The sequence below is a fragment of the Pseudomonas sp. CROZ-RG-20F-R04-15 genome (assembly GCF_022662375.1).
In the GTDB taxonomy this organism is placed as follows: Bacteria; Pseudomonadota; Gammaproteobacteria; order Pseudomonadales; family Pseudomonadaceae; genus Aquipseudomonas.
The window spans coordinates 1-113,031 of record NZ_JAKNQL010000002.1; the positions used below are offsets into that span (position 1 = coordinate 1).

Here is a 113,031-nt window from a genome sequence, read left to right on the forward strand (position 1 = left end):
ATCCGGGATAAAAGTTTGTGAAGATAATCAGGTACAAATGTAAAGCCCCGTCGCAATGGAAATTGCGACGGGGCTTTTTGCATTACCCTCAGCAGATGCGCGGCTAACCCCCGTTCAGCTCAACTTTACCCATTGAAGTGCTGACTTCGGTGATCTGTCGGCGACCGTAGACTTCATATGTGCGGCTGCCGTCATCGCTGTCCGGTTTGCGCAATGCCAGTTGCGCGAACAGGCCATTCTTTTCGCTGTAACTGCCGAACCAGTCGATCAAGGCGCCGATGTAACAATCATTGCCGATGAAGACTGGCAGGTCGGCGACTTTTTCAATGCTGTAATGCGCGGGGCCAAAGCTGTAGTAATCGTTTTCACCGGCGCCGGTAGCCGGAATAGGGCAGAGCGGTTCTTTTGAAGGGATAGCGGCGGTTTCATTTACTTTGGCCACTGCCAGATTGAGCGCTCGGCGCAGATCGCGTTCGAGTTCAAACGTGCTGTTGCCGTCATCTTTGTGCTGTAGAGCAGGCACGTCGAGGTCATAGCGATAACGGATTGTCACCGTAGGCACCTGGACGTTGATTTTCAGCGGGTTGAGCAAGTAGACCCGATCAACGCCGTACTCGCTGTTTCGATAAGCCGCATAAGTTTTGCCGCGCAGGTTTATCCAGTCCACTGACTGATTAGCGCCGCGATCGTTGGTGTAGAACAGCGAACTTTCGGACTCAACAGATCGTTTGACGAACCGTTCTCCGTCGCGACGCCAGGTTTCCATATAGGTGAACAGACCGGTGCCCCCCGGCAGTAGGTATTCACAATCAGATCGCGTTGCCCGTCGCCATCCAGATCCCGCAGGGCGTAAGAGCTCAGGCCGGTCTCGACAGCGTCAGTGATCTGCGAAGCGGTCAACGCTCGCCATTCATTGGTAATAACGCCTTTGAACTGCGCTGTTGGAAAGCGCGTTATCGAAGGGTCATCTTCATTGGCATCGCCGGCAAAACCGCCGGCGGGCGTTTTGACGGTGAGCGCGGCCAGAACTCGTTCAAGGGCAAACTCCGTTGCGTCCTTACAGGCGGCTTGAATGCGCTTTTGCAAATCGTCCAGCGCGTGTTTATCTAGATCATCCGCTGCTCGGCGAGGATTATTGAAGCACCCGCTTCAGGGAACCGTACTTCTGGCCGATAACCCATTCGGTGACTTAAACGTCGCGCGAAATCGCTTGATAGCATTTGGCCGCCAGCTATCATCTGCGCGCCTGAAATTGCCCTCACTTCAATTGCCTGGAAATCTTCGATGCTGTCGTATCACCAAAAGAGTTTTCTGATCGTCGATGATTTCTCGGATTTCCGCAGTTCTGTGCGTTCGATGCTGCGTGAGCTAGGGGTCAAGGACGTCGATACCGCCGACACCGGTGAGCAGGCGCTGAAGATGTGTGCGCAGAAATCCTACGATTTCATCCTGCAGGATTTCCATCTCGGTGACGGCAAGAAGAACGGCCAGCAGGTACTCGAAGACCTGATGCTGGAAAAGCTCATCAGCCATGAAGCGGTGTTTGTCATGGTCACGGCCGAGACCAGTCAGGCGATGGTACTCAGTGCCCTGGAGCACGAGCCGGATGCGTACCTGACCAAACCGTTCAACCGCTCAGGTCTGGCCCAGCGCCTGGAGCGTCTGGAGCAGCGCAAGACGTTGCTCAAACCGATTCTGCAAGCCCTCGACCGTGGCAAGCCGGTCGAGGTGCTCAACGCCTGCATCGCCCTGTGCAAGCAGGACATCCGCTATTCGCCGCTGTGCCTGCGCTACCGTGCCGATGCGCTGCGCGACATGAACCAGAACGAAGCGCTGGAACGGCTTTACGACAGCATCATCGCTGACCGACCGTTGCCGTGGGCGTTTGCCGGACTGGGCAAGTTGCTGTTCAAACGTGGGCAAGTCGCCCAGGCCAAAGGCGTCTATGAAAAGGCGCTGAAGGTGTTTCCGATGATGCCGTCGTTGTACGACGGTATGGCCGACGTGCTGGTTGCCGAGGGTGATACCAAAGGCGCGCAACAGGTGCTGGAAGAGGCCATTCGTCTGTCACCACTGGCGGTACGTCGCCAAGCCTTGCTGGGCAAACTGGCGATGACCAACGAGGATTTCGACACCGCTTCGCGTGCTTATCGGCAAGCCGTGTCCCAAGGTGCACAGTCGCGCTTCAAAGATCCGGAAAGCAACCTAGGCCTGGCTCACGCGTTGATCAGCAAAGGCAGTGAGCGCGGTCTCGACACACGCACGCGGCTGGAGATCAACACCACGCTCAGTGCGGTGGCCAAAGAGAATCCGACCGACCCGGGCCTGCAGATTCGTGCACGTTTGATGAAGGCCACCAGCCTGTTGCTCAACGATGCAGAAACCGCCGACAAGCTCACCGAACAAGCGCTGATGCGCCTCGACGGCATGGAGCAATTCATGAGCCCGGAAGCCGCGCTGCTGGTCGCCAAGCAATTGCAGATGCTCGGTCAGGCCGAGGCGGGCACCTCGATGCTCAAGAGCTGTGCGGAGATCTATGGTGATGATCCGGCGGTGATGAAAGACATCGCCAAACTCACCGATGACCCGACTATCCTCAGCTCCAGCAACGCCGCTGCCGACCTCAACCGTCAGGGCGTGCGCGTGTACAAGACCGGCAATCTGGTGGAGGCCCGCGAGGTGTTCCGCAAGGCGCTGAAGCTGCAACCGAAGAACATCAGTATCGCGCTGAACATGGCCCAGTCGCTGCTGCACGGCACTGACACCAGTGCGCCGTCGGCGGAGCTGGAAGAATGTCGGGCCTGCCTGAAAATGGTTGGCCTGATGCCCGACACCGACGCGCGTTTTGCGCGTTATCAGAAGCTGAAAAGCAAGGCGTTTGGCGAATGAATCACGACGAACAAGCTCTGGATTTTTCCACGGTGATCGCCTCCACCGTTCACGACATGAAGAACTCGCTGGCCATGCTGATGCAGGCCCACAGCCAATGGCTGGCGCGCTTGCCGCAAGAACTGCGCGAAGGCACGGAACAGGGCGTGATCGACTTCGAGTTTGCCCACCTCAACGGCATGCTGGTGCAGTTGCTCGGGCTGTACAAACTCGGCGTCAATCAGCTGCCGCTGCAACCGGCCTATCACGAGCTCGACGACTTTATCGAGGCGCAACTGGCGGCGCATCAAGAGGTGTTTGCCAGTCGCGGGATCATCGCCACGTATGAAGTCGATCCGTTGAGTCCGCTGGGTTTCTTCGACCGTGAATTGATTGCCTCCGTGCTCGGCAACTGCATCAACAATGCGATTCGCTATGCCCGCGAATCGCTGCTGATTACTGTCAGTGACGAGGCCGGACAATTGGTGCTGAGCATCAATGACGACGGCGACGGTTACCCGGCCGAGATGCTCGAGCGTCAGGCCGATTACGTGCAAGGCATCAACCACAGCAGTGGCAGCACCGGACTCGGTTTGTATTTTGCCAATCGCATCGCAGCGCTGCATCAGCGCAACGGTGTTGAAGGTCGCACCGAAATCCGCAATGGCGGCCCACTCGGTGGCGGGGTGTTCAGCCTTTATCTGCCGTGACGCGCCTTTTTGTTTGACGCTGCTTGATATTCCGAACAGCCGAAGCCTATTTTGTACGGGTCGCCGTTCGCGGCTCGCACAATAACAAGGATTGCGTCATGACAACCGATGGCCAGCGTTCACTCGCGCAGCGATTGACGGGCATTGATGAGATTGAATGTGTCACGCCGGATTTGAACGGCGTACCACGGGGCAAGGTGATGACCGCCGAGGGTTTCCTCGAAGGGCGGCGTTTGCAGTTGGCGCGGGGTGTGCTGCTGCAATGCATCATGGGCGGTTACCCGGCCGCGCGGTTTTATGGCAGCGATGACGGCGATCTCGCGCTGATTGCCGAGCCCACCCAGATCCATCGCCTGCCGTGGAGCGACGATCCGCGCGCTCTGGCCATTTGCGACGCTGATGAACTGAGCGGCGAAAGCTCCAATCTGTCGACCCGTGGCCAGCTCAAGAAGGTCATTGCCCGTTACGCCGCGCGTGGCCTGATGCCGGTAGTGGCGACCGAACTGGAATTCTTTGTCTTCGCGCCGAACACCGATCCGAGCCAGGCATTCCGTCCGCCAGTCGGCCTCGACGGGCGTCGCGAGGATGGCCAGTCGGCGTTCAGTGTCAGCTCCAATAACGGTCTGCGGCCGTTCTTCAACGAAGTCTATAAATGCATGGCGGCTCTCGGTTTGCCGCGCGATACCTTTATGCATGAGATGGGTGTCAGCCAGTTCGAGATCAATCTGCTGCACGGCGATCCGCTGCTGCTCGCCGACCAGACGTTCCTCTTCAAGCACCTGCTCAAGGAAGTTGCGCTCAAGCACGGTCTCACCGTGGTGTGCATGGCCAAGCCACTGGCGCACACGCCGGGCAGTTCGATGCACATTCACCAAAGCATCGTCGACAGCCGCAGCGGCAAGAATGTCTTCAGTGATGAGCAGGGTGAGCCGACGGCGATGTTCCGCCACTTCATCGGTGGTCAGCAGGCAGGCATGGCTGATTTCACCGCACTGTTTGCACCCAATGTGAACTCCTATCAGCGTCTGTGCCATCCGTACGCATCACCGAATAACGCGTGCTGGTCCCACGACAACCGCGCGGCCGGGCTGCGCATTCCGGCCAGTTCGCCGGTCGCTCGTCGCGTGGAAAACCGTTTGCCGGGCGCCGATGCCAATCCGTATCTGGCGATCGCCGCCAGTCTGGCCGCCGGTTTGCATGGCATCGAGCATGAACTGGAACCGAGTGAAGCCATTCAGGGCGAGTTCGAGGTGCCGGACAATCTTTCGTTGCCATGTACTTTGCACGCCGCCCTCGAGCGTCTGAAACGTAGTCAATTGGCCAGGGAACTGTTCGGACAGGAGTTCATCGAAGGCTACATCGCTTCGAAGACCATGGAGTTGACCAGCTTCTTTGATGAAATCACTCCCTGGGAACGGCGTGTTCTAGCAGCCCAGGCCTGACGAACTGTCGCCACCGGGCTATCGTTTTGGTAGCCCGGTCTTTACTGCAAGGAGCCGCTCGGAACGCCGATGCGCCAAATCTGGAAATCCTTTCGAGCGCTGTATTTCGCCTCGCTGATGATGTTGATCGGCTCGGGCCTTCTATCCACTTATCTGGCGTTGCGTCTAGCCGCTGACAACGTCGACGGCCTCTGGGTCGGTGCGCTGATGGCCTGCAACTATTTCGGTCTGGTGTTGGGCGGCAAGATCGGCCACCGCCTGATTGCGCGGGTCGGGCATATCCGTGCCTATTCGGCGTGTGCCGGGATTGTCGGTGCGGCGGTGCTGGGCCATGGTCTGGTCGACTGGCTGCCGGCGTGGCTGGTGCTGCGGACGATCGTCGGTCTGGGCATGATGTGCCAATACATGGTGATCGAGAGCTGGCTCAACGAGCAGGCGGACGCCAAACAGCGCGGCCTGGTGTTTAGCGGCTACATGATCGCCTCGTATCTGGGACTGGTGCTGGGGCAGCTGATTCTGGTCATGCACCCGGGGTTGGGGCCGGAGCTGTTGATGCTGGTTGCCCTGTGTTTTGCCCTGTGCCTGGTACCCGTGACGTTGACCCGGCGCATTCACCCGGCGCCACTGCATCCGGCACCGATGGAGCCGCGCTTCTTTATCAAACGGGTGCCGCAGTCGTTGAGCACGGTGCTGGGTGCGGGTCTGATCATCGGCTCGTTTTACGGTCTGGCGCCGCTGTATGCCTCGCAGCAAGGGCTGTCGACCGAGCAGGTCGGTCTGTTCATGGGTAGCTGCATCTTTGCCGGTTTACTGGTGCAGTGGCCTTTGGGCTGGTTGTCTGACCGTTACGACCGGGCGCTGCTGATTCGCTGCTTTGCCGGGTTTCTTGCGGTGGCGGCATTGCCGTTGGCGGTGCTGCCGCAGGTGCCGCTGGAAGTACTGTTTGTGGTCGGCTTTTTCTGCTCGCTGGTGCAGTTCTGCCTGTATCCACTGGCGGTGGCATTCTCCAATGACCATGTCGAAGGTGATCGGCGGGTGTCGCTGACGGCGATGCTGTTGGTGACTTACGGGGTCGGGGCGAGCATCGGGCCGTTGCTGGCGGGTGTGCTGATGAAGCTGTTCGGCAGTCAGAGCCTGTATGCGTTTTTCAGTTTCTTCGCGCTGGTACTGGTGTGGCGGATCCGGCCGAAAGCCGTGACCAATCTGCATCAGGTCGACGACGCGCCGCTGCATCACGTGGCCATGCCCGACAGCATGTCCAGCTCGCCGCTGGTGGCCGCCCTCGACCCTCGGGTAGATGAGCAAGTGGTGCAGGAGCAGATGGTGCAGGATCCGGTGCAGACGCCGGCGAGTCCCGAACCTGCGGCTGAACCCGATGTTCAGCCAGAGCCTGCGGCAGAAACTGAAACGGATAGCGGCGACGACAAGCCAACCCCCGATCTCAGTGGCGGCAGGCCTTGAACTGAACAAAACCAACGCGCATAAAAAAGGGCAGTCCCACCAGGGGCTGCCCTTTTTATTGGTCGCTGCGAATCACATATCGTCTTTATCGAAACGGCGTGCTTCCCGTTGCAGCTGATAAACAAAACGCTCAACGTTGCGCGCTGCCTGACCACTGATGTTGTGGAAACGCAGGCCGGCAAAGGTGATGTTGAGTTTTTCTTCGAAGTGCAGATAGCGCAGTTCGACAGAGGTCGGCTGGTTGCCGAACAGCGGCGGGGCGATCAGGCGGTCATAGACCTGGCCCAGTTGCAGACGATCAGTGATATCACCTTCGAAACGCAGCTTGCAGCCGGTCGCGGAGATATCCAGCAGTTTGCCGTTGATCGGCGCCTTGAGTTTTTCGCCGCCCAGTTCAACGCTGACCAGATCGGTCAGTTTCAGCGCGGCGCGGAAGGCATTGCGGCGCTGGTGGTAAACCACTTCGGTCGGCAACTCGCCGGTGTAGAAGCGATCACCGTCGGACTCCTCGATATTCAGCGTGCCGGTGCATTCCCAGGCAATGCGCACGCCTTCATGAAAACCTTCAACCTTGAACGGCTCACCGGCCAGCAGGAAGCGTTCGCCATCACGCGGGATCATCTCGTCCAGCGCGATCGAAGCGCTGTCGCGGTCGACCTTGATCAGATAGCTCTGAAAGCGCTGGCTGCGCTCGTGGAAGGTGATGATCAGCGGATCGTGGCTTTCTTGCAGCTGGCGCAGGTTGCTGGAGATTTCCAGTGGCGTGGTAAGCACCTTAGGGGGCTGCGGAGCATCATCCGCGCTGAGGGCGTTGGACACGGTTTATCAATCTCCAGACAAAATATGACGACTAGCCAGCATTTTGCCAGCATGTTTCGCGGGTTGATAGAGCTGGCGCATCAACGGCTCATGCCTGGCTGAGCGGACGCGGTACGGCGGGCTTGGCAAAAGTACCGCTGGCGTTATACAGCGCCGGCGCTTCACCACCCGTGAGGATCTTCAACTGATTGGCCGTGGCGGCCTGCTGGATCTGGATCGACTGACCATTTTTGACGTTGGCAGCCTGACATTGAGCGATCAGTTCGGTCAGGGCATCGCCTTGGCTGAGCAGTTGATCGCCAATGCTCGACTGGCCGGCCAGTTGCTCAAGACCTGCACGATCGGTCGGCAGGTTGAGGCTGGCGAGTATTTCGCTGCGCTTGCGGCCATGCTGTTCAAGCAGAATGATCAATGCCTGTTTGTGCGCCAGAATTTCTTCCAGCAGGGGCATGTCGCGACCGTGCAACGCGAGGGATTCGGTTTGCAGCAACTCCAGCAATTGTTGAGCTGGAGCAAAGTCGTCGTTGATCAGTTGCAATAAATTAGTGTCGTGCATGGCTGGCCTTGGGTGTTAAGCGTCCAAAAGCCTCGCGCCGGCAAAGGCCTAGCGCTGGGCTTCGAAGTTGAGCAGTTTGCTGGCTACACGGTTGCTGTCGACTTTATAGCTGCCATCGGCAATCGCGGCTTTCAACTCGGCCACACGGGCTTTGTCGACAGCAGGCTGATCGCGCAGCTTGTCAGTGACCTTCTGCAACTGTTGAGCCTCATTGCTGAGGTGTACCGATTCCCCGCTTTTTGCGGTACTGGCCGGCTCGGCCTGGGTATTCAGCGGCGCGGAGGTGCCGGTTTCGGCGGTTTCCTTGGCGTTGCTGGTACGTGTACTGCCCGTAAGTGACGAGGAGCTGTTCAAACGGCTGAAATCGATGACCATGATAAAAACCTCTGGGAATTTGGACGCTTGCCATGTTTTCGGCCATCCCCTGGAAAACTTTAGGCACATTTACAATGAGCCTTGCATGCGCCGGCGCGTGTCCTGCTGCGGCACAGTTTAGGGAACAGCTGGGGCCAGCGCCAGTTTTCTACATTGCGACTTCCACTTGGCCCGGCGCGGTGACTTGCGCCTTGATGACCCGCTGCGAGTTGAGGTTTTTCACGCGTATCTGTTCTTTCAAACCGCCATTGGCCAGCGCTTCACCGGGCATGCGCACGGCGAGCGTGCCGCTGCGCGCAGTGATGACCACTTGATCGCCCTTGCGAATGACTTCGGCCTGTTCCAGATGGACCAGCGTAATCACTTGATCGGCGACCGTTGGTCGGGTCAATTTCTGCCCGATCGCTTCGTCTACCGACGTCAGAAAGCCTTGATTGATCGTACTCACGTCGCGCTCTCGCAAGGTCACGTCCTGCGGCTCGATAATCCCTGCGCGTTTCAGCGGTCGGGTGGTCGTGACAATCTCGCGAAACAGGCGGACTTGAGCGGGCACGAACACGGTCCAGGGCGAGGCGCCCTCGCAGCGGACCTTCACGGTAACCCGGCCCAATGGACGTGCCGGGCTCTCCAAAGTCGCTGTCAATTCCTTGTCGCACATAGGCATGCGCATGCGGGGGTCGAGCTGGTTTACTTCGATTTCGTAGCGGCCTTCCGTTTGACTGGTAGCCAGATAGTCTTCTACGGTGAACTCAAGAAAGCCCTGAGTGACGCCGATAAGCATGTCAGGCAAGGTAACCGCATCAGCAATGGCAGGGCTGCCAGCGAAAAAGCAGCAGACGGCTGATACCGCGCAAAGGCTTTTGCGAGCGCGGGATGTCAGGTGTCGGAAAAATGTCGTTTGAGCGTTCATACGAGTTAAAAAGCAAGCGCCGTGCCGTTTAGCAATGAATGTGCGTCGCAACAACACTTGGCGTTGGTGTAGGAGTCTGGGCATGGCTGGTGTAATGGATTCGGTGAACCAGCGCACGCAACTGGTAGGGCAGAATCGCCTGGAGCTGTTGTTGTTCCGTCTCGACGGTCAGCAGCTCTACGGAATCAACGTGTTCAAGGTACGGGAAGTGTTGCAGTGCCCGTCGCTGACGTTGATGCCCAAGTCCAGTCCTGTCGTGTGCGGGGTGGCAAATATCCGGGGGGCGACCATTCCGATTCTGGATCTGGCAATGGCGACCGGCTCGGGTGCGTTGAAGGACAAGAACAACCCGTTCGTGATCATCACGGAGTACAACACCAAGACCCAGGGTTTCCTGGTCCGCTCGGTGGAGCGCATCGTCAACATGAACTGGGAAGAGATTCATCCGCCGCCCAAGGGCACGGGTCGCGATCATTACCTGACCGCTGTGACTCGGGTGGACAATCAGTTAGTCGAAATCATCGACGTCGAGAAAGTGCTGGCGGAAGTTGCGCCGACACCGGAAGCGATTTCGGTGGGCGTGGTCGATGTCGAGACTCAGACCAAGGCACTGTCGTTACGTGTCTTGACGGTCGATGACTCGTCGGTGGCGCGCAAGCAGGTCACGCGTTGTCTGCAGACAATCGGGGTCGAAGTGGTGGCGCTGAACGACGGCAAACAGGCGCTGGATTACCTGCGCAAGCTGGTCGATGAGGGCAAGAAGCCGGAAGAAGAGTTCCTGATGATGATTTCCGACATCGAGATGCCGGAGATGGACGGGTACACCCTGACGGCGGAAATCCGCGGCGACGCACGCATGCAAAAGCTTCATATCATCCTGCATACTTCGTTGTCGGGGGTATTCAATCAGGCGATGGTCAAGAAAGTCGGTGCCGATGACTTTTTGGCCAAGTTCCGTCCTGATGACCTGGCATCCCGGGTAGTCGACCGGATCAAAGCAGCAGATATCAGCTAGGGGCGTTTTGCTCCTGGCGGTCAACACGATTTAAGAGGCGGCATCATTGTCTACGGGTAATTTGGATTTCGAACAGTTCCGGGTCTTCCTGGAAAAAGCCTGTGGCATTTTGCTCGGTGAAAACAAGCAGTACCTGGTCTCGAGCCGTCTCAACAAACTGATGGAGCAGCAAGGCATCAAATCCCTGGGTGAGCTGGTTCAGCGCATCCAGACCCAGCCGCGCAGCGGTTTGCGCGAGCAGGTGGTCGATGCCATGACGACCAACGAAACCCTGTGGTTTCGTGACACCTATCCGTTTGAAGTCTTGAAGAACAAGGTGCTGCCTGAAGCGATCAAGGCCAGCCCCAACCAGCGTCTGCGGATCTGGTCGGCCGCCTGCTCGTCGGGCCAGGAACCGTACTCGCTGTCGATGTCGATCGACGAGTTCGAGCGCACCAACCTCGGCCAGTTGAAGATGGGCGTGCAGATTGTCGCCACCGACCTGTCCGGTCTTATGCTGACCAACTGCAAGACCGGCGAGTACGACAGCCTGGCGATCGGTCGCGGTTTGTCGCCGGAACGTCTGCAGCGTTACTTCGACCCGAAAGGGCCGGGCCGCTGGGTGATCAAGGCGCCGATCAAGAACCGCGTGGAGTTCCGCTCGTTCAACCTGCTCGACAGCTATGCTGCGCTGGGCAAGTTCGACATCGTGTTCTGCCGCAACGTGTTGATCTACTTCTCTGCCGAAGTGAAGAAAGACATCCTGTTGCGCATTCACAGCACGTTGAAGCCGGGCGGTTATCTGTTCCTTGGCGCTTCCGAAGCGCTGAACGGTTTGCCGGACCATTACCAGATGGTGCAGTGCAGCCCGGGGATTATTTACCAGGCGAAATGATTGCATCGGCAAATACAAAAAACGGCAGGCCCAAAAGGCCTGCCGTTTTTTTATGCCCCAATTATTTCCCACGAACACCACCCCCCCCTGTGGGAGCGAGCCTGCTCGCGAAAGCGGTCTGTCAGTAAAACAGTTGGCGACTGACACGCCGCCTTCGCGAGCAGGCTCGCTCCCACAAGGGATATGCGTTGAACTGGCAAGGACGGCAAGCGGCAGAAAAGCGGCATCCGGCGGAAACCAGTTGCCGCTTTTCTGGCATTGCCGCTTTGCCGACCCCTGGCAAAGCCCCGGTTTTCGGGCGTTTTTTGGTTTGGCACGGCGCTTGCTAAAGCTCAGTTACGAAAAACCGGTCACCTGAAGGTTCCCGACATGAGCATCAGCTTCGATAAAGCGCTCGGCATTCACGAAAAGGCATTGGGCTTCCGCGCCCAGCGTGCCGAAGTGCTGGCCAACAACATCGCCAACGCCGACACCCCGAACTACAAGGCGCGGGATCTGGACTTCTCCAAAGTGCTTGAAGCACAGACCCAGAAAAATGCGAACGGCACCATCGCCCTGAACATGACCAACAGCCGTCATATCGAAGCTGAAGGCCTGGGCAACGGCGACGAATCGCTGATGTATCGCACGCCGATGCAACCTTCGATCGACCAGAACACCGTGGACGCCCAACTGGAACAGTCCAACTACGCGGAAAACGCCGTAGGCTTCCAGGCCAGCTTCACCCTGCTCAACAGCAAATTCAAAGGGCTGGTGTCAGCCCTGCGCGGAGAGTAATCCATGTCCCTGTCCAGCGTTTTCAACATTGCCGGCAGCGGCATGAGCGCACAGACCACACGCCTGAACACCGTGGCGTCGAACATCGCCAACGCCGAGACTGTCTCGTCGAGCATCGACCAGACTTATCGCGCCCGTCACCCGGTATTCGCCACCATGTTCCAGGGCGGCCAGAACAGCGGCAGCAACTCGTTGTTCCAGAGCCAGGACGCCGCCGGTCAAGGCGTGCAGGTACTCGGCGTGGTCGAAGACCAGAGCAACCTCGAAGCGCGCTACGAGCCGAACCATCCGGCGGCCGACGCCAAGGGCTACGTCTACTACCCGAACGTCAACGTGGTGGAAGAAATGGCTGACATGATTTCCGCGAGCCGGTCCTTCCAGACCAACGCCGAAATGATGAACACCGCCAAAACCATGATGCAGAAGGTACTGACCCTCGGTCAGTAATAAGGGGCGACTGCCATGAGTGTTTCCGATACCACTAGCAGCTTGAGCATGAATGACATCCTGGCGAACTCGTCGAAAAAGACCGGTTCGACCACAGGTGGCATTGCTTCGGCCACGAACAGCGCCACCGGCGGCCAGGCCCTGGGCAAGGACGCGTTCCTGCAATTGCTGGTCACCCAGCTGAAAAACCAGAACCCGCTCGATCCGCAGGACAACAGCGCATTCGTTGCCCAGTTGGCGCAGTTCAGTAGCCTGGAAGGCATCACTACGCTGAACTCCACCGTGAGTGGCCTTGCTGGCAACTACAACTCGTCGCAAGCCTTGCAGGCTTCGTCGCTGGTGGGCCGCAACGTCATCGTGCAGACCAACTCGGTTCAGCTCGACGATCCGAGCAAAGGCATGACCGGTTCGGTCACCGTGCCGTCGTCGATTGCCGGCGGCACCGTCAGCATCACCGACAGCAGCGGCACGGTCGTTCGCACCATCGATCTGGGCAGTCGCGCGGCAGGCAGTGCGAGCTTCACCTGGGACGGCAAGGACAAGGACGGCAACGTGGTCAAGACCGGTACCTATACCGTCAAGGCCAACGCATCGATCAATGGCACCTCGACCGATATGGCGACCTACCTGCCGGCCACCGTCACCAGCGTGACGATCAGCCAGACCGGCGGCGAGCTGATGCTCAACCTGTCCGGCAAGGGCACTGTTGCCCTGTCCAAAGTACAAACCATTGGTATATAGAGCCGACTAACCGGCACAAAGGAGTGGAATATGTCTTTCAATATCGGCCTTAGCGGTCTCTATGCAGCCAACAAACAACTGGACGTGACCGGCAACAACATCGCCAACGTCGCGACCGCCGGTTTCAAATCGTCCCGTGCAGAATTCGAAGACGTCTACTCGGCCACTCGCCTGGGCAGCGGCAGCAAAGTGATCGGCAACGGCGTGCGCCTGGCCAACGTTTCCCAGCAGTTCACCCAGGGTGACATCAACAACACCGGTAACGTGCTGGACATGGGCATCAACGGTTCGGGCTTCTTCACCATGAGCAACAACGGCTCGGTGTCCTACACCCGTGCCGGTACGTTCAAGGTCGACAACGCCGGTTACATCACCAACACCGACTACACCTCGCGCCTGCAGGGTTACGGTGTGGACGCCAACGGCAAGATCATCAACGGCGTGTTGACTGACCTGAAGATTGATACCTCGAACCTGGCGCCGAAATCGAGTTCCCTGGTGACTTCGAGCATCAACTTGAACTCGACTGCGCCGGTGATCGTTGATACCGGCGCCAGTGCCGTCAAGTTCGATCCGACAAAGCTCGAGACTTACACTAAGTCGTTTAGCACCCCAATCTATGACTCTCAGGGCAACTCGCACGTCATGGATCAGTACATGGTGAAAACCGGCCAAAACACCTGGAAGGTCTACACCCTGGTTGATGGCCGTAACCCGGATGCGACCGGCAGCAATCCAAACGATCCGCTTACGCCTCCGGTTGCTTCGACACTGACGTTTGACAGTTCGGGCAACCTTACTCAGGTCAGTACGCCTAACCCGGCGGACCCTGCCAATCCGATCATCAGCAGCGACTTGAAGCTGACGACCTGGAAGCCGGGGACTGTGACCAACGGCGTCTTTACGCCTAACGGCGCAGCTGCCAACCCGGCTGGCGTGACCATTTCGATGGCCAAGACTACTCAATACAACGCTGACACCGCGCGTTCGATCCCGACTCAGGACGGTTACGCCACTGGCCAGATCACCAACCTGACCATCGACGGCACCGGTACTTTGTTTGCCAACTTCAGCAACAACCAGAGCAAGGCCATCGGCCAGGTTGCGCTGGCCAGCTTCACCAACGAACAAGGCCTGCAGGCTATCGGTGGCACCAGCTGGAAAGAGACGTTTGCTTCGGGTATCCCGGGCTACGATGCACCAGAAACCGGTACCTTGGGTTCGATCGCTTCCAACTCGCTGGAAGAGTCCAACGTTAACCTGACCAACGAGCTGGTGGACCTGATCAAGGGCCAGAGCAACTATCAGGCGAACGCCAAGACCATTTCCACTCAGAGCACGATTATGCAGACCATTATTCAGATGACTTGATTCTGGGTTTGGCTGTGCAAAGGGGCCCCTCGTTTTGAGGGGCTTTTTTGTGGGTGGGTTTTGGGTTTTGGGGGCATATCCGTTGCTGCGGGTGTTGCTGATCAGGGTTCCGCCCTTACGGCGGGTCACCTTTTCCAAACGCCGAAAAGGTAACCCAAAAGGCTTTACCCTGACGTTCGGCCCTCGCTTAGGCTCGGGTTCCTTCGCTGCGGGATTGATCCGGGCGCATCGCCTCCGGTTTGCTTCGCTGCACCTCCTCTCGATGCATTTGGCTGCGCCAAACGGTCGCTGCGCTCCCACCCCCGGATCAATCCCTCCACTCAGCCTGCCGACGGGCCTTCTAGATCAAGAGCGGTACTCGAGCTAACGCTCATTGTGGTGAGTGGTGAGGGTCAAGAGCGGTACTTGAGCTAACGCTCATTGTGCTGAGTGGTGAGGGTCAAGAGCGGTACTCGAGCTAACGCTCATTGTGCTGAGTGGTGAAGGTCAAGAGCGGTACTCGAGCTAACGCTCATTGTGCTGAGTGGTGAGGTCAAGAGCGGTACTTGAGCTAACGCTCATTGTATTGAGTGGTGAGGTCAAGAGCGGTACTTGAGCTAACGCTCATTGTATTGAGTGGTAAGAAGCGTGCGGTCGGCTTTGGTTTTGTGTTGGGTTTGCCCCTCACCCCAGCCCTCTCTCCGAGGAGAGGGAGCCGATTTGTGAGCTTTTCAGAATTTGAGTTCGACTCGGTATTTCATGTCGGCGTAGCTCTCTCAAACACCTCGGTCAGTCCCCTCTCCCTCCGGGAGAGGGCTAGGGTGAGGGGCTCTTGATTTGGCTTTTGATCTTCAGCCCCATCGGCAGGCCGAGCGGATGGACACCGTAGCGAGGGAACACTGAGCCTCAGCGAAGTGCTGTACGCCGGGGCCAAGCCTTTTGGGCTATCGCTCACCCCGTTGAGTGGTGGAAGAGCGTGCGGTCGGCTTTTGTTTTTTACCACGCAAAAGAAAACCCCCGGCAAACCTGAGGTCTGTCGGGGGTTTTTGATTCAAGCGTCTTGCGGCGCCTGATTCAGCTCAGCTTATTGGCAAGCTTCGCAATCCGGCTCGTCGATCGCGCAAGCCTTTGGCACTGGTGCTGGACCGGCAGGAGCCGCCAGAACCGAATCGTCGCCGTGGTTGCCGCCGCTGGAAACAGCGTTCAGCTTGCCGGTGTTGATGGTCGACTTCTCGGTGCTGGTCGCGGCCAGGGCACGGAGGTAGTAAGTGGTTTTCAGACCACGGTACCAGGCCATGCGGTAGGTCACGTCGAGCTTCTTGCCCGATGCACCGGCGATGTACAGGTTCAGCGACTGGGCCTGGTCGATCCACTTCTGACGACGGCTGGCGGCGTCAACGATCCACTTGGTGTCCACTTCGAACGCGGTTGCGTAGAGCTCTTTGAGTTCTTGCGGGATGCGCTCGATCTGCTGAACCGAACCGTCGTAGTACTTCAGGTCGTTGATCATGACCGAGTCCCACAGACCGCGAGCTTTCAGGTCGCGAACCAGGTACGGGTTGATCACGGTGAATTCGCCCGACAGGTTCGATTTCACATACAGGTTCTGGTAGGTCGGTTCGATCGACTGCGAGACGCCAGTGATGTTGGCGATGGTCGCGGTCGGTGCGATGGCCATGATGTTGGAGTTACGAATGCCTTTCTGTACACGGGCGCGAACCGGTGCCCAGTCGAGGGATTCGTTCAGGTCAACGTCGATGTACTTCTGGCCACGTTGCTCGATCAGGATCTGTTGCGAATCCAGTGGCAGGATGCCTTTGGACCACAGCGAGCCCTGGAACGTCTCGTACGCGCCACGCTCGTCAGCCAGGTCGCAGGAGGCCTGGATCGCGTAGTAGCTGACCGCTTCCATCGACTTGTCGGCGAACTCGACGGCAGCGTCGGAACCGTAAGGGATGTGCTGCAGGTACAGCGCGTCCTGGAAGCCCATGATGCCCAGACCGACCGGACGGTGCTTGAAGTTGGAGTTCTTCGCTTGTGGCACCGAGTAGTAGTTGATGTCGATAACGTTATCGAGCATGCGTACGGCGGTGTTCACGGTGCGTTCCAGCTTGGCGGTGTCCAGCTTGCCATCCACGATGTGGTTCGGCAGGTTGATCGAGCCCAGGTTGCAAACGGCGATCTCGTCCTTGTTGGTGTTCAAGGTGATTTCGGTGCACAGGTTCGAGCTGTGAACCACGCCGACGTGCTGCTGCGGGCTGCGCAGGTTGCACGGGTCTTTGAAGGTCAGCCACGGGTGCCCGGTTTCAAACAGCATGGACAGCATTTTGCGCCACAGGTCTTTGGCCTGGATGGTCTTGAACAGTTTGACCTTGCCTGGGTATTCGGTCAGGGCTTCGTAGTACTCGTAGCGCTCTTCGAAGGCTTTACCGGTCAGGTCGTGCAGGTCCGGCACTTCGGATGGCGAGAACAGGGTCCACTTGCCGTCATCGAAGACACGCTTCATGAACAGGTCAGGGATCCAGTTGGCGGTGTTCATGTCGTGGGTACGACGACGGTCATCACCGGTGTTCTTGCGCAGTTCGATGAACTCTTCGATGTCCATGTGCCAGGTTTCCAGGTAGGCACACACAGCGCCTTTGCGCTTGCCACCCTGGTTAACGGCTACAGCGGTGTCGTTCACCACTTTCAGGAACGGCACAACGCCTTGCGACTTGCCGTTGGTGCCTTTGATGTACGAACCCAGAGCGCGAACAGGCGTCCAGTCGTTGCCCAGGCCGCCAGCAAATTTCGACAACATGGCGTTGTCGTGGATCGCGTGGTAGATGCCCGACAGGTCATCCGGCACGGTGGTCAGGTAGCAGCTCGACAGCTGTGGACGCAGGGTACCGGCGTTGAACAGGGTCGGGGTCGACGACATGTAGTCGAAGGACGACAGCAGGTTGTAGAACTCGATCGCACGGTCTTCTTTGTGCTTCTCTTCGATCGCCAGGCCCATGGCCACGCGCATGAAGAAGATCTGCGGCAGTTCGAAACGCACGCCATCCTTGTGGATGAAGTAACGGTCGTACAGGGTCTGAAGGCCCAGGTAGGTGAATTGCTGATCGCGCTCGTGGTTGATCGCCTTGCCCAGTTTTTCCAGGTCGAAGGAGGCCAGCACAGGGTTCAGCAGTTCGAACTCGATACCTTTGGCGATGTAGGCCGGCAGTGCCTTGGCGTACAGGTCGGCCATTTCGTGGTGAGTGGCGCTTTCGGCCACACCGAGGAAACCCAGACCTTCGGCACGCAGGGTGTCCATCAGCAGGCGGGCGGTCACGAACGAGTAGTTCGGCTCACGCTCGACCAGCGTACGAGCGGTCATCACCAGGGCGGTGTTGACGTCGGTCAGGGCCACGCCGTCATAGAGGTTTTTCAGGGTTTCGCGCTGGATCAGGTCGCCGTCGACTTCTTCCAGACCTTCGCACGCTTCGGTGACGATGGTGTTCAGGCGGCCCATGTCCAGCGGCGCCAGGCTACCGTCAACACGGGTGATGCGGATCGACGGGTGAGCGTTGACTGCTTCTTCGGCCGGGGCGTGGGCAGCACGTTCTTTCGAACGACCGTCACGGTAGATCACGTAGTCACGCGCGACTTTCTGCTCGCCGGCACGCATCAGGGCCAGTTCGACCTGGTCCTGGATTTCTTCGATGTGGATGGTGCCACCCGATGGCATGCGACGCTTGAAGGTTGCGGTGACCTGTTCGGTCAGACGGGCAACGGTGTCGTGGATTCGCGACGAAGCGGCAGCGGTGCCGCCCTCAACTGCGAGAAACGCTTTGGTGATAGCGACGGTGATCTTGTCATCGGTGTAAGGAACGACAGTGCCATTACGCTTGATCACGCGCAGTTGACCAGGCGCGGTGGCTGCCAGATCCGAATTCGAATCGGCGGCCTGCGGCAAGGTGCCCTGCGGGTTCTCGCGAGTTGTGTCGGTTTGCATGGGTGTCTCCACGTTCTCTATGTTTGTTTGGGCACCATCACGGTGCCCACCGTTCCGTCCTGAAGCACTACAACCGGCACGCGCCGGGCATAACGACTTCGGGACAGTTCAGGAAGAGGGCCTTGTGAGCGCCGCTTCCATGCCGAAGTCTTCGGTTCACGCGATACGCGTATCACCGCATTCCTTTCGGGGAGCAGTTTCGCCACTGCAACACCCGTACCGTAAACGCCGTGATCGGCGCAAAAACGGTAGCCATCCGCAGGCGCGGTTTGGGCTTTCGAAAATACGTTTGGTTCAACCCGACAATGGCAATAAAAAGCCTTGAATTCACTGCCGGGTTTGTGTTTGGTTTTTTAGCGTCAAACCCTACATGTAGGGTTTTTTTGCGCTCGGGCTACAAGATAATGCGTTTCAGGGGGGGATTGCAACGTACTACCTGTGGATAAGCCTGTGCGTAAATTGTGTAAGAAACTTCGAAAATGCGTGTAGGCCGCGAACCTGCTGAGCTAGACCGTCCGTCACTGTTTTTTCACCGGGAAAAACGCTTCAGCGGATTTTTAAGGGCGCGAACCCTATCACAAAAAACCGCCGTGTCCGAACGCATTTACCGACTTGTGTTCTGGCTGTACGCCGTTTATACAATCGGGCCATGCGCAGGCATCTTTATCCTCCCGAAACATGACAAAAAGACGGGAGAATCAAAAAATGTGGGAGCGAGCCTGCTCGCGAAGACGTCGGCAGGTTCAGCATCAATGTCGGCTGATCCAACGCTTTCGCGAGCAGGCTCGCTCCCACAGATTTGTACTGAGTCAGATGGTTCGTCCTTTATTAATAACAATAGAAAGCAGAGGTCACCGGTGGAGCAACAAGCCTTTCAGGTATTGATCGTCGAGGATGATCAGCGACTGGCCGAACTGACGCGTGACTACCTGCAAGCCAATGGATTGCGCGTGGATATCGAAGGCAACGGTGCGCTGGCGGCGGCGCGGATCATCAAGGAGCAGCCGGATCTGGTGATCCTCGACCTGATGTTGCCCGGCGAAGATGGCCTGAGCATTTGCCGCAAGGTGCGCAACCAGTACGAGGGGCCGATTCTGATGCTCACCGCACGCACCGACGATGCCGATCAGATTCAGGGGCTTGACCTCGGTGCCGACGATTACGTGTGCAAACCGGTGCGCCCACGCCTGTTGCTGGCGCGGATTCAGGCGTTGCTGCGACGCAGCGACACACCTGAGCCGGTCGCCGAAAAATCCCGCCGTCTGCAGTTCGGCCCGCTGGTGGTGGACAACGCCCTGCGCGAAGCGTGGCTGAGCGACAACGGCATCGAGCTGACCAGCGCCGAATTCGACCTGCTCTGGCTGCTGGTGTCCAACGCCGGGCGGATTCTGTCGCGCGAAGAAATTTTCACTGCCCTGCGCGGCATCGGTTATGACGGCCAGGACCGTTCGATCGATGTGCGCATTTCGCGCATTCGCCCGAAAATCGGCGACGACCCCGACCATCCGCGCCTGATCAAGACCATCCGCAGCAAAGGTTATCTGTTCGTTCCTGAAGCCTGCGTAGACCTGCCGCTGTGAACTCGATCTTCCTGCGCATCTACGGCGGCATGTGCGCGGCGCTGATTCTGGTGGCGGTGCTCGGCGTGCTGGCGCTCAACCTGCTCAATCAGGTGCGCAGCGAGCAATATCGCGAGCGCCTCGCGCACGGCACGTTTTCGCTGATGGCCGGCAACCTGCAACCGATGAACGAAACCGAGCGCCATCGTGCGCTGCTGGTGTGGGAGCGTTTGCTGGGGATTCCGCTGGCACTGAAAAAGTTTGCCGAGACCGATCTTGATCTGTCCCAGCGCACCCGCGTGCAGCGTGGCCAGGCGCTGGTCGAGCAGACCGGGCCGCACGCAGCGAAAGTCTATCGAATGGTCAGCGACAAAGAGCAGCTTGTGCTGGTAGGGGAAGTGCAGCAGATCAGCGAGCAACTGGCCCGCGCGACCATTTACCTGCTGGCCGATGAACTGGTGCGCGTGCCGGTTGGCGAGCAGCCCAAGCGCCTCGCACAGATAAAGGACGAGAAGGGCTTCGGTTTCGATCTGCGCCTGGTCACGGTGAACGACGCCGACATGGACGAAGACCAGAGCCGCCGCGTGGCCGAAGGCGACACGGTGATGGCATTGGGCAAGGGCGGCGACTCGATCCGCGTCTTTGCCGGGATGGTCGGCACGCCATGGGTGCTGGAGATCGGGCCGCTGTATCAGATGAACCCGTATCCGCCGGAATGGCTGGTGCTGATTGCCGCGCTCGGCCTGACCCTGATCGGCCTGATTGTTTATCTGCTGGTGCGTCAGCTCGAGCGCCGTTTACGCGGCCTCGAAGCAGCGGCCACGCGGATTGCCAAGGGCAGTCTGGAAACCCGTGTGCCGGCACGCGGTGCTGACTCGGTCGGGCGTCTGGCGGCGGCGTTCAACGGCATGGCCGAGCACTTGCAACAGTTGCTGGCGATCCAGCGCGAACTGGTGCGCGCGGTGTCCCATGAGTTGCGCACACCGGTGGCACGCCTGCGCTTCGGCCTGGAAATGATCGGCTCGGCGACCACCCCGCAAGCGCTGGAGAAGTACCGCGAGGGCATGGATCACGACATCGAAGACCTCGATAAGCTGGTCGATGAAATGCTCACCTATGCGCGGCTGGAGCAGGGCTCGCCGGCGCTGACGTTTCAGCGCATCGATCTGGATGCGCTGGTCAATCAGGTGATTGACGAGTTGGCACCGCTGCGCGCCGAAGTCACGGTCCAGCGTGGTTTATGCCTTTCCGCCGCCGATAACGATGATGCCTGGGTCGAGGCCGAGCCGCGTTATCTGCACCGGGCGTTGCAGAATCTGGTGAGCAACGCCATGCGCCACGCACGCTCGAAGGTGACGGTGAGTTATCAGGTCGGGCAATTGCGCTGCCGCGTCGACATCGAGGACGACGGGCCGGGTGTGCCGGAGGTGGCGTGGGAGCGGATTTTCACGCCGTTTCTGCGTCTGGACGACAGTCGAACGCGGGCGTCGGGTGGGCATGGCCTGGGCCTGTCGATTGTGCGGCGGATCATCCACTGGCATGACGGCCGGGCGATCATTGGCAAGAGCAAGAGTCTGGGTGGGGCTTGCTTTAGCTTGAGTTGGCCGAGGAATCAGGAACGCCGGTAAGGTTTGTGGTGGCTGTGATGCCGCCTTCGCGAGCAGGCTCGCTCCCACAGGGGAATGCATTTCAAAATATGGGAGCGAGCCTGCTCGCGAAGAGGACTGAACAGACGCTGAAAGATTTCAGGCCTGAATGCTGACCAGACTCAACAACTGCCCATCCTGCACCCCGAACTGCGCATCAAGTTCAGTGCCGTTGCGCCATTCGGCAGACAAGTCCGTCAACAGCCGCAACCTCACTTGGCCCGCTTCAGTCCACTCCAGCACTTCAGCATGCTCGAAGTAAAAGCGCTGCTGCACAATCGGGTACAGCGCCTTGAACAGACTTTCTTTCACCGAAAACGTCAGGGTTACCCACAACGCCAACCGATCCCGCGAGGCGGCCGTCATGCGCTGCATTTCAGGTGGCGTCAGAATCTCTCCAGCCAGGCGCTCGGCGCGTTCGGTGTTGAGCAGGTTTTCCAGATCCATGCCCAAACCGCGCCAGTGTTGCTTGTTGGCGACAATCGCTGCCGCGCGTCCGGTGCTGTGAGTGATCGAGCCGCAGATGTGTGCTGGCCATATCGGCGCGCGATCTGCACCGATCGCCGGAACCACGCCGCTGCCTTCCAATTGCTGCAACGCCGCCCGGGCGCAGATCCGTCCGGCGAGAAATTCCGCCTGACGCTTGGCCACCGAACGCTGAATGCTCGGCGGCGCAACCACGGCGCTGCGTTGAAAATCATCGCCAAGCAGTTGAGCGGGATCGAAGTGGGTGCTGAGCAGCACGGTGTCGGCCAATACCGTCGGCAACGGCCAGTGGCTGTCGAGCGCGGTGCAGCAGGCGGGGAGGGTGGGGGTGAGATTCATGGCAGGCATTTTGCCGGTTAGTCGGGCCGAGGTCGAGATGATCGTTCCCACGCTCTGCGTGGGAATGCCTCAATGGACGCTCTGCGTCCGCTTTGGGACGCAGAGCGTCCCGGGCTGTATTCCTTTGCTGCGCGTGGGAACGATCAGGTGCTGGCGGGTCAGTTGAAGATTTTCTGGAAGAACGCTTTCATGTCCGCCCAGGATTTTTCATCCGCGGCCTTGTTGTACCCGATGTCCGGGCCACCGTGTTCGCCATGGCTCAGGCGATCGGCATCCGGATTGGTGAAACCATGCTTGGCGCCCTCCAGACTGACGAATTTATAGTCAGCCCCGGCCTTGTCCATTTCTGCCTTGAACGCGGTGACGTTGTCCTGAGTGACCATGCTGTCCAGCGCGCCATGCTCGACCAGGATCTTCGCCTTCACGCTGCCAGGCGTTGCCGGGGTCTTGGTCGCCAGCGCACCGTGGAAACTCACCACACCCGCCAACGGCTCACCTTGCCGCGCGGCGTTGAGCACCACGCCACCGCCGAAGCAGTAACCGATAGCCGCGATTTTATTCACGTCGGTCTGTGCTTGTTTCTTCAGCAAGTTCAGCCCCGCCTCGAAACGTTTACTGGATGCGGCGGCATCCTGGGTCGCCGCCTGCATGAACGCCATCGCATCTTTCGGGTGTTCGGTGTTCTTGCCTTCGCCGTACATATCGATCGCCAGAGCGCTGTAGCCGAGTGCGGCGAGATCCCGCGCGCGGCGCTTGGCGTAGTCGTTCAGCCCCCACCATTCATGCACCACGACGACTCCCGGACGCTTGCCTTTGATGGCGTCGTCGTAGGCGTAGTACCCGATCAGCTTTGTGCCGTCGGCGCTCTGATAGGGGATTTCTTCAGTCTTGATCGCCGCCTGAGTGAGGCTGCTGACGGCCAGCAAAGTGAGGGCAAGGAACAGGCGCATGGTCGGGTCTCCTTCTCGAAAGTGGTCAAAACAGCCTAGTCGATCTTATTCAGGTCAGGTTCAGAGACGGTTCAGGGGCGGTACAGGGGAGGGTCAGTAACCTTGCGCCATACCCAAACAGCACTGTGAAAGAGGAAATACCCATGACTCGTTTTAACAAACTGCTGCTGGCATTTACCCTGTTAGGCTCCAGCATCGCGGCCAACGCCGACGACACCAGCAACTTTGCCGGCCTGACTTTCGGCCAGACCAGTGACAAGATCGACAAGTCCCACGCACTGAACAACAACCTTGATCACCCGAACGCTACCGGCGCGATCGATGGCAACAACACTTACGGCGTACGCCTCGGTCAGCAAAATAGCCAGGGTCGCTACTACGCCACCTACGACAACGTGTCGGGCTCGCACAATGGCATTAAACTGCGTCAGGAAAACCTGCTGGGCAGCTACGATCTGTTCTACCCGGTGGGCGGCAGTACCAAGCTGTTCGGCGGTGCGACGGCGGGTCTGACCAAGCTGACTCAGGATTCGCCAGGCTACAGCCGCGACAGTGACATCGGTTACGCCGTCGGCGGCCAGTTCGGTGTGTTGCAGCAAGTCTCGCAGAACACCTCGGTCGAACTCGGTTACCGTTACCTGATGAGCAACGCCAGCACCGAGATGAAAGAGAGCGGTGGCAGCAAGCAAGGTTCGCTGGACTTGAACAGCAGCGCGCAGACTTACCTGTCGGCCAACTACAATTTCTAAGGAGTTGCCAGCAGGTTCAATGTGGGAGCGAGCCTGCTCGCGAAAGCGGTGAATCAGTCGATCAATTTATCGACTGACACACAGCATTCGCGAGCAGGCTCGCTCCCACAGGTGTGTGACTGGAGATGCTGATTTACTCGGGAGAGTGTTATGAAACTGTTGGTCGTCGAAGATGAAGCGCTGTTGCGCCATCACCTGCAAACCCGCCTGACGGAAAGTGGGCACGTGGTCGAATCCGTGGCCAATGCCGAAGAGGCGCTGTACCAGACCGGACAGTTCAACTTTGACCTGGCGGTGATTGATCTCGGCCTGCCGGGCATGGGCGGTCTCGACCTGATTCGCCAATTGCGCGCGGGGGGCAAGACCTTCCCGATCCTGATCCTCACCGCGCGCGGCAACTGGCAGGACAAGGTCGAAGGTCTTGCTGCCGGCGCCGACGATTACGTGGTCAAGCCGTTCCAGTTCGAAGAACTCGACGCGCGTCTGAATGCCTTGCTGCGCCGCTCCAGCGGTTTCACTCAGTCGACCATCGTCGCCGGGCCGCTGCTGCTCGACCTCAATCGCAAACAGGCGACCCTCGACGAACAACCGCTGGCGCTGACCGCCTACGAATATCGCATCCTCGAATACCTCATGCGCCATCACCAGCAAGTGGTGCCCAAGGATCGCTTGATGGAGCAGCTCTACCCGGACGACGACGAGCGCGATCCGAATGTCATCGAAGTGCTGGTCGGCCGCCTGCGCCGCAAACTTGAAGGCCCGGCCGGGTTCAAGCCGATCGACACCGTGCGCGGCCTCGGTTACTTGTTCAATGAGCGCTGCACTTGATTCGTTCGCTTCGCGTTCGGCTGATGCTCGCCGCCACCACGTTGGCGGTGTTGTTCATGCTCGCCTTGCTCCCGGCGATGCAAGGCGCGTTCAGCCTCGCGTTGCAGGATTCGATCGAACAGCGGCTGGCCTCGGACGTCACCACGCTGATCTCTGCCGCGCGCATCGAGAACGGTCGGCTGGTGATGCCCAATCAGTTGCCGGACGAGCGCTTTAACCTCACCGATTTCCGTTTGCTCGGCTACATCTACGACCGCGAAGGGCACTTGGTGTGGCGCTCGAAGGCTACCCAGGAAGAGCAGATCAACTACAAGCCGCGCTACGACGGACTCGGTAACGAGTTCGCGCGGATCCGCGAAACCAACGGCCAGGAATTCTTCGTCTACGACGTCGAAGTCAAATTGCTCGGTGGCAAAAGCGCGGCGTTCAGCATCGTCGCCCTGCAACCGGTGCGCGAATACGAAACCACCCTCGAAGGCCTGCGCGAGAATCTCTATCTGGGCTTCGGTGCGGCCTTGCTCGTGTTGCTGGCATTGTTGTGGATCGGCCTGACCTGGGGCCTCAAAGCCTTGCGCCGGCTCAGTCAGGAACTCGACGAAATCGAAGGCGGCACCCGCGAAAGCCTCACCGAGCAACATCCGCGTGAGTTGCTGCGCCTGACCGGCTCGCTCAACCGTTTGCTGCATAGCGAACGCCAGCAGCGCAGTCGTTACCGTGACTCTCTCGATGATCTCGCGCACAGCCTGAAAACCCCGCTGGCGGTATTGCAGGGCGTCAGTGAAGACATGGCCCAGCGTCCTGAAGAACGCGATCAGGCCTGGGTGCTGCAAAGCCAGATCGAACGCATGAGCCAGCAAATCAGCTACCAACTGCAACGGGCCAGTTTGCGTAAAAGCGGACTGGTGCGACATCAGGTGCGGCTGCAACCGGTGCTGAAAAGCCTCTGTGACACGCTGGATAAGGTCTATCGCGACAAACGTGTGCGAGTGGCATTCGATCTACCCGAGCATTGCTACGTGCCGATCGAGCAGGGCGCATTGCTGGAGATGATGGGCAACTTGCTGGAAAACGCCTATCGCCTGTGTCTGGGCGAAGTGCGCATCAGCGTGCGCGAAAGCCTGGCCGGGGTGGAGTTGTGTGTGGAAGACGACGGCCCCGGTGTGCCGCCGGATCAGCGTGCGCGGATTCTGGAGCGCGGTGAAAGGCTGGATGCCCAGCATCCGGGGCAGGGGATCGGCTTGGCGGTGGTCAAGGACATTATTGAAAGCTACAGCGCCAAACTGGCCTTGGGTGATTCACCGATGGGCGGGGCGGCATTCAGGATTCATTTTCCGGCGGTGTGATTAAAAGCTGCCCTCACCCCAGCCCTCTCCCAGAGGGAGAGGGGGCCGACCGAGGTGTCTGGCGTTATCCATCGACCTGAAATAGCCAGTCGATTATGGATTCAGTAGCGAAGCTTCAGGTCGGCGAACATCTTGAGCATCCCCCAATCAGTCCTTTCCCGCTCAGGACGAGGGGACTGACCGAAGTGTCTTGGGAAAATGATCGACCTGAGCGATTTGCGTCGAATATGGATTCAGTGAAGAACTATCAGGTCGGCGTAAATCTCGAACATACCCCAATCAGTCCCCTCTCCCCCCGGGAGAGGGTTAGGGTGAGGGGCTTTTGATTTTTGTGCCTCACTGCTCCTGCGCCCGATACGCCCCCGGCGTCAGCCCCGTCCACTTCTTGAACGCCCGGTGAAACGCCGACGGTTCGGAAAACCCCAACTGCTCGGCGATCTGCTGCAACGACAGATCCGCCCGCCCCAAATGATAAATGGCGATATCCCGCCGCAACTGATCCTTCAACTCCTGAAAACTGGTGCCTTCCTCACGCAAATGCCGACGCAGGGTTTGCGGGCTGATGTGCAAGTGCGCCGCCACCGCCTCGAGATCCGGCCAGTTCGCAGTGTCGCGGCTGAGCAAACGGCGCAGGCGACTGCTCAGGCTGTCGCCGTCGTCCGGACGTGAGAGCAGGTCGGCGGGCGAGCGTTCGAGGAAGTGTTTGAGCGTGCGTTCGTCCTGCAACAGCGGCATAGGCAGATAGCGGCTGTGGAATAAAAGGCTGCTTTGCTCGGTGCCGAAGGTTAGCGGGCAGGGGAACAGCAGATCGTATTCGGCGCCGTGCTCGGGGCGCGGATAGCTGAAGGTAGCCTGTTCAAGACGAATCCGCTGGCCGATCAGCCAACTCCCCAGGCGATGCCAGATCACCAGCAAACTCTCGGTCAGAAAGTGATTCGGGTCCCACATTTGCGAATCATCGAGGCTCAAACGCACCCATTCGTCTTCGCGCGTCAGGCTCAGGCGCGGGGCTTCGGGGAATAGGCTATAAAACAATAAACCCCGTTGCAGCGCTTTCTCCAGATTGCGGCAGTGGATCGAGGCGTGGCACATCATGGCGAAACTGCCGGGCTTGCTCGGGGCGTTGCCGAAACCCAGGTATTCGTCGTCCAGCGCCAGCCACAGGCCCTGAATCAGCCGGGTGAATTGTTCCGGGGCAATGCGTGCGCGCGGCTCGTCGAGCAGTTCCGGGCTGATGCCCAGTTGCAGCAGCAGGCCCGAGTAATCGAAACCCACGCGGCGCGCCCCGCCGAGGGCGGCACGGGCGAAATGACTGGCAATGGTGCGTTCGCGCATAAGCGACAGTTCCTTCCTCTGGCGCCGGATGGTAGCGGCGGGCTGGACGCATCGACAAGGCGGATTTCCGCCAAATTGCAGGACGACAAGCGGCGAGTTGGCGGAAATCCGCCACACTTGAGTCACCAAGCGGTGACATCCATTCACCTGTAATGCCTGATATCAAAAGGCTTGCAGCGATTCGCACCAAAGTGGCACGGCGTTTGCGATAAGAGCGACAGAAGCGTGCGTTTGTCCCGACCGGAAAACGCCGCTCCAACAACAAATCCCTCCAGTGCAGGAGGGTTCGCAATTCAGGTTTCGCGGTCAACAGATGGATGTTGCCACGCGGGACGCTTGAGGACACTTGCAATGACGACTCGTCAGCCACTGTACAAATCCCTGTATTTCCAGGTGATCGTCGCGATCATCATCGGTATCGCGCTCGGTCATTACTACCCGCAGTTCGGCGTGGCGGTAAAGCCGCTGGGTGACGGGTTCATCAAACTGATCAAAATGATCATCGCTCCGATCATTTTCTGCACCGTGGTCAGCGGCATCGCTGGCATGCAAAGCATGAAATCGGTCGGCAAGACCGGTGGTTACGCACTCCTGTACTTCGAAATCGTTTCGACCATTGCTCTGCTGGTCGGTCTGGTTGTGGTCAACATTGTGCAACCGGGCAACGGCATGCACATCGACGTTGCCACCCTCGACGCCTCGAAAGTCGCCTCTTATGTAGCGGCTGGCGCTGACCAAAGCGTTGTCGGCTTCCTGCTCAACGTGATCCCGACCACCATCGTCGGCGCGTTCGCCACCGGTGACATCCTGCAAGTCCTGATGTTCTCGGTGATCTTCGGTTTCGCCCTGCATCGTCTGGGTGCCTACGGCAAGCCGATCCTCGACTTCATCGATCGCTTCGCCCACGTGATGTTCAACATCATCAACATGATCATGAAGCTCGCGCCAATCGGTGCCTTCGGTGCCATGGCCTTCACCATCGGTGCTTACGGTGTCGGCTCGCTGGTGCAGCTGGGTCAACTGATGATCTGCTTCTACATCACCTGTCTGCTGTTCGTGCTGATCGTGCTCGGCGGCATCGCCCGCATGCACGGTTTCAGCGTGCTGAAGATGATTCGTTACATCCGTGAAGAGCTGCTGATCGTACTCGGCACCTCGTCGTCGGAATCGGTACTGCCACGCATGCTGATCAAGATGGAGCGTCTGGGCGCGAAGAAATCGGTAGTGGGTCTGGTGATCCCGACCGGTTACTCGTTCAACCTCGACGGCACCGCGATCTACCTGACCATGGCCGCCGTGTTCATTGCTCAGGCCACTGACACGCACATGGACATCACGCACCAGATCACCCTGCTGGTGGTGTTGCTGCTGTCCTCCAAAGGCGCAGCCGGTGTGACCGGTTCGGGCTTCATTGTGCTGGCAGCGACCCTGTCGGCGGTAGGTCACCTGCCAGTGGCCGGTCTGGCGCTGATCCTCGGTATCGACCGTTTCATGTCCGAAGCCCGCGCCCTGACCAACCTCGTTGGTAACGCTGTAGCGACCATCGTGGTTGCCAAGTGGGTGAAAGAGCTGGACACCGACACGCTGCAAACCGAGCTGGCCTCGGGCGGTCGTGGTATCGCTGATACCCGTCCGGAAGATGACCTGGGTGTGGCTGAAGGCCCGACGCCTAGCAGCGTCAAGTAACCCTCGCTTCATGAAAAACCCGCTTCGGCGGGTTTTTTCTTGCCTGCTGTTTGAGCGTAACGGTCACACCCGCTGACATTTGCGGTGATTGCCGTGCGTGGCATCGCTACCTAGGCTGAGTGCATCGCCCAAGGAGTTCGCCCATGTCCGCACCGCTGGCCTCACTGAAAATCCTCGATTTCTCAACGCTGCTGCCGGGGCCGTTCGCCTCGTTGTTGCTGGCGGACATGGGCGCCGAAGTGCTGCGCATCGAGTCGCCGACGCGCCTGGATCTGCTGCGGGTATTGCCGCCGCATGATGGCGGAGTATCGGCCAGTCATGCCTACCTGAACCGTAACAAACGCAGCCTGGCGCTGGATCTGAAACAGCCCGAAGCACTGGAAGTGGTCAAGCAGTTGCTGGGCGATTACGACATCGTTCTGGAACAGTTTCGCCCCGGTGTGATGGAGCGCCTGGGCCTGGGCTATGAAGCGCTGAAAGCGATCAACCCGAAGCTGATTTATGTGTCGATCACCGGTTATGGCCAGACCGGGCCGTACAATGAACGCGCCGGGCATGACATCAACTATCTGGCGCTGGCGGGTTTGGCCAGTTACACCGGTCGCGCCGACAGTGGGCCGTTGCCGTTGGGCATGCAGGTGGCGGATGTTGCCGGTGGCTCATTGCACGGGGTGATCGGCCTGCTGGCGGCGGTGATTTCGCGTCAACAGACCGGGCAGGGCACACATCTGGACGTGAGCATGACCGACTGCGCCTTCAGTCTGAATGCCATGGCCGGGGCCGGGTATCTGGCGTGCGGCGAAGAGCCTGCGTGGGAAGATCAAATGCTCAACGGTGGCAGTTTCTACGATTACTACCGCTCTCGCGATGGCCGCTGGATGTCGGTCGGCAGTCTGGAACCGGGCTTTATGCAGCAGTTGTGTACGGCGTTGGGGCGGCCGGAGTTGGCGGCACAGGGCCTGTCGCCCAAGGCTGAGCAGCAGCGGGCGCTGAAATACGCGCTGACGGTCGAGTTTGAAAAACATGACTTTGCCGAGTTGTGCGAAATGTTTGCCGGGATCGATGCGTGTGTCGAACCGGTGTTGAGTCTGGGTGAGGCGGTGCGCCATCCGCAGTTGCAGGCGCGGGAACTGGTGACGCAGGTGCCGCGTGGGGATGGCACGACGCAGGCGCAGATGGCCTGTCCGTTGAAGTTTTCCGAAGCGTTGCCGACGCCGCGGCATGTTGGCGCGGTGTTGGGGCAGCATACGGATCAGGTGCTGGCGGAGTTGGGGTTTAGTCCTTCGAAAATTGAAGAGCTGCGCCGGGCCAAAGTCATTCTTTAGTGCCTGTACCGACCCTTTCGCGAGCAAGCTCGCTCCCACAGGAGAATGCATTCCAAGGTGGGAGCGAGCTTGCTCGCGAAGAGGCCAGAACAGGCAATAAAAAACTGGTTACTCCACCCGCATCTCACCACTGAACACCAAGGTATTGCGGCAACGCCGACACAAATACCGCCGCCCTTGCCGCACCAGACTATGGCGCTGTGCCGAAAACGGAAAATCGCTTTCTGCACACGGGCATTTGTAGATATAGCGAGTCACGCTGCGGCGCTTGATTGCATAGGTGTGGCAGCGATCCGGCGGCAGTTCGTAAACCCCGCGCATGATCAGTTGCCATTCCTCGCCATGGGGCTGGATACGGTCGCCGAACAACTGATGAGCGATCAGGTGCGCGACTTCGTGGGCCACGGTCTGCTTGAGGAAGTGTTCGGCGTTTTCCCGGTACAACTGCGGGTTGAAGCGCAGCAGGTTCTCGTGCAGATGCGCGACACCGGCTTTTTGCCCGCGCAGCTTGAGGCTGACGACTGGGCGAGGGAAAGAACGTTTGAAAAAGGATTCAGCGAGTTGGTAACAGTCTTCGACGCGGGTATTGAGTTGCTCGGGCATGCTTGATGGATCTCCAGAGGCATCGAGTATGCCGCAACGCCGTGGACTTGCGAATCGCCAAACTGCCGAATGGTCATCGCGCAAACGACAAGGCCGCCTTGCGGCGGCCTCTGATTGGCTTATCGAGTCAGTTCGTATAGACGGGACCAACGCCCAGCCCCCAGACAATCACGGTAAACGCCATAATGGCGACCAGCACCACCAGACCCACCGCCAGCACCGAGCTCGAGAACAGAAAACCTTCGTCCGACGGAATGTTCATGAACGTCGGCAGCCCCACATACAACAGATACACCGTGTAGCAGATGGCCGCCGTACCGACGATCATCCCCAGCCACATATGCGGATACAGCGCCGCCAGCCCACCGACGAATAACGGTGTCGCGGTGTAGGTGGCAAACGCCACGCAACGGGCCAGACTCGGGTTGGCGTCATAGGTGCGAGCCATCCAGTGCACAAAAGCACCCATGACCGCGACACCGCCGAGCATGGCCAGATACGACATGACCGTCATCCAGATCGCGCTTTCGACGGTGAGCATCACCGGCGCGCGGTTGCCGATCACCCAGCCGACTTGTGTAGTGCCGATAAACGCCGAAACAGCGGGGATCGCTGCGAGAATCAGCGTGTGGGTGAGGTACATGTGGCTGATGCTTTCCTCTTGGTCGCCACGGATTTCCTTCCATTCCTGATCGGGGTGGGTAAAAAGTCCCACTACGTGATGGATCATGCCAGTCACTCCTCTTGTTATTGCCATCGCCCCCCAACGGAGCGCCTACGGGCCAAGGTGGCCGAGCAAATACAGGTCTCCAGATGTGTGCGACCTTATGTCGCAGTATAGAAAGGACTTACCCGCACAGGTATTAGGGGCTTAGAGCAAATCGCGCTGTAAACACAGGGCTTAATCGCCTTGGGGTCTGTAAAGAATGCAAACCTGGACGACGACAACCTGTGCCCACAACGCCGGGGTTTTTGCGTAAAATGCCGGCCTTTCGTCACACCTCACGGATTTCGCGTCATGGGCACTCTTACGGTCAACCAGAACAAACTGCAAAAGCGCCTGCGCCGCCTGGCCGGCGAAGCGGTCGCCGATTTCAACATGATCGAAGACGGCGACAAGGTCATGGTCTGCCTGTCCGGGGGCAAAGACAGCTACACCATGCTCGACGTGCTGCTGCACCTGCAGAAGGTTGCCCCGATCAAGTTCGAGATCGTCGCGGTGAACATGGACCAGAAGCAGCCGGGTTTCCCCGAGCATGTGCTGCCGGCTTATTTGAAAGAGCTGGGCGTCGAGTACCACATCGTCGAGAAAGACACCTACTCGGTGGTCAAGGAACTGATCCCGGAAGGCAAGACCACTTGCTCGCTGTGCTCACGCCTGCGTCGCGGCACGCTGTACACCTTCGCCGATGAAATCGGCGCGACCAAGATGGCCCTCGGTCATCACCGTGACGACATCGTCGAAACATTTTTCCTCAACATGTTCTTCAACGGCTCGCTCAAGGCAATGCCGCCGAAGTTGCGCGCCGACGATGGTCGCAACGTGGTGATCCGTCCGCTGGCGTACTGCAACGAGAAAGACATTCAGGCTTACTCGGACTTCAAGGCATTCCCGATCATCCCGTGCAACCTCTGCGGTTCGCAGGAAAACCTGCAGCGTCAGGTGGTCAAGGAAATGCTCGTGGACTGGGAGCGCAAGACCCCGGGCCGAACCGAAAGCATCTTCCGCAGTCTGCAGAACGTGATCCCGTCGCAACTGGCCGACCGCAACCTGTTCGACTTCACCAGCCTGAAGATCGACGAGACCGCGGCTTCGCGCTTCGTTAACGTCGTCAATCTGTAAACACGATCCATGTGGGAGCGAGCTTGCTCGCGAAGGCGTCGTGTCAGCCGACATCCATGTTGAATGACAGACCGCTTTCGCGAGCAAGCTCGCTCCCACAGTGTTTTGTGTTCAAAGGTAGAATTTCATTTCAAGTTCTCAGGAGAGGGCATGCGCGATTACAAGTGGCTGCACGAATACTGTCTGAACCGCTTCGGTTCGGCGGCTGAACTGGAAGCCCATCTGCCCGTTCCCAAAACCCCGGCGCAACTGCGCAAGATCAGCGACGACCGCTACCTCTCGACCATGGCCCTGCGCGTGTTCCGTGCCGGACTCAAGCACAGTCTGGTCGACGCCAAGTGGCCGGCCTTCGAAGAAGTGTTCTTCAAGTTCGATCCGGAAAAAGTCGTGCTGATGAGTGCCGAGCATCTCGAGCGTCTGATGCAGGACGCGCGGATCATTCGCCATCTCGGCAAACTGAAAAGCGTGCCGCGCAATGCGCAGTTCATTCTCGATGTCGAGAAAGACAAGGGCAGTTTTGGCGCGCTGATCGCCGACTGGCCGGTGACCGATATCGTCGGTCTGTGGACCTATCTGAAAAAGCACGGTCATCAATTGGGCGGACTGTCGGCGCCACGCTTTTTGCGCATGGTCGGCAAGGATACCTTTGTGCCGAGCTATGACGTGGTCGCGGCGCTGAACGCACAGAAGATCGTCGACAAGGCGCCGACCAGTCTGCGCGATCTGGCGATCGTGCAGGATGTGTTCAACCAGTGGCATGAGCAGAGCGGCGGGCGGGCGATGAGCCAGATTTCGATGATGCTCGCGTACACCGTCAACCATTGAGACCGGGTCGCCTCATTCGCGAGCAGGCTCGCTCCCACAGGGGAATGCATTCCAAATGTGGGAGCTGCCGAAGGCTGCGATCTTTTTCCATCAGGCGACGGAGACTTCGCCTTCGCCAGCCAGTTTACGATTCAACTGATACCGCCAGCGCACATACAACAGCGCCGAGCAGAACACCGCCAGGCTCGCGACCATTTCCAGCACGCCAAACAACTGCCGGTTCGGGTCATACGCCGCCAGTGCGCCTTTGATGAAATACAGATTCACCACAAAGCACATCCACGAATGCCCACGGGCGCTGCCCATGATCATCGCGGGCGCCAGGATGATCCACGGGATCAGCTCGACCAGCAGAATCACCCACGGTCGCGCGCCGTGCAGGTCAGCGAAAACCAGATAGTAGGCTGCGAGCAATCCGCCCAAGGCGAAAAAACTCAGCAGACTGATGATGCGCATTGCCTTGACGCGTGGCTCCAGCCATTCGACGGCGGGCAGGATTTTCGGCTTCTTCGCCACTGTCAGCCCTCCAGTTTCTGCGCAGTCTTGGCCAGGCGCAGACCCAGTGCGCGACACAGCGCCACTTCGTGCTGATCGAGGCCTTTTTTACCGTCAGCCCCGGCGTGGTGGCTGGCGCCATAAGGCGTGCCGCCGCCCTGGGTTTCCAGTAGCGCCGACTCGCTGTACGGCAGACCGGTGATGAGCATGCCGTGGTGCAGCAGCGGCAGCATCATCGACAGCAGAGTGGTTTCCTGGCCGCCGTGCAAACTGGCGGTAGAGGTGAACACGCCGGCCGGTTTGCCGACCAGCGCGCCGGTCAGCCAGAGGTTGCTGGTGCCATCGAGGAAGTATTTCAGCGGCGCCGCCATGTTGCCGAAACGCGTCGGGCTGCCGAGGGCGAGGCCGGCGCAGTTCTTCAAGTCATCGAGGGTGGCGTAGAGCGCGCCTTCGTCTGGAATGGCTGGAGCCACGGCTTCGCACTCGGTCGATATCGCCGGCACCGTGCGTAAACGCGCTTCGAGACCGGCCTGCTCGACACCACGGGCAATCTGTCGGGCCATCTCGTTGGTCGAGCCGCTGCGGCTGTAATACAGCACCAGAATGTACGGCGCGCTCACGGCAACAACTCCAGCACATTTTCCGGCGGACGACCGATGACGGCTTTGTTGCCGACTTCAAGAATCGGCCGTTCCATCAGTTTTGGATGCTCGGCGATGGCGTCGATCAATTGCGCTTCACTGAGGCTTTCGTCAGCCAGCTGAAGCATTTTGTATTCATCTTCCCCGGTGCGTAGCAATTGGCGCGCGCTGATCCCGAGCTTGCCGAGCAGAGCCTTGATTTGCGCCGCATTCAGCGGGGTTTCGAGGTAACGCACGACGTTCGGGGTCAGGCCGCGGGCTTCAAGAAGTTCCAGCGCGCCGCGGGATTTCGAGCAGCGCGGATTGTGATAAAGCGTCAGATCGGTCATGGCGGGTCGCTTCTGGCGTAAAGTGGCGGCTATTCTAACTGTGCAGCGCGCAATCCAGAACCTTCGGAGGCAATGGGTCGCAGGCGCCTTCAAATTTTCACAAGGAACACGACATGACACGGCGATTGGCAGCGGCATTGACGATAATCGGGGCGTTGATGCTGGGGGGCTGCGGCAATGATTACGGTATCGACCAGAACGGCCAGAAAGTCGCGTCCGAGCGTTTGGACAAGCAATGGGTGGTGCTGAACTACTGGGCCGAATGGTGCGGCCCATGCAGGACCGAGATCCCGGAGCTCAACCATTTGGCTGATGAGCTCAAGAGCAAGAACGTTGGGGTGTTCGGGGTGAACTTCGACAATGTGCAGGGTGTGGAACTGAAAGAGGCGAGCGAGAAGCTCGGCATCAAGTTCACCGTGCTGGCGCAGGATCCAGCGGAACTGTTCGAGTTGCCGCGCAGTGAAGCATTGCCGGTGACGTACATCATCGACAACAAGGGCAAGGTGCGTGAGCAATTGATGGGGGAGCAGACGGCGGCGGGAGTGATGGCCAAGCTTGAGGCTCTGCAGGCGACCAAGTAACGTCAAAAGCCCCTCACCCCAGCCCTCTCCCGGGGGGAGAGGGGGCCGACCGAGGTGTCTGGCGAGCTACATCGACCTGAGAGATCGAGTCGATTGTAGATTCGCCAAAGCAAGACCCAGTCGATTATGGATTCGATGAAGCAAGAGCCAGTCGATTATGGATTCGGTTGCACTCGTTCAAGTCGGCGTAGCTCCCCAATATCCCCCAATCAGTTCCCTCTCCCTCTGGGAGAGGGCTAGGGTGAGGGCTTTGGCGGCCTTGAGGCTTAGCCCTCTTCCAACCACCAACGCAACGGCTTGCCTTCAGCCGGCCAGAAACGCATCTGCTCGATCGGCGAGATATCCCAGCGCTCGACATGCTCCAGCGCCTGCAGGAAGCGTTGCTCCTGCTCCATCAGCGCCGGTGCACAGAGTTTGCGGGTCTTGCCGATCTTGCCGAAGGTCAGCTTGTCACCGTCCAGCGTGTAGGGCGCGAACCAATGGTTGCAGCCACCGTTGCCGTAGGCGCGGCCGTCATCGCCCAGGGTCACGGTCAGGTGGCTGTAATCCATCAACGGCCGCTCACCGATCCACTCCAGAATGTAGCTGCGGTTTTGCTGCAGTTGCACAGGCTCTGCCGCGCAACCCACCAAACCAACACCGACCAGCGCGGTCAGGGCAAGGCGTTTCATCACGCAGGCTCCTGGCATTTCGGGCACAGATGCTTGTCGCCAACGGCATTCCAGCCCAGCTCGGCGATGCGCGCGGTGGCCGCCGGTTTCTCGGCGTTTTTGCCAAGTTTGGCGTCTACCGCAAATTCGAAGCTCAGCTCTTTGGCGCAGCTATCGCAGTTGACCTGCCAGGTGTGAATCGCCAGTTCGCCAAACACCGGGCCTGTAGTCATCGCGGTCCATTGGCCCGGTGGATTGATCAGGTGGCGGACGGTTTCAACGGTCAGGCGCATGGACAAGTCCTTGCTGCCTTTGAGGGTGACCAACAAGGCGTCACCGATGCGAATCGAGCCACCATTGCCGGTGACCTGATAGCGGCCCGGAACGAGGGCGCGGCATTCGGTGAGGGTGTGTTGCGGGTTCATCAGGGTATAGCGGAAATCGTGTTCGACCATGGGTCCTCCAAATATGCGCGACATGCTAGCACGGGCTTGATTGCAGAATGACGCGCGCGTGTGACCTTCGATCAGGTTCAAATGCGACGACGCTCATGGCAAACTGCCGGCCTCGACTCTGAAGGAACGGAACATGGCGCTGATCGAATGTTATGAATGCAAGAAGAGCATCAGCTCCGAGGCCAACGCGTGCATTCATTGTGGGGCTCCAATGGCGGAGCAGGCAGAACACGCGCAGACCGTAGCGGCGCCGGTTCAGGCTGCGACAATCTCGTTCGGCAGCTTGCCGCGCAACAAGTCTGTGCCCGAGGCCATCGCCCCGGCACCCGCACCGCAACCATTGCCGAAAGTCATGCCGGCCGCCGCGCGGCGTCGGCGTCGGCAGCCCACCGAGCAAGCGCTTACCGAGCAGGCCAATGCCGACGGCAGCCGCCCGGTGGAAGGCTGGCTGAAGATCATGATCTTCCTGCTGCCGATGTTTTTCGTCTGGTTCCTGCTGCGCTACGGCCATTCGATGAAACAGCGCTTTTTTGGCTTCGGCTGGTTGGTGTTGCTGGTTCTGGCGTCTTCGCTGTCACCGAAATAAGCTGAAAAGCGCTCAACCCTCGACCTGGTTCTGTGGCGTTCCCGCTGCCCAGGTCGCGATGTTGTGCAAGGTCGTCGCGGCAATTGCACCCAGTGCTTCACGCGTCAGAAAGGCCTGATGCGCGGTGATGATCACATTGGGAAAGGTCAGCAATCGCGCCAGCACATCGTCCTGCAAGGGCAGGTCGGAGCGATCCTCGAAAAACAGTTGCGCCTCTTCTTCATAGACATCCAGACCCAGATAGCCGAGTTGGCCGTCCTTCAAGGCGTCAATCAATGCCGGGGTATCGACCAGACCGCCGCGACCGGTATTGATCAGCATGGCGCCCGCTTGCATGTGCGCCAGTGAATCGCGGTTGATCAGGTGTTTGCTCTGCTCGTTGAGCGGGCAGTGCAGGCTGATGATCCGCGACTGCGCAAGCAGCTCCGGCAGGCTCAGATAGCGCGCACCCAACGCCAGAACATCCGGGTTCGGGAACGGATCGTAGGCCAGCAGCTCACAGCCGAATCCGTGCATGATTTTCGCGAAGGTCGCGCCGATCTGACCGGTGCCGACAATCCCGACGGTTTTGCCGACCAGGTCGAAACCGGTCAGGCCATGCAGGCTGAAATCGCCCTCACGGGTGCGGTTATAGGCCCGGTGCAGACGACGGTTGAGGGCCAGGATCAGCGCCACCGCGTGTTCGGCCACCGCGTGTGGCGAGTAGGCCGGCACGCGTACCACGGCCAGGCCCAGCCGTTTCGCGGCGGGCAGATCGACATGGTTGTACCCCGCCGAGCGCAGGGCAATCAGACGTGTGCCGCCAGCGGCCAGACGCTCGAGCACTGGCGCGCTGAGGTCATCATTGATGAAGGCGCAAACCACTTCATGTGCGTGGGCCAGGGCCGTTGTATCGAGGCTGAGCCGCGCTGGTTGAAAGTGCAGCTCGACACCCGCCGGGCAATCGACGGCGAGGAAACTGTCGCGGTCGTAAGTCTGGCTACTGAAAACGATCGTGCGCATGTAAACCTCCTGGAACATCGACGCGGATTGAAGCACCCAGGCTCACTTTAGCGGTGCTGGCGTTGATCGGCATTGCCGTGGATCAGGCACTGATCTTCGCTTGTGCCGCGAGGCGGTTGATCGCGCGCTCCAGTTCTTCCAGCGCTGCGACGGCCTTGGGGTCATCTTGCTTGAGCAGGGTTTCGCTGCGCTGACAGGCCGCGCGCAATTGCGGTACGCCGCAATAACGGGTGGCACCGTGCAGGCGATGGACGCGTTCAATCAGAGCGTTCTGGTCGCGGTTTTCGCAAGCCGCACGGATGGCTTCGCGGTCAGCCTCCAGTGAGGCAAGCAGCATGGCCAGCATGTCCGCCGCCAAGTCAGCCTTGCCAGCGGCCAGGCGCAAACCTTCCTCGTGATCAAGCACTGGCAGCTCATTATTGCCCGCCGCGCTGTCGCTGATCCGCTCCGGCGCTTGATTGCGCAAAGCCAGGCCGGTCCATTTCAGCACCACTTGCGCCAGTTGCCGCTCGCTGATCGGTTTGGTCAGGTAGTCGTCCATACCACTTTGCAGCAGCGCGCGTTTTTCGTTGGCCATCGCGTGGGCGGTGAGGGCGACGATCGGCAGCGGCGTGCAGTGCCGTTCGCTTTCCCATTGGCGGATGGTTTCGGTGCTTTGGCGGCCGTCCATGCCCGGCATCTGCACGTCCATCAGCACCAGATCGAAGGACTCGTTCTGCACCGCTTTGACCGCTGCGTAACCGCTTTCCACGGCAAGCACTTTGGCGCCCATGTCTTCGAGCAAGGTCTGCACCAGCAGCAGATTGGCCGGATTGTCGTCGACACAGAGCACTTTTGGCGCGCGGCTCGACAGCGGTTCGCCCGGCTCATTGCGTGGCTGGCGCGGGTTGACCAGATCCGACAAGGCCCGGCGCAATTTGCGCGTGCAGGCCGGTTTCGCTTGCAACTGGCTGTGCGGGTTCGGCACCGACAGATGGAACAGCGTCTGTTCGGTGGTCGGGCACAGCACCAGCACTTTGCAGCCGAGGTGTTCGAGGTCCCAGATGTGCTGGTTCAAACGCTCGGGCAGCATGTCGTTGCTGGTGATGCCGATGACCGCCAGATCAATCGCCTGATCGGTCTGGTGCGCGCCGGTGACGCCGTTGGTCAAGGTTTCGAGGGTGTTGAACGGCGTGACATCGAGGCCACAGTCCTCCAGTTGATGCTGCAAGGCCTGCCGCGCCAGTTCGTGATTTTCCAGCACCGCCACGCGGCGCCCGAGCAACGGCGCGGCCGGCAGGTCTTCGGCGTCGTCACGGGTTTTCGGCAAGCTCAGGCTGATCCAGAACTCCGAGCCTTCGCCCGGCGTGCTGTCGACGCCGATTTCGCCGCCCATCTGTTCGATCAGGCGTTTGGAAATCACCAGCCCCAGACCAGTGCCGCCCGGTTGCCGCGACAGTGAGTTGTCGGCCTGACTGAACGCCTGGAACAACGCGCGCACGTCCTGGGTTGAAAGGCCGATGCCGGTGTCCTGAATGCTGATGCGCAGTTGCACGCTGTCTTCGTGTTCCTCTTCCAGCATCGCCCGGGCAACGATAGTGCCTTCGCGGGTGAACTTGATCGCGTTGCTGACAAGGTTGGTGAGGATCTGCTTCAGCCGCAGCGGGTCACCGACCAGCGACAGCGGCGTGTCGCGATAGACCAGACTGACCAGCTCAAGCTGCTTGGCGTGCGCAGCGGGGGCGAGGATGGTCAGGGTGTCCTGCAACAGGTCGCGCAGGTTGAACGGAATGTGGTCGAGCACCAGTTTGCCGGCCTCGATTTTCGAGAAATCGAGGATCTCGTTGATGATCCCCAGCAGGCTGTCGGCGGACTTTTCGATGGTGCCCAGATAATCGAGCTGGCGCGGGGTCAGTTCGCTTTTCTGCAACAGATGGGTGAAACCGAGAATGCCGTTGAGCGGCGTGCGGATCTCGTGGCTCATGTTGGCGAGGAATTCGGACTTGATCCGGCTGGCTTCCAGCGCTTCTTTGCGCGCCAGGTCCAGTTCGATGTTCTGGATCTCGATGGTTTCCAGGTTCTGGCGCACGTCTTCAGTGGCCTGATCGACACTGTGCTGCAACTCTTCGCGGGCGTTTTGCAGAGTGCCGGCCATGCGGTTGATGCCCGACGCCAGTTCGTCCAGCTCCTGACTGCCGAGCGGCGGCAGACGCGTTTCCAGATGGCCGTCCTTGAGTTGCGCGACGGCTTGTTTGATCTGGCTCAGCGGGCGATTGATCGTGCGGCCCATGCGCAACGCCAGCAGCGCCGCGCCCGCCAGACCGGCGGCGATCAGCAGCAGGCTGGCAAACAGGCTGCGATAACCGCGCAACAGCATGCCGTTGTGCGAAAGCTCCAGTTCGACCCAGCCGAGCAAGCGGTCGGATTCTTCCGGGATCAATTCGCCGGCGAGGTTGCGATGTTTGCCGAACACCGGCATCAGGTAACGCGTCGCGTCATTGCCGCTGCGCCGTTGCAAATGCGCGCTGTCGCCGCTGGGTGCCTGATTGAGCATGGTCGGGCCGGCATGGGCCAGCGGTGAGCGGTCCGGTGCGAGGAAGGTCACCGCGCGCACATCCGGTTGCTCTAGGGATTGCGTGGCAATGCGCTCCAGCAGATCGCTGTTGCCGTGACCCATGGCGGGTGCGACCAGCGGCGCCAGCTGCTCGGCGATCATCTCGCCACGCTGCATCAATTGGCTCTGCAAGTCGGACTGCTGCGTCCAGGTGAAATAACCACCCAGTACCAGCGCCATCAGGCTGGTCGGCAACAAGGTCAGCAACAACACGCGACCTTTGATTCCCAGTTTCTTGAGCACGCCTATCTCCTGCATCCCGCTGATCTGTTGACTCATGCGTGCATCCGGCACGCGGCATGGGCGCAGTGTAGCGATTTGCTCGCAGGCAATCTTCGGAAAAATGCTGGCGGGATGGGGCGGGAGGCAGATGCTCGTTTGTCCGATGGGTCAACCTTGGGTTGCCCGATGCCTGGCAATCTTGAATAATCACTCTCAACTGAGAATTACTTGCAGATACTCATGACTCCTGTTTCCGCTGGCCAGCCACGCATTCTTTCTATCGAAGACGATCCGGTTCTCGGCGCCTATGTTCACGAACATCTGGGCCGCAGCGGCTTTCAGGTAACCTGGTGCCAGAACGGCCAGGAAGGTCTGAGCATTGCCAGGCGTCAGCCATTCGATGTGGTGCTGATGGATATCCTGTTGCCGGGCATGGACGGTCTGAATGTGCTGACGCAGTTGCGCCAGAGTCATTCGACGCCAGTGCTGTTGATGTCGGCCCTCGGTGCCGAGGCGGATCGCATCAGCGGTTTCCGTCTGGGCGCCGACGACTATTTGCCCAAACCGTTCAGCATGGTCGAGTTGCATGTGCGCATTGAAGCGATCCTGCGCCGGGTCGCGCTGGATCGACGCCCGGCTGTGCGCGCGGTGCCCGTGACGGCCGGTACGCTGCGGTTCGATGACGAACAGTGCGAGGTGTTTTTCCGCGAGCACTCCGCCGGGCTGACCCGCAGCGAATACCGTCTGCTGGAAACCCTCAACCGCAATGACGAGGAAGTGCTGAGCAAAGCCTTCCTTTATCAACACGTTTTGCAGCGCGGCTACGCGGCCCACGACCGCAGTCTCGACATGCACATCAGCCAGATCCGCCGCAAACTCAAAGCCATCGGTTACACCGAGCGTGAAGTGCGCACCGTTTGGGGCAAGGGTTACGTCTTGAGTGCTGCTGATGAAGCGGTCTGAACTGCCGGGGCGGCATTCACTGTTCTGGAAACTGGCGTTTTTGCTGGTGGCTTTCTGTTTGTTGATGATCTGGCTGAGCTGGTCGTGGGGCCGCTACATGGAGGAGCGCAATCAGTTCCTCTCCGACGAGGCACGCGGCACCCTCAGCCGTTATGCCGCGCAAGCGGAACAGGCGTGGCAGCATGGCGGGCGCAGCGGTGTCGATGACTGGTTGCAGAGCATGGAGTTGCGCGAAGCCAGTTGGGTCGGCGTTATCGGCGGCAATTTGCAGTCGCTGAGCAGTGATCCGCTGAATGATCAGGAGATCCAGCATCTGACTTTCCTGCGCGGTCTCGACTGGCCAATTCACAAACAGGGCCGACCGTGGCTGCGTGTGCCGTTTCCCAAAGAGCCGTCCGCCGGAAGCCTGGTGATCGAATTGCCCGAGCGATTCCTGCCGGGTAAATATCGCGTGTTCTGGCGCGTCATCACCAACGGCGTGATTCCGGGCCTGTTCACTTTGTTGCTGTGCGTCGGTCTCTATCGCCTGCTGGTGGTGCCGCTGAACAACTTGCGCGAACAGGCCAACGCCTGGCGCGCCGACCAGTTGAATGTGCGGTTGTCGAGCGGCATCACCCAGCGCCCGGACGAACTCGGTGAACTGGCGCGGGCGTTCGACTCGATGTCCGAACGCCTGCAATCTACAGTCGCCCTGCAACAGCAACTGCTGCGTGATCTGTCCCACGAACTGCGCACGCCGTTGAGCCGCTTGCGTGTGGCCAGTGAAAGCGAACAGGGTCTGGTGCAACTGCGCGAGCGCATCGGTCGTGAAGTCGACGGCATGCAACGCTTGGTCGAAGACACCTTGCAACTGGCATGGCTCGATACCGACCGCACGGCGCTGCCGGATGAAGCCATTCAGATTCAGGCCCTGTGGGAAATGCTCACTGACAATGCCTGTTATGAAAGCGGCTGGCCGAGTCTGCAATTGCAGTGTTCGGTGGAGGCATCTTGCTGGGTGCGTGGCAACCTGAATACGCTAGCGCAGGCGCTGGAGAACATTCTGCGTAACGCGATTCGGCATTCGCCGGCGGGCGGGATCGTGCGTCTTGATGGACGGCGCGATGGCAATTTCTGGCATCTGTGGCTGGAAGATCAGGGCGGCGGCGTAGCGGAAGGGGATCTGGAACGGATCTTCTCACCGTTCACCCGACTGGATGGCTCGCGGCCCGGGGACGGTGGTTTTGGCTTGGGGCTGAGCATCGCGCGCAATGCCGTGCAGCGTCAGGGCGGAAGGATTTGGGCGGAGAACAGCGGGGCGGGGTTGCGGCTGAATTTGCGGTTGCTGGCGGATGACGGTGTTGCGCCGACTGACGCCTTCGCGAGCAGGCTTGCTCCCACGTTGGAACTCGGTTCGCCGCAGATTGTGTGATCAACACAGATCTCCTGTAAGGAGTGAGCCTGCTCGCGATGTAGTCCGCTCGGGCCGCCAATCCTCCGACTTTGCGGGAGCGCTCGCCTTTTTTTGTACGACATTTCCCAAGTTGCATCGGCGGTCATTTCAAGCTTCCTGAAGGGGTTAGGCTCGTGCTTCACCTTATCTCCAAGGAATTGCGCATGACTGTATCCAGCCTTACTGGCAGCCCGGATGGCGAACGTTTCAACGAAGTGCTCGCGCTGATTCACAGTTCCAGACATAAGGCCATGCAAGCGGTCAATACACAGCTGATTGAGCTTTATTGGCAGGTGGGGGCGCACATCAGTCGAAAGATTGAGCAGGCGGAGTGGGGGGATTCCGTGGTGGGCCAATTGGCCGAACATTTGGCTCTGACACAACCGGGATTGCGAGGTTTTACTCGTTCGAACTTGTTTCGTATGCGCCAGTTTTATGAGCTTTATCACGCCGAAGAAAAAGTCGCACCACTGGTGCGACAATTGTCCTGGTCGCACAATTTGACCATTTTCAGCCAATGCAAACGACCAGAGGAGCGCGAGTTTTACGTACGAATGGCCGTTCGAGAGCAATGGTCGAGACGTGAGCTGGAGCGGCAGCTCAAAGCAGCTTTGTTCGAGCGAAGCGTCACCGACCCGGCAAAAGCCTCCGCGGCACTGCAGCAATCCCACCCCGAAGCTCTCGAGATATTCCGTGATTCCTACATGGTCGAATTTCTCGATCTGCCCGGCGCTCATTCTGAAACCGATCTGCACCAAGGCCTGCTATCTCGCCTCAAGGAATTCCTGATCGAACTTGGTCGCGACTTCTGCTTTGTCGGTTCCGAATATCCGTTGCAGGTAGGCGGTCGGGATTTCTCTCTCGACCTTCTGTTCTTCCACCGAGGGCTCAACTGCCTTGTAGCCATTGAACTCAAGGTCGGCCGTTTTGAGCCGGAATACCTCGGCAAGATGGATTTCTATTTAGAGGCGCTGGATCGCAATGTCCGCAAGCCTCACGAAAGCCCGGCCATCGGAGTCCTGCTGTGTGCAAGCAAGGAAGATGAGGTCGTCGAGTACGCACTCAATCGCAGTCTTTCGCCCGCATTGATAGCGGAATATCAAACCTGTCTGCCGGATAAGCAATTGCTGCAGGCCAAGTTGCATGAGTTTTATGCAATGGATACGGCGACAGCAGAAAATAGCGACTGACCGCTGCTTATTCCCATAAACCATAAGCACCGCACTTTGCGTGATATGGCCTGCGCGGGTTTGCCGGTATGATAGGCGCCCCCGCACGTCTGGATTGCGAATACGCCATGACCTTGCAGTACCCAACCATCGCCGATTGCGTCGGCAACACGCCGCTGGTGCGTTTGCAGCGCCTGCCCGGTGCTACCAGCAACACCCTATTGCTCAAGCTCGAAGGGAATAACCCGGCGGGTTCGGTCAAGGACCGTCCGGCGTTGTCGATGATCACTCGCGCCGAGTTGCGCGGGCAGATCCACGCCGGCGATACGCTGATCGAAGCGACCTCGGGTAACACCGGGATCGCTCTGGCCATGGCTGCGGCGATCAAGGGTTACAAGATGATCCTGATCATGCCGGACAATTCCAGCGCCGAGCGTAAAGCGGCGATGACCGCTTACGGTGCCGAGCTGATTCTGGTCAGCCAGGAAGAAGGCATGGAAGGCGCCCGCGACCTCGCCCAGCGTATGGAAGCCGAAGGCCGTGGCAAGGTGCTCGATCAGTTCGCCAACGGCGATAATCCTGAAGCGCACTACACCACCACCGGCCCGGAAATCTGGCGTCAGACCCAGGGCACCATCACTCATTTCGTCAGTTCGATGGGCACCACCGGTACCATCATGGGCGTTTCGCGCTACTTGAAAGAGCAGAGCGACAGCGTGCAGATCGTTGGTCTGCAACCGATGGAAGGCTCGGCCATTCCGGGCATTCGTCGCTGGCCGCAGGAATACCTGCCGAAGATCTATCAGGCCGACCGCGTCGACCGTATCGTCGACATGGCGCAAAGCGAAGCCGAAGACGTCACCCGGCGTCTGGCCCGCGAAGAAGGCATCTTCTGTGGCGTGTCCTCGGGCGGTGCGGTGGCAGCGATGCTGCGCCTGTCCAGAGAAGTTGAAAACGCGGTGATCGTCGCGATCATCTGTGACCGTGGCGACCGTTACCTGTCGACCGGCATTTTCGACGCGGCCAACTGATGGCCAAGCACGAGAGAGGCCTGCGCTTCCAACCCACGGGTGGCAGCAAGGCCGCGCAAATTCCCACCGGCAAAAAACAGCGCTTGAGCATCGAGCGCCTGGCCAATGACGGTCGCGGCATCGCGTTTTTCGAAGGCAAAACCTGGTTCGTCCTCGGCGCCCTTGCCGGTGAAGAGGTCGAAGCGCGGGTGCTCGGCGCCCACGGCAAAGTGGTCGAGGCGCGTACCGAGCGCGTGTTCAAGGCCAGCGAACTGCGCCGCCCGACACCGTGTCAGCACGCCGGCCGTTGCGGCGGTTGCAGCGTCCAGCATTTGCCCCACGACGAACAGCTTGCCCTGAAACAGCGCATGCTCGCCGAGCAATTGTCGCGTGTCGCCGGTGTCGAACCTGAAGAGTGGGCCGCACCGCTGACCGGCCCCGAATTCGGCTATCGCCGCCGCGCCCGGATTGCCGTGCGCTGGGACATGAAGGCGAAGAAACTCGAAGTCGGTTTCCGTGCCGCTGGCAGTCAGGACATTGTCGCAATCAGCGAATGCCCGGTGCTGGTACAGCCCTTGCAGCCGATCATGACCCGTCTGCCGGAGATGCTCCGTCGTTTGAGCAAACCGCAGGCGTTGGGGCATGTCGAGTTGTTCAGCGGTTCGTCACTGGCGGTATTGCTGCGGCACATGGCGCCGTTGTCCGACGCGGATCTGACGATCCTCAAGGACTTCTGCCAGTTCCATGAAGCGCAGTTGTGGCTGCATGGCGAGGGTGAACCTCAGCCGATCGATCCCGGTCTGAGTCTCGGTTATCGCCTGGAGACATGGAATCTGGATCTGGCGTATCGGCCGGGCGACTTTATCCAGGTCAACGCCGGCGTCAACGAAGCGATGGTGGCGCAGGCGCTGGACTGGTTGAAACCGGGCCGCGATGAGCGCGTGCTGGATCTGTTCTGCGGCTTGGGCAACTTCGCTTTGCCGCTGGCCAAAACCGTGCGCGAAGTGGTGGCGGTCGAAGGCGTGCAAACCATGGTCGATCGCGCTGAAGCCAACGCCGCCAGTAACAATTTGCATAACACAAAGTTTTTTCAAGCCGATTTATCCCAGCCTTTGAGCGATGCCCAGTGGATCGGAAACGGCTTTTCTGCGGTACTCTTGGACCCACCGCGTGACGGTGCTTTCGAGGTGGTTCGCAAGCTGGCGACCCTGGGTGCCAAACGGTTGGTGTATGTGTCGTGCAACCCTGCAACTCTGGCGCGCGATACGGTCGAATTGATCAAGCAGGGCTACCGGTTAAAACGTGCCGGGATTCTCGATATGTTTCCTCAGACGGCACATGTCGAGGCCATGGCGTTATTTGAAGCGAGCCAGGATGGCTCGTCTGAATCCGTCTGATCTGTCCGTACAGCGCTCGCATTAGCCCCGTGAGCGCAACCGGGCAATAGAGGTCAGCGATTTTGACGCATTGAATCTGCGTCGTAGGGAAGGTAATGCAAGATGGTACAGGTGAGAGCACACCAGCCGATCAACACTGACGGCAGTATCAATCTCGAGGCTTGGCTCGATCACGCGGTCAGTGTCGATCTGGCACTGGATCGCGAAGCCTTGAAAGAAGCCTGCGAGTTCGCTCGCGAGGCCGAACAACAGTCCAATGCCAAGAAGAATCTGTGGGCCGAAGGCTCCGGCAGTTTCAGTACGGGCCTGGAAATCGCCGAGATTCTCGCCGACCTCAAGCTCGATCAGGATTCGCTGGTCGCGGCGGTTCTGTATCGCGGCGTACGCGAAGGCCAGATCGAACTCGCGGCCGTCGGCCAGCGCTTCGGCCCGGTAGTCGCCAAGCTGATCGACGGCGTGCAGCGCATGGCGGCGATCAGTGCCAGCCTCAGTCCGCGCCAGTCGATGGTCATGGGCACGCAAGGGCAGGTGGAGAACCTGCGCAAGATGCTCGTGGCGATGGTCGACGATGTGCGCGTCGCGCTGATCAAACTGGCTGAAAGGACCTGCGCGATCCGTGCGGTGAAAACCGCCGATGACGAAAAACGTAACCGCGTCGCCCGCGAAGTTTTCGACATCTATGCGCCGCTCGCGCACCGCCTCGGCATCGGTCATATCAAATGGGAACTGGAGGATTTGTCCTTCCGTTATCTCGAGCCTGATCAATACAAGCAGATCGCCAAGTTGCTCCACGAGCGACGGCTTGATCGCGAGCGTTTCATCGCTGACGTGATGACCCAGCTCAAGGACGAATTGCAGGCCACCGGCGTCGATGCCGACATCAGCGGCCGGGCCAAACACATCTATTCGATCTGGCGCAAAATGCAGCGCAAGGGTCTGGAATTCAGCCAGATCTATGACGTGCGTGCGGTGCGCGTGCTGGTGCCGGAAATGCGCGACTGCTACACCGCGCTCGGTATCGTCCACACCTTGTGGCGGCACATCCCGAAAGAATTCGACGACTACATCGCCAACCCGAAAGAGAACGGCTACCGCTCGCTGCACACCGCGGTGATCGGCCCTGAGGGCAAGGTGCTTGAGGTGCAGATCCGTACGCACTCGATGCACGAAGAGGCCGAACTCGGCGTCTGCGCGCACTGGCGTTACAAAGGCACCGACGTCAAATCCGGCTCGAATCACTACGAAGAGAAAATCTCCTGGCTGCGTCAGGTGCTCGAGTGGCACGAAGAGCTGGGCGATATCGGTGGTCTGGCCGAACAGTTGCGCGTCGATATCGAGCCGGATCGGGTCTACATCTTCACCCCCGACGGACACGCCATCGACTTGCCGAAAGGCGCGACGCCGCTGGACTTCGCTTACCGCGTACACACCGAGATCGGCCACAACTGCCGTGGCGCGAAGATCAACGGGCGCATCGTCCCGCTCAACTACAGCCTGCAGACCGGTGAGCAGGTCGAGATCATCACCAGCAAGCACGGCACGCCGAGCCGCGACTGGCTGAACTCCAACCTCGGTTACGTCACCACCTCGCGGGCGCGGGCGAAGATCGTTCACTGGTTCAAATTGCAGGCGCGCGACCAGAACGTTGCCGCCGGTAAAACCCTGATCGAGCGCGAACTGACGCGCCTCGGCCTGCCAGCGGTGGATTTCGACAAGCTGGCCGACAAGGCCAACATGAAAACCGCCGAAGACATGTTCGCCGCCCTCGGTGCTGGCGACCTGCGTCTGGCACAGCTGGTCAACCTCGCGCAGCAACTGGTCGAGCCGGAACGTGGCAACGAACAGCTGGAGCTGATTCCGCGCAAAGCCACCGGTTACAAACCCGGCAAGCGCGGCGACATTCAGATCCAGGGCGTCGGCAACCTGATGACGCAGATGGCCGGCTGCTGCCAGCCACTGCCGGGCGACGCGATTGTCGGCTACATCACTCAGGGCCGTGGCGTGAGCATTCACCGTCAGGACTGCGCCTCGGTGCTGCAACTGGGTGGGCGCGAGCCGGAGCGGATCATTCAGGTCAGCTGGGGCCCGGTGCCGGTGCTCACCTATCCGGTCGACATCGTCATCCGCGCCTACGACCGTTCCGGTCTGCTGCGTGATGTCTCGCAGGTGCTGCTCAACGAGCGGATCAACGTGCTGGCGGTCAACACCCGCTCGAACAAGGAAGACAACACCGCGCTGATGTCCCTGACCATCGAGATTCCGGGGCTGGATGCACTGGGGCGGTTGCTGGGGCGGATTTCGCAGTTGCCGAACATCATCGAAACGCGGCGTAACCGTACTCCGTGATGTGGCTTCTCTGTGGGAGCGAGCCTGCTCGCGAAGAGGGTGTGTCAGTCGAAAACTTTGTTGCAGACACACCGCTTTCGCGAGCAGGCTCGCTCCCACAAGGTTTTGTGGTGAGAGATAAATGATGTACAGCCTTGAAGACCTGCTCCACCTCATGAGCCGCCTGCGCGATCCGCAGTACGGTTGCCCGTGGGACATCAAGCAAACCTACGCGACCATCGTTCCGCACACCCTTGAAGAAGCTTACGAAGTGGCCGACGCCATCGAGCGTGGCGACTTCGATCATTTGCAGGGCGAGCTCGGCGATCTGCTGTTTCAGGTCGTCTATTACAGCCAGTTGGCCAAGGAAGAAGGGCGCTTCGAATTCGCCGGCGTGATCGACAGCATCACCCGCAAGCTGATCCGCCGTCATCCTCACGTTTTTCCAACGGGTGATCTGTACGCGCCGCTGGATGTGCCGCGCTTGAGCGAAGAACAGGTCAAGCAACGCTGGGAAGAGATCAAGGCTGAAGAGCGCGCCGAGAAATCCGCCGCGCCCGAGCAACTGTCACTGCTCGACGATGTGCCGGCAACGCTGCCGGCCTTGTCGCGCTCGGCCAAGTTGCAGAAGCGCGCAGGCCAGGTCGGCTTCGACTGGCCGGACGCTTTGCCAGTACTCGACAAAGTGCGCGAAGAGCTCGATGAAGTCCTCGAAGCCATGGCCGAAAACGATCCCGTCGCCGTGGCTGACGAGATCGGTGACCTGCTGTTTTCCGTAGTCAATCTGGCCCGGCATCTGAAGGTCGACCCGGAAACCGCGCTGCGTGGCGCCAACGGCAAGTTCGAAAGACGTTTCCGATTTATCGAACAGGCATTGCGCGACACCCACCGTCCCATAGAAGATTGCACCCTCGAAGAGTTGGACGCCCTGTGGGGTGAAGCCAAACGTCAGGAAAAGAATGTGCCCGGCTGCGGCTGAGCAACTGCCCAAGTGAGTAAGTCCCATGAGTATTTCCCTTCGCGACCAGTTGCTCAAAGCAGGCCTGGTCAACCAAAAGCAGGCCAAGCAGGTCAGCAAGGACAAGCAGAAGCAGCAACGTCTGGCCCACAAAGGCCAGATCGAACTGGATGACTCGCAACAACGTGCCGCCCAGGAAGCCATGGCCGAGAAGGTCAAGCGTGACCAGGAGCTGAACCGCCAGCAGAAAGAGAAAGCCGAAGCCAAGGCGCGTGCTGCGCAGGTCAAGCAACTGATCGAAGTCTCGCGTCTGCCGAAGCTGACCACCGAGGATTACTACAACTTCGTCGACGACAAGAAGGTCAAGCGCCTCTCGGTCAACACGCTGATGCGCAACAAGCTCAGCAGCGGTTCGCTGGCGATCGTCCACCATGCCGGCGGCTACGAAGTGATCCCGCGTGAAGCGGCCCTGAAGATCCAGGAGCGCGATCCGCAGCGCATCGTCCAGCTCAACGTGCAGACCGAAGAAGTCAGCACCGAGGACGATCCGTACGCGGCGTATCAGATCCCTGATGATCTGATGTGGTAAATCGATAAAGCTGTAACAACGACAAACCCCGCTCATGGCGGGGTTTGTCGTTTTCAATGCTGTGGTTGAATCAGGCGGATTTCAGATCCCGTTGCTGCTCTTGCACTTCCAGTTCAGCCTTGTAGTTGTGGGCGTCGATCTCGTTGTGGAACATGCCGACCAGCAAGTCTTGTTGATGCACATCCCAGATGCGGATACCGGCGGCTACGCCTTCGTGGGACATGTGTGAATCGTCGCGTTCAGTTACTTTTACAGTCATCTGCTAGCTCCAAATCTCAAGTTATCTGCAGCAAGGCGTGTGCAGGACTCTGTTATATGATTTGTTAGCTTGCTAAGTAAACGCTCAATTTGTGCAATGTATTCTTGCGAAAACCGCAACAGTGCTACAGCCCACGAAATCCGCGACATTCGGTCGCAGGGCGCAAAGTTTCATGACAGAAGTTTCATCTCCAGTGTCACCAAAGTTCCTTGGTGGGAGCGAGCCTGCTCGCGAATTCGGTGGGTCAGTCAATGAGAGGGTGACTGGAATATCGCATTCGCGAGCAGGCTCGCTCCCACAGGGTTTTGCGGTGTGGCTGCTATTTTCTGCAGACGAAAAAAAACGCCCCGAACCAGTCGGGGCGTTTTCATGTGTGGCTCAAGCGGGGGGAATTACTTGCCTTCCCAGCGCTTCAGTACCAGCGTGGCGTTGGTGCCGCCGAAGCCGAAGCTGTTGCTCATCACGGTGTTGATGGTGGCGTTCTCGCGGGTCTTGGTCAGCACCGGCAGATCGGCCACTTCCGGGTCCAGTTCGTCGATGTTGGCGGAACCGGCAATGAAGTTGCCTTCCATCATCAGCATGCAGTAGATCGCTTCGTGAACGCCGGCAGCGCCCAGGGAGTGACCGGACAGGCTCTTGGTCGAGCTGATCGCAGGTGCCTTGTCGCCGAACACTTCACGCACACCTTTCATTTCCGCAACGTCGCCGACCGGAGTCGAGGTGCCGTGGGTGTTCAGGTAGTCGATCGGGGTATCAACGGTGGACATCGCCATCTGCATGCAGCGGATCGCGCCTTCGCCACTCGGGGCAACCATGTCGTAACCGTCGGAGGTCGCGCCGTAGCCAACGATTTCCGCGTAGATCTTGGCGCCACGGGCCAGAGCGTGTTCCAGCTCTTCAACCACGACCATGCCGCCACCGCCAGCGATGACGAAACCGTCACGGTCTTTGTCGTAGGCACGGGAAGCTTGTTCCGGGGTGTCGTTACGCTTGCTGGACAGAGCGCCCATGGCGTCGAACAGGAACGACTGGCTCCAGTGCTCTTCTTCACCGCCACCGGCGAAGACGATGTCCTGCTTGCCCATCTGGATCTGTTCCATGGCGGTACCGATGCAGTGAGCACTGGTGGCGCAGGCAGAAGCGATGGAGTAGTTCAGGCCCTTGATCTTGAATGGCGTGGCCAGGCAAGCGGAAACGGTGCTGCTCATGGTCCGCGTTACGCGGTATGGGCCAACGCGTTTCACGCCTTTCTCGCGCAGGATGTCCAGCGCTTCCATCTGGTTCAACGTGGAAGCACCACCGGAACCCGCCACCAGACCGGTACGCGGGTTGGACACTTGCTCTTCGGTCAGGCCGGAGTCAGCAATGGCGTCTTTCATGGCCAGGTAGGCGTAAGCCGCTGCGTGGCCGACGAAGCGATAGATCTTGCGATCGATCAGCTCTTCAAGGTTGAGGTCGATGGAGCCGGAAACCTGGCTACGCAGACCCATTTCGGCATATTCCGGGTTGAACCGGATGCCAGGGCGGCTTGCACGCAGGTTAGCGGAGACGGTCTCTTTGTCATTGCCCAGGCACGAAACAATGCCCAGACCAGTGATAACGACGCGGCGCATGCGAATAACCCTTAGAAGTTGTCAGTGGAGGTGAACACGCCGACGCGAAGGCCTTCGGCGGTGTAGATTTCGCGACCGTCGACAGTCACCGAACCATCGGCAATGGCCAGGTTCAGCTTGCCCTTGAGGACGCGTTTGATATGAATGTTGTAGGTGACTTTCTTGGCGGTCGGCAGTACCTGACCGAAGAATTTCACTTCGCCCGAACCCAGCGCACGGCCACGGCCCGGCAGGCCTTGCCAGCCCAGGAAGAAGCCGACCAGTTGCCACATGGCATCCAGACCCAGGCAGCCCGGCATCACCGGATCGCCTTCGAAGTGGCACGCGAAGAACCACAGGTCAGGGTTGATATCCAGTTCGGCGACCAATTCACCTTTGCCGTACTTGCCACCTTCTTCGCTGATCAGGGTGATGCGATCCACCATCAGCATGTTCGGGGCGGGCAGTTGCGCGTTACCTGGGCCGAACAGCTCACCGCGACTGCAGCGCAGCAGATCTTCCCGAGTAAAGGCGTTTTGTTTGGTCATGCGAGCTCCTCAATAATCCCATGCGGCAGGTGGGGCAAATCTTCCCGACCGTTCAAAGCGTTCATGCCTCGAACCGGCAGCCTACTCATAGACTATTGCGTTGTGGTGAAAGTCACAGCACCAAGGACATGAATGTACACTTGTGCACTGAAATTTTTATTCAAGCCCCTTTTGAGGCTCGTTCGGGTGCCTAAGACTGCCGCACTTTCGCTTTTCACGCCAGTCGCAGATGGTCGAAAGGCCCACACTACGACACCCAGCGCTGCAGAATCTGCTGCAGATCATTACGTTTGAACGGCTTTGCCAGATAATCGTTCATGCCCGCCGCCAGACAGGTTTCGCGGTCGCCCTGCAAGGCGTTGGCGGTGAGGGCGATGATCGGCACGTCGCGGCGTCCCGGCAGTTGACGGATCTGTCGTGTGGCCTCATAGCCATCGATGATCGGCAGACGGCAATCCATCAGAATCACTTCGAAGTCGCTGCCCTCGGCGTTGCGCACGGCTTGCGCACCATCAGTGGCGACACTGACAGTAAAGCCCAGACTGCGCAGCATCGCTTCAATAACCGTCTGGTTCACCGGATTGTCTTCGACCAGCAAGACATTGCGCCCTTCGCCCTGGCCTGTGCCATTCAGCGCACGCGGCGCGGCCAATGGCGGCAGCGTCTGTTTATAGAGCGCCAGTGGAATTTCCAGAGTGAACACCGAACCGCGACCTTCTTCGCTCTGCGCACGCAACGTACCGCCCATGCGTTCGGCCAGGGTGCGGGCGATCGGCAAGCCGAGACCGGTGCCGCCGTAACGCCGCGAAATCGAGCTGTCAGCCTGCTGGAAGGCGTTGAACATCAGCTCCAGACTTTCAGATGAGATACCGATACCGCTGTCGCGCACCGAGCAGGTGAACCACAGCAGTTCGTGATCCAGCGACTGCCATTGCGCCTCGATGCTGACCCGACCCTGTTCGGTGAACTTCAGTGCGTTGCCGACCAGGTTGACCAGAATCTGCCGGATCCGCGTCGGATCGCCCTGCACCTGCAAGCCGCGCATGTCGTCCGGAATCCGCAGATTCAGCGCCAGACCGCGTTGCACCGCGCTGTGCTGGAACGACTGAGCGCAGGCGCCGATCAGTTCGGCGAGGTTGAACGGGATGTGTTCCAGTTCCAGCTCCGAGCGTTCGATGCGCGAGAAGTCGAGAATATCGTTGATGACTTTCAGCAAGTGCTCGGTGGACTCAGAGGCGAGGGCGGCGTATTCGACCTGCTCCTCGGTCATCTCGGTGGTTTCCAGCAATTGCAGCATGCCCAGCACGCCGTTCATGGGCGTGCGCAGTTCATGGCTCATCATCGCCAGAAAATCGGATTTGGCGTTGTTGGCCTTTTCCGCTTCTTCACGGGTCTGGATCAGTTGCGCCATGGCTTGATGCTGCTCGCGGCTGGCCTGTTCCAGCGCCTGCGCGAGGTTGTTGATGTGCTGCGACAGCGCGCCCAGCTCGGTGTCATCGACGATCGGCAGCGGGGTTTTATAGTCGCCGTCCTGAATCGCCTTCACCGCATCGCCGATATCGCGGATCGGCTGCGACAGGCTGCCGGCCAGGCGCCGCGCCAACACAAAAGTGAAGAGCAGGGCGAACAACGCGAGAATCCCGGCCTTGAGCAGAATCTCCTGCTGTCGCTGGCTGAAGGCATCGTTGGACAGGCCAACAATTACCCGGCCCAGATAGTCTTCGCTGGCACCGCCATTGTTGACCTTGCCATCCTGAAAGAAGTCATTGTGCAGGGCGATGCGCTGCAGCCGTACCGGTGCCTGAAACACCTCGACCTGATGTGGCCGACCGTGCGCGGCGGCGGGTTGTTCGACGTAGACCAGAATCCGGTTGGCGCTGTCCTGTACTTCAAGAAAACGTACGTTGGGCGTGGCCAGCGTGGCTTTGAGCAGGCTTTCCAGCACTTCGTTGTTGCCGGAAATGACCCCGTATTCGGTGGCCGGTGCGAGTTGGTTGGCGATCAGTTGACCGGTGTGGTTCAGCTCCTGGCGCAAATCCTGAATGCGCACGAAGGTGAAGAAGCTGATCAACAGCAAGGTCAGCAACAACGCCGGGCCCAGGCTGATCAGCTGGGTGCGGGTGTTGATGTCCCAACGGCGACGGAAACTCATGGGCGGCGTTCTCCTTCAGCCAACGTACTGGCGACAGACGCGTCATCGGGTGGTTCGATACCCAGAGAACGAGCGACTTGCGCATTACTTGAGACTTTAAAGCGTGCGGGATAGAGCGTCCGCGGCCAACTGGCCGGCGGTTGGTCGAGCAGTTGATCGAGCAAGGTCAGCCAATCGTTCTGATCGCTGTAAGTACTGGCGAGGCTGCCGGCGCGGACGAAGGCGACGTTGGGGCCGACCAGTGCCAATTGCCGTGAGTAGCTGCTGAGCAGCAGGTTTTTCGCGGTTTTCGGGTTGTACAGATCGGGGTCGTCGAGCCCGAGCAGCACGTCACTGTTTTTCAGCACGGTTTGCAGCGGGCGGCTGTCGTGGGTGTTGTCCCAGCGCTGACTGACGATTTGCAGGTTCAACGGCGTGGCGGCGAGATTCAGCTCCTTGAGGAGGAATTCGCTGTGCTGATCGAACAGCACGCCGATTCGCCGGGCCTGGGGCAAAATGCGTCGGATCAACTGCAACTGTCGGCTCAGCGGTGGATCACTCCACAGCAAACTCAGGTGCGCCGGTTGCGCGCCACCAAGGCGCTGCCGGGCTTGCAGGCGACTGATGCGCAGCACCAGCGTTGCCGGACCTTGGGGTTCTTGCAGGCGCCAGTCGAGGCTTGGCAGATCGAGCAGAATCAGCCGCAGGCCGGCGGGCAGTTTCCCTGGTACGGGGAGGCTGGCCAGCGGCTGGAAACGCACGTTGTCAGTCGGTCGCAGTTCACTGAGCGCCTGGACGAACGCTTGTACGCCGGGGCTTTCCTCGGCGCCGGTCAACAGAATATCGGCGGCCTGCACCGCCACACCATGCAGCCATGCGGTCACAAACAGACAGACCCCGGCCAGCCAGTGGCCCAGGGTTGGCATCTTCCGTGACTGCCGGCAGCGCATCCTAGAACTCCAGCTCGGCGCTGAAGTACATCACCCGGCGTTCGTCGTAATTGTTGTCGACGAAAGTGCTCGGCTCATGGTCGAGGCGTTGCTGCAGGACGCCGGCCAATTGCAACTGCGCTTTGCCCAGCGGGATGCGTTTGGCGATGCGCGTGTCGACCCGTTCGAAGCGGTAACCGTTGAGTGCGTTGTCGCCGTAATAGAAGAGGGCGCTGTTCCAGCCATGGCCCCAGTCGCGCAGCCAGCCGGCCGATCCGCTGTTGCGTGAAGTGAACTGCTGATCGAGCGGATTGCTCGCCTCGGCATCGACGAAGGCATAGGTGAAACGCAAACGGTCGGCCAGGCTCACGCGCCAGTCGAGCTGGGTTTCCGTGCCACGAAAACGTGAGCTGTTGGCGTTGCTGGCGATGTACTGGTTGTTACGTAGCGGCTCGCTGATCATCCCGGTGATCTCGTCGTAGAACAGCTTCACATCCAGGGCCAGGCCCAGTTCGGCGAAATAACCGTTGTAGCCCAGCTCCCGCGAGCGCATGTGTTCCTGATCGAGATCGCCGGGGCCGCGCGTCTTGACGAAGTAACGCGCCGAAGACTGGCCATAGGCCGAGGGGCGCAGGTTGCTGACCTGATAGCTCCAGTTCACATTATTCTCGAACATGTCCGGCGAACGGATCGCCTCCGAATACACCGCACGCAGACCGTGGCGCGGGTTGATCAGGTAATTGACGGCGAAGCGCGGGGTCAGCGAACTGCCGATCAGTCGCGTGTTTTCGAACATCGCACCGCCCTGTAGCAGCCAGTGTTCGGTGGCGCGCCATTCCAGTTGGCCGAAGGCGCGCCAGGTGGTGTCGTCCAGTGTGCCGTTGAAGTAGGTCTCGGAGTCGGCGCGGTCGTAACGATAGTTCATCCCGCTGACCAGGCGCAGGCTATCGGACAGGCTGAGGGTGTCCTGCAATTCGAGGTCGTAGCGCGATTCGCGGGCGCTCTGGTCGATGTCGCCACACAGGGTTCGACTCGCGCCGTTGCGCCATTGATCCAGCACCTGATTGGCCAGAGCCATTTCCTGCGGCGTGCCGGGAGCGGCGCCGGGGCCGGTGAACTGCGTTATGTTGCGCGCCAGGCGTTCGGTGTAATTGGGGTTGAGTTGCCATAGTTGCGTCAACTCGGGGCTGAACGACACCTCGGCATCGCAGGCGCGCCAGGTTTGCTGCCGATCCCAGTGTTGCGCCGAGCCTTGTATATAGAGGCTGTGTTCGGGATTGATGTCGAGGTTCCAGCGCACCGAGCCGGCGTAATCCTTGGCGACCACGTCGGAATTGTTCCCGGCAGCGGTAATCCCCGAGAACACCGGGCGGTAGGTGTAGGGCCGCTGGTTGGTGCCGTCCTTGGCGTTGACCTGCCAGTCCAGACTCTGGTTATCGCTGAGGGTGTGGCTGAGCGCGAGACTGAAGCGGTTCAAGCGGCGGCTGTCACGGTAATCGGCGCCGCTGCGATCGCTGTCGAAGCCGTCATCTTCCTGACCGGACAGCGACAGGCGCAGATCGCCGCCATTCCAGCCAGTGCCCTGGCTGGCATAGAAATCATTGATGCCACGCTGGCCACGGGTGTACTTCAACCGCGTGCCGTGGCTGTCTGCCGGGTGCCGAGTGATGATGTTGACCACCGCCATCAGCGCGTTGGCGCCGTAACTGACGGTGTTCGGGCCGCGAAAGACTTCGATGCGCTCGATGTCTTCCATGGCCACCGGAATATCGCTCCAGTCCACCGTGGACAAACCGGCGCGATACACCGAGCGGCCGTCGATCAACACTTGCATGCGTCGCGCTTCGCTGGCGTTGGTGCCGTGATAATTGACGGCCGCCTGATTGCCGCTGATGTTGCCGACCATCATCCCTGGCACCAGGCGCAGCAGCTCACTGATGTCACGGGCACCGCTGGCGCTGATCAATTCGCTGTCGAGTACGGTCATGCTCCCCGGCACTTCCGCCGGTGTCTGTTTCAGGCGCGTGGCCGTCAGCACCTGCGGCAGTGCTTCGTTGTCCGTGAACAGGTCGTCCGCCAGCACTAGCGGGCTGAACAACAGCGCCAGCAAAAGGGACGAACGGGGAGGGGGAGGAGCGAAAAACACGACGCAGCCTTGATCGCAAAGATTTGGCGCGCATGTTAACCGAGCACCGTGACTTTTCCATTCACGTTAGTAGCATTTTCCTAGGTTTTATTGGTCTTCTTCCTACAAGTGTCGGTAATTGTTGCTGGGGCTGGCCGCGACCGGGCCGCCCCGTATAATGCCGCCATCGCCACTGGTATGGATTAACGGATTGCATATGACTGAACAGCGCCCGATTGCGGTCCTGGGAGGCGGAAGTTTTGGTACCGCCGTGGCCAATCTTTTGGCCGAGAACGGCCATCAAGTCCGGCAGTGGATGCGTGATCCCGAGCAGGCCGAGGCCATCCGGGTCAATCGCGAAAACCCGCGTTATCTCAAAGGCATCAAGATTCTGCCGGGCGTGACCGCCGTCACCGACCTGCAGGAAACCCTCGACGCCTGCGATTTGTGCTTCGTCGCGCTGCCGTCCAGCGCATTGCGCACGGTACTTGCCGCCCACGCCGAACGGTTGAGCGGCAAGATGCTGGTCAGTCTGACCAAGGGCATCGAAGCGCAGACTTTCAAGCTGATGAGCCAGATTCTCGAAGAGATCGCTCCGCAAGCGCGCATCGGCGTGCTGTCCGGGCCGAACCTGGCGCGGGAAATCGCCGAGCACGCACTGACCGCCACGGTGGTCGCCAGCGAAGACGAAGAACTCTGTAAACAAGTGCAAGCCGCGCTGCATGGTCGCACCTTCCGTGTTTATGCCAGCGCCGACCGTTTCGGCGTCGAGCTGGGCGGGGCGTTGAAGAACGTTTACGCAATCATTGCCGGCATGGCGGTGGCGCTGGAAATGGGCGAGAACACCAAGAGCATGCTGATCACCCGCGCGCTGGCGGAAATGACTCGGTTTGCGGTGAATCAAGGCGCCAATCCCATGACCTTCCTCGGTCTGGCCGGTGTCGGTGATCTGATCGTGACGTGCTCGTCGCCGAAGAGCCGCAACTATCAAGTGGGTTTTGCGCTGGGTCAGGGGCTGAGCCTCGACGAAGCGGTGTCGCGTCTTGGCGAAGTCGCCGAAGGCGTGAACACCCTCAAGGTGCTCAAGGCCAAGTCCCAGGAAGTCGGCGTGTACATGCCGCTGGTCGCCGGGCTGCACGCGATCCTGTTCGAAGGACGCACGCTGGAGCAGGTGATCGGTCTACTGATGCGAGCCGAGCCGAAAACCGACGTCGATTTCATTTCCACCAGCGGTTTCAACTGATTCAGCTTTTATACGGACAGGAAGCAAGCCATGAACGATCCGAAAACCGAAGCCAAGTACGAATCCATTCTCCTGCGCGTGTTGTGGATGATCGTCTACGTGCTGGTCTGGCAAGTGGCGCAGTTCATCCTCGGCGCGGTGGTGCTGGTGCAACTGATCTATCGTTTGATCTATGGCGCCCCGAGCGCCAGCCTGATGAACTTCGGCGATAGCCTGAGCCAGTTTCTGGCGCAGATCGGCCGCTTCGGCAGTTTCCACAGCGACCAGAAACCGTGGCCGTTCGCCGACTGGCCAACGCCGCGTACCCCGGAAGGTGAAGCGCCGCACACCGTGCCGCCGACACCGCACCCGGCCCGAGATGAGGAACCCAAGCTATGAAACTCTGGGTATTGCGTCACGGTGAGGCCGTGCCTTATGGCTCGTGCCCCGATTCCGAGCGGGAACTGACCGAGCACGGTCGTAAAGAAGCCTTGAGCAGCGCCGCCCGCCTGATCGGTCAGCCGCTGACCGCGATTTACGCCAGCCCTTATCTGCGTGCGCAGCAGACCGCGCAGATTGTTCGCGAAGCGCTGGGATTCGAGCCGGAGATTCGCACGGTCGAGTGGCTGACGCCGGAAGTCGATCCGGACAAGGTCACCGATCAACTGGTGTCGGTGAGCAATGTGCTGCTGGTCAGCCACAACCCGCTGGTGGGCAATCTGCTGAGTTATTTGCAGCACGGCGCCGGGTATCCGCCGGAGAAGGTCAGCACCGCCGGGTTGGCTGAACTGGAAAGCCCTGAGTTGCTGATCGGCTCGATGACCCTCAACAGCCTCAAACACCCGTAACGCTGATCCCTTGTGGGAGCGAGCCTGCTCGCGAAAGTGGAGTGTCATTCACCCTTTATGTGTCTGACAGACTGCATTCGCGAGCAGGCTCGCTCCCACATTGGTTTCTGCCAACCCATGAAATTATTTGTGTGAATTTTCCAACCAAGCACTTGCTTGGTTGACTACGCTTGCTCCAGACCAAAAAAACAGGAGCGAGTCGCATGTCTGCCGCCTTCCGTTTGCCGCTGGACGTGTTCTACGAACGTGAGGCTCGACACCCGCGCCAGCGCTTTCTGGTGCAGCCCGTCGGTGGCGGCCAGGTCGAGACGCTGAGTTGGGCCGACGTCGGCCATCAGGCCCGTTGCGCCGCACATTGGTTGCGTGCGCGTGAGTTGCCGCAAGGCAGCCACATCGCCCTGATCTCGAAGAACTGCGCACACTGGATCATTGCCGATCTGGCGATCTGGATGGCCGGGCACGTTTCTGTTCCGCTGTATCCCAACCTCACCGCCGACTCCGTAGCGCAGGTGCTCAATCATTCGGAAAGCGTCCTGGCGTTCATCGGCAAGCTCGACGACTGGCCGGGCATGGCCAAAGGCGTGCCGGCGGATCTGCCGACCATCAGCCTGCCGCTGCACCCGTCTGGGGATTTCGATTTCAGTTGGGCGGACTTGCAGCTCAGCTCTCCGATTCAGGACGATCCACGTCCGGCGGCCGAGCAACTGGCGACGATCATCTACACCTCCGGCACCACCGGCCTGCCCAAAGGCGTGATGCACAGCTTTGCCAATCTCGGTTTCGCCACGACACGCGGCACACAATTGTTCGGGCTCAACGAGAACGACCGGCTGCTGTCGTACTTGCCGCTGTGCCACGTCGCCGAGCGGATGTTCGTGGAGCTGGCGTCGATCTACACCGGGCAGACGGTGTTTTTTGCCGAGAGTCTCGACACCTTCATCACCGATCTCAAGCGTGCGCGACCGACCGCGATGTTTGGCGTGCCGCGCATCTGGACCAAATTCCAGATGGGCGTGTACAGCAAGATCCCGGCGCAGCGTCTTGAGTTTCTTCTCGGCCTGCCATTCATTGGCAAGCGGGTCGGGCACAAAGTGCTGGCGGGGTTGGGGCTGGATGCCTTGCGTGTGGCGTTGTCCGGCGCCGCGCCGGTGCCGCAGACCTTGCTCGCCTGGTATCAGAAGCTCGGCCTTGATGTACTGGAAGTCTATGGCATGACCGAGGGCTGCGGTTACTCGCACATTTGCCTGCCCGGGCAATACAAACAGGGCTGGATCGGTCAGCCGTGCCCGGATGTCGAAGTGCGCATCGATGAGTCGGGCGAAGTCCAGGTGCGCAGTCAGGCGAACATGCTTGGCTATTTCAAGGATCCGCTGAAAACTGCAGAGACGATTACCGAGGATGGCTTTCTGCGCACTGGCGACAAAGGCGAACAGGATGCCGCAGGGCGTTTGCGTCTGACTGGCCGACTCAAGGAAATCTTCAAGACCAGCAAGGGCAAATACGTTGCTCCGGCGCCGATCGAAAACCGCTTGGCCGTGCATTCACGCATCGAACAGGTGTGCGTGGTCGGTGATGGCCTGAGTGCGCCGCTGGGTTTGTGTGTGCTGTCCACGGTCAATCAGGAAGAGGGCCGGGCAAGCCTGCATTCAAGCCTGGAAAAACTGCTGGAAGAGGTCAACGCCGTGCTCGACAAACACGAACGTCTGCGCCGACTGGTGGTGGTCAAGGACAGTTGGGCCGTGGAAAACGGCTTCCTCACGCCGACCCTGAAGATCAAGCGCAACGTCATCGAAGACACTTACGGTGCGCGCTTCGAAGAATGGAGCGAGCGCAGCGAGGCAGTGCTGTGGCAGGATTGAGCGACCACCAAAACAACAAAGGAAGTCTGCGATGAGCTTGTGGCGTACCACTCCCGACATCGAGCAGTTGAACGCGATCCAGAAAAACACCATCGGCGAAGTACTCGACATCCGCTTCGAAGCGTTCGACGAGCAATCGCTGACCGCGAGCATGGTCATCGACCATCGCACCCATCAGCCCTACGGTTTGCTGCACGGCGGTGCATCGGTGGTGCTGGCGGAATCCGTCGGTTCGATGGCCAGCTATCTGTGCATCGATGCCAGCAAGTTCTACTGCGTGGGGCTTGAAATCAACGCCAACCATTTGCGCGGCTTGCGCAGTGGCCGGGTGACGGCGGTGGCCAAACCGATTCACATTGGCCGCACGACGCATGTCTGGGACATTCGTTTGACCAGTGATGAAGGCAAGGCCAGTTGTGTGTCGCGGCTGACCATGGCGGTGGTGCCGTTGGGTGAGCAGCCGCCGGCACGGTGATGGCTGCTCTTAAGCACGTTACCTCGATCAGAAATTCAGTTGTGATCGGGAGTATTTTCGTTGTCCTGTCCCCGTTTCACTGACGAAATGCAAGACTTCAGTGGCGGCCGGGTCAAAACCTGCATTGCTCGAAATCGGCGGACTCTCTCGATCGATGCCGGCGCCGACCTGGTTCCTCTCAAGATCCCAGGAGGTTTGGCCCAGTTCTGCGCTTAAACCGGGTGTCGCAATTGTGACAAACGTCGAGCGTACATCGCCGACGGCACTGACGACTGCCCGGCTCACCGCTGTTCGAGTATGTACATCCAGGGTGTCGTAACCGGGGATCTGTGCGACGGCCAGATTGGCGATTTGTCCCAGAGATAGAAAGAAGTGGCGGCTGCTGGCACCGACCACGGCGTTTTCCGGGTTGAAGGTCGGTTCGCTGTTGCTCGAAGGCTTGGCCGGTGTTCCCAGCACCCCTCTCGCGGCGGAGGCTCCGGCAGCACTGGTGGCCGTTACCGCAGAAACGGAAAGGATGGACTGCAGAGCGTTTCCGGTCACGTCCGTTCCAAACAGCACCGAGCCGCCGAACCCGGTAGCGCCTGCCGCCAGCCCGGCAGCACCTACACTGACAGCTCCCGTGACCAGGTCAACACGTCCGACAGAGGGATTGCTTGGGCCGACATTGGCGAGGTACTGGGCTGACATCTCCCGAAACACTGTACCGAAGGCGCTGCCAAGCTGATTGGCAGCCGCTGTATTGCCTCTTGGGTCGAGTATGCCGAGCAGGGAAGGCGCGGCGCCCAACGCCGCACCTAATGCGGCACCGCCGATTTTTGCTGCCAGAGGTCCCCAGCTTCCCGGGTCGTTGATAGACATTGAGCTTTGCGCCCAGTTGGCCCCGGCGTAGCCACTGATGCCGCCCGAAATGGCCCCTGCCACTGCACCGCCAATCGTCACCGCAGAGTTCGCTGTCGGCAGGAACCCCACAAAAGCCGCCTGCACGGCCGCGCCAACGGCTGCGCTCATAAACTCTCGAGCGGCTGTTGCGCCTGCTGCCCTGACGGTATCGACCCCCGCCAGTCCCTGTCTGTCAACGAACCTGACGGGATTGCCGCGTACCATCAAAAACAGGTTCAGACCATCGGCGGTACTCACCGGGTCGGGACTGATCCAGCGCATCAACCAAGGTGCGTAGAAGCGTTGTCCATAGTAATAAAGTCCTGTGGCATCGCGCTCCTGGCCTGCGTAGCGCCGGGTCTTATAGCAGGCTCGAGCCTGATCGGGGCCCGCCCACCAGGAAGTACCACCGTAGGGGAAATAGTTCTCCTCGCTGACGGTGTCTCCTTGTTGGTCCAGCACCAGCATGCTTGAGCCCAGATGGTTGCTGAAGCTGTAGTGATAGTGATCGGCAGTCGCGCTTTCGTGAGGCCAATGCAAAACCTCAACTGCACAGCGTCCCGCTTGAACGGAAATGACGTGCAGGGTTTCGTCGGGGTACTCGCGTATTTCCAGCTCCGGCAGGTAGCGCGTTTCATGCCGTTGCGCGATGCCCTCTATGTATACGAGGCGAACCTTGCGCTTGCGCTGGCCCACACTGTTGTACACGTAGCGTTCGCAATCATTCGCAGCCTGTGTGCGTATGACCTGATCGACCTGACTCAATCGTCTGCCAGCGTTCCACTGCAGATTCTGCCCCGGTTGCAGCGTTTTTCGGTTGCCATTGGCATCAAATGCGGCGGCGATTTCAGGCTCGCCGGGAAGCGTTCCATCGTCGGATTGTTCAAGTCCCCGATTGCTGTACCGGGAGATTGCCGTACGCTGCGTCCAGCTGTGGCTGGCCGCGTTGTGAACCAGTGTAGTGAGATTGCCGGCAGCATCATATGTGTACGTCTGACGGTAGTTTTCCAGTTGCGCGGAGTCTGCTGGGGAGGTGAAGACAGGGGCATCAGGGCCATTTGAGGTGTTGCTTTGTTGCCAGCCAGTGGCTGAAATCAGTTGGTACAGGCTGTCGTAAGTAAATGTACTGAGCGGTTCGATCTTCTGGTTGCGAAAGAAGCGCGTGCGTTGCGCCATATCCTGAACGCTAAGGATATTGCCTACTGGATCATAGCGATAAACCAGTTTTTGCAGAGTAGACCTGTCGGACATCTCGGCGCTGATTTGCTCAAGTCGACCATTTTGCGGATCGTAAAGGTTCTGACTGATTACACCGTTGGCGGCAATCTGGCGCACGATTTGATTGTCGGGGTTGTACTGGATATCGAGCAGTAACACGCGCTCTTGCGTATCGCCCGCGATTTTCAGACTGATCTGTTTCAGTTGTCCGGCAATATTCAGTTGCAGCCGCTTCTGGTTGCCCATTGCGTCTTGCTGGCTGATCACCTCCCCCAAGGCGTTGAAGCTGAAATGGGTTGCTGCGCCGTGACCGTTTTCATGTAGGAGGTCCCGCTGCGTCTCGGTTTCCGGCCAGTCAGGCTCATCGAGTTGGTCGAGGAAATGTTGAACACACGTGATAGGGGCACCGCTCAGGGCGTAGTGCGGAAAAAATTCACTACCGGCACTGTCGTCATGGCGGACAATTCGACCGCACTGGTTAAGCGCTGCGGTCGATGGCGTACTGTCGCCGTAACTGAAGAATGTGCTGTTTCTGGCATTCCCCCTACGAGTTTGCACGATGCTACTGACCGGGCGCAGCATCAAGTCGTATCGGGTCTGCGTTTGGGTCAGTAGACCGTCCCAGTCGATCAGACGCAGACCGGCTGCGCCCGGCAAGGTCAGTTGGGTGGCCCCATCTACACATTCGCTGTCAAGGAGCACGCCCGTGAGGCTGGAGCGCAGTTTCAGATTCGGTGGGGTATCCGGCTCGCATTCTTGCCGCGCGTGCAAGCGGGGATCGCAGGCGTCAGTCAGGCGACCGCCAGCGTCGTAGCGCTGGCGGTAAATTCGTGGTTCGGCCGTTGTACCGTCCATGTCACGGCAGTAGGACACCGTAGCAATGTGTTGCCTTCTCGGATCCGTCACAGAAAGGGTCGGGGTAAAAATGTGCATGAATGTCTCATCCCTTAGCCAGTGAACCGGACTCAGTTATTCGGCAACGGAGGCGAACGGTCAACTGTCAGAAATTACAGTTGGATGAAGTTTGCGACGACTGGTGCAAATTTCGCTTATGGATAAAACAACATCGCCACCATTCCTGGCAGTTACGGTCATTGCCGTAACCCGCGGTCTTGCGGACAATCAACGCCACGTTTCTCGCTCATGGATTTGCCCGCATGTCGCAACCGATCTTTTTCGCCCACGCCAACGGCTTCCCTTCGGGCACGTATGGCAAGTTGTTCGCGGCGCTGGCGCCCGAGTACCGGGTTGCACATCTGGAACAGCATGCTCATGACCCGCGCTTTCCGGCGGACGACAACTGGTACAACCTCGTCGACGAGCTGATCCACCATTTGCAGCAGCAGGATCAACCGGTGTGGGGCGTCGGCCATTCCTTTGGTGGTGTGTTGCATTTGCACGCGGCGCTGCGTTGTCCTGAGTTGTATCGCGGCGTGGTGATGCTTGACTCGCCGGTGCTGACCCGCACCGATCAATGGGTGATCCGTGCCGCCAAGCGTTTTGGTTTTATCGACAAGCTGACCCCGGCCGGACGGACTTTGGGGCGCCGTGAAGAATTTGCCGATCTCGACAGTGCGCGCAGCTATTTTGCTGGCAAGACGCTGTTTCGCGGCTTCGATCCGGAATGTTTCGACGCCTACCTGCAGCACGGTTTGCACAAGGTTGGCGACAAACTGCGCCTGCGTTTCGACCCGGCCACCGAGATCAGTATCTATCGCGGTGTGCCGCACACCAGCCCTGGCCGTACCGGTCAATTGCAAGTGCCGCTGGCGGTGGTGCGCGGGCACAAGAGCCGCGTGGTCATGCGCCATCACACCCGATTCGTTTCACGTCTGGCCCAAGGCGAGGCTCTGAGCATGCCCGGCGGGCACATGTTCCCGCTTGAGCGTCCGCAGGACACCGCGCGCCTGTTGAAAAACCTGTTCAACCGCTGGGAAACCCGTCAGGACAAGGATTGCGCATGAGCCCGACCTTCGAAGAAGTGCGCCTGAGCCTGCCGCATATCGAGTTGGCCGCGCATTTGTTCGGCCCCGAGGACGGTATGCCGGTGATTGCGCTGCATGGCTGGCTCGACAACGCCAACAGCTTTGCCCGTCTGGCACCCAAGCTCAAAGGCTTGCGCATCATCGCGCTGGACATGGCCGGGCACGGGCATTCCGGGCACCGGCCGAACGGTGCCGGGTATGCGCTGTGGGATTACGCCCATGACGTGCTGCAAGTCGCCGAACAACTGGGCTGGAAGCGTTTCGGCCTGCTCGGGCATTCGATGGGCGCCATCGTTTCCATGGTGCTGGCGGGTTCGTTACCGGAACGCATCAGCCATCTGGCACTGATCGACGGCGTGATTCCGCCTACAGACAAAGGCGAAAATGCGGCCGAGCGCATGGGCATGGCCCTGCAAGCGCAGCTGGATCTGCGGGAAAAACGCAAACCGGTCTACACCACCCTCGACCGTGCCATCGAAGCGCGCATGAAAGGTCTGGTCGCCGTCAGCCGTGAGGCAGCTGAGTTGTTGGCTCAGCGCGGTCTGATGCCGGTCCCCGGCGGTTATACCTGGCGCACCGACAATCGTCTGACCCTGCCATCGCCGCTGCGTCTGACCCAGGAACAGGCAATGGCTTTTGCGCTGCGGGTCAGTTGTCCGGCGCATTTGGTCGTGGCGGCTGACGGCATGCTGGCCAAACATCCAGAGCTGCTGGAACGTCTACCCTTTAGCCGGGAACAGTTGGCGGGCGGGCACCATTTGCACCTGAACGATGAGGCCGGCGCGGATCTTGTCGCAGACTGTTTCAATCGCTTCTTCGCCATTCCTTGACTTGCTGCGGGCAACTGTCGAGGCTGGTCGGGTTGAAATGGGAGACAACCACGATGGATTTCTATACCGCTGCGACCCCGATTAGCCAAGCCATGTCGATCCGATGAGGCTGCCGATGCGGTCTTTCACGCTGTTGGCGCTGTGCTGCTTCAGTTCCTTTTCGTCCGCCGCCGATGTGCCGGGCAGTCATGACCTGCAAATCGTGCCGCGTCTGGCCGATGCGCAAATTGTCGACTATCGCCCTGCTGTTGAGCTTGAACGGATTTATCCGCTGGGTTCGATCCGCAAGATCAGTGGACAACTGCGTTTCGATGGCCAGGTCACTGCGCGTGGCCAAACCACTGCGGTGACCTACGAGTTGCCACCCGAACACTCTGCCACCGAAGCCTTCACTGCCGCTCGCGTGGCCCTGCAAAAGCAGGACGCCGAATTGCTGTTCTGGTGTCAGGCGCGTGATTGCGGCGAAAGCAGCCTGTGGGCCAACGAGGTGTTCGGTAATTCCAAACTGTATGGTGCCGACGAGCAGCAGGCCTATCTGCTGTTGAGGCTGGCGGCACCGCGCGATAACACGCTGGTGGCGCTCTACAGCATCACCCGTGGCAATCGCAAAGCCTATCTGCATGTCGAACAGTTCGAGGCGGTTGCGCCGCTGGGTGAGTTGCTGCCAACTTCGGCGACCCTGTTGCGTCAGCTTAAAAGCACCGGCGAACTGGATTTCCCCGGTCGGGTGAGTGAGCCGGATGACACCTGGCTCCGGCTGATTTCCCGTGGGCTTAACCTTGATACGACGTTGCGCGTGATAGTGTCCGGGCCCAAGGCCGAAGCCTGGCGTCAGGCGCTGATCAATCAGGGTGTGCGCGCGGCACGCATGGAAACCGGCAGTGTCGAAGGCTCTGGCCTGCGCATCGATCTGTTGCGTTAAGCTGTTGCGGGCGAACACGAACCGCGTGTTCGCCTACTCTTTGCCTGACTGACTTTTTCGAGACCTTACATGCTCAATAACGATCGCCTGCTGGTGCAGATCCTGCTGCTGGTGTTGTTTGGTGCCAGCCTGTGGGTGATGGCGCCGTTCTGGTCGGCGCTGTTCTGGGGCGCGGTGCTGGCGTTTGCCAGTTGGCCGCTGATGCGCCTGTTGACCCGTTGGCTCAATGGCCGTGAGTCCCTGGCGGCGGCGATTCTGACGTTGGGCTGGATGCTGCTGGTGGCGGCGCCGCTGGTGTGGCTGGGGTTCAACCTGGCCGATCATGTGCGCGATGCAACCGCGTTTATCAAGGATGTGCAAGTCGACGGTCTGCCGGAGGCGCCGGTTTGGCTGGGGACCTTGCCGTTCGTAGGGGAACGGCTGGTCGGGCTGTGGAACAGCATCGATCAGCAGGGCGCCGCACTGATGGTGTCGATCAAGCCTTATCTGGGGCAGGTTGGTAACTGGCTGCTGGCGCGCAGTGCGCAGATCGGCGGCGGGATTCTCGAGCTGACTCTGAGCATTGTCTTCGTGTTCTTTTTCTATCGCGATGGGCCGCGACTGGCGGCGTTTGTGCACAGTCTGCTGGAGCGTTTGATCGGCGATCGTGCCGGGTATTACATCGAGTTGGTGGCGGGGACGGTGCAGCGGGTGGTTAACGGCGTGATCGGCACGGCGGCGGCGCAGGCGGTTCTGGCGTTGATCGGGTTTTTGATTGCCGGGGTGCCGGGGGCGTTGGTGCTGGGGATCGTGACGTTTTTGCTGAGTCTGATTCCGATGGGGCCGCCGTTGGTGTGGGTGCCGGCCACGGCCTGGCTGGCGTGGAAGGGTGAGTATGGGATGGCGGTGTTTCTCGGGATTTGGGGGACGTTCATCATCAGTGGCGTGGATAACGTGCTCAAGCCGTATCTGATCAGTCGCGGCGGGAATTTGCCGTTGGTGATTGTGTTGCTTGGGGTGTTTGGCGGGTTGATTGCGTTTGGGTTTATTGGGTTGTTTATCGGGCCTACGCTTTTGGCGGTGGCTTATAGTTTGTTGACGGATTGGAGCAAGAGTCAGGGGCGGGTTGAGGAGCGGCGCTGATTTTTGGGGGCATATCCGTTGCTGCGGTAACGGCGGCTTAGGGTTCCGCCCTTACGGCGGGTCACTTTTTCCAGACGCCGAAAAAGTAACCAAAAAGGCTTGCTCCTGCGTGCGGCCCGCTCGCTGGGGCTCGGGGTTCCTTCGCTGCGGGATCGATCCGGGCGCAGCGCCTACGGTTTGCTTCGCTGCACCTCCTCTCGCTGTGTTTGGCTGCGCCAAACGGTCGCTGCGCTCCCACGCCCGGATCAATCCCTCCACTCAGCCTTCCGACGTCGCCCGTGGATCAAGATCAAAAGCAGGCGAGCTGACACTCGGCCTATTGAGTGGTGAAGAGCGTGGGGTGTTCGGCGGTTGATTTGCGTTCAACGCGGTATCGCACGTCGGCGTAGTTCTCCCAAACACCTCGGTCAGTCCCCTCTCCCTTTGGGAGAGGGTTAGGGTGAGGGGCTTTTGATCTGTTTCAGAATCTGAGTTCAACTCGGTATTTCACGTCGGCGTAGCTCTCGCAATCACCTCACCCAAACCCTCTCCCCCCGGGAGAGGGTTTGGGTGAGGGGCGTCGACTCAAGTCGCCACATTCAAATACTTGCCCACCGGCGCTGCGCTATCGAGCGAGTACTGTTTGCTCAAATTGGCAATCATGCGATTCAGCGCTTCTGTCGTGCTCTGGGTCGATGCCGTCTGTTCTTCGTCCGGTCGTTCACGCCCGGCCTGTAAAGCCGCTTTCAGTTCATCATTGCTCACGCCGCCACTGCTGTCGCTGTCGAGTACTTTGAGCAGTGCGGCGCTGGTGTCGGTGCTGGTCGATGAGGTGCTGTTGCTGCTCTGCAGAGCGCTGCTTAATTCGGTGGCCGTCACGCTGCCATCGCCATCCGCATCGAGCTGGCTGAACAGTTCGTCGCTGTTGATGTGTGGCGGCGGAGGGGGCGGGGTCAGGCTGGCGGTGAGTTCGTCCTGGCTGACGGTGCCGTCCTTGTTCTTGTCCAGGGCGGAGAAGATTTCGTTGCTGTCTGCAGTGCTGCCGGCGCTGGTCAGGCCGCTGCTCAGTTCGTCGCTGCTGATGGCGCCGTCACCATCGGTGTCGAGGGCGCTGATCAGCGCGTCGGCGAGGTCAGTGTCCGGCGCTTGATCGTGTGGCGGTGGCGGCGGGGGCGCCATGGCGGTCATTTCTTCGGCGCTGAGGCTGCCGCTGTCGTCGCTGTCCAGATCGCCGAATTGTTTGCTCAGGTTGACCAGCAGGCCATCGTCGGATTTCTGCGACAGAGCGCTTTTCAGTTCGTCCTGATCCACCGCACCGTCGCCGTTGCTGTCGAGTTTGGCGAACAGTTCTTTTTGCAGTTGCTGGCTACGCGCGTTTTGCGTGGAGGTGCTGCTGGTGCTGGTATAGCTCGTGTAATTGCTGACGCTACCGATCATCGGACTCACTCCCTGGAATGGCAAACCGGTGGGTGTACCGGCTTATGCAGCGTCAGGGCGCAAGTTGTCGGGGGTATGTGGGATTTGTACCGCTGGGTACACACGATGGACTGAACACCGCTGAACCCCTGTGGGAGCGAGCCTGCTCGCGAAGAGACCGGAACATACAAAAGAGATATTGGATCAACTGACGCCTTCGCGAGCAGGCTCGCTCCCACAATGAGTCGGTGGTGTTCTCAGGGGCGCGGCAGGCGAATGATAGCCGTGAGGCCACCGCCGGGAGTTTCTTCAAGGTTGAGCTGTCCACCCAAACGTTGCGCCGCCTCGCGGGCAATGGTCATTCCCAGTCCCACACCGCCGGAATTGCGATTGCGCGAGCCTTCCAGACGATAAAACGGTTCAAACACCGCTTCACGCTTGTCCTCGGCAATCCCCGGGCCTTGGTCGATCACGCGAATCAGCAGTTGTTCGCGCTGATCCTGCAGTTCAATCCGCGCCTGCCCGGCATAACGCAAGGCATTGTCCATCAGGTTATTGATGCACGAACGCAAGGCCATCGGTTGTACCGGCAGCGGTGCGCAATGGCCGCTGACTTGCACGTCGGCGCCCTGGTCCTGAGCGTTTTCGCACAGCGATTCGACCAGCGCCTGCACATCCATCAACTGCAAGGCTTCACTGGTGCGTTGTTCGTGCAAGTAGGTGAGGGTGGCGTCGAGCATGCCGATCATGTCGTCCAGATCCTGACGCATCTGGCCCTGCAGCTTTTCATCGCTGATGTTTTCCAGGCGCAGTTTCAGCCGAGACAGCGGCGTGCGCAGGTCGTGGGAGACGGCACCAAGCATGCGTGCGCGTTGCTGCACCTGTTCGCGAATGCGCCGCTGCATCAGGTTGAAAGTGTTCGCCGCTTGCCGTGCTTCTCGCGGGCCGGATTCGTCCAGTGGCGGGCTGTCGAGGTTTTCGCTGAGGCGTTCGGCAGCATCGCTGAGGCGCTGAATCGGGCGGCTGAGCAGTTTGGCGCCGTACCACGCAGCGATCATCAGTGTGATGAACTGAAACGTCAGCGGCACCAACGGACCACCAAACCAAGGGCGCGGTGGGCGTGGTGCAAAACGCGGATCCAGTGGCGGGCGTTGGCCATCGACGCCCGCGGAAAATTCCGGCGGCGGTGGTGGCGGAGGCGGACCGTAATGGTGAAACCAGGCAAAAGCCAGCAGGTGCGCGAGGACGATTGCCACGAACAGCACGCCAAACAGGCGGCCGAACAGCGTGTCGAAGCGCGCCCGCATCAGCCGATGTCTCGCGCGTCGAACAGGTAACCCTCACCGCGCACGGTTTTGATCAACTGTGGCGCTTTCGGGTCGTCGCCGAGTTTCTGCCGCAGGCGCGACACCAGCAGATCGATGCTGCGGTCGAACGCTTCGATCGAGCGACCACGGGCCGCGTCGAGCAATTGCTCGCGGCTGAGGACCCGGCGCGGGCGTTCGATAAACACCCAGAGCAAGCGGAATTCGGCGTTGGACAGCGGCACCACCAGGCCATCGTCGGCGATCAATTGGCGCAGGACACTGTTCAAGCGCCAGTTGTCGAAACGGATGTTGGCCCGTTGTTCGGTGCGGTCATCGCGCACCCGACGCAAAATCGTTTGTATGCGGGCGACCAGTTCACGCGGTTCAAACGGCTTGGCCATGTAGTCATCGGCGCCCAGTTCGAGGCCGATGATGCGGTCGGTCGGTTCGCAGCGAGCTGTCAGCATCAGGATCGGGATATCCGATTCGGCGCGCAGCCAGCGGCACAGCGACAAGCCGTCTTCGCCGGGCAGCATCAGGTCCAGCACGACAACGTCGAAATGCTCGGCCTGCATCGCCTGGCGCATGGCTGCACCGTCAGTGACGCCGCTGGCGTGGATGTTGAAGCGCGCGAGGTAATCGATCATCAGCTCGCGGATCGGCACGTCGTCATCGACGATCAGCGCACGAATGCTCCAGCGCTTGTCGTCTTTAGGCTCATCAGTCGCGGTCATTTGGGTGTTGTGCATGAGGCTGTTCATCTGCCGGTAGGCCGCCAACCACAAAAGATGGGCTGCGAGGTGGTGGTTTCAGCATAGGCGTCCGGCCGTGAGGCGGGAAGTGCTGATGTAAGGACGTGTTGCGGCTGGCGAGGCTAGCGTGGGTACTTGTTGCTGGCGTGTCGGCTGTGTATCGGAGTCGACACAATAGCAGCGAGCGCTATGCTGATCACGGTTGGCGCGACGATTTACCGATCATCGGGTGCCGCGCCGCCGCCGGTTCCGCTACAATGCGCGCCGATTTCGACCTGCCTGAGAGCCCATTCATGTCCGCCTGCCAGACTCCTATCATCGTCGCCCTGGATTTTCCCACCCGTGACGCCGCACTGAAGCTGGCCGACCAGTTGGACCCGAAACTGTGCCGGGTCAAAGTGGGCAAGGAACTGTTCACCAGTTGCGCCGCAGAAATTGTCGGCACCCTGCGTGACAAGGGTTTTGAAGTATTCCTCGACCTGAAATTCCACGACATTCCCAACACCACCGCGATGGCTGTTAAAGCCGCTGCCGAGATGGGCGTGTGGATGGTCAACGTGCATTGCTCCGGTGGCCTGCGCATGATGGCCGCTTGCCGGGAAGAGCTGGACAAGCGCAGCGGCCCGCAACCGCTGCTGATCGGCGTGACCGTGCTGACCTCGATGGAGCGTGAAGATCTGGCCGGTATCGGTCTGGATATCGAGCCGCAGGAACAAGTGCTGCGTCTGGCGGCACTGGCCGAGAAGGCTGGCATGGACGGTCTGGTGTGCTCGGCGCTGGAAGCCACTGCGCTGAAAACCGCACATCCGTCGCTGCAACTGGTGACCCCGGGCATTCGTCCGGCGGGCAGCGCGCAGGACGATCAGCGCCGCATTCTGACCCCGCGTCAGGCGCTGGATGCCGGTTCCGATTATCTGGTGATCGGCCGTCCGATCAGCCAGGCGGCTGACCCGGCCAAGGCATTGGCTTCGGTCGTAGCCGAAATCGCCTAAGGCACACGGAAGATCCAAATGTGGGAGCGAGCCTGCTCGCGAAGAGGGAGTGTCAGTCGACATCATTGCCAACTGACCCACCGCTTTTGCGAGCAGGCTCGCTCCCACATTTGTTTTGTAGGGGTTTTAGATTTTCAGTACTAACTTGCCAAAATTCTCGCCGCTGAACAATTTCATCAGCGTCTCCGGGAACGTCTCCAGACCTGCGACGATATCTTCCTTGCTCTTGAGCTGCCCCTTGGCCATCCAGCCGGCCATTTCCTGCGCGGCGCTGGCGTATTGCGCGGCATAGTCCATCACCACGAAGCCTTCCATGCGCGCACGGTTGACCAGTAGCGACAGATAGTTGGCCGGGCCTTTGACGGCTTCCTTGTTGTTGTACTGACTGATCGCACCGCAGATCACTACACGCGCTTTCATGTTCAAGCGGCTCAACACCGCATCGAGGATGTCGCCGCCAACGTTGTCGAAATACACGTCGACGCCTTTCGGGCATTCGCGTTTAAGCCCTGCCACGACATCTTCGGATTTGTAATCGATGGCTCCATCAAAGCCCAACTCGTCGATGAGGAATTTGCACTTGTCAGCACCGCCGGCAATGCCGACCACGCGGCAGCCTTTGATCTTGGCAATCTGCCCGGCAATGCTGCCCACCGCGCCCGCTGCACCGGACAACACCACGGTGTCGCCAGCTTTCGGCGCGCCGACGTCCAGCAAAGCGAAATACGCGGTCATGCCGGTCATGCCCAGCGCTGACAAATACACCGGCAGCGGGGCCAGTTTCGGGTCGACCTTGTAGAAACCTCTTGGCTCGCCAAGGAAATAATCTTGCACGCCAATGGCACCGTTAACGTAGTCGCCGACGGCAAACCCCGGATTGTTCGAGGCGATGACTTTTCCCACGCCCAGTGCACGCATGACTTCGCCGATACCGACCGGCGGGATATAGGACTTGCCTTCGTTCATCCAGCCACGCATGGCCGGGTCGAGGGACAGGTATTGGTTCTTGACCAGAATCTGGCCCGCCGCCGGTTCACCGACCGGAACTTCCTGATAGGTGAAGGTCTCGCGGTTGGCCGCACCCACCGGGCGTTTGGCGAGCAGGAACTGGCGATTGGTCTGGTTGGTCATGGCAGGCACTCGAACGGAATGAAGCCTTGTTGATAGACCCTCGGCGGCATCGGCGCAAGGTTGGCTGATGCGGCGAATGCACGCCGATCCAGTGCAGTGATAATCACCGGCACGGTTTTATCACTGCCATGCATGAACCCATAAACAGCCATTGGATAGTGCTGACGCGCGGCAGATCTCAATGACTATGCTGCGAAGCTACAAATCCCCTGCAGCTATCCCTTCGAGGACATAACAATGAGCATGACGTTTTCCGGTCAGGTTGCCGTAGTCACCGGCGCGGCCAACGGCATCGGCCGTGCGACCGCGCAGGCGTTCGCCGCCGAAGGCCTGAAAGTAGTGGTCGCCGACCTGGACGCAGCAGGGGGCGAGGGCACGGTGGCGCTGATTCGTACAGCCGGAGGCGAAGCGACTTTCGTGCGCTGCAACGTAACCGTCGAAAGCGAAGTGAAAAATCTGATGGACGAGGTCATCAATACCTACGGCCGTTTGGACTATGCCTTCAACAATGCCGGCATCGAAATCGAGAAGGGCAAACTGGCTGAGGGCTCGATGGACGAGTTCGACGCGATCATGGGGGTCAACGTCAAAGGCGTCTGGCTGTGCATGAAGTATCAACTGCCGCTGTTGCTGGCGCAGGGCGGTGGGGCGATCGTCAACACCGCTTCGGTAGCGGGACTGGGCGCGGCACCGAAGATGAGCATCTATGCGGCGTCGAAGCACGCGGTGATCGGTTTGACCAAGTCGGCAGCCATCGAATACGCGAAGAAGAAAATCCGCGTCAACGCGGTGTGTCCGGCGGTGATCGATACCGACATGTTCCGCCGCGCTTATGAGGCCGATCCGAAGAAGGGCGAGTTCGCCAACGCCATGCACCCTGTCGGCCGTATCGGCAAAGTTGAAGAAATCGCCAGCGCCGTGCTGTACCTGTGCAGCGACGGTGCCGCATTCACCACCGGCCACTCGCTGGCCGTGGATGGCGGCGTCACCGCATTCTGATCAGAACTCCGGAAAAACAGCCCGCAGGCCTTGCGGGCTTTTTTTTGTGAATCATGGTCGGTTCCGTGAAGTCCCTTAAACAATGTGTATCAAGCGGTTAGAACGGTCGCTTTTGACGGCGTTGTCGCACAGCCTGTCCGGCGCGGCTGTGATTTACTGCCGCCAGCAAAACGGACAGGAGTTTGCTTGCTCATGGAATTGAGAATTGATCGACAGGCAATGGTGCCGGTCGTGCAGCAGATTGTTGACGGACTGACGGAGTGGATCCTGCAAAGTGGTGTGCCGCCGGCTACTCGTTTGCCTTCGGTTCGGCAAATTGCCCGAGGCAATCTGCTCAGCCAGTCGTGTGTGGTCGAGGCGTGTGAACGGCTGGTATCGCAGGGTGTTTTGAGCTCATGCCAAGGCACCGGGTTCATTGTCGCTGCCGCGCCAGCGATGCTGGGGGCAGAAGATGAACTGGCGCCTTTCGAGGGGCGTTATGCCTGGTGCGATGCAGTCTGCGAGGCCGCAGACGGCTTGAAACTGGGGGGCGGTGGTCTGCCGCAAAGCTGGCGCGAGCCTGACGACCTCAGCTATGCGCTGCGCGAAGTGGCTCGTACTGACATGGCCAGCCTGTTCAACTACAGCACGCCCTTGGGGCTTCCAGCACTGCGCGAGCAGATCGTCAAACGCCTCAAGCTGCTGAGTATCGAGGCCCGCAGTTCGCAGTTGTTGAGTACCTGCGGTGCCAGCCATGCGCTGGATCTGATCGTGCGCACCTTGTTCAAGGCCGGTGACTGCGTGGTGGTCGAAACCCCTGGGTATGCGCCGCTGTTCGACCTGCTGCGTCTGCATGGCGTGCGCATGCTCGAGGTGCGCCGCACCCCGACCGGGCCGGACATCGAAGCACTGGAGTGTTTGTTGCGACAGTTTCGGCCAAGTGCGGTGTTCATCAACAGTCATCATCACAACCCCACCGGCAGTTGTCTGTCGCCAAGCGTGGCGCAACGCATCCTGCAACTGAGCAAAGCCTACGATGTGCGCTTGATCGAAGACGATGTCTACGCGGACTTGCACACCGGTAACGGTACACGACTGGCGGCGCTGGACGAAGAGGGGCGAGTCATCTACGTGGGCAGTTTTTCCAAGACCCTGAGCAGTTCGTTGCGGGTCGGGTTCGTCTTCGCCGACAGCGAAATTGTCAGGCGGCTGGCGCAGGTCAAGATGATCAGCGGCCTCGGCGCATCGAGGTTTTCCGAGGCCGTGCTGGCCAGCCTGATGGGCTGTGGCGCTTACCGCAAGCTGGTACAGCGCCAGCGTCAGCGTCTGAATGCCGACCGGGCTGCCGCATTGCAGGCCCTGGAGGACGCCGATTGGGAGGTTTTCGGCAAACCTTCAAGCGGGCTGTTCATCTGGGCACGTTCGCGCGTGACCGATCACTCTCGAATACTTCGACAGGCGCAACGCTGCGGCGTGTTGCTGTCAGCGCCGGATGCATTCAGTCCCAGTGGCGAGACGGGCGACTGGTTGCGTATCAATGTTGCGTACGCCTGCGATCCGCGCGCCCGGCAGTTTTTCCGCAACACCGGTGCGGATCGACCTCAAGTGTTCTGAAAACGACGCGGGCGTAGCTTTTTGCCATTATTCCGACGCCAGAGACTTGTGCGGGTGGATGGCCGTTGCGACTCTTCGCTCTACTGACAATGGCAGGGGACTACGCGCAATGATTTCGGCCATGCAAGGACGTTTTGCCAACCTCGGTATGGCAAAAAAACTGGGTATCGGGTTTGTGCTGGTTTTGCTGTTGACCGCGCTGGTGGCGGCCATTGGCGTCTGGTCCCTGCAAACCATCAGTCAGCGCTTCGACGGGCTGAAACAGATGTCCTCGCTCAACAGTGGCCTGCTCAAGGTGCGCCTGCTCGAGCAGGAATATGCCTTGCGCGGCAATCCGAAGACGGCCGATGCCCTGCGTAAGGGCGTCGACGAACTGGTGGCTCTGGCTGATCAGCTCAAGGCGCAGTCGGCGGCCAATGTGCCGGTCATGAATGATGTGCAGCAGTCGCTTGGCGCTTATCGCAAGGCGTTCGACGAGTTCGTGTCGTTGACTCAGGCCAAGGACCTCGCGCTGGAAATGGCCAGTTGGTCGGTGTCCAGTGTGGCCAATAATCTTGACGTGTTGCAGGCAGGGCTAGCCGATGATGGCGCCTATACCTTGAAGGACACCGAGGGCAAGGACGGTGCGCAGTTCATCGAGCAGGCCAGTCAGGTCAGCCAGGTCTCCCGGTTGATGTTGCAGGCAATGAATGAAGCGCGGATTCGTCTCGATCAAAGCCGCAAGGGCGATGCCGACAGCGCCGGCAAGGGCAATATCGAGCAGGCCGCTCAAGCGCAGACGCAGGCCGAGGAACTGAAGACCACGGTCAAGGACGAGGGCTATCTGACCGTCCTCAATGAAGTGTCCGGGCATATCGCCGGTTTCAACGAAAAACTGGCTGAGTACACCGGATTGCTCGCGCAGGAAAAAACCGTCTACGAGCAATTGCACCAGCGTGCCGACCAGGTGGTCGAGCGGGTGAATCAGGCTTATGTCGCTGAAGACGGCGCGATGCAGGCGGAACTGAAGAAAAACTCGCTGCTGATCATTGGTTCATCGGCGCTGGCGTTGCTGGTCGGCTTGCTCGCCGCTTGGCTGATCACTCGACTGATCGTCGCACCCTTGCGCAGCGTGATTCAGGTCGCGCAAAAGATTGCCGCCGGTGACTTGAGTGCAACCGTGCAAGTGACCCGCCGGGACGAAATCGGTCAGTTGATGCTGGCGATGCAACAGATGGGGGCGGGGCTGAGCACGATCGTCAGTGGCTTGCAGGCGGGGATCGAGCAACTGGCCAGTTCGGCGCAATCGTTGTCGGCGGTCACCGAGCAGACCAACCTTGAGGTCAGCAGCCAGAAGGAAGAAACCGAGCAGGTCGCCACGGCGATGAATCAGATGACCGCCACCGTGCATGACGTTGCGCGCAACGCCGAAGAGGCGGCGCTGGCCGCACAAACGGCGGACGACAAGGTCGAGAGTGGGCAGCAGGTGGTGCGCCAGAGCATGGTGCGGATCGAACAATTGGCCGACTCGGCGACGTCGGCCAGTTCCAGCATCGAAAGCCTCAGTGCGGAAATCCAGAATATCGGCACGGTGCTGGGGGTGATCAAGAGTGTCGCTGAACAGACCAATCTATTGGCGCTGAATGCCGCGATAGAGGCAGCGCGGGCAGGGGAGCAGGGCAGGGGCTTTGCGGTGGTGGCCGATGAGGTGCGCGCGCTGGCTCGGCGCACGCAGCAATCGACTGAGGAGATTGAACGACTGGTCAGTGCGTTGCGTTCGGCAGCCGATGCTTCTGTGCAGCAGATACAGAGTAGCGGGGAGTTGGTGAAGCTGGCGGTCAGTGATGCGCTGCAGACCGAGAGTGCGCTGGGCAGTATTGCGGCGGCGGTGTCGTTGATTCAGCAGATGAATCAGCAGATTGCGGCGGCGGCCGAGGAGCAGAGTTCGGTGGCGGAGGAGATCAATCGCAGTGTGACGAGTATTCGCGCGAGTGCGGATCAGTCGTCGATTGCGATGCGCGGGAATGCGGCTTCGAGTGTTGAGCTGGCGCAGTTGGGGAGTGGGTTGCGTGGGATGGTTGGGCATTTTCGGCTTTGACGCTTTGGGCTTGGCGGCCTTTGGGCCGGCCAGGCTCTTGGGGTTTTGGGGGGATATCCGTTGCTTCGGGTGTTGCTGATTAGGGTTCCGCCCTTACGGCGGGTCACTTTTTACAAACGCCTAAAAAGTAACCAAAAACGCTTGCTCCTACGTGCGGCCCGCTCGCTGGGGCTCGAGGTTCCTTCGCTCCGGGATCCCTCCGGGCGCATCGCCTCCGGTTTGCTTCGCTGCACCTCCTCTCGATGCATTTGGCTGCGCCAAACGGTCGCTGCGCTCCCACGCCCGGATGAATCCCTCCACTCAGCCTTCCGACGTCGCCCGTGGATCAAGATCAAGAGCGGCAGCCGAGCTAACGCTCATCCTGTTGAGTGGTGAGAAGCGGAAGCGATGCGCGGTCTGCTCTTGATCTTCTGTGGGAGCGAGCTTGTTCCGGGCGCCGTTCCGACGAAGGCGGCCTGACAGCCGACCCATCTTTGTCAGATGTACTCAGTCCCAATGTAGGAGTGAGCCTGCTCGCGATGACGGCCGGATAGCCGACCAACCTCTGTCAGATGTACTCAGCCCCCTTGTGGGAGCGAGCCTGCTCGCGAAAGCGTCCTCTCATTCACCGGTTGACTATCGGGTTCACTCCCGCGAGCCCACAAAAAAGCCACCTCTCGGTGGCTTCTCTCGCAATATCGGCAATCAGTCGTAAATCACTTTCTTCTTCCAGTCCGCATCGGCCTCGACATCTTTTAGGCCGGCGGTCAGTTGGTTCTCTTCACCTTCAACCGGTGCAATTTTGTCCATGACCTGGGCGTTGGCGCGGGCCAGGAGTTTTTCCAGGTATTGCAGTTGTTCTGCATACATTTGTGGATCCTGCTGTTTGCGCAGGTATTGCACGCCGCGTTCGAAGGCGAGGCGGGCCTGGCCGGGCTGGTTTTGTTGCAGGGACTGTTGGCCGAGGTTGTTGAAGAACTCGATGTGCAGCAGCACCAGAATGTGGCGGACTTCGCGAATCCAGTGTTTGGCTTCGTTTGGAGGCAGGAAGCCGTCGTGGGCGGCGCGGGTGATTTGGCCGTGGAGGGCTTCGAGCAGGAAGCGCACGTCTTTGGCTTTTGCTTCGGTCAGAATCGGCGACGGCGGGTTGTTGACCGGAATTGATTCGCCTTGGGCGACCAGAGCGCTCAGTTCGGTGATGCGCGCTTTGGTGGTGGCGCTGGTTTTTTCCAGGTTCAGCAGGCGCTGGCAGACGTTCAGTTCCAGGCGCGTCAGCAGCAGCTTGAGTGCCGGGGTCATGAACTGGCCCGGAAAAGTTTCGGTCAGTTCGCCGCAGCGGCGCAGGCGGTCGTTGAGTTCGACCTTGGTGCGGGCCTTCTCCAGTTTGTTGTTTTCCACCACATGGTTCATGTAGCCAATGGCGATCAGAATTGCGATCCCGGCTATGACAAGCAGGGTGATCATGAGTGGTGTCACCGGTAAGACCTCTTTATAGGGTTCGCATGCGAGTGTAGTGGCTGGGCATTTAACCGCCTAGCGCCGCTCGACTGGTTGGTTCGGCAGGTTCAATCTGTATCGGCCGCATGCTGCTTATATGAATGCTGGCGATGCATGTGCAGATTGCCATCACTGCGCGGTGGACTATAACGTCTTGGCGGGTGGCGGAATATAGGCGTCAATCGTCGGGCGACGGAAAAGCCCGATTGCCGCCGTAAAGCAGGTCGAAGTCATTGATTTAAATAAATTTATATCAAGGGGTTGACGACCTCTCAATCCATCCATAGAATGCGCGCCACTTGCAGCGTAAAGCACACAGCGAAGCGCGGCAGGGAGTGAATGTTGTAGTGTGTCCCCTTCGTCTAGTGGCCTAGGACACCGCCCTTTCACGGCGGTAACAGGGGTTCGAGTCCCCTAGGGGACGCCAATGCGGGAATAGCTCAGTTGGTAGAGCACGACCTTGCCAAGGTCGGGGTCGCGAGTTCGAGTCTCGTTTCCCGCTCCAATTTTAAACAGCACTGCTTTCGGGCGGGGCTGAGTGAAACCAGAACCAAGTCTTCGGATACGGATCTGGACACCGAAACACACACCATGTGTTCCGGGTAGCGTGTCCCCTTCGTCTAGTGGCCTAGGACACCGCCCTTTCACGGCGGTAACAGGGGTTCGAGTCCCCTAGGGGACGCCATTTGCGGGAATAGCTCAGTTGGTAGAGCACGACCTTGCCAAGGTCGGGGTCGCGAGTTCGAGTCTCGTTTCCCGCTCCAAATTCTAAAGACGCCGCTCAGTGAGCGGCGTTTTTATTGAGTGAAAGTTGTAGCCTGTGTCCCCTTCGTCTAGTGGCCTAGGACACCGCCCTTTCACGGCGGTAACAGGGGTTCGAGTCCCCTAGGGGACGCCATTGCGGGAATAGCTCAGTTGGTAGAGCACGACCTTGCCAAGGTCGGGGTCGCGAGTTCGAGTCTCGTTTCCCGCTCCATATTCACAAAAACGCCGCTCAACAGAGCGGCGTTTTTGTATGCGCGCGATTTGTGGCTGTGCTATCGGTCCTAAAGAAAAGAGGCCCGCCGAAGTGATTCGGCGGGCCTTTTTTGCGTTTTTGCAACTGCTTACCAGGACAGCATCAAGCGGCCGGCAAACAGGATCAGCACCACGCCCATGGTGCGTTCAAACCAATGGCCCATGCGCATGAACAGCAGGCGTACTTTGCTGCTTGAGAAAAACAGCGCAACGATCACGAACCACAACGCGTTTACAAAGCACATCCACAAACCGTAGAACGCCTGGATTTGCAGAGGTGTTTCGGCGCTGATGATCGTGGTGAAAATGGCCAGGAAAAACAGTGTGGCTTTGGGGTTGGTCGCATTGGTCAGAAAACCGGTGCTGAAGGCTTTGAACAAGGTTTGTTCAACTAACGGTTCCTCGCTGGTTTTCTCGCCTTCAACGGTTGATTTCGGTTTGCTGCGCAGCAGACTGACACCCAGATACAGGATGTAAGCACCGCCCACCACTTTGGCCACGGTCAGCAACCACGGCGTGGTGTGCATCAGCGCGCCGACGCCAAGCAACGTGTAGAGCACGTGCACGGAAATCCCTGCGCCGATCCCCAGCGCCGTGCAGATCCCCACCAGTCGGCCAAAGCGTACGCTTTGACGAATCGTGACTGCGAAGTCCGGGCCGGGAGCAACCACGGCCAGAAAGTGAATGGTGGCCAGCGCCAGAAACTCGCCCAGATAATTCGAATACATCTCAGCTCCAGTAGGTCAGGGGTGAAGCATTGCCGCGATAGCCGACAAAAAAGGAAAGACTCAAGCGCGGATCGGCCACGCCCGGGGTCACCGAGTGCATGCGCCGCGAATTGAACATGATGAAATCGCCGGGTTGCGGTCTCACTTCAAGGGCGGGAGGGCCGAGCCGCTCCGGTTCGATGCCGTAACTGTCGCCACGCATCTCGTCGAATTGGTCCGGGGTGATGTCGTCGTCCCACATTTGCAACGCGCCGCCCTCGGTCGGCATGTTCAGATAGACGTTGCAGGCGAACTGCGCCTCCAGGCTGCGTGCCTGGAAGCTGTCCGGGGCATCCTTGGCGAAAATGTCGTGGTGGGCGAGGAAGCACACGCCCGGTTTCACCACTCGCGAAAGACCGACATACATTTTCCGGCCGTAAAGATTTTCCAGGTGCGCGCCGGCCGGCCAGGATTCGTCGAGCATGCAGCGCAAGGTATCGATGGGTGAGGAGTAGGGCGCACAGCGATTGCGCAGTTCCGCGATGTTGCTGGTCGCGCGTTCGAAGTAGTCCTCGATCAGCAGTGGCTGATTCTCTGCCTCGTAAAAGGCCATGCCGATACGGCCGATGCTCGGCGCATTGATGTAACCCTCGAAGCCTGGAGCGAGAATCTTGTCGCCAATCTGAATGGCCAGCGGCTCAGGCAAAAAGCCTTTGACGCGGATGGCGAGGACTTCTTCGTTGGCCAGTTTTTTTATGCACGTCTCATCGAGACGCTCGACGTCTAGCATCATGTTATTTAGGTCCATCTATCGATAGTCAACGGAACCGGCGAATGCGGTTCCCCGGCGACGGACGCTGCGTGAGGCAGCGTCCGAAATGCTCAATCCACGTTGTAGTGGACGGACAACGTGCCCTTCTTCTGCGAAAGGGCCGCGATCGTGACTGTGCCCAGATCCTTCAGGCTGCGTACATGGGTGCCGCCGCAGCCATAGGCGGGCAGGTCACCAAAACCGATTTCCCGGGCGCCTTCGCGCAGCGAGGTCAGGCGCGGCAGGTCGTGCTCGATCCACTGGCCAATGCCGTATTGAACGGTCTCTGCGTCGACTTCCTGCGCGGCATCGCCGGGTTTGAATTGCACTCGACCTTCGTCCGGCCAGTGATGTGCCTTGATCGGCGTCCAGCCCAGTGCCTGCACGAAATGGCCGATCAGATGCCCGGCCGAATGCATGCGTGTGTTGAAGCGGCGACGCTCTTCGTCGATGCGGATGCAGGTCATGCCGAGCGCCACGGGCCGATCGACAAAATGAATGATCCGTTCCGGCTCCTGCACGACACGCAGTACCTGGCTCTCGCCGATCCAGCCGGTGTCACACGGCTGACCGCCACCTTGCGGATGAAACAATGTGGCGCGCAGCACCACGGCAAATTCGTTCTCATGGGGCGTGCAGTCGAGGACTTCCACATTGGCCTTGAGGTCATCACTATGGAAAAAGAGGCGAAGCGTCATATTCCATGCCCTTATTAAAGTTTCTATTTTTATTATATGAATCGTGTAATAACGTGATAATCCGTTCAAACATCAAAGGACTTGTGCGCTGTGAGCATCAATCTACCGTTGCCACTGCTGGGTGAAATGGCGATTTTCGTCAAGGTGGTGGAAACCGGCAGCTTCTCTGAAGCCGCTCGCCAGTTAGGGTCTTCGCCGTCGGCAGTCAGTCGCAGTATTTCGCGCCTGGAAAAAGCCTTGGCCACACGACTTCTGCAGCGCACCACGCGCAAACTGCGCCTGAGTGACGGCGGCGAGGAGGTGTTCAAGCGCTGTCAGGAAATGGTCAGCGCAGCCAAGTCCGTCATGGAAATCAGCGGTCAGTTCACCCATGAAGCCGAAGGCCTGGTGCGGGTCAGCGTGCCGAAAGCGGTGGGGCGCTTTGTGATTCATCCGCATATGCCGGAATTTCTGCGGCGTTATCCCAAGGTCGATGTCGAGTTGCTGCTGGAAGATCGTCAGGTTGATTTGATCGACGATCATGTTGACCTGGCCATTCGCATCACGGATCGGCCACCGGCCGGGCTGGTCGGTCGCCAGTTGTTGACCATCGACCATTTGCTCTGTGCGACGCCGCAGTATCTGACCGAACATGGCACTCCGACTCACCCTCATGACTTGCTCAATCACAGCTGTATCTATCTGGGTGAAACCCCAAGCGACGCGCGCTGGAAATTCAAGAAAGGCAGCAAGGCTGTGACGGTGGGAGTGCGCGGACGCTATGCCGCCAACCACACTGGCGTGCGATTGGGCGCGGTGTTGCAGCACATCGGCATTGGCAGCCTGCCTTATTTCACCGCCCGCTATGCACTTGAGCAAAAGTTGATTGTGCAGGTTTTGCCTGACTGGACGTTCCTTGCGTCCTATCACGGCGGGCTGTGGTTGCTGCATTCGCCGACGCGGTATCTGCCGCCGAAGTTGCGGGTGTTTATCGATTTCCTGGTGGAGTGCCTGCAAAAGGAGCCAACCCTGAGCAAACCGGGCAAGTCCGGCGAAGGGAGCAAAGTGTCGATGGAGTACGAATTGCCTGAAAGCGAAGGCCTGCTTTAACGCCCGCGCAAAGAAAGGGCCCGCAGGGATCACCATGCGGGCCTTTTCATTACCGGGGGAAAATCAGTGCTTGCTGTCCTGAGCGGACATCGCCAGCAGCTGCTTTTCCTGATTCCAGTCGAACGGTTCGTCGTTCTGTTCAGCTTCGAAGCGACGTTCTTCCAGCGCCTGATACAAGTCGATTTCTTCATCGGACAGGTAGTGCAGGCAGTCGCCGGCGAAGAACCACAGCAAATCGCGCGGGATCAGGTGGGCGATTTGCGGATAACGGGTAATCACTTGAGTCAGGATGTCCTGGCCCAGGTATTGGCTTTCGATCGGATCGATCGGCAGCGATGCCAGCAGTTCGTCGAAGCGCTCCAGGAACAAGGCATGGCTTTCTTCGGGAACCTGTTCGGCCTCACCTACGGCGACCAGGATACTGCGCAGGTGGTCGAGCAAAACAAGATGATCGGCAACGACGTTGGACACGAGATAAGTCCTCAAGAGCAAAACGGGCGCGGGAGTATAAAGCTCCTGCGCCCTCTTGGACATGCCTGTCAGGATCAGCGGACTTTGCCCTCTGCCTGTTTCAGTTCTTCTTTGTCGAAATCATCGACATCGATCACCTTGCGTCGCGCCGCTTCGGCATCACGCAGACTCTGTGCTTCCACCGGTTGCAACACACCTGCCTCAAGCGCGGCATCGATGGCGTGTTCGCCCGCCACCGGTTTGACCTGACCGCTTTTCAGCGAAGTGTGCAGTTTTTTGTGCAGCGGCTGCGCAGCGTTCAGCAGATCACTGGCATGTTGCAATGCCCCGACCGCATCGTCTGCCGACTGCGGGCGGTAGCAACCGGCAAGCAGTTCTTCCAGCGCCGGATCACCCTTGGCGCGACCAATCACGCCAGCCACTTCGGCACCGAGTTTGTCCGACGGACCTTTGTGACGACGGCCAAACGGGAAGACGATGACGCGCAGCAGGCAGCCGAACACCTTGTTGGGGAAGTTGCGCAGCAGCTCATCCATGGCCCGTTCCGCTTGGCCAAGGCTTTCTTCCATCGCCCATCTGAACAACGGCTCCATGTAGGCCGGCGAATCCAGATCGTGATAACGCTTGAGTGCGGCAGAGGCCAGATACAGGTTGCTCAGCACATCACCCAAGCGTGCCGACAGACGCTCACGACGTTTCAATTCGCCGCCCAGCAACATCATGCTGAAGTCCGCGAGCATGGCGAACGCGGCTGCCTGACGGTTGAGCGCGCGGAAATAACCCTGACTGATCTTGTCGCCCGGCGCATGTTCGAAGTGGCCGAAGCCGAGGTTCAGCACCAGCGTGCTGGCAGCGTTGCTCACGGCGAAACCGATGTGTTTGAGCAGCAGGCCATCGAACTCTTTCAGCGCCTGATCCTTGTCCTCGCGACCGGCCAGAGCCATTTCCTTCAGGACAAACGGATGGCAGCGAATCGCACCCTGACCGAAGATCATCAGGTTACGCGACAGGATGTTCGCGCCTTCTACGGTGATGAAGATCGGTGCACCGTTCCAGCTACGCCCGAGGTAGTTGTTCGGGCCCATGATGATCGCCTTGCCGCCGTGTACATCCATGGCGTGGCTGATGCATTCGCGACCGCGTTCGGTCAGGTGATACTTGAGGATCGCCGACAGCACTGAAGGCTTCTCGCCGAGATCCACGGCGTTGGCCGTGAGCATCCGCGCCGCGTCCATCATCCACGCGTTGCCGCCGATGCGTGCCATCGCTTCCTGAATGCCCTCAAATGCCGACAACGGCACGTTGAACTGTTCACGAATCTGCGCGTACTGGCCGGTGACCAGGCTGGTGAATTTGGCCGCGCCGGTACCGACTGCCGGCAACGAGATTGAACGGCCGACCGACAGGCAGTTCATCAGCATCATCCAGCCCTTGCCGAGCATTTCCTGACCGCCGATGAGGAAGTCCAGCGGGATGAACACGTCCTTGCCGGAGTTCGGGCCGTTCATGAATGCCGCGCCCAGCGGCAGGTGACGACGGCCGATTTCCACGCCAGCGGTATCGGTCGGGATCAGCGCGAGACTGATGCCGAGGTCTTCTTTGTCACCCAGCAGATGCTCCGGGTCGTAGGCTTTGAAAGCCAGGCCGAGCAGGGTCGCCACAGGGCCGAGAGTGATGTAGCGTTTTTCCCAGTTCAAGCGCAGACCGATGACTTCCTGACCTTCCCATTGGCCTTTGCAGATGATCCCGGTGTCGGGCATCGCCCCGGCATCGGAGCCGGCGAGCGGGCCGGTGAGGGCGAAACAGGGGATGTCATCGCCCCGGGCCAGTCGTGGCAAGTAGTGATTGCGTTGTTCGTCGGTGCCGTAATGCAGCAGCAGTTCGGCCGGGCCGAGGGAGTTGGGCACCATCACGGTTGAGGCGAGGTCGCCGCTGCGGGTGGCGAGTTTCATCGCCACTTGCGAGTGGGCGTAGGCCGAGAAGCCTTTGCCGCCAAATTCTTTCGGAATGATCAGGGCAAAAAAGCCGTGTTCCTTGATGTGTGCCCAGGCTTCGGCCGGCAGGTCCATCGACTGGCCGATCTGCCAGTCTGTGACCATCGCGCAAAGCTCTTCGGTCGGGCCATCGATGAAGGCCTGCTCTTCTTCGCTCAATTGCGCCTTGGGATAGGCCAGCAGTTTGTCCCAGTCCGGACGGCCGCTGAACAGCTCGCCATCCCACCACACGGTGCCGGCGTCGATCGCGTCGCGTTCGGTCTGCGACATCGGTGGCAGGGTTTTCTGGAACCAGTTGAACAGCGGCGCGGTGAAGTGCTTACGGCGCAGGTCGGGCAGCAGCAACGGTGCAGCGACCACCGCCAGCAAGACCCAGAACACCAGCAACAACCAGCCCGGTGCGTGACTGAATATCCCCATCGCCAACAGGTAGACGGCAACGATGCCCAACGCGGGCAGAGGCGAAATACGCCGGTGGGCGAGATACGCCACGCCAACGATCAAAACCAGTATCCACAACAACAGCATATTCAGTCCTCCGTGAACCAAGGCAAATCGACCCTCCAGAGCTTAGACCGCATCTGTAAAACCGGGTGGTCAGACCAAGGTGATTGAAATCGTGGGAAACCCCGGATGGTTTTCGTAGGTTCGGTGGGCAACACGTGTGGGAAATCGTTCGGTCGATCCGCCTCTTTGCGTCCAAGTTTGGCCGAAACGTCGTTATCTCTGTGCTGAAGCTGTCGCTAGACTCCAGACTCATTCAGGAGATTGTCGTCATGCACGAGTATCTGAGCCCCGGCCGCTTCATCGATAGTGACCACCCGGCGGTGGTGGAGTTCGCCGAACAGCATCGGGGCGCCAGCCGCGATCCGCTCGCGCAGGCGATCAGTCTTTATTACGCGGTGCGTGAGGCGGTGCGCTACAACCCGTACACCTTCAGCCGTGATCCGCAGACCTTGTGCGGCAGTTATGCGCTGGCGACGCGGGAGAGTTACTGCGTACCGAAAGCCACGCTGCTGGCGGGTTGCGCCCGGCATTGCGGGATCCCGGCGCGGATTGGTCTGGCCGACGTGAAAAATCACCTCTCGACCCCGCGTCTGCTCGAGTTATTGAAAAGCGACATGTTCGCCATGCACGGCTACACCGAGTTTTTTCTCAATGATCGCTGGGTCAAGGCCACGCCGGCGTTCAATCGGAAGCTCTGCGAGTTGTTCAACGTCGCGCCGCTGGAGTTCGACGGCGTCAACGACAGCGTTTTCCACCCGTTCAACCGCGACGGTGCACAGTTGATGGAGTACTTGGTCGATCACGGACAATTCGCCGATGTCCCGGAAACCTTCTTCTTCGAACATTTGCAAAAGTGCTATCCGCATCTGTTCACCGATCAGCAGCGGTCATTGCTGGGCGATATGCAGAGTGATTTGAGCCGCGTCTGATCCGGCGTATGCTGCCTGCCCACTCATTTGAAAAGAGCCGGTCATGCTGAAGATCTGGGGACGGAAAAACTCATCGAATGTCAGGAAGCCATTGTGGGCGGCCGAGGAACTCGGTCTGGCTTACGAGGCGATCGATGCCGGTGGCGCATTCGGCGTCGTCGACACTCCTGAGTACCGGGCGATGAACCCGAACGGTCGGGTGCCAGTGATCGAAGACGACGGCTTCGTGCTGTGGGAATCCAATGCCATCGTTCGTTATCTGCTGGCCAAACATGCGTCCGGCAGCAATTGGTATTCGGCGGATCCACAAGCCCGCGCCGTCGCTGACAAGTGGATGGACTGGACCGCATCGAGTTTTGCCGGTCCTTTCCGCACGGTGTTCTGGGGTGTGCTACGCACGCCAGCGGACAAGCAGGACTGGGCGGCGATCAATGCCGCGATCAAGGAATGCAACGAGTTGCTGGGCATGGCGGATCAGGCACTCGCCAGCCAACCGTATCTGTCTGGCGCAGACATCGGCATGGGCGATATCCCGCTCGGCAGTTTCATTTATGCCTGGTTCGGGATGCCCATCGAGCGTGCGCCGCAACCGCATCTGCAAGCCTGGTACGAGCGCTTGAAGCAGCGTCCGGCTTATAAAAAAGCCGTTATGACCGCGTTGACTTAATACCTACTATCGACACACTTGACTGTACTTGTGCGGCGGCGGCAAGCACCATTGCGCACTTGCGCTGCGGTTCGATCTTTCGCCGCCGTCTCTTTTTTTCCTTCAATGGTGCGTAAATCAGATATGAGTTCCGCTCTGTCCATCCGGCAGCTAACCAAAACCTACGGCAACGGGTTCCAGGCCTTGAGTGGTATCGATCTGGACGTCGCCGAAGGTGATTTTTTCGCCTTGCTCGGCCCCAACGGTGCTGGCAAATCCACGACCATCGGCATCCTCTCGACCCTGGTCAACAAGACCAGCGGCAGCGTAAATATCTTCGGTCATGACCTGGACAAGAATCCTGCGCAGCTCAAGCGCTCGATCGGCGTGGTGCCGCAGGAATTCAACTTCAACCAGTTTGAAAAGACCTTCGACATCGTCGTCACTCAGGCCGGTTACTACGGCATTCCGGCGAAAGTTGCCAAGGAACGTGCCGAGCAATATCTGACCCAGCTCGGCCTGTGGGACAAGCGCGATGTGCCGTCGCGCTCGTTGTCCGGCGGCATGAAACGGCGCCTGATGATTGCCCGTGCGCTGGTGCACGAACCGCGTCTGCTGATCCTCGATGAGCCGACCGCAGGCGTCGATATCGAGCTGCGCCGTTCGATGTGGACGTTCCTCACCGAACTGAACCAGAAAGGCATCACCATCATCCTCACCACGCACTATCTGGAAGAGGCTGAGCAGTTGTGCCGCAACATCGGCATCATCGACCACGGCACCATCGTCGAAAACACCAGCATGAAACAATTGCTCGGCCAGCTGCACGTGGAAACCTTCTTGCTGGACCTGAAAAACGACTTGAACGTCGCGCCGCAACTGCTCGGTTATCCGTCCCGGTTGATCGACAGCCATACGCTGGAAGTCCAGGTCGACAAATCCATGGGCATCACGGCGTTGTTCACTCAGTTGGCGCAGCAGAACATCGAAGTATTGAGCCTGCGTAACAAAACCAATCGCCTCGAGGAGCTGTTCGTGTCCCTGGTGGAGAAAAATCTGTCGAAGGTGGCGGTATGAGTTCCGAATTCCGTCCCAACCTCGTCGCGCTGCAGACCATTGTTTACCGCGAGGTCAAACGCTTCACGCGGATCTGGCCGCAGACCCTGCTGCCGCCAGCGATCACCATGGTTCTGTACTTCGTGATTTTCGGTAACCTGATCGGCCGGCAGATCGGCGACATGGGTGGCTTCACTTACATGGAGTACATCGTGCCGGGGCTGATCATGATGTCGGTGATCACCAACTCCTACGGCAACGTGGTCTCGAGTTTCTTCGGCAGCAAGTTCCAGCGCTCCATCGAGGAATTGATGGTGTCGCCGGTGTCGCCACACACGATTCTGATTGGCTTCACCATTGGTGGCGTGCTGCGCGGTTTGATGGTCGGCGTGATCGTGACGATTCTGTCGATGTTTTTCACCCATTTGCAGGTGCATCACCTCGGTGTGACCATTCTGGTGGTGGTGCTGACGGCAACGATTTTCTCCTTGCTGGGCTTCATCAACGCGGTGTTTGCGCGCAATTTCGATGATATTTCGATCATCCCGACCTTTGTGCTGACGCCGCTGACGTACCTGGGCGGGGTGTTCTACTCGATCACCTTGCTGCCGCCGTTCTGGCAGACCGTGTCGCTGGCCAACCCGGTGCTGCACATGGTCAATGCGTTCCGCTACGGGATTCTGGGTGTGTCGGATATCAAGATCGGCATCGCGATCACCTTTATGCTGGTGGCGACAGTGGTGCTGTATCTCGGTTGTGCGCGGTTGCTGGTAAGTGGACGCGGGATGCGTACCTGATCCAGAACCGCGTCGACTTCTTCGCGAGCAGGCTCGCTCCCACAGGGGATCTTCGGCACAACAAAGATCCAATGTGGGAGCGAGCCTGCTCGCGAATGCAAACGCCACAAATCAAAACGGCCTCCCACTGCGGAGGCCGTTTTGCATTCAGCGCATTCGGTTTTTCTTGCGCCGCGCCCATTGCCGCGCCACCCACCAGCGCCAATACATCATCACAATGAAGTAGGCGAGGGCGCCGAGCACCAATCCCACCACCACCGAACCGAGCAAAAACGGCTGCCACAACGTCGACAACTCGCCGCTGATCCATTCCCAGGTCAGCTCATCCGGCAGATGCCGGGCGGGCACATCCATCAACCACGCACCCGCCTGATAAGTGCAGAAGAACACCGCCGGCATGGTGATCGGGTTGGTCAGCCAGACCAGGCTGACGGCGATCGGCATGTTGCCCCGCACAGTGATGGCCAGCGCGGCGGCCACCAGCATCTGCAAAGGAATCGGCAGGAATGCGGCAAACAAACCGACCGCCATCGCCCGCGCGACCGAGTGACGATTGAGGTGCCAGAGGTTCGGGTCATGCAGCAACTTGCCGAGAAAGCGTAAGGATTTGTGTTCCCTGATGCTCGTCGGGTCGGGCATGTAACGTTTGAATAAGCGCCGGGGCATAAGGCTTCTCGGTCGGTTAAGGCGGCAAGTATGTCTGGATTCTACGAAGCGCCCATTCAGACTTTGTGACAATTGTTGACGACGCCGGTGCCCGACACCCGCTATGCCTAAGTGCGGGACTCTCAAGGACGGGCTTATGCGCACAGGGATGATGGCGCTGGCAGTCGGTCTGCTGGCCCCGGTTTTTATGCCGGCCTTACCGCCGGTCTGGTTGATGCTGTTGTTGCCGGTGGCGGCTTTGATGTTGCTGCCGTTTCGCAGCTTTCCATTGGCGTTTTTTCTGCTGGGATTCACCTGGGCCAGCGTCGGTGCGCAATGGGCGTTGAATGATCGATTGCCGGCTGAACTGGATGGCGAAACCCGCTGGCTCGAAGGGCGGGTGGTCGGGTTGCCGCAAAACAGCGACGGCGTGGTGCGTTTCGAGTTGGCTGATGCGCGCTCACGTCACGAAAAACTGCCATCGCTGATGCGGCTTGCGTGGTACGCCGGGCCTGCGGTCAATAGCGGCGAGCGCTGGCGTCTGGCGGTGAAGTTGAAGCGTCCCGCGGGTTTGCGTAATCCCGAGGCTTTCGATTATGAAGCGTGGTTACTGGCGCAACGCATCGGAGCGACTGGCACGATCAAGGACGGCCAGCGCCTGAGCGAAGCGCGCTGGGCCTGGCGCGACAGCATTCGCCAGCGCTTGCTGAGTGTCGATGCACAGGGACGTAACGGAGCGCTGGCCGCGTTGGTGCTGGGCGATGGCTCGGGGCTCAGTCGCGAGGACTGGCAGATTCTGCAGGACACCGGCACCGTGCATTTGCTGGTGATTTCCGGGCAGCACATTGGATTGCTGGCAGCGGTGATGTATTGGCTGGTCGCAGGGTTGGCGCGATTTGGCTTGTGGCCGCGGCGTTGGCCGTGGCTGCCATGGGCCTGTGGACTGGCATTTACGGCGGCGTTGGGTTACGCCTTGCTTGCCGGGTTCGACGTGCCGGTACAGCGCGCCTGTGTGATGGTCGGGCTGGTGCTGTTGTGGCGTTTGCGCTTTCGTCATCTGGGGGCCTGGTGGCCGCTGCTGCTGGCGTTCAATGGTGTTTTGCTGCTGGATCCGCTCGCCAGTTTGCGTCCAGGGTTGTGGCTCTCGTTTGCCGCAGTGGCTGTGTTGATCTTTACCTTTGGCGGTCGTTTGGGCGCGTGGCGCTGGTGGCAGACCTGGACGCGGGCGCAATGGTTGATTGCGCTCGGTTTGTGCCCGGTGTTGCTGGCACTGAACCTGCCGATCAGTCTCAGCGGGCCGCTGGCCAATCTGCTTGCAGTGCCTTGGGTCAGTCTTGTCGTGCTGCCGCCGGCGTTGCTCGGGACGGTGTTGTTGCCCATACCCTATGTCGGCGCAGGGCTGCTGTGGCTGGCGGGTGGTCTGATCGACGGGTTGTTTCGCGCGCTGGCGATAATGGCCGGGCATTTGCCTGCATGGATCGCACCCTCGATACCCGTCTGGGTCTTGGCTGCGGGCAGCCTCGGCGCGGTGTTGTTGCTGTTGCCGCGCGGCGTGCCATTGCGCCCGCTGGGCTGGCCATTGCTGTTGCTGCTGGTGGTGCCGCCACGCGAACGGCTGGATGCGGGACTGGCCGACATCTGGCAACTGGATGTCGGCCAAGGCCTGGCCATCCTGATCCGCACCCGGCATCACACGCTGCTCTATGACGCTGGGCCGCGCTTTGGTGATTTCGATCTCGGCGAGCGGGTGGTGCTGCCCGCGTTGCGCAAACTGAGAGTGGAAAAACTCGATCTGATGCTGCTTAGCCATGCGGATGCCGATCACGCTGGCGGCGCTTTGGCGATCACCCGTGGTTTGACCGTCGATCAAGTCATCAGCGGCGACCCGGCGGGACTGCCCGCGCAATTGAGCGCCGAAGCCTGCGAAAGCGGCCGGCAATGGCAGTGGGACGGGGTCACTTTTCAACTCTGGCAGTGGCCGGACGCCCGCGACAGCAATCAGCGCTCCTGCGTCTTGCAAATCGAGGCCAATGGCGAGCGCCTGTTGCTGACTGGCGATATCGACACCCACGCCGAACGCGCGCTGCTCGACAGTCCATTGGCCGTGCCGACGCCATGGCTGCAATCACCCCATCACGGTAGCCGAAGTTCATCGTCAATGGCGCTGCTCAGGGTGTTGCAACCAGAGGCCGTGCTGATTTCCCGTGGGCAGGGCAACTCCTTCGGCCATCCGCATCCGACCGTGCTGGCGCGTTATCGCAAACTGGGTCTGCGCATCTACGACAGCGCCGAGGAGGGCGCCATTCATCTGCAACTGGGCCGCTTCAAAGCGCCGTGGACGATGCGTCAACAGCGGCGTTTCTGGCGTGATCCGCCGGCGCTCGCCCGTTGATCGGTGCCAGCATGGATGGCACATCACGGTCGTCGGGGCGGCGGGTCTTAATCGTCAATCGGTATGGTAAAGTGGCGCACTTTTTCGAGGGGACTGTCACTGTGTGGGAATTGGTCAAATCCGGCGGCTGGATGATGTTGCCGATCATTCTGAGCTCCATCGCGGCCATGGCGATCGTCGCCGAGCGCCTGTGGACCCTGCGCGCCAGTCGCGTCACCCCCGAGCATCTGCTGGGCCAGGTCTGGGTCTGGATCAAGGACAAGCAACTCAATAAAGAAAAACTCAAGGAGTTGCGCGCCAATTCGCCGCTGGGGGAAATCCTCGCCGCCGGCCTGGCCAACTCCAAACATGGTCGCGAGATCATGAAAGAGTGCATCGAAGAAGCCGCCGCGCGGGTCATTCATGAGCTTGAGCGTTACATCAATGCACTCGGCACCATCGCGGCCATGGCGCCGTTGCTGGGTCTGCTCGGCACGGTGCTGGGCATGATCGACATTTTCAGCGCGTTCACCGGCTCGGGCATGACTACCAATGCCTCGGTGCTGGCCGGCGGTATTTCCAAAGCGCTGATCACCACCGCCGCAGGCCTGATGGTCGGTATTCCAGCGGTATTCTTCCACCGGTTCCTGCAACGCCGCATCGATGAACTGGTGGTCGGTATGGAACAGGAAGCGATCAAACTGGTTGAAGTGGTGCAGGGCGACCGTGACGTCGACCTGACCGAGGGCCGCGCGTGAAATTCCGTCGCAAGCCCCGGGAAACCGTGGACATCAACCTCGCGTCGCTGATCGACGTGGTGTTCATCCTGCTGCTGTTTTTCGTCGTGACCACCACGTTTACCCGTGAAACCCAGTTGCGCGTTGATCTGCCGGAAGCGGTCAGTGGCTCGCCGGCCGAAGATCAGCAGCTCAAGCAGATCGACGTGGCCATCAGCGCTGAGGGCGTGTTTTCGGTGAACAACAGGATTCTGCCGAAGAACGACCTGGCGACCCTGATGGAAGCCATGCAGAAAGAGTCCAACGGTGACACCAACATGCCGTTGTCGATCAGTGCCGACGGCAAGACTCAGCATCAATCAGTGATCACCGCCATGGACGCGGCCGGCAAGCTCGGTTTCAGCCATCTGCGCATGACCACGGTCGAGGCGGCGCCCAAATCCTGATGAGCCTGTCCGATCGTTTGCTCGCTGCGTGGTATCAGGGGCACCCGGCCCTGACGCTGCTGCGGCCGCTGGAAATGCTCTATCGCCGTGTGGTGGTGGGTAAACGCCAGCGCTTTCTCGACGGTGAAGGCGAGATCTATCAGCCTCCGGTGCCGTTGATTGTGGTGGGTAACATCACCGTCGGCGGTACCGGCAAGACACCGATGATTCTGTGGTTGATCGAGCACTGCCGGCGCAGCGGTTTGCGCGTCGGTGTGGTCAGTCGTGGTTACGGTGCCAAGCCGCCACAATTGCCCTGGCGCGTTGCGGCCGATCAAACCGCCGACATTGCCGGTGACGAACCGCTGCTGATCGTGCAGCGCACGGGTGTGCCGCTGATGATCGATCCCGATCGCAGCGCGGCCGTCAAAGCCTTGCTCGCCAGTGAACCGCTCGACCTGATCCTCTCCGATGACGGCATGCAGCATTATCGTCTGGCGCGGGATCTGGAGCTGGTGCTGATCGACGCCGCTCGCGGCCTCGGCAACAAGCGTTGCCTGCCCGCCGGGCCTTTGCGCGAGCCGATCGAACGCCTGCAAAGCGTCGACGGCGTGCTGTTCAACGGTGCCACCGAAGATCGCGACGACGGTTTCGCTTTCCATCTGCAACCCACTGCGCTGGTCAATCTGCACAGCGGCGAGCGTAAACCGCTCGATCATTTGCCGGCGGGCCAGGCTGTGCACGCGGTCGCCGGCATCGGCAATCCGCAACGTTTCTTCAATACCCTCGAAGCGCTAGACTGGCGCGCAGTCCCCCATGCGTTTGCCGACCACGCCGAATACAGCGTGCAAGCCTTGAATTTCACACCGTCATTGCCGTTGGTGATGACCGAAAAAGACGCGGTGAAGTGCCGCTCTTTTGCTGCTGCCGACTGGTGGTATCTGGCCGTCGATGCCGTGCCGTCACCGGCCTTCGTGGCCTGGTTTGACACGCAGCTGATGCGCCTGTTGCCCGATCGGCTTTTGCCTTAACTCTTTACTCAGGGAATGTTCATGGACACCAAATTGCTCGATATCCTCGCGTGCCCGATCTGCAAAGGCCCGCTCAAGCTCAGCGCCGACAAGACCGAGTTGATCAGCAAGGGCGCCGGTCTTGCGTACCCGATCCGCGATGGCATCCCGGTGATGCTCGAAAGCGAAGCCCGCACCCTGACCACCGACGAGCGTCTGGATAAATGACCACTGCCTTCACCGTTGTCATCCCGTCGCGTTTCGCCTCGACCCGCTTGCCGGGCAAGCCGCTGCTGGACATCGCCGGCAAGCCGATGATCCAGCATGTCTGGGAACAGGCGAGCAAAAGCAGCGCCAGCCGCGTGGTGGTTGCGACTGACGATGCGCGCATCGTCGAGGCCTGCAAGGCCTTTGGCGCTGAAGTGGTGCTGACCCGTGAAGACCATAATTCCGGCACTGATCGTCTGGCCGAAGTCGCGGCGAAACTGGGCCTTGAGCCCGACGCGATCGTGGTCAACGTGCAGGGTGACGAGCCGCTGATTCCGCCGAGCGTGATCGATCAGGTCGCCGCCAATCTGGCCGCTCACACCGAAGCGCGCATGGCCACGCTGGCCGAGCCGATCGAAGACGTCGACACCCTGTTCAATCCGAACGTGGTCAAGGTCGTCAGCGACCTCAACGGTCTGGCGCTGACCTTCAGCCGCGCGACCCTGCCGTGGGCGCGCGATGCATTCGCCAAGAGCCGCGAGCAATTGCCGGAAGGCGTGCCATACCGTCGCCATATCGGCATTTATGCCTACCGCGCCGGTTTCCTTCAGGACTTCGTCAGCTGGGGCCCGTGCTGGTTGGAAAACACTGAATCCCTCGAGCAACTGCGTGCGCTCTGGCATGGCGTGCGGATTCATGTCGCCGATGCGCTGATCGCGCCGCCGACCGGTGTCGACACTGCCGAAGATCTCGAGCGCGTTCGTCGCCTGCTGGAGGCCTGATGCGTGTTCTGTTTGTGTGCCTGGGCAACATTTGCCGTTCGCCCACGGCCGAAGGCGTGTTGCGCCACAAGTTGCGCGCCGCTGGGCTGGCGGATCAGGTCGAAGTGGCCTCCGCCGGCACCGGTGACTGGCACGTTGGCAACCCGCCGGACAAGCGCAGCCAAGCAGCGGCTAAAGTACGCGGCTATGACCTGTCGGCGCAACGCGCGCAGCAGGTCAGTCGTGCCGATTTCGCCAGTTACGATCTGATTCTGGCGATGGACAACAGCAACCTGCGCAACCTCAAGGCGCTACAACCGTCCACCGGCAAGGCTGAACTGGATCTGTTCCTGCGTCGTTATGCCGGGTTGGTCGATGAAGTACCGGATCCGTATTACGACGGCGATCAGGGTTTCGAGCAGGTGCTGGATCTGATCGAAGCGGCCTGTGACCAACTGCTGATCGAAGTGAAGGGCCGGTTATGAGTTTGCAGGTGCAACCACAGGTTTCCCTGAAACCGTTCAACAGTTTCGGCGTCGATGTGCGTGCGCAACTGTTCGCCGAAGCCCATAGCGATGCCGATGTTCGTGAAGCGCTGGCGTATGCCACGGCTCACGACGTGCCGTTGCTGGTGATTGGTGGTGGCAGCAACTTGCTGCTGACCGCTGATATTCCGGCGCTGGTGCTGCGCATGGCAACGCGCGGAATTCGCCTGATCAGCGATGACGCGAACCGTGTGGTGATCGAGGCTGAGGCGGGCGAGCCGTGGCATCCGTTTGTCCAGCACACATTGGCGCTGGGCTTTTCCGGCCTGGAAAACCTCAGCCTGATTCCCGGCACTGTCGGCGCTGCGCCGATGCAGAACATTGGCGCTTACGGCGTCGAGATCAAGGATGTGTTTGCTGGCCTCACCGCGCTGGATCGTCAGACCGGCGAGCTACGTGATTTCACTCTGGAAGAATGCAACTTCGCCTACCGCGACAGTCTGTTCAAGCAGCAGCCGGGCCGTTGGCTGATTCTGCGCGTGCGCTTCAAACTCGATCGCGTCGCGCATCTGCATCTGGAATACGGCCCGGTGCGTCAGCGCCTGACTGAGCAAGGTATCGAGCAACCGACCCCCACCGACGTCAGCCGCGCGATTTGCAGCATTCGCAGTGAGAAGCTGCCGGATCCGGCCGTGCTCGGTAATGCCGGCAGCTTCTTCAAGAATCCGCTGGTTTCGGCGGCCATCGTCGCGCAGATCAAGGCGCAGCACCCGGATGTGGTGGCCTATGCGCAAGCGGACGGGCAAATGAAACTGGCCGCTGGCTGGCTGATCGAGCGTGCAGGGTGGAAGGGTTTCCGTGAGGCTGATGCCGGCGTGCATAAAATGCAGGCGCTGGTGCTGGTCAACTACGGCTCGGCGACCGGCCTGCAACTGCTCGACCTTGCGCAACGCATCCAGAAAGATATTGCCGAACGTTTCAATGTTGACCTGGAAATGGAGCCCAACCGCTATTGAGGCTACGCTTTCCAGACGCCATCCAAAGCCCTGCACTGATTAAAAAGTGCAGGGCTTTTTTGTTAACGCTGGGTTAACTTAGCGAGCTAACGATAACCGTCATTTGCTCCACCAAAGGCCCGGTGCAGACGTTCGCGTCGGCACAAGAGAGCCTCATTAGCCTGAGTCGATCTGCGTGAACCACCGCCGATTCAACGGCGGCAGATTGCTCGACCCCATAACCACTAAAAATATGCGGGCGTGCCCATGATTACCCTGAAACTCAACGGTCAAGACCATCCCCTCGATGTCACTGAAGACATGCCGCTGTTGTGGGCGATTCGTGATGTCGCCGGTTACAACGGCACCAAGTTCGGTTGCGGCATGGGTCTGTGCGGCGCCTGCACCATTCACATCGATGGCTTGCCGGCGCGCAGTTGCATCACGCCGATTGGTTCGGTGATCGGGCAGAACGTCACCACGATCGACAATCTTCATGCTGACCCGGTCGGGCAGATCGTCCAGCAAGCCTGGCTCGATACCGCTGTCGCGCAATGCGGTTTCTGTCAGGGCGGGCAGATCATGTCGGCCACCGCGTTGCTCAAGACCAACCCGAACCCGAGCGACGAGCAGATCGAAGAGGCCATGGTCGGCAATATTTGCCGCTGCGGCACCTACAACCGGATCAAAACCGCTATCCGTCAGGCTTCCACTCATTTGAAGGAGGCGAAAGCATGAGCCGTCTTCCGAATGATTTCGCCCTGAGCAATCTCAGCCGTCGTGGTTTTCTCAAAGGCGTCGGCGCCACCGGTGCGCTGGTGTTGGCGGCGAGTTGGGGCTGGCAGGACGCGTTGGCCGAAGACAAACCGAAACAGTTCGGCGCCGATGGCATGCCCAATGGCTGGATCGATGATCCGAAGGTCTATGTCAGTATTGCCGCTGACGGCACGGTGACCGTCGTGTGCAACCGCTCGGAGATGGGGCAGGGCGTGCGCACCAGTCTGACCATGGTTGTTGCCGATGAGCTGGAGGCCGATTGGGCGCACGTCAAAGTGCAACAGGCGCCGGGTGATGAGGTGCGTTTCGGCAACCAGGACACCGACGGTTCGCGCAGCATGCGTCACTGGTATGAACCGATGCGTCGTTGTGGCGCGGCAGCCCGTACGATGCTGGAGCAGGCAGCGGCCGCGCAGTGGAAAGTCCCGGTGGGCGAATGCCACGCGCAGTTGCATAAAGTGCTTCACAAACCGTCCGGCCGAGAACTTGGTTATGGCGAACTCGCCGCCGCGGCCAGTGCGTTGCCAGTACCGGCACGCGACAGTCTGCGCCTCAAGCAACCGGCGGAATTTCGCTATATCGGCAAGGAAGGCACCCGGGCGATCGACGGTGACGACATCGTCAACGGTCGCGCGGTATACGGCGCGGACGTGCATTTCGACGGCATGCTGTACGCAACTATCGCTCGGCCGGCGGTCTACGGCGGCAAGGTCAAATCCGTGGACGACAGCGCTGCGCTGAAAGTCCCCGGCGTGCTCAAAGTGATCCAGATCGAAAGCCGTCCGCTGCCTTCGGAATTCCAGCCGTTGGGTGGCGTGGCCGTGGTGGCCAGCAATACCTGGGCCGCGATAAAGGGCCGCGAAGCGCTGAAAATCGAGTGGGACGATGGCCCGAACGCCAGTTATGACTCGATCGCCTATCGCAAGGAGCTCGAAGCCGCATCGCTCAAGCCCGGCAAAGTGGTGCGCAACACCGGCGATATCGACAAGGCCCTGAGCGGCGCTGCCAGCATCCTCGAGGCGTCCTACTATTTACCGCATCTGGCGCAGGCGCCGATGGAGCCAATGGTTGCCATCGCGCGCTACAAGGACGGCGTTTGCGAAGCGTGGGCGCCGAGTCAGGCACCCCAGGTCACCCGCGAACGCATTGCCGAGCGTCTTGGGCTGCCGTTCGACAATGTCACCTTCAATGTCACGCTGCTCGGCGGTGGTTTCGGACGCAAATCCAAGCCGGATTTCGTCGTCGAAGCGGCGATCCTCGCCAAAGAGTTTCCCGGCAAAGCGCTGCGGGTGCAGTGGACGCGTGAAGATGACATCCACAACTCGTATTTCCACACCGTGTCCGCCGAGTATCTCAAGGCAGGCGTGGGCAAGGACGGCATGCCGTCCGGTTGGTTGCATCGCACCGTAGCACCGAGCATTACCGCGCTGTTCGCGCCGGGCATGAATCATGAAGCCGCGTTTGAACTGGGCATGGGCTTCACCAACATGGCTTATGCGATTCCCAATGTGCGCCTGGAAAACCCCGAAGCTACCGTGCATACGCGGGTCGGCTGGTATCGCTCGGTGTCGAACATTCCCCATGGTTTCGCCATCCAGAGCTTCGTCGATGAGCTGGCGTACAAGGCCGGTGAGGATCCGCTCAAATACCAGATCAAACTGCTCGGCGCGGATCGGCAGATCGACCCGCGCACCTTGAGCGAAGAGTGGAACTACGGTGAATCGCCCGAGCGTTATCCGATCGACACCGGGCGCATGCGCACCGTGCTGGAGACGGCGGCCAAAGCGGCTGGCTGGGGACGCAAGCTGCCGAAGGGCCGTGGTCTGGGGCTGGCTGTGCATTACAGCTTCGTCACTTACGTGGCGGCGGTGATCGAGGTCGAGGTCAAGGACGACGGCACGCTGATCGTGCACAAGGCGGATATTGCTGTCGATTGCGGGCCGCAGATCAACCCCGAGCGCATTCGCTCGCAGTTCGAAGGTGCCTGCGTGATGGGCCTCGGCAATGCGGTGCTGGGCGAAATCAGCTTCAAGGACGGCAAGGTCCAGCAGGACAACTTCCATATGTATGAAGTGGCGCGCATGTCGCTGGCGCCGAAGGAAGTCGCGGTGCATCTGGTGACTCCGCCGGGCGACGTGCCGTTGGGCGGTGTCGGCGAGCCGGGCGTGCCACCGATTGCTCCGGCCTTGTGTAACGCGATCTTCGCCGCCACCGGCAAGCGCATCCGCAATCTGCCGGTGCGTTACCAGTTGCAGGGCTGGCAGAAGGCAGAGGCGTAATGGACAGCGTCGATCTCAACGTCCTGCGCAGCGTCCTCGAATGGCGCCGCGCCGGACAGCGGGTGGTGCTGTTCAGCGTGGTGCAGACCTGGGGCACTGCGCCTCGGGCGCCTGGCGCGATGCTGGCGTTGCGCGAGGATGGCGTGGTGATCGGTTCGGTGTCGGGCGGGTGCGTCGAGGATGACTTGATTGCCCGTCTGCACGACGGGCGGATCGCCACCGATGGACCGCCGGTGCAATTGATCACCTATGGCGTCACGCGAGAAGAGGCGGCGCGCTTCGGGTTGCCGTGTGGCGGCACGTTGCGCCTGACCGAGGAACGGGTTGGTGATCCTGGCTGGGTTGCCGAATTACTGAGCCGTTGTGAATCTCACGAGATTGTCGCTCGCGAATTGAACATCGAGACCGGTGAAGTGCTTCTGTCGCCGGCCAGCAAGTCCGACTCGCTGGAATTCGACGGCAAAACCCTGCGTGCGATCTACGGCCCGCGCTGGCGTCTATTGTTGATCGGCGCCGGGCAGTTGTCGCGTTACGTGGCGGATATGGCGCGATTGCTGGATTTTGAGGTGCTGATCTGCGATCCGCGCACCGAGTTCGTCTACGGCTGGGAAGAGCATCACGGGCGTTTGGTCTCGGGTACGCCGGACGAGGCGGTGTTGAGCATTCAGACCGATGAGCGCACGGCGATTGTCGCGTTGACCCATGATCCGCGTCTGGACGACATGGCGTTGCTGACGGCGCTGGATTCGCCAGCCTTCTATGTGGGAGCGCTCGGTTCGCGCGTCAACAGCCAGAAACGTCGGGAAAATCTGGCTCAGCTAGGCTTATCGGTACAGGCGATCGATCGGCTGCACGGTCCGATCGGTCTGCACATCGGTAGCCATTCGCCGGCTGAAATTGCCTTGTCCTTGCTGGCGGAAATCGTCGCGATCAAGAACGGTGTCGAGTTGAAGCAGAAGAAAACTTTGGAGGACGCATGAGTCGATCCATTGCAGTGATTGTGCTGGCAGCGGGCGAGGGCAGTCGCTTTCGCCAGGTGGCGGGCGCCGATAAGGACAAGTTGCTGGCTGATTGCACCGGGCGTGATGGCGGGGTGCGTTCGGTGATTGAGCAGGTGCTGTTGAATCTGCCGGCCAGTCTCGACAAGCGTGTGCTGGTGACGACTGAGGCGCGGCCGCAGGCAATGCGCATGGCGCAGGCTTATGGCTGTGACGTGGTCTCGATCGAGTCGACCGGAATGGGGGACAGCATTGCCGCTGGCGTCAAGGCGTGCCCGGAGGCGGATGGCTGGTTGATTGTGTTGGGGGATATGCCGTTTATCTTGCCGTCGAGTATTGAACGGGTCGTTGCGGCGATTGCTGATGATGCGGTGAGCGTGCCGGTGCAGGAGGGCGAGTTTGGCCATCCAGTGGGGTTTGGGCGTTCGTTTGGTGCGGGGTTGCAGGCGTTGAGCGGCGATCGAGGGGCTCGGCCGTTGTTCAAGCAGGGTAGGGTGGTGGAGGTTGCCGTCGATGATCCAGGCGTTCTGTGGGACATCGATGTGCCTGAGGCTTTGGTTTTTGCCTCGTCATGAGACCTGTGTGAATTCCTTGGAGCCCTCACCCTAGCCCTCTCCCAGAGGGAGAGGGGACTGACCGAGGTGTTCTTTCGAGGTGCATCGACCTGAAATATCCAGTTGAACTCAATATCTGAAAACCGCGCAAATCGGCTCCCTTTCCCCCTCGCCCCTCGGGGAGAGGGCTGGGGTGAGGGGGTTGGATCTGGAGTCCACCACAAAAAATCGCGGCATAAAAAAGCCCCGCCTGAATAATCAGGCGGGGCTTTTTAACGGCTTTGGAAATTACACGAGAGGTTTAGGCTCGTGTTCTTTTTCCTCGGCCTCTTGGTGTTGCTCGACCGCGTCCTGAACGGAGCGTGGTGCTTCAGCAATCACTGCTTCGACAACCGCTTCTTCAGCGACCGGGGCAGGTGCTGCCTCGACCACTCCAGCCACCGGAGCAGCAGCGGCAGCCAGTTCGGCTTCCTTCTGCAGGCGCTCTTCTTCACGCTTGCGACGACGCACTTCACGTGGGTCGTTTGGCGCGCGGCCGCTTGGCGTCAGAGCGCTGACTGGAGCCGGTGCTTCAACCACTGGAGCTGGCGCTTCGGCAACGACAGGTGCTTCGACAACCGGTGCAGGTTCAGTAGCAACCACTGGCTCGGCAACTTTGGTCTCTTCAACCACAGGAGCTTCAACCGCAGGCGCTTCGAACACTGGCGCTTGAACAACTGGCGCTTGAACAAGCGGGGCTTCAACCACTGGCGCTGGTGTTTCAGCAACAGCCGGTTCGGCAACCCAGTTGAAGGCGGTTTGTTCTTCACGAACTTCACGCACGGTTTCGGTCACGGTTTCAGCGACGGTTTCAACCACCGGCTCAGCGAACACAACGGGCGCTGGCTCTACCTGAGGCAGGTTTTCCTGAACCGGTGCCACTTCGACTTCCGGAGCAGCAATCACTTCTACCGGCGTGGTCGCTTCAACAACCGGCGCTTCCACCGCAGCAGTTTCCTGAACAGCGGCAGTGGCGCGTTCGGCTTGCTCGTGCGCTTGTGCTTCAGCCGGAGCGCTGATCACGCTGCTGGCAACAGCAGCAGTCACCGCCAGGCCGGCAGCCAGTTCGGCAGTGCTTGGCTCTTCAGTGTTTTCGCCGGATTCGGATTCTTCCGAACCTTCGATCACGTTGCCGTTGGCATCACGTTGACGCTCACGACGGTTGCTGCGACGACGCTGACCGCGCGAACGACGACGTGGGCGATCGCCTTCGGCGTTCTCCGAACCGTCTTCCGGCAGTTGCTCTTCGTTGCTGTTCACTTCTTCTTCAGCGACGGCAGCAGCGGCCTGTTCGGCGCGTGGCTGACGCTCTTCACGCGGCGGACGCGGTGCGCGTTCTTCACGTGGCTGACGGGCCGGACGCTCTTCAGCGACAACGGCTGCGGTGGCTTCAGCCACTGGCGTGGCGTCCAGAGGCTCGCGCAGTTCACGTACACGCTCTTCACGCTCGCCACGTGGCTTGCGGTCTTCACGCGGTGCACGTGGAGCACGTTCTTCACGCGGAGCACGAGGTGCGCGTTCTTCACGGACTGCCGGTGCTTCGGTACGGGCTTCACGAGGCTCGCGGACTTCACGGGCTTCACGTGGCTGACGCTCTTCACGCGGTTCACGTGGGGCGCGCTCTTCACGCGGTGCACGTTCTTCGCGCGGCTTGCGTTCTTCATCGCGGCGACCATTACGGTTGCGGCTCTGCTGACGACCGTTGCGACGTTCTTCGTTACGGGCCGGACGCTCGCTGGCTGGTTTTTCAACCACAACCGGAGCAGCTGGCTCTTCTTTCGTGGCAAACAGGCTGACCAGCGATTTCACCAAGCCTTTGAACAGGCTTGGTTCTGGCGCGGCAACTGGAGCCGGTGCCGGTGCGGCAGGTGCGACGGCTTCGGTCGGAACCGGAGCGTTGGCGCGGGCCGGAGCAGTCTTGACTGCGGCTTCCTGGCGAACCAGGGTGCGGGTCGCAGCGGCTGGCTGAACTTCTTCGACTTCGGCAGCGGCAGCAGCGATTTCGTAGCTGGACTGGTTGGTCGCGGCTTCCGGGCTGTCGTCACGCAGACGCTGAACTTCGAAGTGCGGCGTTTCGAGGTGATCGTTCGGCAGAATGACGATGCGGGCACGGGTGCGCAGTTCGATCTTGGTGATCGAGTTGCGTTTTTCGTTGAGCAGGAACGCGGCGACCGGGATAGGCACTTGCGCGCGCACTTCGGCAGTACGGTCTTTCAGGGCTTCTTCTTCGATCAGGCGCAGGATCGCCAGCGACAGCGATTCAACGTCACGGATGATGCCGGTGCCGTTGCAACGCGGGCAGACGATGCCGCTGCTTTCGCCCAGGGATGGACGCAGGCGCTGACGGGACATTTCCAGCAGGCCGAAGCGCGAGATGCGGCCGATCTGCACGCGAGCGCGGTCGGCTTCCAGGCATTCGCGGACTTTCTCTTCCACGGCGCGCTGGTTCTTGGCAGGGGTCATGTCGATGAAGTCGATGACGATCAGGCCGCCGATGTCGCGCAGGCGCAACTGGCGGGCGATTTCTTCGGCAGCTTCAAGGTTGGTCTGCAGGGCGGTTTCTTCGATGTCGCTGCCTTTGGTGGCGCGCGCCGAGTTGATGTCGATGGACACCAGGGCTTCGGTCGGATCGATAACGATGGAGCCGCCGGAAGGCAGTTCAACGACGCGCTGGAAAGCGGTCTCGATCTGGCTTTCGATCTGGAAACGGTTGAACAGCGGCACGCTGTCTTCGTACAGCTTGATCTTGCTGGCGTACTGCGGCATTACCTGGCGGATGAAGGTCAGGGCTTCGTCCTGGGCTTCAACGCTGTCGATCAGCACTTCGCCAATGTCCTGGCGCAGGTAATCGCGGATAGCGCGGATGATCACGTTGCTTTCCTGGTAGATCAGGAAAGGCGCGGAACGATCCAGCGAGGCTTCTTTGATGGCGGTCCATAGTTGCAGCAGGTAATCGAGGTCCCACTGCATTTCTTCGCTGCTGCGGCCCAGGCCGGCAGTGCGCACGATCAGACCCATGTCGGCCGGTGCAACCAGACCGTTCAGCGCTTCACGCAGTTCGTTGCGTTCTTCGCCTTCGATGCGGCGGGAGATACCGCCGGCACGCGGGTTGTTCGGCATCAGCACAAGGTAACGACCGGCCAGGCTGATGAAGGTGGTCAGGGCGGCGCCCTTGTTGCCACGTTCTTCTTTTTCGACCTGAACGATGACTTCCTGGCCTTCGCTCAGGACGTCCTTGATGTTGACGCGGCCTTCAGGGGCTTTCTTGAAGTATTCGCGGGAGATTTCTTTGAGGGGCAGGAAGCCGTGGCGCTCGGAGCCGAAATCGACAAAGGCAGCCTCAAGGCTTGGTTCGATGCGAGTGATACGGCCTTTATAGATGTTGGCCTTCTTCTGCTCGCGTGCACCGGATTCGATGTCCAGGTCGTAGAGGCGTTGGCCATCTACCAGTGCAACACGCAACTCTTCGGGTTGAGTTGCGTTAATCAGCATTCTTTTCATGTAGTACCGTCGGTTTCCGGGCTGCCGGAAACGGCGTTCGGCACACACGACTTCTCACGGTCGGTGTCAGGTGCGTCGGGAGTGGTTGGCCATTCCCGTGTCCAGCGATATGCGGCCAATTGGGCCGATATAGCGACGTACGCGTCCTGCTTGCTGTGGCTACTTAAGCACTCAGTCAGGAGGAGGAATCAACCAGCGGCTGTGGACGAGATGAAGCGTCTTGATAAAGCCTATTGCTACACAGTCCGGCGGTTGTGCATCTCCACCCTACACGTATCCCTGATAATTCGGGTGCTGCCGCGCGCAGAATCCGCAGCGGGTTGGCATTTACCGTGAGCTCCGAAAGGGGAGGTCACGCATCATGGCTAATTCAGGCGTTGTTTCCGAAGCATTCGCTCGGGGTCATCTGTAGCTGACTGCACTTTGTGAACTGGCCTTGAATGTGTGCCTGTCAGGCGAGTAAAAACTCTGCTCGACGGTGTAATTCAGGCCTCATGTCACCTGCGCTTGTTACAACTGCAAACTCCACCGTTACGTAGCGAAAGCCCCGTAGGACGGCCTCGCGTCCTGGTGAATTGCGTTGGTCAGGGCCGGTTTTTGACCGTGGTTCCTCTGTCCAGGCCGCTTTTGGCGGCGTTCGCGACTATAGCAGCAATGATTAAGTGCTTCAATTCCATAAAAATTGTTATCATCCGCGGCATGACAACTACTGCCCCTTCGACTCCAGGCGTTCAATTGCTTGAAGTCTCGCCGGAGTATGCCGGCCAACGAATCGACAATTTTCTCCTCGCCCGGCTCAAAGGCGTGCCCAAGACCTTGATTTACCGCATTTTGCGTAAAGGCGAAGTGCGTGTGAACAAGGGTCGGATCAAGCCCGAATACAAGCTGCAGGCCGGTGATATCGTGCGCGTGCCGCCGGTTCGCGTGCCTGAACGTGATGAGCCGGTGCCACTCGCCCAAGGCTTGTTGCAGCGCCTGGAAGCTTCGATTGTCTTCGAAGACAAAGCCCTGATCGTGATCAACAAGCCCGCTGGCATTGCGGTTCACGGTGGTAGTGGCTTGAATTTCGGTGTGATCGAAGCCTTTCGTCAGTTGCGTCCCGATGCCAAAGAGCTGGAGCTGGTTCACCGTCTCGACCGCGACACCTCCGGCCTGCTGATGATCGCCAAAAAGCGCAGCATGTTGCGCCACTTGCACGAGCAATTGCGCGGCGATGGCGTCGACAAGCGCTATATGGCGCTGGTTCGCGGCAACTGGGCGACTTCGATCAAGAAAGTCAGTGCGCCATTGCTCAAGAGCAATCTGCGTTCCGGCGAGCGCATGGTCGAAGTCAATGACGAGGGCAAAGAAGCCCTGACCATGTTCAAGGTGCTGCGCCGTTTCGGTGATTTCGCCACCATGGTCGAGGCTAAACCGGTTACCGGTCGCACCCACCAGATTCGCGTGCACACTTTGCATGCCGGCCATTGCATTGCGGGTGACAGCAAGTATGGCGATGAGGATTTCACCAAGGAAATCCGCGATCTGGGTGGCAAGCGCCTGTTCCTGCACGCCTACATGCTGACCGTGCCGCTGCCCGATGGCGGCAAGCTGACCTTGCAGGCACCGGTCGATGAAATGTGGGCCAAGACCGTGGAGCGATTGAGTGCGCCCATCTGATTACAAGCTGCTGATTTTCGATTGGGACGGCACGCTGGCCGATTCCATCCATCGGATCGTCGAGGCGATGCACTCTGCATCCGGGCGTTCCGGTTTCGACTTGCGTGATGATTTTGCCGTCAAAGGCATCATCGGTCTGGGCTTGCCCGAGGCGATTCGCACGCTGTATCCCGAGATCAGCGATGCCGAGATGACCTTGTTTCGCGAGTATTACGCCGATCACTACATCGCTGCAGAGGCCGTGCCTTCGCCGTTGTTCGAAGGTGTTGTCGAGTCGATGGCGTCGTTTCGCGAGCAGGGTTATCACCTGGCTGTCGCCACCGGCAAGAATCGCCGGGGACTGGATCGAGTGCTCAAGGCCAATGGCTGGGAAGATTATTTCGATATCACCCGCGCTGCCGATGAAACTGCAAGCAAGCCACACCCTCTGATGCTTGAGCAGATCGTTGCGCATTGTGGTGTGCGCCCGGAGCAGGCGCTGATGGTCGGCGATTCATCCTTCGATCTGCTGATGGCGCGTAATGCGGGGATGGATTCGGTCGCGGTCAGTTATGGCGCGCAATCGATCGAATCGCTGCAACAGTTCGAGCCACGTCTGTCGATCGACCGTTTTTCCGAATTGCATGCCTGGCTGGGGAAGCAGGCTTAATACGTTTTTGCTGGGGTGGATGGCATGACCGACGAATGGAAAGCACCGGCCAAGGCAAGTGCCGACGGCGGTGACGAAAAAAGCTGGAAGCTGTTGGAAAAGACCTTGCTGGCTGGTGTTCAGGAGCAGCGTCGTTCGCGGCGTTGGGGGATTTTCTTCAAGCTGCTGACGTTTGTTTATCTGTTTGTGGCGCTGATCCTGTTCACGCCGCTGATGGATATGGAAAAGAGCGCCACGCGCGGGCCGAACTACACCGCGTTGATCGACGTCACCGGCATGATCGCCGACAAAGAGCCGGCCAGTGCCGACAACATTGTTGGCAGCCTGCGGGCGGCGTTCGAGGACAAAAAGGTCAAAGGCGTGATCCTGCGCATCAACAGTCCTGGCGGCAGTCCGGTGCAATCGGGTTATGTGTATGACGAGATCAAGCGTCTGCGCGGCCTGCATCCGGAGATCAAGCTGTATGCAGTGATTTCCGATCTGGGTGCCTCCGGTGCCTATTACATTGCCAGTGCGGCGGATCAGATCTACGCCGACAAGGCCAGCCTGGTCGGTTCGATTGGTGTGACGGCGGCCGGTTACGGTTTTGTCGGCACCATGGAGAAGCTCGGCGTCGAGCGTCGTACGTACACTTCGGGCGAGCACAAGTCGTTCCTCGATCCGTTCCAGCCGCAGAAGCCGGAAGAAACGGCGTTCTGGCAGAGTGTGCTCGACACCACGCACAAGCAGTTCATCAACAGCGTCAAGCAGGGTCGCGGCGATCGCTTGAAAGACAAAGAACATCCAGAGCTGTTCTCCGGGTTGGTCTGGTCGGGCGAGCAGGCACTACCGCTGGGCTTGATCGATGGGCTGGGCAATGCCAGTTCAGTGGCGCGGGATGTGATTGGCGAGAAAGAGTTGGTCGACTTCACCGTTCAGGAATCGCCGTTCGATCGCTTCTCGAAAAAGCTGGGTGCCAGCGTGGCTGAGCAGTTGGCGATGTGGATGGGTTTCCACGGGCCTTCGTTGCGTTAAGCGCTCGCTGCATGAAAAAACCGGCCTTGATGGCCGGTTTTTTGTGGGTCAGGGTATTTGCACGCCTTCAACCAGCAGCATGTCAATCAGGCGAATCAGTGGCAGACCGATCAGGCTGGTGGCGTCAGGGCCTTCGGTGGATTGAAACAGGCTCACACCGAGGCCTTCAGCTTTGAAGCTGCCAGCACAGTCATACGGCTGCTCGATGCGCAGATAGCGCTCAACGCGCGCTTGGTCGAGCTGGCGCATGTGTACGGTAAACGGCACGCAATCGACTTGGCATTCGCCAGTCTGGCTGTTGAGCAGCGCCAGGCCGGTCAGGAAGGTCACGCTGGCGCCACTGGCAGCCATTAATTGCTGGCGGGCCTTCTCGAAGGTGTGTGGTTTGCCGATAATCTGCTCGCCGAGCACGGCAACCTGATCCGAGCCGATAATCAGATGAGCGGGGTGGCTGTGGGCCAGTGCCCGGGCCTTTTGTTCGGCGAGGCGTCTGACCAGTTCGATGGCTGGCTCGCCCGGGCGATGACTTTCATCGATGTCCGGCGAGCTGCAGACGAACGGCAGGTGCAGGCGGGCGAGCAATTCGCGACGATAGGTCGAGCTTGAAGCGAGTAATAAAGGCAGCATTCGCGTCTCCTGAGGCAGGTGCGGATTCTAGCGGAGGCACGCAAGTGACGGACAGAGCACAATTTCCTTTGACATGGGTGGGTGCATCCCTATAATGCTGCGCCTATGTTGAATGACCCGATTCCACCTCACGTTGACCCGCGCAAATTGGCTGATCGTGGCACCACCCTTCAAGGTGAAATGCTGCTGGCCGATTTGGAGAGACTCTGCGACCCGCTTTCCGACAATGTCGGTACGGTGCAGGCGAAATTCGTTTTTGAACGAGATGAACGTAAATCTGTGGTGATCCACAGCTTTATCGACACCGAGGTCAAAATGGTTTGCCAGCGTTGTCTTGAGCTGGTCACCCTGCCGATCCACAGCGAATGCAGTTATGCTGTGGTGAAAGAGGGTGCGAATACCCAGTCGTTGCCGAAAGGTTATGACGTGCTGGAACTGGGCGAAGATCCATTGGATCTGCAGTCACTGGTCGAAGAAGAGCTTTTGCTCGCTTTGCCTATTGTGCCTGCTCATCATCCGGAAGAATGCCAGCAGCCGGCGGGTCTCGATGAGCCCGAACCGAGCGAGGACGAGTCAACGCGGTCCAACCCGTTCAGTGTATTGGCGCAGTTAAAGCGTGACCCAAACGTTTAGGAGTTAATCAATTATGGCTGTTCAGCAGAACAAAAA

The 113,031-nt window shown here is 59.7% G+C and carries 104 protein-coding genes, 6 tRNA genes and 1 pseudogene (1 of these 111 only partly in view); 71 read left to right on the forward strand and 40 right to left on the reverse strand.

Going from position 1 to position 113,031, the window contains the following annotated elements; genetic code table 11:
• Nucleotides 1-103: 103 nt before the first annotated feature.
• Both L8H52_RS04310 and L8H52_RS04315 read right to left on the reverse strand, forming a co-directional pair.
• Complete coding sequence (locus tag L8H52_RS04310; RefSeq protein ID WP_242205997.1) at nt 104-667, reverse strand: hypothetical protein; 564 nt, start codon at nt 665-667, stop codon at nt 104-106.
• Nucleotides 655-1,086 (reverse strand): hypothetical protein, encoded by a 432-nt coding sequence (locus tag L8H52_RS04315; protein WP_242205995.1) that lies wholly within the window; start codon nt 1,084-1,086, stop codon nt 655-657. The genes L8H52_RS04310 and L8H52_RS04315 overlap by 13 nt, the downstream gene beginning before the upstream one ends.
• 198 nt (nt 1,087-1,284) lie before the next feature.
• Between L8H52_RS04315 and L8H52_RS04320 the strand changes: the two genes are divergently transcribed.
• The 4 genes from L8H52_RS04320 to L8H52_RS04335 all read left to right on the forward strand — a co-directional run bounded on the left by L8H52_RS04320 (nt 1,285) and on the right by L8H52_RS04335 (nt 6,481).
• The gene (locus L8H52_RS04320; RefSeq protein WP_242205993.1) at nt 1,285-2,889 is read left to right on the forward strand and encodes a tetratricopeptide repeat-containing response regulator; all 1,605 of its coding nucleotides are present in this window, start codon (nt 1,285-1,287) and stop codon (nt 2,887-2,889) included.
• On the forward strand, nt 2,886-3,578 hold the full coding sequence (locus L8H52_RS04325; protein WP_242205991.1) for a HAMP domain-containing sensor histidine kinase: 693 nt from the start codon (nt 2,886-2,888) through the stop codon (nt 3,576-3,578). Before L8H52_RS04320 ends, L8H52_RS04325 begins: the two co-directional genes overlap by 4 nt.
• Nucleotides 3,579-3,778: 200 nt before the next feature.
• Nucleotides 3,779-5,020 carry a glutamine synthetase family protein gene (locus L8H52_RS04330; RefSeq protein WP_242206016.1) on the forward strand — a complete coding sequence of 414 codons (1,242 nt, stop codon included), beginning with the start codon at nt 3,779-3,781 and terminating at the stop codon, nt 5,018-5,020.
• A 69-nt stretch (nt 5,021-5,089) separates the two neighbouring features.
• Nucleotides 5,090-6,481 carry an MFS transporter gene (locus tag L8H52_RS04335; RefSeq protein WP_242205989.1) on the forward strand — a complete coding sequence of 464 codons (1,392 nt, stop codon included), beginning with the start codon at nt 5,090-5,092 and terminating at the stop codon, nt 6,479-6,481.
• A gap of 72 nt (nt 6,482-6,553) precedes the next feature.
• Here the strand turns inward: L8H52_RS04335 and L8H52_RS04340 are convergent, their stop codons facing one another.
• The 4 genes from L8H52_RS04340 to flgA form a co-directional block, all read right to left on the reverse strand.
• A complete protein-coding gene (locus L8H52_RS04340; RefSeq protein WP_038369504.1) occupies nt 6,554-7,300 on the reverse strand; it encodes a flagellar brake protein in 747 nt (248 codons plus the stop codon).
• A gap of 88 nt (nt 7,301-7,388) precedes the next feature.
• Complete coding sequence (locus L8H52_RS04345; protein WP_242205986.1) at nt 7,389-7,856, reverse strand: flagellar protein FlgN; 468 nt, start codon at nt 7,854-7,856, stop codon at nt 7,389-7,391.
• Nucleotides 7,857-7,904: 48 nt separating this feature from the next.
• Nucleotides 7,905-8,231 carry a flagellar biosynthesis anti-sigma factor FlgM gene (gene flgM / locus L8H52_RS04350; RefSeq protein WP_077574151.1) on the reverse strand — a complete coding sequence of 109 codons (327 nt, stop codon included), beginning with the start codon at nt 8,229-8,231 and terminating at the stop codon, nt 7,905-7,907.
• A 148-nt stretch (nt 8,232-8,379) separates the two neighbouring features.
• Nucleotides 8,380-9,141 carry a flagellar basal body P-ring formation chaperone FlgA gene (gene flgA / locus L8H52_RS04355; protein ID WP_242206014.1) on the reverse strand — a complete coding sequence of 254 codons (762 nt, stop codon included), beginning with the start codon at nt 9,139-9,141 and terminating at the stop codon, nt 8,380-8,382.
• A gap of 82 nt (nt 9,142-9,223) precedes the next feature.
• Here flgA and L8H52_RS04360 point away from each other — a divergent pair, with 82 nt between their 5' ends.
• The 6 genes from L8H52_RS04360 to flgE all read left to right on the forward strand — a co-directional run bounded on the left by L8H52_RS04360 (nt 9,224) and on the right by flgE (nt 14,366).
• Complete coding sequence (locus tag L8H52_RS04360; RefSeq protein ID WP_007917585.1) at nt 9,224-10,156, forward strand: chemotaxis protein CheV; 933 nt, start codon at nt 9,224-9,226, stop codon at nt 10,154-10,156.
• Nucleotides 10,157-10,202: 46 nt separating this feature from the next.
• A complete protein-coding gene (gene cheR / locus L8H52_RS04365) occupies nt 10,203-11,030 on the forward strand; it encodes a protein-glutamate O-methyltransferase CheR (RefSeq protein ID WP_016983976.1) in 828 nt (275 codons plus the stop codon).
• A gap of 369 nt (nt 11,031-11,399) precedes the next feature.
• A complete protein-coding gene (gene flgB / locus L8H52_RS04370) occupies nt 11,400-11,807 on the forward strand; it encodes a flagellar basal body rod protein FlgB (protein ID WP_007917581.1) in 408 nt (135 codons plus the stop codon).
• Between the two features lie 3 nt (nt 11,808-11,810).
• Nucleotides 11,811-12,254 carry a flagellar basal body rod protein FlgC gene (gene flgC / locus L8H52_RS04375; protein WP_003227217.1) on the forward strand — a complete coding sequence of 148 codons (444 nt, stop codon included), beginning with the start codon at nt 11,811-11,813 and terminating at the stop codon, nt 12,252-12,254.
• A 15-nt stretch (nt 12,255-12,269) separates the two neighbouring features.
• Nucleotides 12,270-12,995, forward strand: a complete 726-nt coding sequence (gene flgD, locus L8H52_RS04380; protein WP_064119919.1) for a flagellar hook assembly protein FlgD — start codon at nt 12,270-12,272, stop codon at nt 12,993-12,995.
• Between the two features lie 30 nt (nt 12,996-13,025).
• Nucleotides 13,026-14,366, forward strand: a complete 1,341-nt coding sequence (gene flgE / locus L8H52_RS04385; protein WP_242205984.1) for a flagellar hook protein FlgE — start codon at nt 13,026-13,028, stop codon at nt 14,364-14,366.
• Nucleotides 14,367-15,429: 1,063 nt separating this feature from the next.
• Here the strand turns inward: flgE and L8H52_RS04390 are convergent.
• A complete protein-coding gene (locus L8H52_RS04390) occupies nt 15,430-18,324 on the reverse strand; it encodes a ribonucleoside-diphosphate reductase subunit alpha (RefSeq protein ID WP_242205982.1) in 2,895 nt (964 codons plus the stop codon).
• A gap of 857 nt (nt 18,325-19,181) precedes the next feature.
• On the opposite strand from L8H52_RS04390, the gene L8H52_RS04395 reads away from it, so the two are divergent.
• Nucleotides 19,182-19,904 carry a response regulator gene (locus L8H52_RS04395; protein WP_242205979.1) on the forward strand — a complete coding sequence of 241 codons (723 nt, stop codon included), beginning with the start codon at nt 19,182-19,184 and terminating at the stop codon, nt 19,902-19,904.
• Nucleotides 19,901-21,511 (forward strand): ATP-binding protein, encoded by a 1,611-nt coding sequence (locus L8H52_RS04400; RefSeq protein WP_242205978.1) that lies wholly within the window; start codon nt 19,901-19,903, stop codon nt 21,509-21,511. Before L8H52_RS04395 ends, L8H52_RS04400 begins: the two co-directional genes overlap by 4 nt.
• A 117-nt stretch (nt 21,512-21,628) precedes the next feature.
• Here L8H52_RS04400 and L8H52_RS04405 read toward each other — a convergent pair whose 3' ends face one another.
• Nucleotides 21,629-22,354, reverse strand: coding sequence for a 4'-phosphopantetheinyl transferase superfamily protein (locus L8H52_RS04405; RefSeq protein ID WP_242205976.1), 726 nt, complete (start codon nt 22,352-22,354; stop codon nt 21,629-21,631).
• 158 nt (nt 22,355-22,512) lie between these two features.
• The gene (locus L8H52_RS04410; RefSeq protein WP_242205974.1) at nt 22,513-23,304 is read right to left on the reverse strand and encodes a dienelactone hydrolase family protein; all 792 of its coding nucleotides are present in this window, start codon (nt 23,302-23,304) and stop codon (nt 22,513-22,515) included.
• A 143-nt stretch (nt 23,305-23,447) separates the two neighbouring features.
• Between L8H52_RS04410 and L8H52_RS04415 the strand changes: the two genes are divergently transcribed.
• From L8H52_RS04415 to L8H52_RS04425, 3 genes are all read left to right on the forward strand, one after another.
• Complete coding sequence (locus tag L8H52_RS04415) at nt 23,448-24,053, forward strand: hypothetical protein (RefSeq protein ID WP_123453372.1); 606 nt, start codon at nt 23,448-23,450, stop codon at nt 24,051-24,053.
• A gap of 150 nt (nt 24,054-24,203) precedes the next feature.
• The gene (locus L8H52_RS04420; RefSeq protein ID WP_016987432.1) at nt 24,204-24,881 is read left to right on the forward strand and encodes a response regulator transcription factor; all 678 of its coding nucleotides are present in this window, start codon (nt 24,204-24,206) and stop codon (nt 24,879-24,881) included.
• Entirely contained in the window at nt 24,878-26,224 is a 1,347-nt protein-coding gene (locus L8H52_RS04425) for an ATP-binding protein (protein WP_242205972.1), read from the forward strand. The genes L8H52_RS04420 and L8H52_RS04425 overlap by 4 nt, the downstream gene beginning before the upstream one ends.
• A gap of 336 nt (nt 26,225-26,560) precedes the next feature.
• Here the strand turns inward: L8H52_RS04425 and L8H52_RS04430 are convergent, their stop codons facing one another.
• The gene (locus tag L8H52_RS04430) at nt 26,561-27,559 is read right to left on the reverse strand and encodes an AraC family transcriptional regulator (RefSeq protein WP_242205970.1); all 999 of its coding nucleotides are present in this window, start codon (nt 27,557-27,559) and stop codon (nt 26,561-26,563) included.
• Nucleotides 27,560-27,910: 351 nt separating this feature from the next.
• Here L8H52_RS04430 and L8H52_RS04435 point away from each other — a divergent pair, with 351 nt between their 5' ends.
• Both L8H52_RS04435 and L8H52_RS04440 read left to right on the forward strand, forming a co-directional pair.
• The gene (locus tag L8H52_RS04435; protein ID WP_242205968.1) at nt 27,911-29,245 is read left to right on the forward strand and encodes a dicarboxylate/amino acid:cation symporter; all 1,335 of its coding nucleotides are present in this window, start codon (nt 27,911-27,913) and stop codon (nt 29,243-29,245) included.
• Between the two features lie 143 nt (nt 29,246-29,388).
• Complete coding sequence (locus tag L8H52_RS04440; RefSeq protein WP_242205966.1) at nt 29,389-30,570, forward strand: CaiB/BaiF CoA-transferase family protein; 1,182 nt, start codon at nt 29,389-29,391, stop codon at nt 30,568-30,570.
• A 108-nt stretch (nt 30,571-30,678) separates the two neighbouring features.
• Here L8H52_RS04440 and L8H52_RS04445 read toward each other — a convergent pair whose 3' ends face one another.
• Nucleotides 30,679-31,173 carry a SprT family zinc-dependent metalloprotease gene (locus L8H52_RS04445; RefSeq protein WP_242205965.1) on the reverse strand — a complete coding sequence of 165 codons (495 nt, stop codon included), beginning with the start codon at nt 31,171-31,173 and terminating at the stop codon, nt 30,679-30,681.
• A gap of 127 nt (nt 31,174-31,300) precedes the next feature.
• Complete coding sequence (locus L8H52_RS04450; protein ID WP_007917515.1) at nt 31,301-31,903, reverse strand: Yip1 family protein; 603 nt, start codon at nt 31,901-31,903, stop codon at nt 31,301-31,303.
• Between the two features lie 288 nt (nt 31,904-32,191).
• Here L8H52_RS04450 and ttcA point away from each other — a divergent pair, with 288 nt between their 5' ends.
• From ttcA to L8H52_RS04465, 3 genes and pseudogenes are all read left to right on the forward strand, one after another.
• The gene (gene ttcA / locus L8H52_RS04455; RefSeq protein ID WP_016987438.1) at nt 32,192-33,016 is read left to right on the forward strand and encodes a tRNA 2-thiocytidine(32) synthetase TtcA; all 825 of its coding nucleotides are present in this window, start codon (nt 32,192-32,194) and stop codon (nt 33,014-33,016) included.
• 5 nt (nt 33,017-33,021) lie between these two features.
• A pseudogene (locus L8H52_RS04460) lies at nt 33,022-33,117 on the forward strand (metal ABC transporter ATP-binding protein); the annotation flags it as partial.
• Between the two features lie 49 nt (nt 33,118-33,166).
• Nucleotides 33,167-33,841, forward strand: a complete 675-nt coding sequence (locus L8H52_RS04465) for a DNA-3-methyladenine glycosylase I (protein WP_242205962.1) — start codon at nt 33,167-33,169, stop codon at nt 33,839-33,841.
• 90 nt (nt 33,842-33,931) lie between these two features.
• On the opposite strand, the gene L8H52_RS04470 is transcribed toward L8H52_RS04465, so the two are convergent.
• The 3 genes from L8H52_RS04470 to arsC are packed head-to-tail and all read right to left on the reverse strand — an operon-like array spanning nt 33,932 to nt 35,306.
• Nucleotides 33,932-34,357 (reverse strand): DUF2069 domain-containing protein, encoded by a 426-nt coding sequence (locus tag L8H52_RS04470; RefSeq protein ID WP_242205960.1) that lies wholly within the window; start codon nt 34,355-34,357, stop codon nt 33,932-33,934.
• Nucleotides 34,358-34,359: 2 nt separating this feature from the next.
• Complete coding sequence (wrbA, locus tag L8H52_RS04475) at nt 34,360-34,956, reverse strand: NAD(P)H:quinone oxidoreductase (protein ID WP_242205958.1); 597 nt, start codon at nt 34,954-34,956, stop codon at nt 34,360-34,362.
• Nucleotides 34,953-35,306 carry an arsenate reductase (glutaredoxin) gene (arsC, locus tag L8H52_RS04480; protein ID WP_242205956.1) on the reverse strand — a complete coding sequence of 118 codons (354 nt, stop codon included), beginning with the start codon at nt 35,304-35,306 and terminating at the stop codon, nt 34,953-34,955. The genes wrbA and arsC overlap by 4 nt, the downstream gene beginning before the upstream one ends.
• Nucleotides 35,307-35,419: 113 nt before the next feature.
• On the opposite strand from arsC, the gene L8H52_RS04485 reads away from it, so the two are divergent.
• Nucleotides 35,420-35,887: a TlpA disulfide reductase family protein gene (locus tag L8H52_RS04485; protein ID WP_242205954.1), complete on the forward strand. Its 468-nt coding sequence runs from the start codon at nt 35,420-35,422 to the stop codon at nt 35,885-35,887.
• A gap of 266 nt (nt 35,888-36,153) precedes the next feature.
• Here the strand turns inward: L8H52_RS04485 and L8H52_RS04490 are convergent, their stop codons facing one another.
• Together L8H52_RS04490 and L8H52_RS04495 are read right to left on the reverse strand one after the other, a co-directional pair.
• Nucleotides 36,154-36,558 carry an META domain-containing protein gene (locus L8H52_RS04490; protein ID WP_242205952.1) on the reverse strand — a complete coding sequence of 135 codons (405 nt, stop codon included), beginning with the start codon at nt 36,556-36,558 and terminating at the stop codon, nt 36,154-36,156.
• On the reverse strand, nt 36,558-36,992 hold the full coding sequence (locus L8H52_RS04495; RefSeq protein WP_242205950.1) for a hypothetical protein: 435 nt from the start codon (nt 36,990-36,992) through the stop codon (nt 36,558-36,560). The genes L8H52_RS04490 and L8H52_RS04495 overlap by 1 nt, the downstream gene beginning before the upstream one ends.
• A 133-nt stretch (nt 36,993-37,125) precedes the next feature.
• Between L8H52_RS04495 and L8H52_RS04500 the strand changes: the two genes are divergently transcribed.
• Entirely contained in the window at nt 37,126-37,578 is a 453-nt protein-coding gene (locus L8H52_RS04500) for a hypothetical protein (RefSeq protein WP_242205948.1), read from the forward strand.
• A 12-nt stretch (nt 37,579-37,590) separates the two neighbouring features.
• On the opposite strand, the gene L8H52_RS04505 is transcribed toward L8H52_RS04500, so the two are convergent.
• Together L8H52_RS04505 and L8H52_RS04510 are read right to left on the reverse strand one after the other, a co-directional pair.
• The gene (locus L8H52_RS04505; protein ID WP_242205946.1) at nt 37,591-38,580 is read right to left on the reverse strand and encodes a 2-hydroxyacid dehydrogenase; all 990 of its coding nucleotides are present in this window, start codon (nt 38,578-38,580) and stop codon (nt 37,591-37,593) included.
• A gap of 82 nt (nt 38,581-38,662) precedes the next feature.
• Nucleotides 38,663-41,416: a response regulator gene (locus tag L8H52_RS04510; RefSeq protein WP_242206011.1), complete on the reverse strand. Its 2,754-nt coding sequence runs from the start codon at nt 41,414-41,416 to the stop codon at nt 38,663-38,665.
• A gap of 219 nt (nt 41,417-41,635) precedes the next feature.
• Here L8H52_RS04510 and L8H52_RS04515 point away from each other — a divergent pair, with 219 nt between their 5' ends.
• The 8 genes from L8H52_RS04515 (at nt 41,636) to L8H52_RS04550 (ending at nt 51,238) form a co-directional block, all read left to right on the forward strand.
• Nucleotides 41,636-42,358, forward strand: a complete 723-nt coding sequence (locus L8H52_RS04515; protein WP_242205944.1) for a response regulator transcription factor — start codon at nt 41,636-41,638, stop codon at nt 42,356-42,358.
• Nucleotides 42,345-43,769, forward strand: coding sequence for a sensor histidine kinase (locus L8H52_RS04520; RefSeq protein WP_242205942.1), 1,425 nt, complete (start codon nt 42,345-42,347; stop codon nt 43,767-43,769). Before L8H52_RS04515 ends, L8H52_RS04520 begins: the two co-directional genes overlap by 14 nt.
• A 185-nt stretch (nt 43,770-43,954) precedes the next feature.
• Entirely contained in the window at nt 43,955-44,980 is a 1,026-nt protein-coding gene (locus L8H52_RS04525) for a PDDEXK nuclease domain-containing protein (RefSeq protein ID WP_242205941.1), read from the forward strand.
• 107 nt (nt 44,981-45,087) lie between these two features.
• Nucleotides 45,088-45,990 (forward strand): cysteine synthase CysM, encoded by a 903-nt coding sequence (gene cysM / locus L8H52_RS04530; RefSeq protein ID WP_242206009.1) that lies wholly within the window; start codon nt 45,088-45,090, stop codon nt 45,988-45,990.
• Entirely contained in the window at nt 45,990-47,366 is a 1,377-nt protein-coding gene (rlmD, locus tag L8H52_RS04535; protein WP_242205939.1) for a 23S rRNA (uracil(1939)-C(5))-methyltransferase RlmD, read from the forward strand. Before cysM ends, rlmD begins: the two co-directional genes overlap by 1 nt.
• Before the next feature lie 102 nt (nt 47,367-47,468).
• Nucleotides 47,469-49,712: a GTP diphosphokinase gene (gene relA / locus L8H52_RS04540; protein WP_007917476.1), complete on the forward strand. Its 2,244-nt coding sequence runs from the start codon at nt 47,469-47,471 to the stop codon at nt 49,710-49,712.
• A gap of 124 nt (nt 49,713-49,836) precedes the next feature.
• Nucleotides 49,837-50,670, forward strand: a complete 834-nt coding sequence (mazG, locus tag L8H52_RS04545; protein WP_242206007.1) for a nucleoside triphosphate pyrophosphohydrolase — start codon at nt 49,837-49,839, stop codon at nt 50,668-50,670.
• A 25-nt stretch (nt 50,671-50,695) separates the two neighbouring features.
• Nucleotides 50,696-51,238, forward strand: coding sequence for a DUF2058 domain-containing protein (locus L8H52_RS04550; RefSeq protein WP_064391592.1), 543 nt, complete (start codon nt 50,696-50,698; stop codon nt 51,236-51,238).
• A 70-nt stretch (nt 51,239-51,308) separates the two neighbouring features.
• Here the strand turns inward: L8H52_RS04550 and L8H52_RS04555 are convergent, their stop codons facing one another.
• The 6 genes from L8H52_RS04555 to L8H52_RS04580 form a co-directional block, all read right to left on the reverse strand.
• Nucleotides 51,309-51,497 (reverse strand): hypothetical protein, encoded by a 189-nt coding sequence (locus L8H52_RS04555; RefSeq protein WP_007917473.1) that lies wholly within the window; start codon nt 51,495-51,497, stop codon nt 51,309-51,311.
• 392 nt (nt 51,498-51,889) lie between these two features.
• Nucleotides 51,890-53,110 (reverse strand): beta-ketoacyl-ACP synthase I, encoded by a 1,221-nt coding sequence (gene fabB / locus L8H52_RS04560; protein ID WP_008087472.1) that lies wholly within the window; start codon nt 53,108-53,110, stop codon nt 51,890-51,892.
• Between the two features lie 11 nt (nt 53,111-53,121).
• Nucleotides 53,122-53,637 carry a 3-hydroxyacyl-[acyl-carrier-protein] dehydratase FabA gene (gene fabA, locus L8H52_RS04565; protein ID WP_003227150.1) on the reverse strand — a complete coding sequence of 172 codons (516 nt, stop codon included), beginning with the start codon at nt 53,635-53,637 and terminating at the stop codon, nt 53,122-53,124.
• A 247-nt stretch (nt 53,638-53,884) separates the two neighbouring features.
• Nucleotides 53,885-55,789: an ATP-binding protein gene (locus L8H52_RS04570; RefSeq protein WP_242205936.1), complete on the reverse strand. Its 1,905-nt coding sequence runs from the start codon at nt 55,787-55,789 to the stop codon at nt 53,885-53,887.
• Nucleotides 55,786-56,718, reverse strand: a complete 933-nt coding sequence (locus L8H52_RS04575) for an ABC transporter substrate-binding protein (protein ID WP_242205933.1) — start codon at nt 56,716-56,718, stop codon at nt 55,786-55,788. Before L8H52_RS04575 ends, L8H52_RS04570 begins: the two co-directional genes overlap by 4 nt.
• 1 nt (nt 56,719) lies before the next feature.
• Complete coding sequence (locus L8H52_RS04580; protein WP_242205931.1) at nt 56,720-58,843, reverse strand: TonB-dependent receptor; 2,124 nt, start codon at nt 58,841-58,843, stop codon at nt 56,720-56,722.
• A gap of 196 nt (nt 58,844-59,039) precedes the next feature.
• Here L8H52_RS04580 and L8H52_RS04585 point away from each other — a divergent pair, with 196 nt between their 5' ends.
• From L8H52_RS04585 to L8H52_RS04605, 5 genes are all read left to right on the forward strand, one after another.
• Nucleotides 59,040-60,065, forward strand: coding sequence for an NAD(P)H-dependent glycerol-3-phosphate dehydrogenase (locus L8H52_RS04585; RefSeq protein WP_064391581.1), 1,026 nt, complete (start codon nt 59,040-59,042; stop codon nt 60,063-60,065).
• Between the two features lie 30 nt (nt 60,066-60,095).
• Nucleotides 60,096-60,443: a DUF4389 domain-containing protein gene (locus L8H52_RS04590; RefSeq protein WP_180699726.1), complete on the forward strand. Its 348-nt coding sequence runs from the start codon at nt 60,096-60,098 to the stop codon at nt 60,441-60,443.
• Complete coding sequence (gene sixA, locus L8H52_RS04595; protein WP_007917466.1) at nt 60,440-60,892, forward strand: phosphohistidine phosphatase SixA; 453 nt, start codon at nt 60,440-60,442, stop codon at nt 60,890-60,892. Before L8H52_RS04590 ends, sixA begins: the two co-directional genes overlap by 4 nt.
• Nucleotides 60,893-61,095: 203 nt before the next feature.
• Nucleotides 61,096-62,751, forward strand: a complete 1,656-nt coding sequence (locus tag L8H52_RS04600) for an AMP-binding protein (RefSeq protein WP_242205929.1) — start codon at nt 61,096-61,098, stop codon at nt 62,749-62,751.
• Between the two features lie 31 nt (nt 62,752-62,782).
• Nucleotides 62,783-63,226, forward strand: coding sequence for a hotdog fold thioesterase (locus tag L8H52_RS04605; protein WP_242205927.1), 444 nt, complete (start codon nt 62,783-62,785; stop codon nt 63,224-63,226).
• Nucleotides 63,227-63,253: 27 nt separating this feature from the next.
• Here the strand turns inward: L8H52_RS04605 and L8H52_RS04610 are convergent, their stop codons facing one another.
• A complete protein-coding gene (locus tag L8H52_RS04610; RefSeq protein ID WP_242205925.1) occupies nt 63,254-66,259 on the reverse strand; it encodes an RHS repeat-associated core domain-containing protein in 3,006 nt (1,001 codons plus the stop codon).
• 224 nt (nt 66,260-66,483) lie between these two features.
• On the opposite strand from L8H52_RS04610, the gene L8H52_RS04615 reads away from it, so the two are divergent.
• From L8H52_RS04615 to L8H52_RS04630, 4 genes are all read left to right on the forward strand, one after another.
• Nucleotides 66,484-67,290: an alpha/beta hydrolase gene (locus L8H52_RS04615; protein WP_242205923.1), complete on the forward strand. Its 807-nt coding sequence runs from the start codon at nt 66,484-66,486 to the stop codon at nt 67,288-67,290.
• Nucleotides 67,287-68,141: an alpha/beta hydrolase gene (locus L8H52_RS04620; protein ID WP_242205921.1), complete on the forward strand. Its 855-nt coding sequence runs from the start codon at nt 67,287-67,289 to the stop codon at nt 68,139-68,141. The genes L8H52_RS04615 and L8H52_RS04620 overlap by 4 nt, the downstream gene beginning before the upstream one ends.
• 115 nt (nt 68,142-68,256) lie before the next feature.
• A complete protein-coding gene (locus L8H52_RS04625) occupies nt 68,257-69,063 on the forward strand; it encodes a DUF4892 domain-containing protein (RefSeq protein WP_242205918.1) in 807 nt (268 codons plus the stop codon).
• A 69-nt stretch (nt 69,064-69,132) separates the two neighbouring features.
• Nucleotides 69,133-70,185 (forward strand): AI-2E family transporter, encoded by a 1,053-nt coding sequence (locus L8H52_RS04630; RefSeq protein ID WP_242205917.1) that lies wholly within the window; start codon nt 69,133-69,135, stop codon nt 70,183-70,185.
• Between the two features lie 564 nt (nt 70,186-70,749).
• Here L8H52_RS04630 and xopAW read toward each other — a convergent pair.
• From xopAW to L8H52_RS04645, 3 genes are all read right to left on the reverse strand, one after another.
• Nucleotides 70,750-71,601, reverse strand: coding sequence for a XopAW family type III secretion system calcium-binding effector (xopAW, locus tag L8H52_RS04635; protein ID WP_242205915.1), 852 nt, complete (start codon nt 71,599-71,601; stop codon nt 70,750-70,752).
• A 236-nt stretch (nt 71,602-71,837) separates the two neighbouring features.
• Complete coding sequence (locus L8H52_RS04640) at nt 71,838-72,887, reverse strand: ATP-binding protein (protein ID WP_242205913.1); 1,050 nt, start codon at nt 72,885-72,887, stop codon at nt 71,838-71,840.
• Nucleotides 72,887-73,648 (reverse strand): response regulator, encoded by a 762-nt coding sequence (locus L8H52_RS04645; RefSeq protein WP_095048649.1) that lies wholly within the window; start codon nt 73,646-73,648, stop codon nt 72,887-72,889. The genes L8H52_RS04640 and L8H52_RS04645 overlap by 1 nt, the downstream gene beginning before the upstream one ends.
• 284 nt (nt 73,649-73,932) lie before the next feature.
• Here L8H52_RS04645 and pyrF point away from each other — a divergent pair, with 284 nt between their 5' ends.
• Entirely contained in the window at nt 73,933-74,631 is a 699-nt protein-coding gene (pyrF, locus tag L8H52_RS04650) for an orotidine-5'-phosphate decarboxylase (protein ID WP_185036818.1), read from the forward strand.
• A gap of 126 nt (nt 74,632-74,757) precedes the next feature.
• Here the strand turns inward: pyrF and L8H52_RS04655 are convergent, their stop codons facing one another.
• Nucleotides 74,758-75,762 carry an NADP-dependent oxidoreductase gene (locus tag L8H52_RS04655; protein ID WP_242205910.1) on the reverse strand — a complete coding sequence of 335 codons (1,005 nt, stop codon included), beginning with the start codon at nt 75,760-75,762 and terminating at the stop codon, nt 74,758-74,760.
• Nucleotides 75,759-75,914 carry a hypothetical protein gene (locus tag L8H52_RS04660; RefSeq protein ID WP_242205909.1) on the reverse strand — a complete coding sequence of 52 codons (156 nt, stop codon included), beginning with the start codon at nt 75,912-75,914 and terminating at the stop codon, nt 75,759-75,761. The genes L8H52_RS04655 and L8H52_RS04660 overlap by 4 nt, the downstream gene beginning before the upstream one ends.
• 85 nt (nt 75,915-75,999) lie before the next feature.
• Between L8H52_RS04660 and L8H52_RS04665 the strand changes: the two genes are divergently transcribed.
• The 3 genes from L8H52_RS04665 to L8H52_RS04675 all read left to right on the forward strand — a co-directional run bounded on the left by L8H52_RS04665 (nt 76,000) and on the right by L8H52_RS04675 (nt 80,431).
• Nucleotides 76,000-76,761 (forward strand): SDR family oxidoreductase, encoded by a 762-nt coding sequence (locus L8H52_RS04665; RefSeq protein WP_007917441.1) that lies wholly within the window; start codon nt 76,000-76,002, stop codon nt 76,759-76,761.
• Nucleotides 76,762-76,953: 192 nt separating this feature from the next.
• On the forward strand, nt 76,954-78,354 hold the full coding sequence (locus L8H52_RS04670) for a PLP-dependent aminotransferase family protein (RefSeq protein ID WP_242205907.1): 1,401 nt from the start codon (nt 76,954-76,956) through the stop codon (nt 78,352-78,354).
• 109 nt (nt 78,355-78,463) lie between these two features.
• Nucleotides 78,464-80,431, forward strand: a complete 1,968-nt coding sequence (locus L8H52_RS04675; RefSeq protein WP_242205905.1) for a methyl-accepting chemotaxis protein — start codon at nt 78,464-78,466, stop codon at nt 80,429-80,431.
• A gap of 684 nt (nt 80,432-81,115) precedes the next feature.
• On the opposite strand, the gene L8H52_RS04680 is transcribed toward L8H52_RS04675, so the two are convergent.
• On the reverse strand, nt 81,116-81,874 hold the full coding sequence (locus tag L8H52_RS04680) for a hypothetical protein (protein ID WP_174245077.1): 759 nt from the start codon (nt 81,872-81,874) through the stop codon (nt 81,116-81,118).
• A gap of 384 nt (nt 81,875-82,258) precedes the next feature.
• On the opposite strand from L8H52_RS04680, the gene L8H52_RS04685 reads away from it, so the two are divergent.
• The 6 genes from L8H52_RS04685 (at nt 82,259) to L8H52_RS04710 (ending at nt 82,883) form a co-directional block, all read left to right on the forward strand.
• Nucleotides 82,259-82,334, forward strand: a tRNA-Glu gene (locus L8H52_RS04685).
• A 2-nt stretch (nt 82,335-82,336) separates the two neighbouring features.
• Nucleotides 82,337-82,412, forward strand: a tRNA-Gly gene (locus L8H52_RS04690).
• Nucleotides 82,413-82,516: 104 nt separating this feature from the next.
• Nucleotides 82,517-82,592: transfer RNA gene (locus L8H52_RS04695), tRNA-Glu, on the forward strand.
• Between the two features lie 3 nt (nt 82,593-82,595).
• Nucleotides 82,596-82,671 (forward strand) — tRNA-Gly (locus L8H52_RS04700).
• Nucleotides 82,672-82,729: 58 nt separating this feature from the next.
• Nucleotides 82,730-82,805: transfer RNA gene (locus L8H52_RS04705), tRNA-Glu, on the forward strand.
• 2 nt (nt 82,806-82,807) lie between these two features.
• Nucleotides 82,808-82,883 (forward strand) — tRNA-Gly (locus L8H52_RS04710).
• A gap of 130 nt (nt 82,884-83,013) precedes the next feature.
• Here L8H52_RS04710 and L8H52_RS04715 read toward each other — a convergent pair.
• From L8H52_RS04715 to L8H52_RS04725, 3 genes are all read right to left on the reverse strand, one after another.
• On the reverse strand, nt 83,014-83,652 hold the full coding sequence (locus L8H52_RS04715) for a LysE family translocator (protein ID WP_242205903.1): 639 nt from the start codon (nt 83,650-83,652) through the stop codon (nt 83,014-83,016).
• 1 nt (nt 83,653) lies between these two features.
• Nucleotides 83,654-84,424: a 2OG-Fe(II) oxygenase gene (locus L8H52_RS04720; RefSeq protein ID WP_242205899.1), complete on the reverse strand. Its 771-nt coding sequence runs from the start codon at nt 84,422-84,424 to the stop codon at nt 83,654-83,656.
• Nucleotides 84,425-84,513: 89 nt separating this feature from the next.
• A complete protein-coding gene (locus L8H52_RS04725; RefSeq protein WP_242205897.1) occupies nt 84,514-85,140 on the reverse strand; it encodes an alanyl-tRNA editing protein in 627 nt (208 codons plus the stop codon).
• Between the two features lie 90 nt (nt 85,141-85,230).
• Here L8H52_RS04725 and L8H52_RS04730 point away from each other — a divergent pair, with 90 nt between their 5' ends.
• Nucleotides 85,231-86,229 carry a LysR family transcriptional regulator gene (locus L8H52_RS04730; RefSeq protein WP_242205895.1) on the forward strand — a complete coding sequence of 333 codons (999 nt, stop codon included), beginning with the start codon at nt 85,231-85,233 and terminating at the stop codon, nt 86,227-86,229.
• Between the two features lie 63 nt (nt 86,230-86,292).
• Here L8H52_RS04730 and L8H52_RS04735 read toward each other — a convergent pair whose 3' ends face one another.
• Together L8H52_RS04735 and L8H52_RS04740 are read right to left on the reverse strand one after the other, a co-directional pair.
• Entirely contained in the window at nt 86,293-86,700 is a 408-nt protein-coding gene (locus L8H52_RS04735) for a PA2817 family protein (protein ID WP_175553490.1), read from the reverse strand.
• Nucleotides 86,701-86,774: 74 nt separating this feature from the next.
• Nucleotides 86,775-89,222 (reverse strand): acyl-CoA dehydrogenase, encoded by a 2,448-nt coding sequence (locus tag L8H52_RS04740; protein WP_242205894.1) that lies wholly within the window; start codon nt 89,220-89,222, stop codon nt 86,775-86,777.
• Between the two features lie 248 nt (nt 89,223-89,470).
• Between L8H52_RS04740 and L8H52_RS04745 the strand changes: the two genes are divergently transcribed.
• The 4 genes from L8H52_RS04745 to L8H52_RS04760 all read left to right on the forward strand — a co-directional run bounded on the left by L8H52_RS04745 (nt 89,471) and on the right by L8H52_RS04760 (nt 92,629).
• Nucleotides 89,471-90,130: a transglutaminase family protein gene (locus tag L8H52_RS04745; protein ID WP_242205893.1), complete on the forward strand. Its 660-nt coding sequence runs from the start codon at nt 89,471-89,473 to the stop codon at nt 90,128-90,130.
• Between the two features lie 43 nt (nt 90,131-90,173).
• Nucleotides 90,174-90,797, forward strand: coding sequence for a glutathione S-transferase (locus L8H52_RS04750; RefSeq protein ID WP_242205891.1), 624 nt, complete (start codon nt 90,174-90,176; stop codon nt 90,795-90,797).
• A gap of 123 nt (nt 90,798-90,920) precedes the next feature.
• A complete protein-coding gene (locus L8H52_RS04755) occupies nt 90,921-91,853 on the forward strand; it encodes an ABC transporter ATP-binding protein (protein WP_242205889.1) in 933 nt (310 codons plus the stop codon).
• The gene (locus tag L8H52_RS04760) at nt 91,850-92,629 is read left to right on the forward strand and encodes an ABC transporter permease (RefSeq protein ID WP_242205887.1); all 780 of its coding nucleotides are present in this window, start codon (nt 91,850-91,852) and stop codon (nt 92,627-92,629) included. The genes L8H52_RS04755 and L8H52_RS04760 overlap by 4 nt, the downstream gene beginning before the upstream one ends.
• A 147-nt stretch (nt 92,630-92,776) precedes the next feature.
• Here L8H52_RS04760 and L8H52_RS04765 read toward each other — a convergent pair whose 3' ends face one another.
• Nucleotides 92,777-93,295, reverse strand: coding sequence for a DUF2062 domain-containing protein (locus L8H52_RS04765; protein WP_242205885.1), 519 nt, complete (start codon nt 93,293-93,295; stop codon nt 92,777-92,779).
• Between the two features lie 136 nt (nt 93,296-93,431).
• Here L8H52_RS04765 and L8H52_RS04770 point away from each other — a divergent pair, with 136 nt between their 5' ends.
• The 12 genes from L8H52_RS04770 to L8H52_RS04825 all read left to right on the forward strand — a co-directional run bounded on the left by L8H52_RS04770 (nt 93,432) and on the right by L8H52_RS04825 (nt 104,894).
• Nucleotides 93,432-95,666 carry a DNA internalization-related competence protein ComEC/Rec2 gene (locus tag L8H52_RS04770; RefSeq protein WP_242205883.1) on the forward strand — a complete coding sequence of 745 codons (2,235 nt, stop codon included), beginning with the start codon at nt 93,432-93,434 and terminating at the stop codon, nt 95,664-95,666.
• Nucleotides 95,667-95,767: 101 nt separating this feature from the next.
• A complete protein-coding gene (locus L8H52_RS04775; RefSeq protein WP_178113639.1) occupies nt 95,768-96,403 on the forward strand; it encodes a MotA/TolQ/ExbB proton channel family protein in 636 nt (211 codons plus the stop codon).
• Nucleotides 96,400-96,828: a biopolymer transporter ExbD gene (locus tag L8H52_RS04780; RefSeq protein WP_242205881.1), complete on the forward strand. Its 429-nt coding sequence runs from the start codon at nt 96,400-96,402 to the stop codon at nt 96,826-96,828. Before L8H52_RS04775 ends, L8H52_RS04780 begins: the two co-directional genes overlap by 4 nt.
• Entirely contained in the window at nt 96,828-97,838 is a 1,011-nt protein-coding gene (gene lpxK, locus L8H52_RS04785) for a tetraacyldisaccharide 4'-kinase (protein WP_242205879.1), read from the forward strand. The genes L8H52_RS04780 and lpxK overlap by 1 nt, the downstream gene beginning before the upstream one ends.
• A gap of 21 nt (nt 97,839-97,859) precedes the next feature.
• Complete coding sequence (locus L8H52_RS04790) at nt 97,860-98,045, forward strand: Trm112 family protein (RefSeq protein ID WP_003174668.1); 186 nt, start codon at nt 97,860-97,862, stop codon at nt 98,043-98,045.
• Nucleotides 98,042-98,806 (forward strand): 3-deoxy-manno-octulosonate cytidylyltransferase, encoded by a 765-nt coding sequence (gene kdsB, locus L8H52_RS04795; protein WP_095048623.1) that lies wholly within the window; start codon nt 98,042-98,044, stop codon nt 98,804-98,806. Before L8H52_RS04790 ends, kdsB begins: the two co-directional genes overlap by 4 nt.
• On the forward strand, nt 98,806-99,270 hold the full coding sequence (locus tag L8H52_RS04800) for a low molecular weight protein-tyrosine-phosphatase (protein ID WP_122604979.1): 465 nt from the start codon (nt 98,806-98,808) through the stop codon (nt 99,268-99,270). The genes kdsB and L8H52_RS04800 overlap by 1 nt, the downstream gene beginning before the upstream one ends.
• Complete coding sequence (murB, locus tag L8H52_RS04805; RefSeq protein ID WP_242205877.1) at nt 99,267-100,286, forward strand: UDP-N-acetylmuramate dehydrogenase; 1,020 nt, start codon at nt 99,267-99,269, stop codon at nt 100,284-100,286. The genes L8H52_RS04800 and murB overlap by 4 nt, the downstream gene beginning before the upstream one ends.
• Nucleotides 100,287-100,532: 246 nt before the next feature.
• A complete protein-coding gene (locus L8H52_RS04810) occupies nt 100,533-101,003 on the forward strand; it encodes a (2Fe-2S)-binding protein (protein WP_016986039.1) in 471 nt (156 codons plus the stop codon).
• Nucleotides 101,000-103,321, forward strand: a complete 2,322-nt coding sequence (locus L8H52_RS04815; RefSeq protein ID WP_242205875.1) for a xanthine dehydrogenase family protein molybdopterin-binding subunit — start codon at nt 101,000-101,002, stop codon at nt 103,319-103,321. Before L8H52_RS04810 ends, L8H52_RS04815 begins: the two co-directional genes overlap by 4 nt.
• The gene (locus L8H52_RS04820; RefSeq protein WP_242205873.1) at nt 103,321-104,301 is read left to right on the forward strand and encodes an XdhC family protein; all 981 of its coding nucleotides are present in this window, start codon (nt 103,321-103,323) and stop codon (nt 104,299-104,301) included. Before L8H52_RS04815 ends, L8H52_RS04820 begins: the two co-directional genes overlap by 1 nt.
• The gene (locus L8H52_RS04825) at nt 104,298-104,894 is read left to right on the forward strand and encodes a nucleotidyltransferase family protein (RefSeq protein ID WP_242205871.1); all 597 of its coding nucleotides are present in this window, start codon (nt 104,298-104,300) and stop codon (nt 104,892-104,894) included. The genes L8H52_RS04820 and L8H52_RS04825 overlap by 4 nt, the downstream gene beginning before the upstream one ends.
• A gap of 267 nt (nt 104,895-105,161) precedes the next feature.
• Here L8H52_RS04825 and rne read toward each other — a convergent pair whose 3' ends face one another.
• The gene (gene rne / locus L8H52_RS04830; RefSeq protein ID WP_242205869.1) at nt 105,162-108,413 is read right to left on the reverse strand and encodes a ribonuclease E; all 3,252 of its coding nucleotides are present in this window, start codon (nt 108,411-108,413) and stop codon (nt 105,162-105,164) included.
• 699 nt (nt 108,414-109,112) lie between these two features.
• On the opposite strand from rne, the gene rluC reads away from it, so the two are divergent.
• From rluC to sppA, 3 genes are read left to right on the forward strand one after another with little or no spacing between them, the layout of a single operon-like run.
• A complete protein-coding gene (gene rluC, locus L8H52_RS04835; protein WP_034155359.1) occupies nt 109,113-110,072 on the forward strand; it encodes a 23S rRNA pseudouridine(955/2504/2580) synthase RluC in 960 nt (319 codons plus the stop codon).
• The gene (locus L8H52_RS04840; protein WP_242205867.1) at nt 110,059-110,721 is read left to right on the forward strand and encodes an HAD-IA family hydrolase; all 663 of its coding nucleotides are present in this window, start codon (nt 110,059-110,061) and stop codon (nt 110,719-110,721) included. Before rluC ends, L8H52_RS04840 begins: the two co-directional genes overlap by 14 nt.
• A 24-nt stretch (nt 110,722-110,745) precedes the next feature.
• The gene (gene sppA, locus L8H52_RS04845) at nt 110,746-111,735 is read left to right on the forward strand and encodes a signal peptide peptidase SppA (RefSeq protein WP_150651114.1); all 990 of its coding nucleotides are present in this window, start codon (nt 110,746-110,748) and stop codon (nt 111,733-111,735) included.
• Nucleotides 111,736-111,783: 48 nt separating this feature from the next.
• Here sppA and L8H52_RS04850 read toward each other — a convergent pair whose 3' ends face one another.
• Nucleotides 111,784-112,362, reverse strand: coding sequence for a nucleoside triphosphate pyrophosphatase (locus tag L8H52_RS04850; protein ID WP_242205865.1), 579 nt, complete (start codon nt 112,360-112,362; stop codon nt 111,784-111,786).
• 105 nt (nt 112,363-112,467) lie between these two features.
• Between L8H52_RS04850 and L8H52_RS04855 the strand changes: the two genes are divergently transcribed.
• Nucleotides 112,468-112,995 carry a YceD family protein gene (locus L8H52_RS04855; RefSeq protein ID WP_160059012.1) on the forward strand — a complete coding sequence of 176 codons (528 nt, stop codon included), beginning with the start codon at nt 112,468-112,470 and terminating at the stop codon, nt 112,993-112,995.
• 13 nt (nt 112,996-113,008) lie between these two features.
• On the forward strand, nt 113,009-113,031 hold the start of the coding sequence (rpmF, locus tag L8H52_RS04860) for a 50S ribosomal protein L32 (RefSeq protein WP_003179396.1). It continues 160 nt past the right edge of the window; 23 of the gene's 183 nt are visible here — the first part of the coding sequence; it begins with the start codon at nt 113,009-113,011; its stop codon lies off the right edge, out of view.

Excerpts from the sequence above, each read along its gene's own strand:
- L8H52_RS04495 (WP_242205950.1), bottom strand. The coding sequence starts at position 36,992 with ATGGTCGAACACGATTTCCGCTATACCCTGATGAACCCGCAACACACC.
- L8H52_RS04335 (WP_242205989.1), top strand. The coding sequence starts at position 5,090 with ATGCGCCAAATCTGGAAATCCTTTCGAGCGCTGTATTTCGCCTCGCTG.
- L8H52_RS04450 (WP_007917515.1), bottom strand. The coding sequence starts at position 31,903 with ATGATCCATCACGTAGTGGGACTTTTTACCCACCCCGATCAGGAATGG.
- L8H52_RS04770 (WP_242205883.1), top strand. The coding sequence starts at position 93,432 with ATGCGCACAGGGATGATGGCGCTGGCAGTCGGTCTGCTGGCCCCGGTT.
- arsC (WP_242205956.1), bottom strand. The coding sequence starts at position 35,306 with ATGACCGATCTGACGCTTTATCACAATCCGCGCTGCTCGAAATCCCGC.
- L8H52_RS04620 (WP_242205921.1), top strand. The coding sequence starts at position 67,287 with ATGAGCCCGACCTTCGAAGAAGTGCGCCTGAGCCTGCCGCATATCGAG.
- L8H52_RS04740 (WP_242205894.1), bottom strand. The coding sequence starts at position 89,222 with ATGCTGTTGTTGTGGATACTGGTTTTGATCGTTGGCGTGGCGTATCTC.
- L8H52_RS04720 (WP_242205899.1), bottom strand. The coding sequence starts at position 84,424 with ATGATGCTAGACGTCGAGCGTCTCGATGAGACGTGCATAAAAAAACTG.
- L8H52_RS04505 (WP_242205946.1), bottom strand. The coding sequence starts at position 38,580 with ATGCGCACGATCGTTTTCAGTAGCCAGACTTACGACCGCGACAGTTTC.
- L8H52_RS04360 (WP_007917585.1), top strand. The coding sequence starts at position 9,224 with ATGGCTGGTGTAATGGATTCGGTGAACCAGCGCACGCAACTGGTAGGG.
- L8H52_RS04605 (WP_242205927.1), top strand. The coding sequence starts at position 62,783 with ATGAGCTTGTGGCGTACCACTCCCGACATCGAGCAGTTGAACGCGATC.
- L8H52_RS04600 (WP_242205929.1), top strand. The coding sequence starts at position 61,096 with ATGTCTGCCGCCTTCCGTTTGCCGCTGGACGTGTTCTACGAACGTGAG.
- L8H52_RS04855 (WP_160059012.1), top strand. The coding sequence starts at position 112,468 with ATGTTGAATGACCCGATTCCACCTCACGTTGACCCGCGCAAATTGGCT.
- L8H52_RS04525 (WP_242205941.1), top strand. The coding sequence starts at position 43,955 with ATGACTGTATCCAGCCTTACTGGCAGCCCGGATGGCGAACGTTTCAAC.
- flgC (WP_003227217.1), top strand. The coding sequence starts at position 11,811 with ATGTCCCTGTCCAGCGTTTTCAACATTGCCGGCAGCGGCATGAGCGCA.
- kdsB (WP_095048623.1), top strand. The coding sequence starts at position 98,042 with ATGACCACTGCCTTCACCGTTGTCATCCCGTCGCGTTTCGCCTCGACC.
- L8H52_RS04675 (WP_242205905.1), top strand. The coding sequence starts at position 78,464 with ATGATTTCGGCCATGCAAGGACGTTTTGCCAACCTCGGTATGGCAAAA.
- L8H52_RS04665 (WP_007917441.1), top strand. The coding sequence starts at position 76,000 with ATGAGCATGACGTTTTCCGGTCAGGTTGCCGTAGTCACCGGCGCGGCC.
- L8H52_RS04430 (WP_242205970.1), bottom strand. The coding sequence starts at position 27,559 with ATGCGCGAACGCACCATTGCCAGTCATTTCGCCCGTGCCGCCCTCGGC.
- pyrF (WP_185036818.1), top strand. The coding sequence starts at position 73,933 with ATGTCCGCCTGCCAGACTCCTATCATCGTCGCCCTGGATTTTCCCACC.
- L8H52_RS04405 (WP_242205976.1), bottom strand. The coding sequence starts at position 22,354 with ATGAATCTCACCCCCACCCTCCCCGCCTGCTGCACCGCGCTCGACAGC.
- L8H52_RS04850 (WP_242205865.1), bottom strand. The coding sequence starts at position 112,362 with ATGCTGCCTTTATTACTCGCTTCAAGCTCGACCTATCGTCGCGAATTG.
- L8H52_RS04520 (WP_242205942.1), top strand. The coding sequence starts at position 42,345 with ATGAAGCGGTCTGAACTGCCGGGGCGGCATTCACTGTTCTGGAAACTG.
- L8H52_RS04445 (WP_242205965.1), bottom strand. The coding sequence starts at position 31,173 with ATGCCCGAGCAACTCAATACCCGCGTCGAAGACTGTTACCAACTCGCT.
- fabA (WP_003227150.1), bottom strand. The coding sequence starts at position 53,637 with ATGACCAAACAAAACGCCTTTACTCGGGAAGATCTGCTGCGCTGCAGT.
- cysM (WP_242206009.1), top strand. The coding sequence starts at position 45,088 with ATGACCTTGCAGTACCCAACCATCGCCGATTGCGTCGGCAACACGCCG.
- mazG (WP_242206007.1), top strand. The coding sequence starts at position 49,837 with ATGTACAGCCTTGAAGACCTGCTCCACCTCATGAGCCGCCTGCGCGAT.
- L8H52_RS04800 (WP_122604979.1), top strand. The coding sequence starts at position 98,806 with ATGCGTGTTCTGTTTGTGTGCCTGGGCAACATTTGCCGTTCGCCCACG.
- L8H52_RS04330 (WP_242206016.1), top strand. The coding sequence starts at position 3,779 with ATGACCGCCGAGGGTTTCCTCGAAGGGCGGCGTTTGCAGTTGGCGCGG.
- L8H52_RS04490 (WP_242205952.1), bottom strand. The coding sequence starts at position 36,558 with ATGAAACGCCTTGCCCTGACCGCGCTGGTCGGTGTTGGTTTGGTGGGT.
- flgD (WP_064119919.1), top strand. The coding sequence starts at position 12,270 with ATGAGTGTTTCCGATACCACTAGCAGCTTGAGCATGAATGACATCCTG.
- relA (WP_007917476.1), top strand. The coding sequence starts at position 47,469 with ATGGTACAGGTGAGAGCACACCAGCCGATCAACACTGACGGCAGTATC.
- L8H52_RS04590 (WP_180699726.1), top strand. The coding sequence starts at position 60,096 with ATGAACGATCCGAAAACCGAAGCCAAGTACGAATCCATTCTCCTGCGC.
- L8H52_RS04680 (WP_174245077.1), bottom strand. The coding sequence starts at position 81,874 with ATGATCACCCTGCTTGTCATAGCCGGGATCGCAATTCTGATCGCCATT.
- L8H52_RS04725 (WP_242205897.1), bottom strand. The coding sequence starts at position 85,140 with ATGACGCTTCGCCTCTTTTTCCATAGTGATGACCTCAAGGCCAATGTG.
- L8H52_RS04660 (WP_242205909.1), bottom strand. The coding sequence starts at position 75,914 with ATGGCTGTTTATGGGTTCATGCATGGCAGTGATAAAACCGTGCCGGTG.
- L8H52_RS04570 (WP_242205936.1), bottom strand. The coding sequence starts at position 55,789 with ATGAGTTTCCGTCGCCGTTGGGACATCAACACCCGCACCCAGCTGATC.
- L8H52_RS04345 (WP_242205986.1), bottom strand. The coding sequence starts at position 7,856 with ATGCACGACACTAATTTATTGCAACTGATCAACGACGACTTTGCTCCA.
- L8H52_RS04435 (WP_242205968.1), top strand. The coding sequence starts at position 27,911 with ATGACGACTCGTCAGCCACTGTACAAATCCCTGTATTTCCAGGTGATC.
- L8H52_RS04575 (WP_242205933.1), bottom strand. The coding sequence starts at position 56,718 with ATGCGCTGCCGGCAGTCACGGAAGATGCCAACCCTGGGCCACTGGCTG.
- L8H52_RS04755 (WP_242205889.1), top strand. The coding sequence starts at position 90,921 with ATGAGTTCCGCTCTGTCCATCCGGCAGCTAACCAAAACCTACGGCAAC.
- rluC (WP_034155359.1), top strand. The coding sequence starts at position 109,113 with ATGACAACTACTGCCCCTTCGACTCCAGGCGTTCAATTGCTTGAAGTC.
- L8H52_RS04550 (WP_064391592.1), top strand. The coding sequence starts at position 50,696 with ATGAGTATTTCCCTTCGCGACCAGTTGCTCAAAGCAGGCCTGGTCAAC.
- rlmD (WP_242205939.1), top strand. The coding sequence starts at position 45,990 with ATGGCCAAGCACGAGAGAGGCCTGCGCTTCCAACCCACGGGTGGCAGC.
- L8H52_RS04790 (WP_003174668.1), top strand. The coding sequence starts at position 97,860 with ATGGACACCAAATTGCTCGATATCCTCGCGTGCCCGATCTGCAAAGGC.
- L8H52_RS04625 (WP_242205918.1), top strand. The coding sequence starts at position 68,257 with ATGCGGTCTTTCACGCTGTTGGCGCTGTGCTGCTTCAGTTCCTTTTCG.
- L8H52_RS04760 (WP_242205887.1), top strand. The coding sequence starts at position 91,850 with ATGAGTTCCGAATTCCGTCCCAACCTCGTCGCGCTGCAGACCATTGTT.
- ttcA (WP_016987438.1), top strand. The coding sequence starts at position 32,192 with ATGGGCACTCTTACGGTCAACCAGAACAAACTGCAAAAGCGCCTGCGC.
- L8H52_RS04765 (WP_242205885.1), bottom strand. The coding sequence starts at position 93,295 with ATGCCCCGGCGCTTATTCAAACGTTACATGCCCGACCCGACGAGCATC.
- sixA (WP_007917466.1), top strand. The coding sequence starts at position 60,440 with ATGAAACTCTGGGTATTGCGTCACGGTGAGGCCGTGCCTTATGGCTCG.
- xopAW (WP_242205915.1), bottom strand. The coding sequence starts at position 71,601 with ATGATCGGTAGCGTCAGCAATTACACGAGCTATACCAGCACCAGCAGC.
- L8H52_RS04325 (WP_242205991.1), top strand. The coding sequence starts at position 2,886 with ATGAATCACGACGAACAAGCTCTGGATTTTTCCACGGTGATCGCCTCC.
- L8H52_RS04485 (WP_242205954.1), top strand. The coding sequence starts at position 35,420 with ATGACACGGCGATTGGCAGCGGCATTGACGATAATCGGGGCGTTGATG.
- L8H52_RS04465 (WP_242205962.1), top strand. The coding sequence starts at position 33,167 with ATGCGCGATTACAAGTGGCTGCACGAATACTGTCTGAACCGCTTCGGT.
- murB (WP_242205877.1), top strand. The coding sequence starts at position 99,267 with ATGAGTTTGCAGGTGCAACCACAGGTTTCCCTGAAACCGTTCAACAGT.
- fabB (WP_008087472.1), bottom strand. The coding sequence starts at position 53,110 with ATGCGCCGCGTCGTTATCACTGGTCTGGGCATTGTTTCGTGCCTGGGC.
- L8H52_RS04715 (WP_242205903.1), bottom strand. The coding sequence starts at position 83,652 with ATGTATTCGAATTATCTGGGCGAGTTTCTGGCGCTGGCCACCATTCAC.
- L8H52_RS04320 (WP_242205993.1), top strand. The coding sequence starts at position 1,285 with ATGCTGTCGTATCACCAAAAGAGTTTTCTGATCGTCGATGATTTCTCG.
- L8H52_RS04750 (WP_242205891.1), top strand. The coding sequence starts at position 90,174 with ATGCTGAAGATCTGGGGACGGAAAAACTCATCGAATGTCAGGAAGCCA.
- rne (WP_242205869.1), bottom strand. The coding sequence starts at position 108,413 with ATGAAAAGAATGCTGATTAACGCAACTCAACCCGAAGAGTTGCGTGTT.
- L8H52_RS04410 (WP_242205974.1), bottom strand. The coding sequence starts at position 23,304 with ATGCGCCTGTTCCTTGCCCTCACTTTGCTGGCCGTCAGCAGCCTCACT.
- L8H52_RS04815 (WP_242205875.1), top strand. The coding sequence starts at position 101,000 with ATGAGCCGTCTTCCGAATGATTTCGCCCTGAGCAATCTCAGCCGTCGT.
- lpxK (WP_242205879.1), top strand. The coding sequence starts at position 96,828 with ATGAGCCTGTCCGATCGTTTGCTCGCTGCGTGGTATCAGGGGCACCCG.
- L8H52_RS04655 (WP_242205910.1), bottom strand. The coding sequence starts at position 75,762 with ATGACCAACCAGACCAATCGCCAGTTCCTGCTCGCCAAACGCCCGGTG.
- L8H52_RS04415 (WP_123453372.1), top strand. The coding sequence starts at position 23,448 with ATGACTCGTTTTAACAAACTGCTGCTGGCATTTACCCTGTTAGGCTCC.
- flgM (WP_077574151.1), bottom strand. The coding sequence starts at position 8,231 with ATGGTCATCGATTTCAGCCGTTTGAACAGCTCCTCGTCACTTACGGGC.
- L8H52_RS04615 (WP_242205923.1), top strand. The coding sequence starts at position 66,484 with ATGTCGCAACCGATCTTTTTCGCCCACGCCAACGGCTTCCCTTCGGGC.
- L8H52_RS04745 (WP_242205893.1), top strand. The coding sequence starts at position 89,471 with ATGCACGAGTATCTGAGCCCCGGCCGCTTCATCGATAGTGACCACCCG.
- L8H52_RS04500 (WP_242205948.1), top strand. The coding sequence starts at position 37,126 with ATGGCGCTGATCGAATGTTATGAATGCAAGAAGAGCATCAGCTCCGAG.
- L8H52_RS04440 (WP_242205966.1), top strand. The coding sequence starts at position 29,389 with ATGTCCGCACCGCTGGCCTCACTGAAAATCCTCGATTTCTCAACGCTG.
- L8H52_RS04810 (WP_016986039.1), top strand. The coding sequence starts at position 100,533 with ATGATTACCCTGAAACTCAACGGTCAAGACCATCCCCTCGATGTCACT.
- L8H52_RS04645 (WP_095048649.1), bottom strand. The coding sequence starts at position 73,648 with ATGAACAGCCTCATGCACAACACCCAAATGACCGCGACTGATGAGCCT.
- sppA (WP_150651114.1), top strand. The coding sequence starts at position 110,746 with ATGACCGACGAATGGAAAGCACCGGCCAAGGCAAGTGCCGACGGCGGT.
- L8H52_RS04820 (WP_242205873.1), top strand. The coding sequence starts at position 103,321 with ATGGACAGCGTCGATCTCAACGTCCTGCGCAGCGTCCTCGAATGGCGC.
- L8H52_RS04390 (WP_242205982.1), bottom strand. The coding sequence starts at position 18,324 with ATGCAAACCGACACAACTCGCGAGAACCCGCAGGGCACCTTGCCGCAG.
- L8H52_RS04630 (WP_242205917.1), top strand. The coding sequence starts at position 69,133 with ATGCTCAATAACGATCGCCTGCTGGTGCAGATCCTGCTGCTGGTGTTG.
- flgB (WP_007917581.1), top strand. The coding sequence starts at position 11,400 with ATGAGCATCAGCTTCGATAAAGCGCTCGGCATTCACGAAAAGGCATTG.
- L8H52_RS04670 (WP_242205907.1), top strand. The coding sequence starts at position 76,954 with ATGGAATTGAGAATTGATCGACAGGCAATGGTGCCGGTCGTGCAGCAG.
- L8H52_RS04825 (WP_242205871.1), top strand. The coding sequence starts at position 104,298 with ATGAGTCGATCCATTGCAGTGATTGTGCTGGCAGCGGGCGAGGGCAGT.
- L8H52_RS04555 (WP_007917473.1), bottom strand. The coding sequence starts at position 51,497 with ATGACTGTAAAAGTAACTGAACGCGACGATTCACACATGTCCCACGAA.
- L8H52_RS04585 (WP_064391581.1), top strand. The coding sequence starts at position 59,040 with ATGACTGAACAGCGCCCGATTGCGGTCCTGGGAGGCGGAAGTTTTGGT.
- L8H52_RS04610 (WP_242205925.1), bottom strand. The coding sequence starts at position 66,259 with ATGCACATTTTTACCCCGACCCTTTCTGTGACGGATCCGAGAAGGCAA.
- L8H52_RS04515 (WP_242205944.1), top strand. The coding sequence starts at position 41,636 with ATGACTCCTGTTTCCGCTGGCCAGCCACGCATTCTTTCTATCGAAGAC.
- L8H52_RS04640 (WP_242205913.1), bottom strand. The coding sequence starts at position 72,887 with ATGCGGGCGCGCTTCGACACGCTGTTCGGCCGCCTGTTTGGCGTGCTG.
- L8H52_RS04420 (WP_016987432.1), top strand. The coding sequence starts at position 24,204 with ATGAAACTGTTGGTCGTCGAAGATGAAGCGCTGTTGCGCCATCACCTG.
- flgA (WP_242206014.1), bottom strand. The coding sequence starts at position 9,141 with ATGAACGCTCAAACGACATTTTTCCGACACCTGACATCCCGCGCTCGC.
- flgE (WP_242205984.1), top strand. The coding sequence starts at position 13,026 with ATGTCTTTCAATATCGGCCTTAGCGGTCTCTATGCAGCCAACAAACAA.